This window comes from Fusicatenibacter saccharivorans (assembly GCF_015557635.1).
Taxonomy (GTDB): domain Bacteria; phylum Bacillota; class Clostridia; order Lachnospirales; family Lachnospiraceae; genus Fusicatenibacter; species Fusicatenibacter saccharivorans.
Genome location: NZ_JADNOP010000007.1, coordinates 1 through 115,343, shown reverse-complemented (window position 1 = coordinate 115,343; position 115,343 = coordinate 1). Strand labels below are relative to the sequence as shown.

Below are 115,343 nucleotides of genomic sequence, written 5' to 3'. Positions count from 1 at the left end.
AGGTTACGAATACGGGTAACTGGTCGGCGAAGGAGTATATTCCGATGGGGTATATTGGGAACAGTGCGGCGGATTCGAGTCTATTTTTTGAGATTGATCACAGTGGTTCCTGGCATTATGAGATTGGGGATCAGAACTGCCATTTCTATTTAGCTGTCAGCGGACCGACGGAGATTCAGTCGCACTGGTCGAAGAATCTGAAACCGGGCGACAGTTTTACAACGGTTCCGGTGGCTGTTGGCGTTGGGCATGATGATTTTGAGGAGGCGGTTGGTACTTTGACGAAGTACCGCAGAAGGATCCGCCGTCCGAATAAGGATAATGAGAATCTGCCGGTTATTTTTAATGATTATATGAACTGCCTGTTCGGGGATCCGACGACGGAAAAAGAGTTTCCGCTGGTGGATGCTGCCGAGAAGGCCGGATGTGAATATTTTGTTATTGATGCGGGCTGGTATGCGGACGGCAACTGGTGGGACAGTGTCGGTGAGTGGCAGGAGAGTAAAAAACGTTTTCCGAACGGTGTGCGTGAGGTGACGGATTATATTCGGTCGAAGGGCATGATTCCTGGGGTATGGCTGGAGCTTGAGGTTATGGGTATTAACTGTAAGAAGGCTTCGATTCTGCCGGATGAGTGTTTCTTCCTGCGTCATGGAAAGCGTGTGTATGACAGAAGCCGGTATCAGCTCGATTTCCGTCATCCGCTGGTCATTGAACATGTGACGGAAGTCATTGACCGTGTGGTAAGGGATTACGGCGTTGGTTATATTAAGATGGATTACAATATTGAACCTGGTATTGGTACGGAAGTCGATGCGGACAGTTTTGGAGATGGCCTTCTTGAGCATGAGAGAGCGTATCTGGCATGGCTGGACGGCATTTATAAAAAGTACCCGGATCTTGTGATTGAGAACTGCTCGAGCGGCGGTCTCCGCATGGACTATGCGATGCTGGCGAGAAACAGTATTCAGTCGACGAGTGATCAGGAGGATTACCGGAATTATGCGACGATCTCGGCGAATGCAGCCATCGGCGTGACGCCGGAGCAGGCGGCGATCTGGTCGTATCCGCTGCGGGACGGCACCGAAGAGGAAGTTATTTTCAATATGGTGAATGCGCTGCTGCTTCGTATCCATCAGAGCGGCCACCTTGCAGAGATTTCGCCGGAGCGGTTTGATCTTGTAAAAGAGGGAATTGACTGCTACAAGGAGATCCGCAGCGGCATCAAGGACGGCGTTCCGTTCTGGCCGATGGGATGGGCGGATAATGAGGACAAGCACCTCGCAGCCGGCATCCGCGTGCCGGGGGATGTGATTTATCTTGGTGTATGGAGACGCGGCGGAGAGGCTGATTTTGAAGTTCCGCTGAACCGAGCATTCCCAGGGAAAGAACTGGAGGTTTCCTGCATTTACCCGAAAGCATGCGGTGATGTGTTCCATTACGATGACTACAGCAAGACGCTGCAGATTCACTTCCCGGAGACGTATATGGCGCGTCTGTTTCAGATTAAAGTGAAATAAAATTACATAAATCCCCGCCCGCGGAATAAATTGTATCGGAGTGTATCTGATAGGATTTTTCCGGGGAGGGGATTTTTTTGCGTATTCTTTCGGCACTTTCGGATCTGATGGTTCCCGTGCTGATTTTTTATGTGGTCGGACTGGGGCTTTTGATGAAACAGGATGTGTTCGGCGATTTTCTGAACGGGGCGAAGGACGGCATGCGGACGGTGATCGGAATTGTGCCGACCTTAATCGGGCTGATGGCGGCGGTCGGTGTGCTGCGGTCATCGGGGTTTCTGGAGGATTTTGGAAAACTGCTCGGAACGGTGCTGGAACCGGCGGGGATTCCTTCTGCCCTGGTGCCGCTCGGGGTTGTGCGCTTCTTTTCCAACAGTGCGGCGGTGAGTTTGCTGCTGGATCTCTACAAAGAGGCGGGGTGTGATTCCTTCGCCGGACGGGCGGCTTCGATTATGATGTCGTGCACGGAGACGGTTTTTTATACGATGGCGGTCTATTTCGGAGCGGTCCACATCAAAAAAACGCGGTACACACTGGCGGGTGCATTGCTCTCTTCCCTGGTCGGAATGGCGGTCAGTATTGCGCTTGCAGGTCTGCTCTAACCATCTTTTCTGATCATATCAGTGAAATGTGTTGACATTTTAAAACGATTGGAATAAGATGGAAACAACTTAAAACATACAAACTCAATAGGAAATAGGGAAATAGAGAAAAAGCGAGCAAAAGTAAGGAGGAAATCAACGATGGCAAAGGTATATGACAGCATTCTGGATCTTGTAGGAAAAACTCCGCTGGTAGAACTGAAACGAATTGAAGAAAAAGAAGGACTGCAGGCGAAACTGATCGCAAAAGTAGAATCCTTCAATCCGGCAGGAAGCGTCAAAGACCGTATCGCAAAAGCGATGATCGAGGATGCTGAGGCAAAAGGTCTCTTAAAAGAAGGTTCCGTTATCATTGAGCCGACTTCCGGAAACACTGGAATCGGACTGGCAGCGGCAGCTACCGTAAAAGGCTATCGTATGATCCTTACGATGCCGGAAACCATGAGCGTAGAGCGCCGCAACATTGTAAAAGCATACGGCGCAGAGGTTGTTCTGACGGACGGAACAAAGGGTATGAAGGGTGCGATCGAGAAAGCCGATGAGCTTGCCAAAGAGATTCCGAACAGCTTTATCGCAGGCCAGTTTGTGAACCCGGCAAACCCGGCAACCCACAAAAAGACAACAGGACCGGAGATCTGGGAAGACACCGACGGAGAGGTTGATATCTTTGTTGCAGGTGTCGGCACCGGCGGAACCATCACCGGAACGGGTGAATATTTAAAAGAGAAAAAACCGGAAGTAAAAATCGTAGCAGTAGAACCGGCATCCTCCCCGGTACTGTCCGACGGCGTTTCCGGACCGCACAAAATCCAGGGAATTGGCGCAGGCTTTGTGCCGGATACACTGAACACCAGCATTTACGATGAAATCATCAAAGTAGAAAATGAGGACGCTTTCGAGACCGGAAGATATCTGGCAGCCGAGGAAGCGATTCTCGCAGGAATTTCCTCCGGAGCAGCTCTGTATGCGGCGATCCAGCTCGCAAAACGAGAGGAAAATAAAGGCAAAACCATCGTTGTGCTCCTGCCGGATAACGGAGATAGATACTATTCCACAGCCCTGTTTGCCAAATAAAAGGGAACAGCTTCAGATTTTAAAATAATAGATATCAGCGAACACTGCCATCCGCGGCATTTTCTCTCCACCGCGAATGGCAGTTTCGCATATTAATTTATACCAGAAAGGGAACTTTACTTATGACATTACAACAGCTTCGCTACGTAATTCGGGCCGCAGATTCCAGATCCATGAATGAGGCGGCAAAGGCACTCTATATTTCACAGCCGAGTCTCTCCGGAGCAATCAAGGAGCTGGAAAAAGAGATTGGAATTGAGCTGTTCAAGCGCAGCAGCCACGGAACAGTACTGACCCCGGAGGGCGAGGAGTTTCTGGGTTACGCACGTCAGGTCACAGACCAGTATCAGCTTCTCGAGAACCGCTATATTTATCGCACCAAGGGAAAGAAAAAATTCAGCGTGTCGATGCAGCATTACAGTTTTGCCGTAAAGGCGTTCGTGGAGCTGGTGAAGCAGTTTGGTATGGATGAGTACGAGTTTGCGGTTTATGAGACGAGAACGTACGATGTGCTGATGGATGTAAAAAACTTCAAGAGTGAGCTTGGGATTTTGTATCGGAATGACTTTAATGCGAAGGTGCTGAACAAGCTGCTGAAGGATAATAACCTCGAGTTTCACGACCTGTTTTCCTGCGGAACGTACGTCTATCTATGGAAAGATCATCCGCTTGCGGATCAGGCGGAGATCACCATGGAGGAGCTGAAGGAATATCCATGCTTGTCATTTGATCAGGGAAGCAACAATTCGTTCTTCCTGGCAGAGGAAGTGCTTTCGACGTATGAATATAAGAGAATCATTAAGGCAAATGACCGCGCGACCATGCTGAATCTGATGGTCGGACTGAATGGCTATACGCTCTGCTCCGGCATTATCTGTGAGGAATTAAACGGCAGTGATTACCGCGCGGTGCCGCTTCATGCAGAGGAAAACATGATGATCGGTTATGTTTCCAGGAAGGGTATGTCGATCAGCGCACTGGGACAGCAGTATTTGGAAGAAATTCGGAAATATAAGGAGCTTGTGCTGTAAGAAAAGGGAGAAACAAGAAGACTTTAACCGAATCAAGTAAGTCCCCTGTTTCCATTGCGAAAAGCAATAAGCAGTGGGTGGGGACTTGCTTGTATTAGGAGTGGTATAAGCCACTCCTGATAAGCTGCGAAGCAGCTATTCGGTTATGAGCAAGTAGCGAATCGGATTGTGAATATCCGCTTTAACTCTCCGGAGTGTGTTTGAAAAAGGCTTTTCGCAAGCTGCGAGTCCCAGCCTGTGGGAGATGAATTGCGTTTGTTATCTTGTTTTATGCAGCGTGATTGGATATAGGAATTTTAGAAGAAAAAAGAGTGGCGATAAAGAATAGTTATAGGAAAAACCTATAACTGGCCATCAATTTTCTATATTGGACAAAGCAGAAGACTGTCGCTATAATAATCCTTGTAAACAGATAGGAAATATCACAAAAACGAGAGGAAGCGAAGAGAATGAGAGCAGTTTTCGCAGAGAATCGAATCGTGATCTATGATGTCATGTGTTGCAGCGTAAGCAGATAAAACCGAAAGAAAACGGAGCCGCATTGCAGCATGGACAGAACAGGATGACAACCGGTTCCGATAGATAATAGAAAATCGAACATGAAAAGAAATAGAAAAACGAAAAACAGAACAGGAGAATACAATCATGAGCAAAAAAACAAGAGCAGAAAGAAATCTTAAATTTGAAACCTTACAGCTTCACGTAGGACAGGAAAATCCGGATCCGGCAACCGGAGCAAGAGCAGTTCCGATCTATCAGACCTCTTCTTTCGTATTCAATAACTCCGATCACGCGGCAGCAAGATTCGGACTTCAGGATGCAGGAAACATCTACGGTCGTCTGACTAATCCGACAGAGGACGTCTTCGAGCAGAGAATGGCAGCACTGGAGGGCGGCGTTGCGGCACTTGCAGTAGCTTCCGGAGCAGCAGCTATCAACTACACCATCATCAACCTGGCACAGAAAGGTGACCATATCGTATCTGCAAAGAACATTTACGGTGGTTCCTACAACCTTCTGGCACACACCCTTCCACAGTACGGCATCAGCACCACATTTGTTGATGTATTCGATCTGGATGAGGTTCGCGCAGCCGTTCAGGAGAACACAAAAGCAATCTACATCGAGACGCTTGGAAACCCGAACTCCGATGTGGTAGATATCGAAGCACTCGCAAAAATCGCACATGAGAATAAAATCCCGCTGGTTGTAGACAACACCTTCGCAACTCCGTATCTGGTTCGCCCGATCGAGTACGGCGCAGATATCGTTGTACATTCCGCAACCAAATTTATCGGCGGTCACGGAACTACCCTTGGCGGTGTGATCGTAGACAGCGGTAAATTCGACTGGGAGGGATCCGGCAAATTCGCATCCCTGACCGAGCCAAACCCGAGCTACCACGGCATCAGCTTTACAAAAGCAGTTGGACCTGCTGCATTCGTTACAAAAGTACGTGCGATCCTTCTTCGTGATACAGGAGCAACTCTTTCTCCGGTCAATTCCTTCCTGCTTCTGCAGGGACTTGAGACACTGTCTCTCCGTGTAGAGCGTCATGTAGAGAACGCGCTGAAGGTTGTAAAATATCTGGAGAGCCAGCCACAGGTAGAAAAAGTACATCATCCGTCTGTATCCGATGATCCGGAGCAGCAGGCACTGTACGCAAAATACTTCCCGAACGGCGGCGGTTCCATCTTCACCTTCGAAATCAAAGGTGATGCACAGAAAGCAAAAGATTTCATCGACAATCTGGAGCTGTTCTCCCTGCTGGCTAACGTTGCCGACGTAAAATCTCTGGTTATCCATCCGGCAACCACTACACACAGCCAGTGCACCGAGGAAGAACTGCTGGATCAGGGAATCAAACCAAACACCATCCGTCTTTCCATCGGTACCGAGAACATCGACGATATCATCGAGGATCTGGATGAGGCATTTGAGGCAGTTCAGTAAAAAGGATACAAAGCAAAAGAGAATATAAAAAAGCATACAAAAAAAAGAAGCGTGTTTGAAAAAACAAACATGCTTCTTTTTTGGGCTTAGATAAACCGCATGGGAAATTATGATGCCAGAGCGTATTATGAATCGAATGCCAGTGCCAGTACATGACGCTGTTTGCACCGGAGGCAAGATGGCTGTAAGCCTGCTGGCGGAGCTGGCCCTTGTATGGCATCCATCCTGGAAATTCCTGTGCCTCGGTTTCCATAACAAGATAGTTGTCGTTTTTCAGAGAACGAATCATATCACCGCCAAAAGCGATTTCCGCACCGGTCAGATCGTCCTGGATCGGATGGTAAATATCGGTTCCGGCGATCGTCAGACATTTTACCAGCTATTTTTGTTTTTGCCTGCTATTAACCATAGGTCTGTCTCATGCTGCGTCAGCGTTACGCCGCTGGCATGTTTGAAAGCACCAGAAGCGTGTTTTTATACGGGATTTTGAATAAAAAAGACAAATGATTTCAGCGTCTGTGCAGAGATATTTCCCGGCTTTTTTGATGCTTTCATTTTGAGCGGATACGCGGCACCGATCACAAGAGGCGGTGCGTCGCGCAGAGGAACGGCGGTGACGTTTGGGTGGTGGAACAATGCAAAGTTACTCCCGGCAAACAGGCTTAAGGCTTCGCCGACTTCCACGGAGCTTATCATGGATTCCAGGCGGGCAGTGCGCAGGATGTGCGGCTTTTGGTCTGCCTTTTCAAATAGTTGCATACAGAGCTGATAAATCGAGGTATAGGGATGCATAAGAATCAGAGGTTCTCTGGCAATGTCAGCGATTGTCAGGGAAGATTTTTCTGCAAGCGGATGATCGATGGGGAGCATCACACAGAGACGATCCTTTGCGAGAGGTACAAAGTGATATTTCTGCGGTGAAATCATGGAATCCCGTGCAATGACAAGATCAAAACGACCGGACTGCAGACCGTCCATCAGCTCGTTTTCTTCACACTCTTCCAGCATCAGTTCAACCTCCGGATGCGTATGTGCGAAAGCGCGGATGCGGGAGGTGAGATGATACTGCGTCAGAAACGGAAGAGAGCCGACGCGGAGCGGCTGGCGTTCCGACTCTTTAAAGTGGCGCATTTTCTGCAGCATCTGATGATACTGGCGGGAGAGCTCTGAGGCTTCCTGGCAGAACAGCTTGCCTGCCGGAGTCAGAACCGCCTGGCGGCGGGTGCGGTCGAAGAGGGTGAGATTCAGTTCGGATTCCAGCTTCTGGATCTGCTTCGAGAGCGTGGACTGTGCGATATGAAGATTTTCTGCAGCTTCTAAAAAAGTGTCGCATCGGACGGTCATCAGAAAAAAGTCGATCTGTTCCATGGTCATAAGAGAGAACCTCCTTTTGAAAATCATTCCATTTCATTCATTCCATTCTGGAAACAATTGTACCACAGATCGAATTGATTCCACAAAGGTTTCTTTTTAAAATAAAAAAGGATAAAACATGCAGCAGGGAAAGTGGATGGAGAGGATCCGATGGATTTGCTGGCTGAATGGAGTACAAAAAAGAACATTCTATGAGATAGTTTTGATTTGGGGAATAAGGAGAATGATTATGGCTGAAAAAGTAAGAGATCTGCGCAGTGCGCTGGAACGATTGAAAAATATGCCGGGACAGCTTGCCGAGACGGATGTTGCAGTTGATCCGATGGCGGAGCTTGCCGGAGTTTACCGCTATGTCGGCGCGGGCGGAACGGTAAAACGTCCGACGAAAGAAGGACCGGCAATGATTTTCCGCAATATCAAAGGCCACCCGGACGCAAGTGTTGCGATCGGTGTCCTGGCGAGCCGGAAGCGTGTGGCTGCACTTCTGGACTGTGAGCCGGAGAATCTTGGGAAAATGCTGTATCACAGCGTGGAAAAGCCGGTTGCACCGGTGGAATTTCAGGGTGCGCCGCCGTGTCAGGAGGTTGTGCATCTGGCGACGGATCCCGATTTTGATCTGAACCGCCTCGTCCCGGCACCGACCAACACGCCGGATGACGCAGGCCCGTACATCACGCTTGGCATGTGTTACGCTTCTCACCCGGATACCGGGCTGCACGATGTGACGATTCACCGTCTCTGTATTCAGGGAAAAGACGAACTTTCGATTTTCTTCACGCCGGGTGCACGCCATATCGGCGCGATGGCAGACCGTGCGGAGGAGCTTGGCCAGAAACTGCCGATTTCCATCAGCATCGGCGTCGATCCTGCGATTGAGATCGGTTCCTGCTTTGAGCCGCCGACAACACCGCTTGGTTACGATGAGCTTTCGGTTGCAGGTGCGCTGCGGAAAGAGCCGGTGGAACTGTGCCATTGCGTTTCGGTAAATGAGATGGCAATTGCGAATGCAGAGTATGTGATCGAGGGCGAGGTTATCCCGGGCGTGCGTGTGCAGGAAGATCAGAACAGCCACACCGGTTACGCCATGCCGGAATTTCCGGGTTATACCGGTCCGGCGAGCGATCAGTGCCGCCTGATTAAAGTAAAAGCGGTAACACACCGGCGAAATCCGATCATGCAGACCTGCATCGGACCAAGCGAGGAACATGTTTCCATGGCGGGCATTCCGACGGAAGCGAGTATCTATGGCATGGTAGAAAAAGCAATGCCGGGACGACTCCGGAATGTGTACTGTGGTTCTGCGGGCGGCGGAAAATATATGGCTGTTCTTCAATTTAAAAAGCTTGGTCCAAGTGATGAGGGAAGACAGCGTCAGGCGGCGCTGCTGGCTTTTTCTGCATTCAGTGAACTGAAACATGTATTTCTCGTGGATGAGGACGTGGACTGCTTCGATATGAACGATGTCCTTTGGGCAATGAACACACGATTCCAGGGCGATGCGGATATCATCACGATCCCAGGTGTCCGGTGTCATCCGCTCGATCCGTCAAACGATCCGACGTGTTCGCCATCGATCCGCGATCACGGAATTGCATGCAAGACAATTTTTGACTGTACCGTGCCGTATGATCAGAAGAAAAGATTTGTGCGGGCGAGGTTTCTGGAAGTTGATCCGAAACACTGGCTGGACGAGGAATAAAAGCATGTTTTGCAAAAAAATGTTATATTGTGTTCTAAAAAGTATATTTTGTCAAAAAAGGAGAGTAGCCTGGTATGCTGAAATTTGAGAAAAACGATTATACAATAGAAGAAGTAACACTGTGTGGCGAGACGATCCGGTTTCGGGCGTTCCGCGACCTGATTTATGTGGAAAAACCGGTTAATGAAGAGTTTCAGAAGATGAATCTTTTTGTGCCGGAATGCTATTATGAGGGAGCATCCCTGCATGGCTATGATTTAGGGAGCGCGCCGGTTTTCATGCCGAATACGGTCGGCGGCTACATGCCGGGTCCGGCGGATGAGCCTGGAACGAATCCATTTTTACAGGGCAGACCCAACACGATTTTTCGTGCACTGCAGCACGGCTATGTTGTGGCATCCCCGGCAATCCGCGGCAGAGTGCAGAAGGGGGCAGATGGCCGGTACAACGGAAAAGCACCATCCTGCGTGGTTGATTATAAAGCAGCCGTGCGATATCTCCACTTTTTCGCGGATGAGCTGCCTGGCGATGCGAGCAAAATTATCACCAATGGAACGAGTGCCGGAGGTGCGCTGTCATCCCTGATGGGAAGCACGGGAAATCACCCGGACTATGAGCCGTATCTGCAGGCACTTGGCGCGGCGGATGCCGGAGATAACGTGTTTGCGGCTTCCTGCTACTGCCCAATCACAAACCTTGAACACGCAGACATGGCGTATGAATGGGAATTTTGCGGAGTAAATGATTTTCACCGTGCCAACATGAAAATGGATGAGGGCGGCCGCCCGGTTTTCACACCGGTGGATGGCGAGATGACGAAAGAACAGATCCTTGTTTCGGCAGAGGAAAAAGCAATGTTTCCGGCATATGTAAACAGCCTTGGATTGAAGGATGAAAACGGAGATCCACTGACACTTGATGCAGACGGAGAAGGATCCCTGAAGGAATATGTAAAACGCGTTGTGATGGAATCTGCGCAGAGAGCATCTGACCAGGGTGTGGATTTATCAGATAAACCATGGCTGATCGTCGAGAACGGCAAAGTGCAGGGCATGGATTTTACCGCTTATGTCAAAGACATCACCCGGATGAAAACGGCACCTGCTTTTGATGCGCTGGATCTGGAAAGCCCGGAGAATGATCTGTTTGGAAACGAGACGACAAACTGCCGTCACTTCACGGAATACAGCACAGCACACACGAAAGCACAGGGCGCGTGTGCGGAAGCAGAAGTTGTGAAAATGATGAATCCAATGGAATACATTATGGACGAAAAAGCAGAAAAAGCACAGCATTTCCGCATCCGCCACGGCGAGTGCGACCGCGACACCTCTCTGGTGATCTCGGCAATGCTGACGGCAAAACTGCGCGAGGCGGGCTGTGAGGTTGATTACCATTCCCCATGGAATACGCCGCATGCAGGCGACTACGACCTCGACGAGTTATTCGCATGGATCGATGGAATCTGTGGATAAAAGGAAGGAACGAGACGGATGGCTGTGGAAAAACGGATTGTAGTTGGCGCTTCCGGGGCGAGTGGAATGCCGCTGCTGATGAAGTGCCTTGAAATTCTGCGGGATAGTGAGGAATACCGTTCCCTTCTGGTGATGAGCCGCAGTGCAAAGCTGACGCTGGAACAGGAGACAGACTGGAGTGTTTCGCAGGTGGAAGCGCTGGCAGATGAAGTGCTCGAGCAGGACAACATCGGTGCAGGCCCGGCGAGCGGGTCGTACCGGACAGAAGGCATGGTGATTGTGCCGTGCAGCATGAAAACAGCGGCAGGAATTGTAAGCGGATACACCGACAATCTGCTGCTGCGTGCGGCGGATGTGACGATCAAGGAGAAACGCCCGCTTGTACTGGCAGCGCGGGAGACACCGATGAGTGAAATTCATCTGCGGAATCTGTACGAACTGTCGAGATTGTCAAATGTATGGATTGTTCCGCCGATGATGACCTTTTATCAGAAACCGGAGTCCATCGACGATATGGTGACACATCTTGCGGCCAAACTGCTTTTGCCGTTCGGCGTGGAAGTAAAGGAGTACCGGAGATGGAAAGGATGCTGACAAAAAAGACAACAGCTACAGGATGCACGATGGAAGTGACGGTAATGAAGATCGGTGAAGATTTTCAGATCTGTCTCGCCGGAGGAGAAAAGCCGCATATCGGCTGTGTGGTGCAGGCCGTACCACGGGAATCGCTGACCGGAGACGGGAGCTGGAGTGCGACTTCCTCGGTATGGAACCGCACCGGACATAAAGATGAGGTACTGTGCCGGATGCTGGCGGAAAAAATCTGTTGTGCCTGCCGTACCGTGACCGTCTGCACCGGTGGCGTGCATATCGATGGAATTACCGGAGAGCAGATCCGGGAGATTGTGGATGCGGTAGAGAAGATGGGAGAAGAGATTGCGCAGGATTTGAGATGATAAGTAAGCATGGAAAGCGGATAAAAAGTTATTGCATTTTTCGGACATGCTTTGGGTTTGTGTTATATTTCCTATTGAATATGTAGAGAATATGGAATAAAATAAAAGAAGGTATTTTTATCATGACATATATTCGGAGGAAATAAAATGAAAGTTTCGACAAGAGGACGGTATGCGCTTCGCCTGATGCTGGATCTTGCACTCAACAATACCGGCGAACCGGTGCGTTTGAAAGATGTGGCAAAGCGGCAGGAGATTTCGGAAAAATATCTGGAACAGATCATCTCGATTTTGAATAAAGCTGGTTTCGTAAAAAGTGTGCGCGGCCCGGCGGGCGGTTATTCCCTGAAACGAAAGCCGGAAGAATATACCGTGGGCATGATCCTGCGTCTGACCGAGGGCAGCCTTGCGCCGGTGGACTGTGTAGAAGACGGCGCCGACTGCGGCAGGGAAGATCAGTGCGTTACGGTGATGCTCTGGAAAAAACTGAACGATGCCATCAACAGTGTGGTGGACAATATTACGCTGGCAGATCTGGTGGAATGGCAGATGCAGAAGTCGAATGAGTATGTAATCTGACGGCAGACAGAATAAGCGATAACGTCCAATGAGGGAACAGAAGAGGGAAAATGGTGAAAACATCATTTTCCTTTTTTTTACCGGTAAAAATCTGGGAGCACGGCATTTACAAGCAAAAAAAAATTTGTTAAGATAAAAAATAAGGCGCATTTGGAGAAGAAAAAAATCAGGATGCGCAAAAGTGAAGAAAATAAAAGATAAGGAGTTTCCCCTTATGAAAAAACAACAGGAAAGCCTTAAAAATATGGTATATCAGGCCATTTTGAACGGCATTTTTACCGATGAATATAAACCCAATCAAATTATCAACGAGCAGGAGCTGGTACAGAAATTCGGCTGCAGCAAGACACCGATCCGTGAAGCCCTTGTGACGCTCTGCAATGAGGGAATCCTCCGCAGCTTCCCGCGCTTCGGCTACCAGGTTGTCAGCGTGTCCCGCGAAGAGGCACAGAATATTCTGGATTTCCGCCTTGTTCTCGAGGGCGGATATCTTCGTCAGTCGATCGGACATATCACCGAAGAAAATCTGGCGGAGCTTGCCGAGATTGATGAGAGATGCAAACAGAGCACCGACAGCGTATGGGATCACTGGGAGGCAAATACAGCATTCCATCTGAAGCTGATTTCCTTCTCCGGCAACGCTTACGCATATCAGGAGCTTGAACGCACCATGAACGTCTTAAAACGCGCTTACGCCCAGTTTTACTGGCAGACCTGGTCCAACGTAAACCCGGCACTGGACATTGCGCATCATAACGATATTATGCAGAGTATCCGGGAGAAAGATCTGGAGAAGACGCAGAACTATCTGAAAGAGGATCTGGCGGATTTTTGTGGGTAAGAAATGAGACAGAGTGTATGGAAACGAAGAATTCCAATACACTCTGTTTTTTTGTGCGCTGGAGACCTTTTCCAGGCACGCTCCAGGGCTCGTGATTATCCATGAAAATGCTTCTCCCGATACTGCTGCGGTGTCACTCCACTGCTTTTCTTGAACTGCCGGTAAAAGTAGGAAACGTTTGCGATTCCGATCTGGTCACAGATTTGCTGGGGGGAGAAGCTGGTGGTGGCAAGCAGACGTTTTGCGGTTGTCATACGTTCGTCCATGATGTAGCTACTGAGCGACGCTCCTGTTTTCGTACTGAAAATGTGGGACAGGTAGTCCGGGTTCATGTGGATTTTCTCGGCGATGGAGGTGCGGCCCAGTTCAGGATCGGAAAGATGCGAACGGATATAGTCCTTGATGACGCTGATCGGGTCCGAGGCATCGGTGGAGAGGTGCTCTTCCATATTCAGCCGCTCTTTCTCATACCATGCATTTTTTTTCACCTCCTGCACAGCCGCCGCCAGCTTTTCCATAAGCTGATCCGGGTCGATTGGTTTTAACAGGTAGGAGAAAATATGTAAATTCAGCGCTTCCTGCGCATAATCAAATCGCTGATGGCCGGTCAGAACGAGTACGATGGGATGAAAATTGTTCTCATGCAGCCATTCCACTAACTGCAGACCGGTTTCGCGCGGCATTTCGATGTCAGTCAAAAGAATATCAATATCCTGGGAACCCTCAAAAATTCGTTTTGCCTGGCTGGCACTGTAGGCAGGAAACGCCTGCTCAATCCCGAGCGCCGACCAGTCTGTCGTTTCGATAATGTTTTTCACAATATAATATTCATCATCCACTACTAAAATGTTCATTGTAAAAGCCCTGTTCCTTTCTTCCGTTTCGCATGGATTTGAATCGTTACAAAAAGCAAGCCGAAAGCCTTTTTCAAACAAGCTTTAGCTCTCGTTTCTTTTGCCGGGGACCTGAGGTGTGTCGGAAGCATGTGAAAAAAGAGGTTCCGATGTTTCAATTTTGTTTTCCGGCGGATTGCCATCCTCCCGGTATGGAATGTATGGAATCGTAACCTCTGATCTTGCACCCCATCCGGGTTCGTTGGAAAAATGCGCATGGGCTTTTTCTCCATAAACAAGATAAAGCCGTTTGAGCAGATTGTAGGTTCCGATTTTTTTTCCATCAAAGTCATGAACCTGCTGGGAAACTGGCCGGTTCAGGTATTCCAGATCCTCTTCAAAATAACCACTGCCGGAGTCGAGATGAGTGAGAACCACATATTTTTCACCATTGCGCTCCACAAGGCTGCCGGTGATACGGACACGGAGCTCTTCGCCCATGATCATGTTGTGCTTGATGGTATTTTCTGTAAACATCAGCAGAATGATCGGAAAAACAGAAGCATTCCTGCATTTCTCATCCACATGGATTTCCCAGTTCAGACAGCCTGGAAACCGCAGTTCTGTCATCTCCAGAAAATTTTCTACGTATTTCAGTTCTTCTTTCAAAGGAACGGCTGTCTTATCCTGCAGGGTGTACCGCAAATGATTCGAAAGTGTGCGGACGAATTCATTTGTGAGCCGCCTTCCTTCTTCCGTGAATGGCATTGATGCGATTGCGGAGAGACAGTTGATCAGAGAGTGCGGCGCTACCTGGGATTTCAGATACTGAATCTCCAGTGCCTTCAGATTTAATTTATCCTCATAAACATTGATTTTTAACTTCTCAATTCGATTCATCAGCTTATTCAGTGTTTCACCGATTTCCAGAACCTCCTCACACCGCTCATTGGAAAGATCCGGGTGCGGCACCTGTTGTTCCTCTTTGACCTGTGATGCCATTTTCCGGATCAGATCAAGAGGCTTTGAAATCAGGTGTTCATAGGAAACGGTCCATAAAAGAGAAACCACGAAAATCAGCAGAGCACCCCCGAGCAGAAGCTTGAGCATATTGTAAATAGGAGTGTTGACTTCTTCGGAGGGGATGAGTGCATTTAAGGAGCAGGTAGAAGAAGGAAGCTTTTCAGCGACCTGTAAATATTGTATACCGTCCTTTCCGCGGATCCGATGAGGTTTCTGGGTAGAAAAGTCGGTAGACAGTTTAAAATCGGACCAGCTTTCGTTGTCGTATGGAATACCATTTTCATCAGCAAACAGAAAAATGGTATTTGAATCATCAAATGGAGTATTCAGTTCATCCAGACGGATCCAGGCACCAAGATAGCCATGGAGATCATTGATAATTCGGATCAGATAGGTATGGCGTTCCAGCTCTATATAATACCAACTCTTGAAGTTGAGAGCGGAGGCGTCCTCTCCCGACTGACGTAAAAGCTTTTTCATGTAGGAACTACAGTCATTGGAGCCCCCATTTTTATAGCGGCAGACAAAATGGTCGTTTGCTTTTCCATAAACAAACATACCGTCAATGTCTGTCATGTAACTTAAAGTATTATCCAAAAGCCTGGAGGCTTTAATCTGGGAAATCACTGCGTTTGGGTTGTTTTTGGAAGTGATCGTATCGACAACATCAGTATTGTTATTAGCGAATTCCCAGAGACAGTTTTCAGCAGTTTCCATACTCTTATTTAACTGCTGGACATAAAGATCCATTGTCTGATGAATTCCCTGGTAGGTTTCATGCTGAAGCTGTTTGGAAATATAAAAAATTAAAAACAGCAATAAAATACTGAACATTATTAAAATACGCATCCAATACCAAAATGCTTTTTTCTTTAGGGAATATATTTTGTGTTTGTGCATAGTGTGGTCAAAAAAATTGAAGTTTAGTGAAAAAGTACGATGTTTTGATGAATTCAAGAAGGATGCCTCCGTAATTATATATAATTTGCACATAGATTCTAAGAAAAGTGCAATAAAACCTAAGCAATGTGAATTGCTAAAAAGTTTATTAAAATTATATAATAACAACAGTTGATAGTCAAAGCAATTTTGTTCGAACATACTTGCAACGACAAAAAAACGAGAAAACAAAGAGGAAACGAGGAGGAAAAACATGGCATCTTTAAAAAAATCCCATGCATCATCCGGGAGCAGCCACAGCAAAGCAGCAAAATTCAAACGATACCTTCCGCTGTATCTGATGTTCCTTCCAGGCGCGATCTATCTGCTCATTAACAATTATATTCCGATGGCAGGCATTATCGTAGCATTTAAGAAGTACAATGCCCGTTTGGGAATCTGGAAGAGCCCGTTCTGCGGACTGGCGAACTTTGAATTTCTGTTTGCATCATCGGATGCATGGACTATTACAAGAAATACGTTACTTTACAATCAGGCGTTTATTGTTCTGAACACGGTAGTCGGAATTATTTTTGCAATCTTTATCTGCGATACGTTTAATAAAAAATTAAAGAAAATTTATCAGAGTGCAATCTTGTTTCCATATCTGATGTCGGCTGTTATTCTTGGCTACATTGTATATGCATTTTTAAGTCAGAGTACAGGTATTGTAAACAATTCGATTTTAAGTGCACTTGGAAAAGATGCTGTGAACTGGTATGCAGAACCGAAATACTGGCCGTTCATTCTGATTTTTGTAAATACCTGGAAGGGTGTAGGATATGGATGTCTGATCTACATATCTACCATCAATGGCATTGATCCGTCTCTGTATGAGGCAGCTTCTCTGGATGGCGCAACCAAATGGCAGCAGATCAAAAACATTACGCTTCCATTCCTGAAACCAACCGTAATCACCCTGACATTGATGAGTGTCGGCCGTATCTTCTATTCCGATTTCGGTCTGTTCTATCAGGTACCACGTGATTCAGGACTTCTGTACTCGGCAACCAATGTTATTGATACCTACGTATACCGCGGCCTGATGAAATCCGGAAATGTCGGAATGTCTGCAGCAGCCGGCTTCTATCAGTCCATCATCGGATTTATCATTGTCCTTACCGCAAACGGAATCGTACGTAAAGTCAGCAAAGAAAACGCAATGTTCTAAGGAGATCACGTATGAAAGAAAAACCATTTTCCAAATATCAGATTTTAGCAAACGCTGTCATGATTATCTGGACGCTTGCCATTATCTTACCGTTTATTCTGTTATTTATGTCTTCTATTACAGATGAAAACACACTGGTAGCGAATGGATACTCCTTCTTTCCGAAGAAGTTCTCCCTCGCGTCCTATTCCTACATCATCAAATCCGGAGGTCAGATTTTGAAGGCCTATGGAGTAAGTATTGGTGTCACGGTAGTCGGAACTCTGTTGAATGTCCTTCTGTCTGCTCTGATGGCCTATCCTTTGTCAGTAAAAAATCTTCCGGGCAGAAATGTGATGATGTTCTTCGTGTTCTTTACCATGCTGTTCAACGGCGGTATCGTTCCATCTTACATTATGTGGACAGGTACCTTCCATATCAAAGATACGATTTTTGCACAGCTGCTTCCAAACTTCCTGCTTTCTGCATGGAATGTTATGATGATTCGAACTTATTTTACCACAAGCATTCCGGATGGATTATACGAGGCGGCAGAGATTGACGGTGCAAGCCAGTTTACCATCTTCTGGAAAATCGTACTTCCGCTTGGAAAACCGATCTTGGTAACAATGGGCACCTTTGCAGGCCTTGCTTACTGGAATGACTGGACCAATGGTCTGTACTATATCGTTAAGAATACAGGTCTGTACAACGTACAGAACCTTCTGAACCAGATGGTACAGAATATTCAGTTCCTGACACAGAGCTCCAACTCGAATGTGACAGCAGCTGCATCGACCATTCCGGCAACGGGAATCCAGATGGCAATCGCATTTGTAGCAATTCTGCCAATTATGCTGATTTTCCCATCTTTCCAGAAATATTATGCAAAAGGTATCGCTCTTGGTGCAGTCAAAGGCTGATACAGATGGAATGAATCATTAGCAGCGAAAAGGGCTGCTTCGTGATAAACTTATTTTAAGGAGGAATTTTTATATGAAAAGAAAAATGCTTGCTGCTTTTCTGGCAGCGACAATGGTGGGCGGCCTGCTTGTCGGCTGCGGAAACAGTGGAGACACTTCCGGCTCATCCAAGAGCTCTTCTGGAACAACATCAACAGCATCGGCATCTGGCGAGGCAGATGCTTCCGTAACAAAAACAGAGCTTGGTGAGTATACGGAAGAAAATCCTTATCATCTCGTATTTGCCTTCGTCGAGTTCTACGAGCAGGATGACGCAGCACGTACTGCAGTACAGGATGCATTGAATGAATATATGATTCCGAAATACCATATTGAAGTGGAATTTCTTCCACTGCAGTATGCAGAATATCAGCAGACGATTCAGCTGATGATTTCCGGTGGTGATGAGCTGGATGTTATGCCAATTTATTACAGCAATGCTTCCAGTTGGATTGCAATGAATGGTATTGTCGATATGAACCAGTATATGGATACTCCGGAAGGACAGGCTATTAAAGATGTGCTTGGTGAAGCAAATGCAACGGTAGGTTCCATGAATGGTATTCTGTTCGGTTTTCCGGCACAGAAGGAATCGGTTGAACTTGGTGGTCTGACCATGAGAGCAGATATCTGTGATGAACTTGGTATCGCAGAGGAATACGGACTGGAGCTGAATCAGGATGAATACACTGGAAAAGTGTATGACTGGTCTGTTGCAACTGAAATTTTCAAGAAAGTAAAAGAAGCACATCCGGAAATGACACCTCTGTATCTGCAGGGAAGTGCAAGCCCGATGAGACGTCTTGCATTTTTCGACGAGTTAGCGGATCAATTCGGTGTTCTGGACTGGGAGGCTGATCATGACTCCACAACCGTAGTGAACGAGTTTGAAACCGATACTTACAAAGAAGCAGTAACCCAGCTGGCGGAATGGTTTGATGCAGGATACATTTATCCGGATGCGTTGACGGATACACAGGGATCTGCAGTTATGATGAAAGCCGGAAATACGTTCTCTTATATGTCAGCAATTAAACCGGGCTATCTTGTTGAGGCAAAGGCATCTACAGGAACAGACTGCTATGCAATGTATTTTGGACAGGATGTAGAAGGTGGATATTCAACTACAAACGTAAGTTTTTATGATACTGGTATCGCAACCAACAGTGCGGATCCGGAAATGGCCTTTAAGTTTATCTCCGCGCTGTATACAGATCCGGAGGTTATGAATCTGTGGCAGAATGGTATTCAGGATGTAAACTATAAAGTTTTGGATGATGGTACTGCTTATTATGTAGATGGTGAAGATGCTTCTAACTTTAAATATCATCAGAATACAGGATGGTTTATGGGCAATCAGTTTAACACATACGTATGGAATGATGGTTCCAAGGATGCAAATTACTGGGATAAACTGCAGCACCATAACGACTGGGCACAGTATTCACCGGCATACGGATTTATGTGGGATTCTTCTGAATACTCTACACAGATCACAGCTCTGCAGAATGCACTGAATACGTATCGTCCAGCACTTGAGACAGGCTCTGTCGGAGTTGCTGGTGTAGAAGAAACACTCCAGAAACTGAATGATGCGCTGTATGCAGCCGGACTGCAGACTGTTATGGATGCAAAACAGGAGCAGCTGGATAAATGGCTGGATGAAAACGGAGGAGCTACAGAAACTCCGCAGTCTAACCTTGATACGATTGCAGCAGCAAAAGAAGCAAACTAACGAAAGATCAACATTAGGTATAATTAGATCTAAGGCAAATCCGCCCGGAAACCGTAAAGCTGTGCGGTCTTCGGGCGGATTGCTTTGTATGTTTTTGGCTTTTACAGCAGAAAGGATTTACTATGAAAAAAATGAATTACACATTTTCCGTGCCGGACAACAAACGCGTGCGTATGATTGTCAGCACAGACTGCAAAAATGAGGCGGACGACCAGTTCGCACTGGCACATCACCTGATGACACCGATGTTTATTCTGAAAGGCATCGTTCCGTGTCACTTCAACATGTTCTCCCGCGATTACGGCGATGGCCACACAGCACAGGCGAGCATGGACGAGGTCAATAAAGTGCTGGATCTGATGGATCGGCAGGGCGTATGCCCGGTCTGCAAAGGATCGGAATTTCCGATGAAAGACGAGCAGACTCCGGCCGTGTCGGATGGCGCAAAGCTGATCGCCGAAGAAGCCATGAAAGATGATCCGCATCCGCTGTTCATCGCCTGCCAGGGAGCACTGACCGACGTTGCCTCCGCACTTCTGATGAAACCGGAAATCGCAGACCGCATGACCGCCATCTGGATCGGCGGAGCACCGTATCCGGAAGGGGGAGAAGAGTTCAACCTCCGCCAGGATATCGCAGCTGCAAACGTTGTGATGAAATCCGGCATGAAGGTATGGCAGGTTCCGTCTACCGTATACAAGAAAGTAACAGTTTCTCTTGCCGAGCTGCAGCTTAATGTTCAGCCATGTGGAGAAATTGGAAATTATCTGTATCAGCAGATGGTAGACTTTAACAACACCTTCTATCAGTTCCAGGAATGGCCGCACGGCGAAATCTGGGGTCTCGGCGATTCTCCGACAGTTGGGTTGCTGCTGGCAGAGGTACAGCGTACCGACCTCTATGAAATGGTAGAAGCGCCGGAAATCAGCTATGAGGACATGAGCTATCACTTCACCGGAAAGAACCGCAAAATTCGCGTTTACCATGATCCGAATGCGGAGCTGACGTTGAGAGACTTTTTTGCGAAACTGAAATTGAATTATGGGATGTGACAGGGACTGCTAATCAAAATCAGAGCCTGTTTGAAAAAAGCTTTCCACAAGATGTGTGTCACAATTTATCGGAAATTTTGTTCGACAGAGGGCGTCGCAGCGGGTTTTTGTATGGACAGAAAGAGCAATATAAAAACAGCCATCTGTGCAAGTTTGTCCAGATGGCTGTCTATCGTAATACTTTCGTTATTTACACACTTCGTCAATATCCACACGGTCGATCATAATATTCAGGATTTCCGTATCGGTATCTTTCATGCCGACTCTTCCGATGTATCCCATACTCTTGATCGTATCCTCGACATCTTCCCGCACGATACCTTCGCCCGGCTGGAAACTTCTGTGATGCTGGCCCATGTAGTGGGCGAGAATAGCAGCGTCAACAGCGGATGCAATTTTCGCCGCACAGGAGGATTTTGCGCCGTCGCAGACAATACCGCCGACGTTTCCAATGGTGTTGACGATCGTCAGACTGACATCTTCATAAGTTCCGCCAGAAAGATAGGTAATGGCGGCACCGGCTCCACAGCCTGCGCTGACGGCGCCGCAGTAAGCGGAAAGACTTCCAATATATTTTTTCTGATGAACCGCAATCAGGTTGCTGACAACGAGTGCGCGGTACAGTTTTTCCTGGGAAACGTTCCATTCTTTTGCAAACTCAATGACAGGAAGGGAAACGGTCATGCCCTGGTTTCCGCTGCCGGAATTGATGACGACCGGAAGAGAGCAGCCGCTCATACGCGCATCGGAGCCTGCCGCTGCACGGGCGCGGGCGCGGATTTTTACGTCATTGCCGTATTCATTCAGCAGCGTGCGGCCAACCTGTGCACCGTATGGATGACGGAGACCTTCATCGGAAATGGCAGAGTTCATGGTGATCTGACGGTCAAGAATTTCTTTGATGTCTTCGATCTTCACAGTATCGGCAAATTCAAGAATATCCTTGACGTTCAGCACACTTTTATCAACGTATTCAGGGGAATCCTCATGAGCCGCAATCTGATAAAGTATCTCACCATCTTTTACGATGCGTGAAATCAGGGTATGACGGTTTACAATCGTTACCTCCGCGCTGTGCTCTCCGGCAATGACTTTTGCAACAATGTAGAGATTCTCTACGCCTTCTTTTAAAGTACAGGTACAGAATCCCTGCTGTACCAGTTCTTTTGTCTTTTCAATATCTGCCTCGGTCACATCTTCAAGTACTTCAAGTTCACGTTCGGCACAGCCTCCGACGACGCCAAGCGTTGCCGCAACATCAATGCCCTTCAGACCGTTGGAATTTGGAACTTTAACACCCTTTACGTTTTTGATGATGTTTCCACTGCAGCAAAGCTCGATCGATTCCGGCATCTGTCCGAGTACTTCGCGTGCTTTTGCTGCCGCATATGCAATGGCAATCGGCTCTGTACAGCCAAGCGCCGGAACAAGCTCGTTTTTTAAAATCTTTACATAACTGTCATATAATTTCTGATCCATGAAAATTCTCCTGTATAGTTTTTTATGCGTTATCAACTGGTAAATCTTGCATTTCTTTCTGATTATACTATTGATATATCACTGATAATATCAGATGTCAAGTAGAGAATTGCAATTTGTGAATTAACATCATGCATTGACGCAGAAAAGAAAAGATGATACGATAAAAACAGTAAAATACTGAAATCGGAGGTAATCATTGGAGAATAGCAAAACTGTAACATTTTCACTTGGTGGAATGATTTTCGAATATGATGAGAAAAAGAATAAAATTAATATAGAAAAACATGGAATTTCATTTAAAAGTGCTGCCCGTGTATTTTTTGATTATGATCGAATAGAATATTATGATGAGGAAAATAGTAATGTTGAAGATCGATATGATATCATAGGTGATTTATCTGCAGGGACAGCGCAAATAGAGCGTAATACAGAGATTATGATCGGAAATATAAAAAGTGATGATGTTTTGTTTGTAGTGTATACGGAAAGAATACGGAAAAATGAAAATGGGGCAGAAATAGATGTGACAAGATTAATCTCCGCAAGATATGCAACCAATTTTGAAAGGGGGCTTTATTATGGTAAATACTAAAGAAATGACAGAAAGCCTGATAAAAGAACTCGCTTTTTCAGAAGAAGAATTAAGGGAACTAAAAGCAGCAAAAGAAAAACCTATTGTATTTGATGAAGATTGTCCGGAAACGACTCCAGAACGGGCGCTAAAATTTCGACGGGTAAATCCGCCGAGGGGAGCAGGCAAAAAAAGAGCATAAAAATTTGTGATCTCCGTAAAACCAGAAAATCCTAGTTTTACGGAGATCTTTTCAGAATAAATTGTATTTTCCTTTAAAGTGTCCTATACTGAAAAGTAGCAAAAATACACACCACCCTTTCATTTGGAGGATTTTTATGCAGAAGATTACGTTTCGAAAATTAGCTGGAGAAAAATATATTTACCCGGAACTGCAGGGACACTTTATCGAGTTTCTTGGCTCCTGTATTTATGATGGAATCTGGGTTGGAGAGGATTCGGAAATTCCGAATTATCATGGAATCCGAAAAGACCTTGTGGATGCATTTCAGAAGCTGCACCCGCCGGTGATCCGCTGGCCGGGCGGATGTTTTGCGGATGTATATCACTGGCGGAACGGCATAGGTCCGCGGGAGCAGCGGCCGGTTACATACAATGAAAACTTCGGTACTTTCGAGACGGATCCCAATCAGTTCGGTACGCACGAGATGATGGAATTCTGCGAGATGATCGGCGCGAAGCCATGGTTTAATATCAATATGATGACCGGATCTCCATCCGAGATGCGAGAGTGGATGGAATACTGCAACCGCAAAGAGCCGACGGCACTTTCACAGGAACGAAAAACAAACGGCCACGAAGAACCGTTTGGGATTGAATACTGGGGTATCGGAAATGAAGTATGGGACGGCGGTGGAAAAATGACGCCGCAGATGTATGCGAACGAATACCGGAAATTCAGTTCCTCCTGTCCGTCGTTTGGAGGCGGCGATCAGACATTTTCCATGAAATGCATCGCCAGCGGCCCGGATGGAAATAAGCCGAAAGAACGTGCTGCGTGGACAAAAGATTTCTTTAAGGAAATGGGAAAATACCGGATGCCGTCTCTCTATGGCTACGATCTCCATTTTTACAACTGGAATCTGAAGCAGCTTCAGACCGAGAAGAAATTTGATGAGAAACAGTGGTATGATGTCATCAACGGATGCAAAGAACTGGAAAGTGTCATCCACGAACAGCGCCGCCTGATCGACGCCGGGCTTGAAGCGCTTCCAAAACCGGAAGGCCCGTTCCAGGCAGCGCCAAGAAAATGTGAACTGATTGTCGGTGAGTGGGGCAACTGGCACAGCAGTGCATTTAATGCGCGCCCGGCGCTGTATCAGCAGTGTACGATGCGCGATGCCGTTACAACTGCACTGACGCTCGACATCTTCCACCGCAATACCGGGGATGTGCGCATGGCATGTGTGGCACAGTCTGTCAATGTCCTGAATTCCCTGTTCCTGACGGATGGTGAGCATTGTATTCTGACACCAAACTACGATGTGTTCGATATGTATCAGGTGCATCAGGGTGCGTATACGCTTGGCTTTGAGGAAAAGAACAAAGATCCTGAGGTCTGCATCTTTGCTTCGATCAAAAATGATGATATCTACGTCAACCTCGTAAATACAAGCTACAGCGAATCAAAGAAAATCGAATTGAAATTCAAACAGTGTCCGGAATTTGTTGAGGCCAAAACACTGTACTCCCAAGATCCGCAGAACTACAATGATGCGAAACATCCGAACCGCGTCCGCTGCAAAGAAGGAAAAGCACCTGCACGGGAAAAAGACTCCTTCCAGATTGCACTGCCGGCGGCTTCGGTCAGCGTTTATCATTTCAGAAAAACAGAAACAGAAAAGTAATACATACAAAACGGGCCGCCCCGGGGAAAAGGATTGTTCCCACAGGGCGGCTCATTTCTATTACAAAAACAATTCAATCACAAACACCACGGCACAGCATGCCACCGAAACCTGAAACAGGTTTGCACCGAACCATGCGGCTGCGATGCCGACGACAAGCGCGAGTGCGCCGGAAACAGGGCTCTGTGTTGCATGAACGATCGCCGGGAAGGTCATGACGGACAGCGTCACGTATGGAACGTAGTACAGAAACGACTGAATAAACTGATTTTTAATCGGCTTCCGAATCAGCGTCAGCGGCAGAATCCGGATTGTGTAGGAAACCAGAGCCATGACGGCGATATAGATATAATTATTGTACATCAGCATTTTCCTCCTCTGTCTTTACCGGGAACAGGATAGCTCCGGCGCAGGAAATCAGAACGGTGAGCAGAATCGTTCTGGTTCCGTCGGAGAGAGTGGAGATGCCCGGGAGATAGCTGCAGATAAAGCTTAAGAAAAAGCTGACGGCAACAAGACCCGCTACCACACGGCTCTTTCGCGCCGGGGGAATGATGATTGCAAGGAACATGCCGTACAGCGCCACGCTTAAGGCACTGACAGCGCGCAGCGGCAGCAGATTTCCGGCAATAATGCCAAGAGCCGTGCCGATCGACCACGCGGGAGCAGCGACGAGAATGGCACCGTATGTATAATACGGATTCAGCCAGCCCGGGCGCGCGATTGTGATGCCAAACAGTTCATCCGTTACATCGTAACCAATGAGAAAACGGTGGAAAAACGGCGTGTCCGGCGAAAAGCGCTGGGCAAGCGCACAGCTCATCAGAAGATACCGCGCATTGGCGATGAGCGTAATGATAGCGACCTGCAGATAGCCTGCGTTGGCGGCAATCAGTGTAAAGGCAGCGTATTCTCCGGCGGAAGCATTGTTGAAAAGACTGGCGAGAAAGCCCTGAAAAGGACTAAGACCTGCCTTACGCGCTGCAATGCCGAGCGAAAACGAGACCGCAAAATAGCCAAGCCCGATCGGAATGCCATCGCGGATTCCGTTGACTAGAACCTGGCGGGAAAATGAATAAGATCTTTGTGAACTCATAAAAAGCTACTTCCTTTTCCTTCGCAGAAGCTAGAGCATGTCTGAAAAATCATTTCCGCAATCTGAGATTCGCAGCTTACGAAAAGTTCTTTTCAGACATGCTCTGGCATCTGGCAAAAATGTTGGGGTCAAGAGATCAAAAATCCTCTTGCAAGCGAGCTTGCACCGGCTTTTTGATCTTTTGCCCTGATATCTGATGAAAATTATAGCAAGTTTCGACAGGTTCGTAAACTCTTATTTTGTTCTTGTTCGTTTCACGCAGCCACTGCTTACACCTGCGTTTCTAAGTCTGTTGAACTGAATTGTATAAAATTATGTACAAAAACAGAAGATAACGCTTGAAAATAGAAGAAAAATCCATTAATATCTATGTATACAAAAAACATTGCCGAAGGTGGTGCCTACGATGAAACTGCGTGCGCTTGCAAAAATAAATCTTGGTCTTGATGTGACCGGAAAAAGAGAGGATGGTTACCATGAAGTCCGCATGGTAATGCAGACGATCCAGATGTACGATCAGCTGGAAATAAAGGAGAGAAAAGAACCTGGCATAAGGCTGACAACCAATCTGCCGTTCCTTCCGTGTAATGACGGAAATCTCGTATACAAAGCGGCCAAGCTTCTGATGGATGAATTTGATATCCGTCAGGGCGTTGATATGAACCTGACAAAATTTATCCCGGTAGCGGCCGGCATGGCGGGCGGAAGCTCGGATGCGGCAGCAGCACTGGTAGGAATTAACCGCATGTTTCAGCTTGGTCTGACCAAACGCCAGCTGATGGAGCGGGGTGTGCAGATCGGAGCGGATGTTCCGTACTGTGTGATGCGCGGTACGGCGCTGGCAGAAGGAATCGGCGAAAAGCTGACATCCCTTCCCGGCGTACCGATGTGCTATGTGCTGATCGGAAAACCGGGCATCAATGTTTCGACGAAATTTGTCTATGGAAACCTGCATCTTGACGAGGTGACGGAGCATCCGGATATCGACGGCATGGTAGAGGCGATCCGAAATCATGACCTGTACGGCATCACGGACCGCATGGGAAATGTGCTGGAATCCGTGACGTGTCCGGCGTATCCGGTGATCGATGAGATCAAGGCACAGATGATGAAAAACGGTGCGGTCAATGCGATGATGAGCGGCAGCGGCCCGACCGTATTCGGCATTTTCGACGATCCGGATAAGGCAGAATTTGCCCGTGATCAGTTAAAAATAAGCGGACTGTCGAAACAGACATTCCTGACTACAGTATCAAAACCGGGAGGTACAAAGTATGGCAAAAAATGAGTTAGACCTGCAGATGGAGGATTATCAGTACCTTCCGCTCCGCGATGTCGTGTTCCGCACGCTGCGCCAGGCGATTCTGCGCGGGGAGTTAAAGCCGGGTGAACGGCTGATGGAGATCCGGCTGGCAAATCAGCTCGGCGTTTCGCGTACCCCGATCCGCGAGGCGATCCGTATGCTGGAACTGGACGGCCTTGTGATCATGGTGCCGCGGAAGGGTGCGCAGGTAGCACAGATCACGGAAAAAGACCTGAACGACGTACTGGAGGTGCGGCTCGGACTCGAGGAGCTGGCGGTAAAACTGGCGTGTCAGCGGATTACAGAGAGCGAACTGCAGAAGCTTTATCAGGCATCGCGCAGCTTTGAACAAATGCTGGAGACAACAGAGACGGATGATCTGCAGAAGCTTGCACAGGCAGATGTGGCATTCCATGATGTGATTTATCAGGCGACGAACAACGAACGTCTGATTCAGCTGCTGAACAATCTGCGGGAGCAAATGTACCGTTACCGGATTGAATATTTAAAGGATGTAAAATCCCGACGTTCCCTGGTCGAGGAGCACGATGCCCTCTATGAACGTATGAAAAATCGGGATCTTGCAGGCGCACAGAAGATGATCCGCGAGCATATCGAGCGACAGCAGGAGAGTATTATGCAGACCGTACATCACCAGAGCATGACGGGTGTAGAAGAAAAATAAAAGCGTATAAAATTTCGAAAAAGGAACATTCTGTTACAGAGTAAAAAAATCGTGACAGAATGTTTTTTTATGGAATTTTGCAGAGTATGTTTCTCCAGATGGTTTTTCGGAAGCTTTCAAAAGGAGGAGAAGGAGGGACGCAGGCATGGAAAAAGAGAAGACGCAGATTTCACTCACACTGGCGGAAAATGAAAGCGTGATCCGTACATGGTGTGAAAATTGCGATGATATTCAGATCCGCCCGATGAAACTCGGCAAAACGGGCGGAACCGGTGCGCTGCTGATCTACGTAGAAGTGGCGGTGAGCTGCGTTATGTTGAAGGATTCCGTGATCGGGAAGCTGTTGAACCGTCTGATGGAGGTTCCCGAGGCAGATATCCCGGGGGTTCTCTCGGAAAATCAGCTCGGAATTTCGGATGCACTGGAATTTGATACCATGGAAGCTGCGTTCGCTTCCATGCTTGCGGGAAATGCAATTCTTTTTGTGGATCATTATGACCGTGCAGTCAAGATCGGATCGAAGGGTTATCCCAATTTAGGAGTGCAAAAAGCGGAGTCCGAAAAAGTGCTGCGCGGCTCAAACGAGGGCTTTTCCGATTCCGTCAAAACCAACACGGCACTCGTCCGCAAGCGTCTGCGGACCACCGATCTGAAAGTGGAGGAGATACATTTTGGTGCGCGTTCTGATACGGTTCTGGCTCTGGTGTATGAGAAAGAGCTGATTTATCCGAAATTTCTGGAAGAGGTAAAACAGCAGATTGCCGGCTGGGAAGTGGACGGCGTTTTTGACAGCGGCATGGTCGAGCAGCTCTGCGAACCGCAGTGGAAATCGCCGTTCCCGCGCTTTGAGACGACCGAACGGCCGGACCGCGCGGCGATGGAGATTCTGGACGGAAGAATCCTGCTTTTATGTGATAATTCCCCGGTCGGGATTCTCTTCCCGGCATCATTTGACAGCTTTTTAAAGGTCAGTGAGGACCGGTATCATCATTTTCTGATCGTCTCATTTGAGCGGCTGCTGCGGTATGCGGCGGTCTTTCTCACCCTGTGGATTTCGGGCGGATACCTGGCTGTCACGGGCTTTCACACGCAGGTGCTTCCGACCAAACTCCTGCTGGCGTTCGCCGAAGCGCGGAAAGGCGTTCCGTTCCCCGGCATTCTGGAAATTCTTCTGATGGAATTTGCTTTTGAACTGATCCGCGAGGCCGGTGTGCGCATGCCGGGGCCGCTTGGCGGGACGATCGGAATTGTGGGCGGGCTGATCATCGGAGATGCAGCGGTTTCCGCCAATCTGGTGAGCCCGATGACCGTCGTTGTGGTTGCGGTTTCGGCGCTCTGTTCGCTGGCGATTCCGAACGAAGAGTTCGGTGCGCCGTTCCGGCTGCTGAAATTCGGCTTCATTTTGCTCGGCGGATGGCTCGGCATTTTCGGCATGGTGCTCGGCACGTTTCTTCTCGCAGGTCATCTCGCCGGGCTTATGAGTTTTGGTATTCCCTATCTGATGCCGTTTGTCGGGAAAGGACTTGCGGGCTACCATGCGCCGAAGGATTCCGTATGGCGGCCGCCGCTGCATCAGATGCGGGAGCGGCCGGTCTTTACAAAGCGCGATCAGAGAGTGCGGCTGCGGAAAAACAGAAAAGCTGCGGAGCCGGAAGAAAAACAGGAAAGGGGAGAGTGACGCATGTTTTCGGAAAATGACAGAATTTCACAGCGCCAGATGGAACGCCAGATCGTGCTCGTTCTGCTCTGCCCGGCGTTCTGGCAGCTCGCGGCGTACGGCGCATCGGACGGCCTGCCCGGTATGGCAGGGATTTTCGTTGGATATGGGCTGCTGGCGGTGTGGTGCATTTATCTCGTGCGCCTTGGCGGGCTTTACTGCCGCCTGGAAAGCGTGATGGGAAAGGCTGGGAAACTCCTTCTGGCAGTGATGTATCTGTGTTATCTGCTTTTCCTCGGCGGAACACTGCTTCGCAGAATGGCGGAGCTTGCCGCCGCGTATCTGACAGCGGGTGTACCGCAGGAGCTCTGCGGACTGTTTCTGCTCGCGGCAGCCGGGTTTGGTGTCGGCAGTGAAGTACAGAAAAGAGGACGGCTGGCGGAAGCACTCTATCCGTGGATTGTGGGCGGGATTTTGATTCTGCTTCTGCTGACGGTTCCGCAGATGCATTTTTCCTCGTTTGAGGATGCCTGGGAGACAGCAAAGTCTGTTGAAATTGTGGATAACGGAATACTTTTTGGGTGGAATGTGTGGAGAACACTGGAAAATGGAACACCGATTGCGCTGCTGCCGTTTTTACTGGGGCATGTGCAGAAAGAGCACAGGAGTGTCATTCTTCCGGTGACGCAGAGTATCTGGAAAACGGGGCTTCTTGTAATTGCAGGAAGCATGGCGCTGCTCGGCGTTTTCGGCCGGCGCGGCACGGCTGCGGCGCAGGACCCGCTCTTACTGTTAATGGCAGGAACGAGCCTGCCGGGTGGATTTCTGGAGCGGTTTGATATTCTGTGGATGGCATTTCTTTTGATGGGACTGCTGTTCACACTGGGAAGTCTGCTGTTTTACGTATCGCTGATCGGAGAGAAGACGGGACTGTGGAAACCGCAGAATCTCTATGTACGGATCGGTACAGTGCTTTTTATATGGCTGCTGTCATGCGCGGAAAGCGGCTGGTCGGTCCGATACGGTTACTTTCCGTTTTTCCTTGCCATCACGGTGCTGCTCGGCTTCTGCCAGAAGCATATGAAAAAACTGCGGCTTGTGTGTCTGGCGCTGGGCAGTATGATTTTCCTGTCATCCTGCGGGGCAGTAGAGCCGGAAAAGCGGTTGTATCCACTGGCGGTTGCCTTTGATTATATGTCGGAAGAGGCGACTGCGCCGGAAAACAGTGAAACTGGGGAAGAAACCGGGACGGCGGTCAGTGAGAGCGGCGGAGAAAAGGAGACGGCTGGCGGTAAATGGCGCGTCTGGTATGCGCCTGCGAATCTTGCGGTGGTGACCGGCCAGGGAAAGGATGAGCAGGAGGAGGGAACCGACGAGGACCCCGCATCGCTGTTCTTTGAAGCGGAGACGTTTGAGGAGATTGCGCAGCAATATGACAGCACAGAGGAATATGATCTCGACACCGGACACGTCCAGGCGATTGTATTTTCCGATGCACTGCTCAGTGACCGGGGACGGATGGAAGAACTGTTGAAGTACCTGGAACAGGACCGTGCGCTTGGGCACAGTGCCTATCTGTTTCACGCAGAAAAACCAGAAGATATCATGGAGCAGAACGGAAAACAGGTGGAGTCCGTCGGTGAGTACCTGTGCGGAATTTATGACAACCGGGTGAAAAGAAAAGAGGCGGTGACACTGGCGGACTTGTGCTATGCGTGGGAAAACGAAAGGAGCATTCTGTGGATTCCGAAAGCGCCGTAAAAGGTTTAAAGTGTATGGAATATCGGAGCGGGCAGTGAGTGTCTGTGTATAAAAGTTTTGAAATCCGGCAAAACTGGAAAAAAACAGGAGGCAGCATATGAATGAGAAAAAAGTACAGAGCCGGAAACGGAATCAAAATCAGACACAGAAGAAATCCAGGGACAGGCAGGCGCAGCCCCGAAATACATTTGGGAACCAGCATAGAAGTCAATTCCAGGCGGCATTTCAAATTTTCTGCCGCCGCTGGCTCCCCGTCTGCATTGCGGCGCTGATCCTTTCCGGAACCGCCAATCTTCTCCGCGAGTCCCGTCTGCAGCAGGAAGTCGCTGCAAAGATCGTGCGCTTTCACGTAAGAGCCAACAGCGACTGCGCCTCCGACCAGCAGATCAAGCTTCAGGTACGCGATGCCGTTGCCGAAGAACTGCAGACGATCCTGCACGGAGCCGAAACAAAAGCAGAAACCGAAGAAATCCTGCGTGAAAACGAGCCCTCCATCCGTGCCGCCGCCCTTCAGACGCTGCGCGCAGGAGGCAGTACTGACGATATCACCGTAACGTACGGAAAAGCCAGTTTTGAGGAAAAAGAAACGGGCAATTATATTCTCCCCGCCGGAACGTACGACGCTCTTCAGATCAACATCGGCAGAGCCAAAGGGCATAACTGGTGGTGCATGCTGTATCCGTCCATCTGCTTTTCGGATGCCCTGCGCCCCGTAAACGAGGACGGCGAAAGTGCAGAAAAAGTCGAAAAAAGCCGGATTCCGCTGCAGAATCTGTTGAGTGACGCCGCCTACCGCGAAATCCTGAAAAGTGACCGGATTTCGTTCCGGTTTTTCTGGCGTTAAGCGGATTTTTCGAAAGACTTTCAAGAGAAATGATTGCAATATTCCTCCATTCGGGTTAAAATAATGTATCAGCGACCTATTTTAACCAGGGTCGTGAAATGAAAAAAGAAATGTAAAAATTCAGATATATAATATAGAAATGAACCCCATTCGGCATGACAAAAAAGTAATGCCGGATGAAAAATGGAGGAAAGTATGAAAGCAGACAGACAGGCGCCGATTGGCGTCTTTGATTCCGGTGTCGGCGGACTGACCGTAGTGCGTGAGATTATGCGAAACCTGCCCGACGAACGAATCGTATATTTTGGAGATACTGCGCGTGTGCCGTACGGTTCCAAATCGAAGAACACCGTCATCCGTTATTCCCGCCAGATCGTACACTTTCTGGAAACCCAGCAGGTCAAGGCAATCGTCATCGCCTGCAACACCGCAAGTGCGCTGGCACTCGATACGATCGAAAAAGAGATTGATCTCCCGATCATCGGCGTGGTAAAACCGGGCGCACAGATGGCCGTCGAGACGACGCAGAACAAGCGCGTCGGCGTCATCGCAACCGAGAGCACTATTCAGAGCGGCCTCTACCAGCAGCTTATTACCGAGGCAGATCCGGCGATCACCGTTTACGGAAAACCGTGTCCGCTGTTCGTGCCGCTCGTGGAAGAGGGCTGGACAAAAGATCCGATCACCGAGGAAGTGGCGCGCCGCTATCTGGCAGAGATTCTGGATAAAGACATCGACACGCTGATTATGGGATGCACCCACTATCCGCTGCTGCGTTCTCTGCTGCGGAAAGTAGTCGGAGAAAAAGTAACACTCGTCAACCCGGCATACGAAACCTCACAGGCACTGTGCAGACTGCTGCGGGAGCTGGAGCTGGAGAATCCGGGAAACGATGAGCTGGGCCGTCAGAAATACCAGTTCTTCGCAAGCGACGGCGTGGAGCGGTTCAATGCCTTCGCACATTCCGTTCTGCCGGAGCAGATCAGCGATACGAAACAGGTACAGATTGAAAACTATTAAAAACGACATACAGAAAAGAGAGAGGAACATCAGAAAAGGATGGAAAAAGACGTACTCATCAGCATCCGCGGACTGCAGTATCTGATGGATGAGGAATCCGGCGAACAAGAACCGGTGGAGGTTATGACGACGGGTTCGTACTACAAGAAAAACGGCCATCACTTTCTGATCTACGACGAGGCAACCGAAGGCTTTGACATGATGACGCACAACATGATCAAATTTACGGAAAACGCCCTCGAGGTGCGCAAGCGCGGCCTCATTGATGTCCATATGATTTTTGAGGAAGATAAAAAGAACATTTCGTTTTATCATACGCCATATGGCATGATCAACATGGGAGTTGCGGCGACGAAGGTCAGAATGAAAGAGACGCCGGATCAGATTTTACTGAAGGCAGAATACGCGCTCGACATCAACGACAGCTACGTGGGGGACTGCGTAATCGATATCGAGGTAAGACCGCGGGAAGGCGGAAAACTGAATTTATAAAAAAATACCCGGGAAGAATGAAAATCATTCAACTCGGGTATTTTCGCGAGCAACGAGCCAAAGTCCGGGCTTGCACGAGACCTTGGCGACTGCCGCGAAAGCAAAAAGAAACACGCAAAGCGTGTTTCTTTTTGTTTCAGATGAAATTTTATTTCTCCTCGCCGCGTGCCTTGCGGAGCATTTTCTGCCAGAAGCCGTTTTTCTTTGCCGGCTGCTCTAACGAACCGCGGATGCCGCGAACTCCGGTGATGTAGATACCGCTTACGGTAGCCTTGACTTCTTTTTTCACCGGGATCTGATCGAAGATAGCAGCGTCGCAGATCAGGGTCATGATTCTCGGACCGACTTTTGCTTTGACGATCGGCAGTTTTGCGCGACGCATCATTTTCGGTGTCTGGTCGATGACCATCTGTGGGAGTCCGGAATCTTTCATGCGAAGCTTTTTCTTATCTATGATCAACATGGAGACAGTCTGTTTCATGGCCTCCATTTGTTCCTGCTGTGCGGCCTGTTTTGTCTGTGCTTTTTTACCGAAGTAATACAGCAGACCAAGGATGACAGCGATGACAGCTAATACGATTAATACGATAATCCAGGGTTTCATCCCTCTATTCCTCCTCTGCAAAAAAATAATGTGGGCATCGGAACATACAATGCCAGTCTATGAACATTCTAACATTGATTTCGGCAAAACGCAAACACATTTTAGCGCAATCCAGGCGATTTTACGGTTGAAAATCATAAGAATTTCTAAAATCGGAGCCCCAGCCTTTTTTTTACCAGACAAGTATGGTAAAATGAGATTTACAACGCGCCGGGAACGGCGTAGTATGGAGGAAAATTCAAGAATGAAAAGAAAAGCAGCAGTCATGCTTCTGCTCATGACACTGGGAGCAGCCAGTGTGAGCGGATGTGGAAAAAACAATACAACAAGCAGCAGTTCCGTATCAAGCGCAAGCAGCACAAGCGCTTCCTCAGCATCCGATGCGTCGAGCGCAGGCAGCACATCGTCCGACAGCACAGCTTCTGAGGAATACGCTTCCCCGAGTGATGTAGACGGGATTCCGGTTGTCGATGAGGAAGTTGATCCGGCAGAGTGTGTAACGCTTGGAGATTACAAAAAGCTGACACTGGAAAAGAAAGTAGAGCAGGTAACGGATGATGACGTACAGACGGCAATTATGGCAGAGACAGCTGTCACCATGGACGATCCGGACGCCACCGTACAAAAAGGCGACACCGCCGATATTGCCTATGTTGGAAAAGTTGACGGCAAGGAGTTTGACGGCGGAAGCAGTGATTCCTACAATCTGGTGATCGGATCCGGTACCTTCATCGATGGATTTGAGGATGGTGTCATTGGAATGAAAACAGGGGAGACAAAGGATCTGAACCTGAAATTCCCTGACAGCTATCAGAGTACCGATCTGGCAGGAAAAGATGTTGTGTTTACCGTTACGGTAAATGCGTTTACCCGCCCGGCAGAAAACATTGACGGATGGGAACTCGACGATGCATGGGTAGCAGAGAATACAGATTACAGTACTGTGGAGGAATACCGTGCCGGAAAACGCGCAGAGCTGGAGGCTGCAAATGAGACGACAGCGGAAAATAATCTGCAGAATGACGCGATGCAGCAGGTGGCAGACGGCTGTACGTTTCACAAAATTCCGAAATCCTATATCACCCTTGGCGAAGAAGATTACGATAAACGGTATACCGCTTATCTTCAGAATTACGGCATTTCCTTGGACGACTATCTGGAGCAGTATGCGGACAGAGCGACCTACAATCAGGAGAAAGCAACGTATGCAGGAACGATGGCAAAAAGTGCCCTCCTTCTGGATGCCGTAAAAGAGGCAGAAGGCTGGACAACAGATGACCAGGATTACCAGCAGATCTTAAACGATGAGGCAGCCAATGCCAATATGTCGCAGGAAGATTTCCTGAAGGCAGCCAATGACTATTACGGGGAAGATACGGTAGTGCGCAACATCATGATGGAGCGCATGATCAATATGGTTCTCGACAATGCAACAGTCAATACCGTGACTGTGGATGCAGACGGAAATACAGTAGAATAAAAAGAAAAATCACCCCGGAAAACAGGATGAAAACTTCTGTTTTCCGGGGTGATTTAACCGAATCAAGTAAGTCCCCTGCTTCCATTGCGAAAAGCAATAAGCAGTGGGTGGGAACTTGCTTGTATCAGGAGGAGTGCAAGCTCCTTCTGATAAACTGCGGAGCAGTTATTTGGTTATGAGCAAGTAGCGAAGCGGATTGCGAATATCCGCTTCGCATGTGGGAAACGAATTGTGTTCGTTACGCCATGATTTTGCGGAACAGATCCTTCAGATCTTCTACGCTTGCATCCTTCGGATTGCCCGGTGCGCAGGCATCTGCGTGTGCGGAATCTGCAAGGAACTGCAGATCTTCTTCTTTGACTGCCTCGAGAACAGATGGGATTCCAACGTCTGCGGACAGCTTCTTAACAGCATCAATCGCTGCTTTTCTGTACTCTTCCTGAGACATTTCGTCTACACCTGCAACGCCCATGGCACGTGCGATTTCACGGTATTTCTCACCGGTGCACTCCTGGTTGTATTCCATAACGATCGGAAGCATCATGGCACATGCAACACCGTGTGGGGTATCATAAACAGCACCAAGGGTGTGTGCCATGGAGTGAGCGATTCCAAGACCTACGTTGGAGAAGCCCATACCTGCGATGTACTGGCCAAGAGCCATTCCTTCGCGTCCCTCTTTGGTGTTTGCGACAGCACCGCGCAGAGATTTGGAGATGAGTTCGATGGCTTTGAGATGGAACATGTCAGTCATTTCCCATGCAGCTTTTGTGGTGTAGCCTTCGATTGCGTGAGTCAGAGCGTCCATACCGGTGGAAGCGGTCAGGCCTTTCGGCATGGAGGACATCATATCCGGGTCAACAACTGCGATGATCGGCATATCATGCGGGTCAACGCATACGAATTTACGTTTTCTTTCTACGTCGGTGATAACGTAGTTGATGGTAACCTCTGCAGCAGTACCGGCTGTAGTCGGAACGGCGATGATCGGTACACACGGATTTTTGGTCGGTGCGGTGCCCTCAAGGCTTCTGACATCCTCAAACTCCGGGTTTGCGATGATGATACCGATGGCTTTGGAGGTATCCATAGAAGAGCCGCCGCCGATGGCGATCAGATAGTCAGCGCCGGATGCCTTGAAAGCTTCTACGCCGTGTTTTACGTTTTCGATGGTCGGGTTTGGCTTGATATCGCTGTAAAGCTCATAGTCGAGTCCGTTTGCGGTCAGAATATCGGTTACTTTGGAAGTAACGTTGAATTTAATCAGATCCGGGTCAGAGCATACGAAAGCTTTCTTGAAGCCGTGTGCCTTTGCTTCATTTGCGATCTCGGCAATAGCGCCTGCTCCGTGATAAGAGGTTGCATTTAAATTAATACGATTTGCCATGATTGAAAAACTCCCTTCTAAAATGAATAAATGGTTTTACTGAACTTGTTATTATATTAACAAATCCGGAAGGGAAAAAGAAAGTGACAGAAGAAGCGAAGTGTAACACTTTAAAAAAAATCGCCATTGTGACAAAAACAACAGAACAAAATTTGTGAAAAATAACCAGAGAGTGTCTGAAAAACCATTTCCGCAATCTGCAAGCCCCACTTTGACACGCGCTCTAAGAGAGCAGCTGCAGATTCCGGAACAGTTTTTTTAAGTCTTCCGGCATTGCCCGGACGAGAAGAGCGGCAAACTCGGAAGGTGTCAGATCCATGCCGGTAAGCACCCATTTTACGGTCATGGTGATGGAACCCTGACAGTACATTTCGAGAAGAAAATGCATTTCCGGTGAAACCGGACTGCCGCTTTTTTCGTGAATCAGATTTTCGTAGAACGCGAGAATCAGATCGAAATCGTGCTCACGCAGAGAATTCTGCTTGTCGTAGCGGAAGGCAGCGGCGAAAAAAGCTTTTTCTTTCTGAATATAGGTAAATTTCTTTTCCAGACTGTCAAAAACGGTCGTTCCGCGACCCATATGTTCGAAGGATTTTGTCAGTAATTTATCAAAATACCAGTTGATCAGATCGTATTTGTCGAGAAAATTGCGGTAGAAGGTCTGGCGGGTAACACCGCAGATTTCACAGATCTGGCGCACGGTGATCTCTTCGACAGGGGTTGATTTCATGCACTCCTTCATGGATTCGGCAAGACGGTATTTTGTTTTTTCTCCTTTGGGAGCAGATACGGTGGAATGGATCATCCGGGCAGTTTCCTTTCGTTTCGAAAATTATAACTATGCAGAGTTATGCATACATTATAACGCGAATCAGAAGAAATAAAAAGCCCTGAACATGTTTCCAGGATGAAAGCGAGAAACATGCCAAGGGCGTTATTGTTATTTTCTTTTGTTTACGGCCTGTCCGACACAGTAGCATACAGCGGCAACAACCATGCCGTTGATAGAAGCGATGCCCCAGTGTAAGAGGTTCGCAACAATGGCACCGAGAATGACACCGGCAACTGCAAACCAGTCTACGGTTTTAAGCTTCGGCTGATCGGTTTCAAAGTCCTTTTTGTTCATGAAGTAGGCGAGCACCAGAATCATGCCGACCGGCGGCAGGGTACAATTCAGAATGTTGAGCCAGCCGCAGAAGTTGTAGTACAGCCATACGGAGGCAACCGTTCCGATGATACCGGAAAGGAGAACCATCGGTTTTTTCCTCTGATGGAAGATGTTGGCAAGACCAAGACCTGCGGTATACAGAGCGTTGTCGTTTGTAGTCCAGATATTAAGACCGAGAACGAGAACAGCCAGGTAGAACAGGTTCAGGCGGACCATAACCTCGAAGATATCGTTTCCGCCGACAAAGATCGAGGAAACAGCACCGAAGAAAAACATCAGGGAATTTCCGATAAAGAAAGCCACAACCGTGGTGATGGCACCCGCTTTTCCGTCCTTTGCAAAACGTGCGAAGTTCGGGGTTGCGGTTCCGCCGGAAACGAAGGAGCCGACACCAAACCATCCGATCTGCGTAAAGCTGGTCATGGCTGACGGCAGATAGGAACCTTTTTCGCCAAAAGCTCTCTGGGACAAAAGATCAAGTGACAGACCGGTTTTTGCACCGACGTAGCCGAGCAGACCGGTATAAATACCAAGAATGATTCCACCAAGGATCAGTGATCCCAAAAAGCCCCAGAAATCGAGGCCGTCAGCGAGCTGCTGGCCTACCCACATGCTTGCCGAGAAGAAGGTGAAGCCAAGCTATAAACTTTTAACAGTGTAAGGGGTAGCAACCTGATTGTCAAGGGAAAAGGCGAATTTACATGATTTTCTTACAGAAGAAGGGAATGCGCCGCGAGAAAAGGAATTTTACCGGGTTTTGCCTTCTCCGGAAAAATATTCCTTTGTAAGTTCCACAACCTTGCCCGAAAGCAGGAAGAGCGCAATCAGGTTCGGGATCGCCATGAGGCCGTTGAAGGTCTCGGCAATGCTCCACATCAGGCCGAGATTTGCGGTGGCGCCAAGGATGGCAACCAGCGCATAGGCGGCCATAAAATATTTTGTGATTCTTTCGGAGAACAAAAACTCGATGCAGCGTGCACCGTAAAGTCCCCATCCGAGAATCGTGGAAAAGGCGAAGCAGCACATCGCGAACGCGGTGAGCAGCGAAACCCAGTTTCCGTATGTAAGGGTAAAACCGCTGATGGTCAGCTCTGCGCCGGCAGCCTGTCCGTAGGTGATGGAAGTACCGCTGCAGAGAATAACAAGTGCAGTTAAGGTACAAATCACGATCGTATCAGTAAATACCTCAAAGATACCGAACATACCCTGTTTGACCGGCTTTTTTGTGTCGGCACAGGCATGCGCGATCGAACCGGTACCAAGACCTGCCTCGTTTGAGAAAATACCGCGGGACACACCTTTTTTCACACTCATGAGCATGCTTCCGACGATACCGCCTGTAACAGCAGAGGGACGGAAGGCGCCCTCAAGGATCGATACGAAAACAGATGGAATCCGGTTGAGATTCAGTAAAATTACACCGATGGCAAGGACAATATAAAACAGAGCCATAAACGGAACGAGCTTTTCTGTTACCTGTGCGATCCGTTTGACACCGCCGAGCAGGATCAGCGCTACGAGTACCGCAATGATGATACCCTGAATCAGGTTGGAGGTCGGGATCGCGTCCTTTGAGATCACATGGTAATTCATCAGTGCGGAGTTGACTGCGGTTGTGATGGTGTTGACCTGCGTTGCATTTCCGGTTCCGAACACAGTCAGTACACCGAAAGCAGCGAAAAGATAGGCCAGAAAATGCCATTTTTTGCTGAGACCGTTTTTGATGTAATACATCGGTCCGCCGACGAGTTCCCCGTTGGCGTTTTTCTCGTGGTAGAAAACAGCCAGTGTTACCTCGGCAAATTTCGTACACATGCCGAGCAGGGCGGAAACCCACATCCAGAACACGGCACCGGGTCCGCCGATAGCGATAGCGCCGGCAACACCGGCAATATTACCGGTACCGACCGTGGCGGCAAGTGCTGTACAGACCGCCTGGAACGGTGTAATTGCGCCATCGGAAGCATCTCGTTTGCGGAACATTCTTCCGAGCGTTGTGCGGATCGCATACGGGAATTTTCGAATCTGGAGGAAACGGGTGCGCAGACTCAGGTAAAGGCCGACACCGAAAATGCAGATCATAGCCGGAACACCCCAGATAAAATTGTTCACGGCATTGTTGATGGTTTCAATCAGTTGGAGCATAGATACCTCTTTCTTTTTCATAAGCAGAAGCACTTTCTTGGAAGATCAGTGCTTTCATAAAGTAACACAATGCAAAAAGTATATCATCTCAGACGAGATTTGCAAGTTTTTTTCGAGAAAAAACGCGGACCCCCAATTTTTTGCGATTCCGGAAAGATATATTTTCTCTAGCCTTATGGGTTTACCATGAGCCAGGCGGTTTTTTACGTTTTCTTCCAGTTTTTGTGAAGGAATGCAGCGAAGTATGATAGAATAGAGAAAAAACAGAAAAGAGGATTATTGCCATGTTTCAGGTAATTGATATGCACTGCGACACCATCCCGGCGCTGCAGTGGAAGGAAAAACAGGAGCATCTTGCGGATGCGGATCTTCAGATCAATCTGGATAAGCTGGAAAAGGGCGGCAGCCTCTGCCAGTGCTTTTCTTTGTTTACGTTCCTGAAGGGACTGAAAGACGAAACACCGTTTGAGCATGTGAGAAAGCTGGCTGATCTCTGGAAATCAGAGGTGGAACGGTATCCGGACCGCATTTGTCAGATCAAAACGTATGCGGATCTGATGCAGGTACAGAAGGAAGGAAAAATAGGTGCGGTGATGACCGTCGAAGAGGGTGGTGTCTACGAGGGAAGCATAGAGAAGCTGCATACGCTGTACGATCTCGGTGTGCGGATTTCCACGCTGACCTGGAACTTTCCGAATGAGCTTGGATTCCCGAACCCGGCGCAGGAAGAGGGAAAGCCATATCTTCCGGATCTTGAAAACGGGCTGACACCGACCGGTATTGCCTTTGTCGAGGAGATGGAGCGGCTCGGCATAGTGATCGATTTATCACACTTAAATGATGCCGGAATCCGCGACGTTTTTGCGCATACGAGAGGTCCGGTCATTGCGTCCCATTCCAATGCGCGCGGCGCGTGCTTCCATCTGAGAAACCTTTCGGATGAAATGATTCGTCAGCTCGCAGAGCGTGGCGGCGTCACCGGTATCAATTTCTGTCCGTCGTTTCTGCGCGAGGAGGAACCGGCGGCGAAAAAGGCATCGACGATGGATATGGTACGCCATATGAAATATCTGCGCAACGTCGGCGGTATCGACATCATCGGCCTTGGAACCGATTTTGACGGCTTCAGCGGCGAGACGGATGTGCCGGACACTGCGCATATGCAGCATCTCGCAGATGTGATGAGTCACGAAGGCTTTACAGATGAGGAGATCGAGAAGGTCTTTTCCAAGAATGTACTTCGGGTGTTTAGAGAATGCTGGAAATAAAACTACAGCTCCGGTGATGCCGCCAGAAGCTCCTTTGTATAATCATTCTGCGGATGCGCAAACAGTTCTTCCGTCTCCGCGTTCTCCACAATCCGGCCTTCTTTCATCACGAGAACCCGGTCACACATCTGATAGATCACGTTGAGGTCATGCGAGATAAAGAGAATCGAGAGCTGAAGCTCCTCCTGAAGCTGAACCATCAGCTCCATGATCTGTTTCTGAATCGTCACATCGAGAGCGGAAACCGGTTCGTCGGCAAGAATCAGGCGTGAGCCCTGGATCAGTGCGGCTGCGATGCTGACTCTCTGCCGCTGGCCGCCGGAAAGTTCATGCGGGCGGCGTTTCAGGTGCTCTGCGGAGAGACCGACTCTTTCGGCCATCGCAAGAACCCGTTTTTTTCGTTCTTCTTTCGGAACTTTCTGCATCCGAAGCGGTTCTTCTAAAATCCAGGAGATTTTCTTCGCCGGATTCAGGGAGGAAAACGGGTCCTGGAAAATCATCTGCGGATGGTCGACCTGCGAAATTATTTCGCCTTCATCTGGGCGGATAAATCCTAAGATCACTTTGGAGAGTGTCGATTTTCCGCATCCGCTCTCTCCGACGAGACCGAGAATTTCATTTTCATGAAGCTCGAAAGAGATATCATGAAGCACCGTTTTTCTCTGCTTTCCCTCCTGATAGGAGGCAGAAATATGGCTGACTTTCAGAATGTTGTTCGGACTGATTTCTTCCATGGGTTATTCCTCCTTTTCCGCCGGCGGAGCAGCTTTTTTGTCAGAGCCTGTCGGCCATTGAGCTGTTGAAGCGATTTTGATTCGCTTTCGCAGCGATGTTCGTCGGTTCGGAATTGCATCGAGCAGGCGGCGGGTGTAGTCTTCCTTCGGGTGGAAAAAGACATCGTCTACACTGCCGGATTCCACAATCGTCCCATGATTCATGACGATGACCCGGTCACAGAGCGAACGGATGACGCCGAGGTCGTGTGAGATAAAAAGAATCGCCGTGTGATGGCGTTCATTGATTTTTTTCAGCAGCTTTAAGATCTGCGACTGAATCGTCACATCAAGAGCTGTTGTCGGCTCGTCTGCAATCAGAAGCTTCGGTTCTGTAATAAGCGCCGCAGCGATCATCACCCTCTGGCGCTGACCGCCGGAGAGCTGGTGAGGGTATTTTTTGCAAAGCTTTTCCGGGTCGGGAAGCTCGACCTCATGCATTATGGCAAGAACCTTTTCATGACGTTCTGCCGGTGTGCAGCTCTCATGAATCAGCAGTCCCTCTGCAATTTGTTCTTCGATGGTCAGAACCGGATTTAAAGAGGTCATCGGCTCCTGAAAAATCATACTGATTTCTTTTCCGCGGATGCGCTGCAGATCCTGGCTGGAGGCGTGCGCAACGGAAGAACCTTCGTAGAGAATTTCTCCGCCGGATACGGCGGAATTTTCCTTTAAAAGCTGCAGAATGGAGAGTGCTGTCTGCGTTTTGCCGGAACCGGATTCCCCGACAATGCCAAGCGTCTCACCTTCTTCTAAGGAAAAGGAGATGCCTTTTACCACTTCGGTCGGTGGCGTGGTATCGTAAAATGCAATTTTTAAGTCACGTACATCGAGAAGTGCCATATCAGTTACCGCCTTTCTTCTGTAATCCGTCGCCGAGGAGCGATACGCCAAGCGCCAGTAAAATGACGGCAAGACCGGGGAAAACAGAGCCCCAGGGAGCAGTCATCAGATACGTCTGGGATTCTGAGAGCATCCGTCCAAGCGAGGCATCGGGCGGCTGGACACCGATGCCGAGAAAGCTCATGCCGGCCTCGGAGAGAACGGCGTTGTTGAAACCGATTGCTGCCATCGAAAGAAGGGACGGGACCGTATTTGGCAGGATATGTACAAATATGATCCGAAGATGGGAAACACCCATCAGACGGGCACTTTTGACATAGTCCATATCTTTGCGTGCGAGAAATTCGCTTCTGGTGATACGTGCAAAGCTCGGAATGAATACGATACCGAGTGCAAGGATCACGTTGTATTTGCCGGGACCCAGCAGCGCGATAAATACCAGCGCCAGCAGGATTCCCGGAAAGGAAACAATGACATCGTTTATGCGCATCAGGATTTCGTCAATCCATCCGCCAAAATACCCGGTGAACGCACCGACAAGAACACCAATGGTTCCGCCGAGCAGCAGAGTAGCGAAAGCGACGAAGAAGGTTGTACCGGTTCCTTTTAAGACGCGGCTGAAAATATCGCGTCCAAAGTGATCGCAGCCGAACGGGTGCGACAGAGATGGAGCAGCAAACTTGGCTGCGCCGTTCATTGCATCCGGGTCGTACGGTGTGTAGAAAAAGCCGATCAGAAGAAACAGAAGCATAAAAGCGGTGAGAACAGCTCCGATGATCAGCGTGAGATTGCGTTTCTTTTTCATAATGAAAACCCTTTCCTTTGTCGTGGGCGGCTCCCCACGACCTTTCGGTCGCGGGAGCTGATGATCGAAAGCTCCCGTCAGTCTTTTACGCGGATACGCGGATCAATTCTGCCATACAGTAGATCTACCACGAAATTGATGATAATAATGAGGGCGGCGATCAGTACAAGGATGCCCTGAACCACGGGGTAATCGCGGTTGGAGATCGAAGTGATCAGAAGATTGCCCATGCCCGGAATCGAAAAAACCTGTTCCAGAATAATGCTGTTTGCCACAATATCTGCGATTGTCATGCCCCAGAAGGTCAGTACCGGAATCAGGGCGTTTTTCAGCACATGGTGATACATAACACGGCGTGTACTGTTTCCGCGGGAATAGGCGGTGCGCACATAGTCGGCATCGAGCTGCGAGAGCACAGAGCTGCGCAGCATTTTGACAGCCATGGAACAGCGCGGAAGTGCAATGGCGGCAGACGGTGCAACAAGATAACCGATAAAACCGGAAAAATTTTCAGAAATCGGCACATAGGCGCCCGGCTGAAACCATTTGAGAATCAGACCGAAAAGATACGTGATCAGAATACCGATGAAAAATCCCGGCACAGACATGATCACCTGATTGATCGTCATGATCAGCCGGTCCAGATGGCCTCCGGCGTGCTGTGCTGTGAAAATGCCGATGGGAATCGAGACAACAAGGATCATCAGGAATGCGATAACGGTGATAGCGATGGTAATCGGAACTTTATCGCGGATCAGTTCTCCGACCGGCATCAAGTACGAATACGAGGTGCCGAGATCTCCATGAAAAAAGCCGGTTACCCACGAAGCATACCGTTCCAGAACCGGCCGATCCAGGCCCATTTCCTTTTGCAGAGCCTCAATCCGCTCCGGCGTCGCCTCCGTTCCAAGCTGCGATTTTGCCGCATCTCCGGGTATGACGGAAAAGGCAAAGAACGATAAAAAGGATACAAGAAGCAGCGTAAGAAAGAGAGAGCCGAATTTCTTTGCAAGGTATTTCATGAATGGAAATTCCTCCTTGTGTAATGTAGGATACACCGGGAATTTTTCCCGGCTTATAAAAGCAGGCACAGAAAAGCTTCGGGCGTATCGGCTGAAGGTTTTCGTGCACGTCATTTTTATTGTAGACAATGCAGGTGTAAATAGCAAGATAAAATTGGAATATCTCGAATTACAGAATAACAGGAAAAGGCCTCTTGCATAACCGGTGCGGATGATGCAAAAAGCCTTTGATAAATTGCCTTCGATAAATCCCCTGTTTAGTTTTCCATTTCCCGTCCGAGGTACGTTGCCGCTACCTGGAGGAGCTTCTTTTCCGTGTCGCCCGGCAGGGACTCCCTGTCTTTGCCGCAGAGAATGACCGAACCGATGGCATCACCGGAGGAGAGAATCGGAAAGATGAGCTCCGGCAGAGGAGTAGTATTGTCTGTGTTTTCCAAAATTGAAAAATAGGCCTTTTCACCGGGACGCGCAAGTACTGTTTTCCGGTTCAGAATCGCCTCCTCCAGCCGGCTGCTGATGGACTTGCCAAGATAATTTTTCTGTTCCGGCCCGTTTGCCGCCACAATCTGTTCCTGATCCGAAACACAAACGAGACACCCGGTCACCGTTGAAATCGATTTTGTAAACCCTGCTGCGCATTCCGCCAGCTCTTCGATCGGTGAGTATTTCTTCAGGATAATCTCACCCTCCCGTCCGGTATAAATTTCCATGGCCTGTCCCTCCCGGATCCGCATCGTGCGCCGGATTTCCTTGGGAACTACCACACGCCCCAGATCATCAATCCTTCGAACAATTCCCGTCGCTTTCATATGAAAAATTCCTCCTGTTTCCGCAATGTACTTTCCATAATTTGTGCTGTATGGGTAGTATGTGGAAAAACAGGTGGAATTATGCATGGAAAGAAGAAACGTATTTCCGCTGTTTACAGCAATTTCGGAAAAAATACAGTGGAACAGCAGTGGTTAGTCTGGTTGCTCCTTTTACAGAAGACTGCGGTCTTTTCCGAGATAGAACAAAGCGATCGTATCCGGTCCGACATGGCTTCCTGTGCAGTAATCGTAAGAAGTATTGATAAATTCACGCACCTTCACTCTTTTCTGGATTTCTTCCATCATATAAAGAGATTCCTCATAGGCATCTGCATGTGCGATTCCGACGATCTGCTTTTCCGGTTCTTCGATCGTTTCACAGAAAAGACGAATCAGTTCATTTAAAACGGCCTTGCGCCCGCGGACATTCTTGTAGGAAACAATATAGCCATCTTCACTTCCACGCAGAATCGGTTTGATTTTCAGCATATTTCCGACCACAGCGACACTTCCCTTGATTCTTCCGGTACGGGAAAGATATTTCAGATCGCCGACGGTGAAAACACCGTTCATTTTGCTAACGTAGGTTTCCAGAAGATCTGCCGCTTCGTCTACGTTCATGCCTCGATCGCGCATCTCGCTGGCATAGATGGCGAGGATGCCCTGTGCAAGAGAGGCATTCAGGGAATCGACGAGGCGGATTTTACGTTTTCCGCCGTATTCCTCAAGAAGCTCCTCGGCAGCAAGTCTTGCGGAGTTATAAGTTCCGCTGATGTTTTTGCTTAAGGAAAGATAGATGACATCCTGATCTGCCTCAAGAGCGGTGCGGAACGCATCCGCAAAATTTGCGGTGCTGATCAGTCCGGTCTTGATTTCACAGCCGGTGCGCATGGCATTGTAATATTCTTTTCCTTTTGCAAGCTCCTCTTCCGGTGACAGATCCGGGTCGAAGCAGACCAGCTCTTTTCCATTCACAAGATTGACGAAAGAAACGACATGGATATCGTATTTTTTCGCAGTAACAGCAGGCAGATTTGCTGCTGAATCAACAAAAACCTGAAACATAAATAAATTCTCCTTTGTAGTGTAAATGTCCCCCAAAATGATGTAACTTTTGATAAGCATTGTAACATATTGTATCACCAAAGAAGAGGGATTTCAATGGAGGATAGACAACATACTACAAAGGAGTGTGCCGACAAGTTGATTCCTGAAATCATCTGTTTTCGGAAGAAATTTGACCAGGTATCAATGCATAGTAATAATGACCAAAAACGGCAGACGTATTTTTAGTAAAAACCGCTTTTGAAATAAAATCGTTTTATCTATAAATGAGCAAGTTCGTGATTTTGCATAAAAGAAAGACACCTTGATTCTTGATGTTGTATAATGAAAGTGACGAAACAAACATTTGCAACATTTACGAAAGAAGGTGCCTCTTGCAAATACTATACATCATTCTTTATTCATATACAACCAGCTTAAGCAATTAAGGATAGAGTAAACTTACTGTCAGTTGGAGAGTTGCAGAAGATTCCCTGCTATGAACTTGACCAGATTGTTTTCTCATAGTCTACTTCTCCCACAGTGTTTTGGTAGCATTTCGTATTTGCTGAAGGTACATGAAAGTGTTCTCCTGTTAAATAATATTCTGTAAGTTATTTTCTATAGATATCCGCTGATAGTAGGTATCTATGATATCCTGCAAAGTAATCGTATTCATTTTTTCTTCGGTAGCCTTTTGAATTTCATTATAAAATCCCTGCAAAGATAACTGAATGTTAATGCCAACGCCACAATCTGGATTGGTATGAGTATCTAAATGAAGCAATGGTTTATCACCTTCAACTGCTTTATAAATATCCAGCAATGTAATCTGATCGGCTGGTTTTGAAAGAGAAGGACGGGCATGTCCGGCTACACTTGTCATAAGTTCCGCTTTTTTTAGTTTTAACATAAGCTGGCGTACAAAGCCGGGATTTGTATGGACACTTTCTGCAATTGAGGCACTGGAGAGGGATTTTTCCTGGTTGATAGCAATCAGAACCATCACATGAACAGCATCACTTAATTTCGTTGAATATTTCATGATAAGAAACTCCTTGTAGTATGATATAATGATCTTGTTTTCACGTTTTTGGGATGAAAATATTTCTGGTTTGTTTAAAACATCCTAAGTTCTCAACAGTTCTTTTTAATGTGTTGATAAACTGTACATTTTTTAATGCTTTGATGATTGTAAATAATATAATTACAACTATAATGGAGATTAAAGGAAAAGTCAACACAGATACTATAAATGTTCACAAAGGAGAACTTATGGAATACAAAAATCAAACAGAAAATCGTGCATTTCAGGAAATGTTGCAGGCAGCAGTAAAACGGCTGCAAAATCGTTCCGGAGAGGAGATTGCTGCAAAAAGCGGGGCTGTTTTTCATAGCAGCCGGAATGTACTTGAGATAATGAGTTTTTATGAAACGATTGAAATTCAACTTCCTGAATTCTATATTAACTCAGACATAGATGAATGGCATTATCTGACGTTGTTGCATTATCTGGATATGGCCGATGGCACAGAAGGCTCACAGAAGCTCATTACTTTTGGTAACCTGAAAGATGGATTGATACGGGGAACTAAGTTTGACCGGACTGCAGAGCAGAAACTGGAAAAGCTTTTGCAGGATAAAGATCCTGAGAAAATTCAGAAAGCATGTAAAAACCTGGGTGCAGAATTCACAGAAACAAAGGCGGATCTGTGTGCTGTTTTTCCAGTTCTGCCAAGATATCCGGTAACTTTAAAGATATGGTTTGCAGATGAAGAATTTCCTGCATCTGGCAAAATATTTCTTCAGGATCATGCCGATCATTATCTGAGTGTAGAAGATGCGGTAACAGTTGGAGAAATTTTGCTGCAAAAATTATCGGAAGCCTTTTCTTCTCTCTGATCATGAATCAGAAAACTTTCCAACCCGGCTTTGATAAATTTGTCGATTACTGTCTGAATCTGTTTCCAGTCATTACAGTGATTGCGGAGCATCAGTCTGTTGATGGAAAGGCAGCCATTCATTTGAAAATAAAAAACCGATTCTGCCTGTTCAAAGGTCAGGAGGCTGTGTGACATAAGCCAGGTCACATAGCCTTCTTTTGTATTTTCTGCTATTTTTTCCAGAAGAATAGGGGCAATTGCATCATCCAGAAACAGTGCCCTGTATTGTGATTCCATCTGTATTTTCTGACAGAACGGATAGGAACAGCTTTTTTGATTTAGACAGAATAAATGATCTACAGTTGTTAACATATCCTGAGTCATATCATTAAAAATATCTGATAATACATCATGGATATCGTAGTAATGAAGATAAAAAGTGCCACGGTTGATTTCAGCATTTTTGCAGATCTCTGTAACTGTAATTTTCGTAAAACTTTTCTGATTTAACAACTCTAAGAACGTATCTTTTATGGTTTGCCTGGTATAGCGGGTACGGCGATCTTGTTTTCTCGTTTTTTCTGACATTATATACTCCTGTATTAGTTAGTATCATATGATTCCTCAACAATTTTTCTTATATGTTGAGTAACCATACAAATCTCACAGACTGATTATTGTAATTTATATAGTAACAACTATAATGAGGTTAAAAGAAAAAGTCAACAGATTGTTCAGAATTTTAGGAGGAAAAACATGGGACATGTAATTGCAGTATCAGGAAAAGGCGGCGTAGGAAAAACAACTCTTTGTGGATTGTTGATCCAGTATTTATGTGAAAGCGGAAAACGTCCGGTCCTGGCGGTGGATGCAGATGCAAATGCAAATTTAAACGAAGTGCTCGGTGTTGAGCCGGAGATCACACTTGGGGAGCTGAGAGAAGAAATTGAGCGGGCAGGCGTAGACCCACGATATCAGATTCCCTCCGGTATGACAAAACAGGCATATCTGGAAATGCGTCTTTCTGATGCGATTGCAGAAGAAGACGATTATGATTTGATGGTAATGGGACGAACCCAGGGACAGGGCTGCTATTGTTTTGTAAATGGCCTTGTACAGACCCAGGTTCAGAAACTGCAAAGCCATTATCCATATATTGTGGTTGATAACGAAGCGGGTATGGAACACATCAGCAGAGGAATTCTGCCAATGATGGAAGTTGCGATTCTTGTGAGTGACTGTTCCAGAAGAGGTGTTCAGGCAGCCGGACGTATTGCAAAGCTGATGAATGAATTAAACTTTAAACCACAGAAAACTGGATTAATCGTGAATCGTGTTCCGGATGGAAAACTGGATGCCGGAACTCTGGAAGAAATCCGAAATCAGGGATTGGAACTGTTAGGCGTTGTACCACATGATGACCAGGTATATCAGTATGACTGTGATGGAAAGCCGATCATACAGCTTCCGAAAGATTCTCCTGTAAGAAGTGCACTGGGAGAAATTGTAAAGAAGTTGGGATTGTGAGTTGGAGGATTGAAAGTTTGAAGATTGAGTAAACAGAAATATTATCTGATTTGGCATAACTAATTGTAAAGAAAGGAAAATCTTCATGAGAAATCATTGGGCAGAAATAGAAAAATATTTAGAAGACCAGAAGATAGCGCAGGAACTGATTGGAGAACTGAGAGATTTTCACATGCGTTATGAGGTAGAGGATCAGGTAAAGGAACGGGTAGAAAAACCGGATATCCTGTTTTATGGGAAAAAGATTCTGGAAATGTCAATAGCAGCGCTTCTTCAGGGAGATAACCTGTTACTTTCCGGTGCGAAAGCTACAGGGAAAAATGTACTATGTGAGACACTGGCATGGATATTCGGAAGACCGGAATACGACATTTCTTTTCATGTAAATACAGACAGTGCCGATCTGATTGGAACGGATACCTTTATAAATAATGAGGTTCGCCTTCGGAAAGGCCCCATCTACCAATGCGCGGAATTTGGAGGATTTGGAATCCTGGACGAAATCAATATGGCAAAAAATGATGCGGTTTCTGTACTGCATGCCACACTGGATCATCGGCGCAGAATTGACATTCCAGGATATAACAGGATTTTACTTCATCCGGCAACACGATTTATCGGCACGATGAATTATGGCTACGCAGGTACCAGAGAGCTAAATGAAGCATTGGTTTCAAGGTTTATGGTAATTGATATGCCTGAAATGGATGAGGATAGTGTCCTTTTTGTATTAAGACAACATTTTCCAGATGGGGAAAAAAGTGCACTGAAAGCTTTTGCAGGACTGTTTCTGGATTTGCAGATCAAAGCTTACCATGGAGAAATCTCAACAAAATCTCTTGACCTGAGAGGATTGGTTTCTGCTGTAAAAGCAACAAGAAGCGGACTTTCTCCAATTGATGCAATCCAGATGGGAATCATAAATAAAAGTTTTGATGTATTTGAAAAAGAGATCGTAGAAGATGTGGTTTCTACCAGAATCCCATCTTCCTGGACCGGAAAAGACATATGGGGGTAAACTTGTATGGAGGATGTCAGATGGCCGGCGAAACAACTGGAAGAACATCGTCTGGAGATCAGCAATCGTATCAGAAATCTTTTTTGGACAGTCAGTGGTGATTATGATATGGAATTTGAACCGGATACAGAAAAATATGTTTATTCAAAACAAACGGTTCTATATGAGGCAGTGAAGCAGGGTGCCTTTGCACGATATTTTGATCAGAAGAAACTTGGCATGTATTTGATGAAAAAATTACATTTTTCTGCTGGAGAAGATATACTTTTGCCTCTTGCTGGATTATGCATGGATGCTGCTGTGGAGCGTTTTATCATTCGAGAACGTTTGGGAACAAAGGAAATCAGAGAACAGGCGTTCAGAGAATTGGAAAAGGCCGAGGAAGAACAGGTATCAGACAAAGCTGGAACAGACCTGATTCACAGGATTAGGCTTCTGTATATAAGGCATGTTCTGGAGAACACAGACGATAAGGGAATGGATCCACAGGCAGAGATTGCATTGTACAAGATTCTTTCTCTGAAGGATGCAGAAAATACGGAAGATGTCATAAACGTGATAGATGAGATTTATAATCATGTTCTGGATCCCTCTTTTGAAAAAAAGAATGGAAATCTGGAGAAGATTCTGAATTTACCGGATATGGCATTGACCAATGACGCGTGGCAGGAATGCATGACAGATGAACAGATGGAAGACATCATTCAAAAATATCTTTCTAATCTCAAAAAAAAGATGATGAGTCTGGATATCAGAAACAAAAAGAAAAAAAGATTTTATTTCTCTCCGGAAAATGAAGAAGTTCCGGAAAGCTCGGAGAATATAAATCCACAGGCAGTGCGACGGATACGGGAATATGTGGAACTGAATTACGGGAAATCGTATCTGAGTGAATCGGAGCAGGCCAGAATCAACCGGAAATTTTGTACAGGAATCCACAAAAACTGTATCCTGTATCTTACAGATGGAATATTACAGAGCCCTGTGATTAAAAATAATCAATACCGTTTTTCTCAGCTGCAGTTTGAAAAAAATAAAGCCTATTATGGAAATAATCACTGGATCATCAAAAGAAATATTTCTGTGTTGGCAGAGTCACTGAAACGGGCATTTATAATCCGAAAGGATGATTCTGTCAGCAGATCTGATGCAGGGCAGCTTGTTCCTGAGAGATTATGGAAAATTGGAAGAACAGACGATGACAAGTTATTTAATAGAAAAAAGAGATCTGACGATTCTGAGTTTGTAATAGACGTCCTGATTGATTCCAGTGGTTCCCAGGCTGACAGACAGGCTCAGGTAGCGGCGCAGGGATATATTATCAGTGAAGCATTAAGCCAGGCAGGAATTCCTCATCGGGTGACAGGATACTGTGCTTTCTGGGGATATACAGTACTTCAGAGATTTCGGGATTATGAAGATCCAAGGGAAACAAATGAAAGAATCTTTCAATTTCGTGCATATGCCAATAACAGAGATGGGCTTGCACTGAAAACAGTCGGTTCCTCTCTCATGGAGCGACCGGAAAAAAATAAGATTTTAATCGTATTAAGTGATGGAAAACCCTGTGATATGAGCATACAACGACCAGGAACCCGCCAGCCCAAGATCTATGACGGAGAAAAAGCTGTGAAAGATACTGCATATGAGGTACGTCGGGCCAGAAATCAGGGAATTTTCGTAATTGGTATTTTTGCAGGGAATGAAGAAGAGCTCTCCGTGGAAAAGAGAATCTATGGAAAAGACTTTGCCTATATTCGTAATATCAGCAATTTTTCCCGTATAGTAGGAACTTTTTTACGAAGACAAATTGATATGGAATGAAAATGGAGGAATCACTATGGGTAAAATTGAATTTTCCAATTGCCAGGATGTAAGAAATCAGAAAAGGATACAGGAATTAGATTGTCCACGCTGTCATGAACCGGGAGGCATTGAAGCCTTTGTGAAAGACGGGATACTTGCAGAGGACGGAGTATGTGATAACTGCGGATATATTCTTCCAGAAGGAACAGAACTGGAGGAAGTGGAGTAAGACAGTTTGAAGTATGGTCATATGTAATGCTTATTATTTAGAAAAAAGAAAAGGAGTAAAGATAGAGATGAAAATAGCAGTTTGCGGAAAAGGTGGATGTGGAAAAAGTACAGTAACCAGTCTTTTGACTAAGGCTTTAGCCAGACGAGGAAAAGAAATTTTGGTAATTGATTCCGATGAATCTAATTATGGTCTACACCGACAGCTGGGTATGAAGCTTCCCAGAGATTTTACAGACTATTTCGGTGGTAAGCAAAATGTTTTAAATGATATGATGTTATCAAAATTTACTCATCAGTTTTTTGAGGAAACCTGGACTATAGATGATATACCGGAAGATTATTATAGTCTGAAGGACGGTGTAAAACTGATGACCAGTGGAAAAATTCATCAGGCAAATGAAGGGTGTTCTTGTGCTATGGGAACTGTTATGACTCAATTTATCCAAAATCTCAGGCTTACAGAAGACCAATTTGCGCTAATGGATATGGAGGCTGGTATTGAACACTTTGGACGTGGAATTGATAACGGTGTAGATTTGATATTGATAATCATAGATCCATCCTATGAATCCCTACAGCTTTCCAAAAAAATCGGGGAATTATCGGAAAGTATTCAAAAACCATTTTATTACGTTCTCAATAAAGTAACTAAAGAGAATCAGGAAATGATGTATGAAGCTGTATGGAATTCAAGTCGAGTCGCTGTATCTCTTAGTGCGGATCCTGGTATTATGGGAGAGGGACTGATGGGGAAAGAACTATCAGAAAAACCAGATGCTATTGAAAATTTAACAGAATTTCTACTTTCTATTTAACAGAATAAGGAGATTTAGGTGGGTATAGGATGATACAGATTGCAATTGTGGAAGATGAAGAAATTTACGTAAAACAATTAACAGAGTATATACGGAAATATCAAACGGAAAGGGGAAGATCAATAAAGGTTACGGTATTTGGTGATGGAGAAGATATAGATGATCAGATTAAAAAATCAAGTACAAACAAATAAGTATATTCCATCTTGGGCGTAATTTAAGTTTCGCTAAGTTTCACTCATATAGGTGTCTGTGCACAGCTCGGGAATAAATTCCCTCGCTGTCGGGCTGTCGCCCTATACATTTCCATGAAAAAGCCCTCTTTACCAAGCAAGCTTGAACGAGGGCTTTTCACGTAAATGTGCATGGCTCGTAGCGTTCACAAAATCTTCACAAAATAATTAGCACTCGCCTCTTGACAGTGCTAATAATAAGTGTTATATTACAGCTAGAACAAAGGAAGAGGGATACAAAGAGAGGAAAAGAAGAAAACCTCCGGTATCCGGAAGCCTTTCCGTTCCAAAGAAACAGGTAAACAAAAAGATCCGGTGAAAAGAAAAACCGGAGAAAAAGCATGGATCAGGTTCCATGAGAAGAATAAGAAGGAGCGATGACTTATGTTAATGCCTAGTATTTTTGGAGAAAATTTATTTGATGACTTTTTCAACGATTTTCCGTTCTATGATTATGACAAAGAGATGAAGAATACAGAAAAGAAACTGTATGGCCGCAAAGCCAGCCATGTGATGAAAACAGATATTCGCGAGCTGAATAATGGCTACGAGGTAGTGGTTGACCTTCCGGGCTTCACAAAAGATGAAGTTCAGGCCACACTGGAAAATGGTTATCTGACCATCAGTGCAGAGAAAGGTCTTGACAAAGACGAGAAAGAAAAAGAGAACGGCCGCTACATCCGCAAAGAGCGTTACGCAGGTGCATGCAGCAGAAGCTTCTATGTAGGTGAAGATATTACCGAAGAGGATATCAAGGCTGAATTTAAACACGGTCTGCTGAAACTCTTCGTACCGAAGAAGGAAGCAAAACCGGCTGTGGAGCAGAAAAAGACAATCTCCATTGAAGGATAAAAGAAAAAAAGCAAAAGCGTTTGCCGCCCGGGAATGTTAAAATTCCCGGGCGGCAAAATTTTTATCTTTTCCGGTACATCCCGAGGGAAAGAATCCGGAATACGCGGGGCGGATATACGTGATTTTCGAATTCGGAAAATAAATTGTATACAATAATGTACTTGCTATTTGGGAACAGGTCGGATACAATAGGCGTGACAATTACAAAATGAGAGAACTCGTATCAAAAGGAGAAATCATGAAGAAAAGAAGAAGCGTACTTGCGCTGCTTTTAGTTGCAGCTCTTACTGTTGTACTTGGCGGATGCCAGGATGGCAAGGATGGGAAAGCAGATTCTTCCGATACCACAAGTTCTCAGGTATCAACGGAATCAACCCCGACAGGGGAACCTGTTATGGGAGGTTCCATCACGGTAGGAATTCCTCAGGACATTGAGGATAGTCTTGACCCACACAAATCTGTTGCGGCAGGAACGAAAGAAATCCTATTCAATATTTATGAGGGCCTTGTAAAGCCCGATGAAGAAGGAAATCTGAACGATGCGGTGGCAGAGAGCCATTCGATTTCGGAGGATGGAAAGGTTTATACCTTCAAGCTCCGGAATGGTGTCAAATTCCACGATGGAACGACCGTCACTGCAGAGGATGTAAAATATTCAATCGAACGCTGTGCGGGTATCAACGGAGACGGAACGCCTCTGGTAGAGGCATTTTCCAATGTGGACAAGGTTGAAATTCCAGACGAGAGCACGATTGACATCTATTTAAAAGAGGCAGACACCGAGTTTCTTGCCTATCTGACGGTGGCGATTGTACCTGAGCATGTGGAAGATCTGGAAGCAGATCCGGTCGGAACAGGCCCGTTCCACTATGTATCACGGTCCCCGCAGGAAAACATTGTCCTTGAAAAATTCAGCGATTACTGGGATACGGAAAATCAGGCGTATCTGGACAAGGTAACATTTCGAATTGTCAAGGACAGCAATGCAGTCGTAACAAACCTGAAATCCGGTACACTGGACATGTATGCACGTCTCAGTTCCACACAGACAGCGCAGCTTGCCGAAGATTCCGATTTTACGATTTATGACGGCGGTATGAACCTGGTACAGGCGCTGTATCTGAACAATGCCGTGGAACCGCTCAACAATGTGAAGGTGCGCCAGGCGCTCTGCTATGCGGCAAACCGTCAGGAAGTGCTGGATATGATTGCGGACGGAAAAGGAACGATCATCGGAAGCAGCATGTTTCCGGCATTTGGAAAATATTATGTGCCGGAACTGTCAGAGCGATATAATCAGGATATTGAGAAGGCAAAAGAACTGTTAAAAGAAGCCGGATACCCAGATGGATTTGAGCTTACGATTACAGTGCCGAACAATTATCAGCAGCATATCGATACAGCCCAGGTTCTGGTAGAGCAGCTTAAAGCGATCGGTGTTACTGCCAAAATTCAGCAGGTCGAGTGGGACAGCTGGCTGTCGGATGTATATGCAGACCGGAAGTTCCAGTCCACGGTTGTCGGCGTTGACGCGGCATATCTGACCGGACGCGCGTTGCTGGAACGCTTTACCTCAACATCATCCAAGAACTTTATCAACTACAGCAACGAAGAGTATGATAAACTGTATCAGCAGGTTAAGACCAGCACGGATGAAGAGGAGCAGGTTGAGCTTTACAAAAAAATGGAAACACTGCTCTGTGACGATGCGGCAAACCTGTATATCGAGGATATGGCATGCGAGGTTGCTCTTCGGAGCGATTTTGCGGGCTATCGGTTCTATCCGCTGTATGTGCAGGATATGGCGAAAATTTATAAAGTAAAATAGTAGCTATTCCGTTACGGCTCGCTGGGTACCGGTGGGCGGTAACGCTATTTCAGGCAGGAAAAAGAAAAACTCTCATTCGATTGTCAAATCTGCCTGAAAAGAGATAAAATCTGAAAAAACAGAGAAAAAGCGGCGCAGAATTGCTGAAAAGAAGCAGTCTGCGTTGCTTTTTCTCTCTGTCGATAGAATCTCCGAAAATATGTTAGGCTTGACTTTTTTTTCAACACTGCCTACTATAGAAAGGACAGGGAAAACAAAAAGGCTCCGCGGCGATGCGTGAGGCCTTTTTCTTAATATAGGGTGGAAAGAAGGGGAACCCATGACAGATTTTCTGGTAAGATGTTTTGTAAAAGAGTATGAGAACACCGACAATGCGGATGTGCGCACGAGCTATGGTATTTTATCCAGTATGGTGGGAATCTGCTGCAATGTATTGCTGTTCGCTGCAAAGCTGCTGATCGGCGTTGGGATGCATTCGCTGGCAATCATGGCGGATGCGTTCAATAACCTTTCCGACGCGGCATCTTCGGTCATCAGCTTTGTTGGTGTCAAGATGGCAAACAAACCGGCAGATAAAGAGCACCCGTTCGGGCACGGTCGGATCGAGTATATTGCAGCGCTGATCGTTTCGTTTCTGGTTATTGAAGTCGGCTTTACGTTTTTAAAGAGCTCCCTGGAGAAAATTCGCAATCCGGAAGAGATCACATTTCAGATGGTTCCGTTTTTGATTCTGGTGCTCTCGGTTGGTGTAAAGCTGTGGATGGCGCTTTTCAACCGAAAACTGGGAAACCGCATTCAGTCGAAGGTGATGCTGGCAACGTCGGCGGATTCCATGGGTGACGTGATCACGACGAGCGCAACGATCGCTTCTACATTGATCTGCCATTTCCTTTCGGTTAATATCGACGCAATCGCAGGACTTGTTGTGGCGGTACTCGTTATGTGGTCCGGTATTTCCATTGCAAAAGATACATTGGAACCGCTGATCGGGCAGGGCGCGGATCCGGATCTGTATGCACGGATCATGAAAGAGGTTGCTTCCTATGAAGGAATTGTAGGAACCCATGATCTGATTGTCCACAACTACGGGCCTGGCAGAAGTATGGCATCGATCCATGCGGAGGTGCCGCGAGATGTCGATATCGAGGTATCGCATGATATTATCGACCGCATTGAACATGAGGTCGGTGAAAAATTGGGAATTCTACTGGTCATCCACATGGATCCGGTGGAGATCCACGATGCGACGGTTCTTGCGACAAAGGAGAAGGTAAGAAACGTAATTTCCATTCTCGATCCGGAGCTTTCCTTCCACGATTTCCGTATGATCAACGGGGCGGAGAAAAAGAAGCTGATTTTTGATCTTGAAATCCCGTATTCTTATAAGAAGAAAGACTGTGATCGCGTGATCGGGCAGATCGGGGCGCTGATGAAGGAAATGGATGAGAAGTATGAATGTGTCGTCAACATCGACAAAAAATACGTGGCGGGAGAGTGACAACGGCCGGGTTGAGCCGTCAAATCCCTTCCAAAATGTTCCAAAAGTCAGTTTTTTGAAAAAAATAAAAAAATTTCAAAAAAGGTGTTGACTTTTCTCTTGCGATAGTGTATTATACATCTTGTCGCAAGGCAATGGGCTATCGCCAAACGGTAAGGCAACGGACTCTGACTCCGTCAGTTCCTGGTTCGAATCCAGGTAGCCCAGCTCATTGAAAGGTCTCAGGTCTCGTACCTGAGGCCTTTTTCGATTTGTGCAGGCAATGAGCCAAAGTCTGTGTTTGCTCGAAACTTTGGCGAATATCCGATTGACAAAACATTTTCGGTCAAAGATTAAAAATACAGCAGGAGGAACCAAACGATGAAGTATTCCTTTACAAGCAGAATCCGCTACAGTGAAATCGGTGAGGACGGTTGTCTTACCCTGCCGGGACTGATCAATTACTTCCAGGACTGCAGCACCTTTCAGTCAGAGGCGATCGGTGAAGGCGTTGCAGAACTTAAAAAACGAGGCTGTGCCTGGGTACTGTCCGCGTGGCAGATTCATATTCGCCGCTATCCGTCTCTTGGCGAAGCAGTGAAAATCACCACATGGGCCAACGGCTTCCGGGGATTTCTGGGAATGCGTAACTTCACCCTGGAGACAGAAGAAGGTGAAATGCTTGCGTGTGCCAATTCCATCTGGTCATACGTCAGCATGAAAACAGGCCATCCGGTCCGCGCGCCGAAAGAGACGATGGACGCATACGGAGTGGAGGATCCGCTTGACGAAGAGTTTGGGGAGCGCAAGGTGAAAATGCCGGAGGCAGATTTTATCGGCGAACCGTTTCCGGTGCGTCCGCATAACCTCGATACGAATCATCATGTCAACAATGCGCAGTTTATCTCCCTGGCCATTGAGTGTCTGCCGAAGGATTTTTCCGTTCACCGGATGCGTGCCGAATACAAGCAGCAGGCGCATCTTGGTGACATCCTGTGCCCGCGGCGTGCAGAGATGGAAAATGGCTGTTTTGTCTCTTTAAACGACGAAAAAGGCCAGTCATACGTAGTTGTGGAATTTCAATGATTGTGGTACAATCGGAAAGAACAAAAACAAAAATATAATACAACTCGGAACCGTTACAACACAATGAGGAAAGGGGATTTTGCATGAGAGCGCAGAACCTTACACTGTTAACCGATTTATATGAACTTACCATGATGCAGGGCTACTACGAGAACCCGTCCGATCAGATCGTGGTATTTGATGCATTTTACAGAAAGAATCCATGCGGCGGCGCATACGCCGTATGTGCAGGACTTGAGCAGGTAATCGAGTATGTCCGCGATCTTCACTTTTCACCGGATGACATCGACTATCTCCGTTCCCTCCATATTTTCAACGATGATTTCCTGGAGTATTTAAGAGGCTTCCATTTCACCGGAGATATCTATGCGATCCCGGAAGGAACCGTCGTATTCCCAAGAGAACCGCTCTTAAAAGTTGTCGCTCCGATCATGGAGGCACAGCTTGTAGAGACCGCGATTCTGAACATGATCAACCATCAGAGCCTGATCGCGACGAAAGCATCCCGCGTTGTTTACGCGGCAAAGGGCGACGGCATCATGGAGTTTGGACTCCGCCGTGCACAGGGACCGGATGCCGGTATCTACGGCGCGCGTGCTGCCATGATCGGCGGCTGCATCGGAACCTCCAATGTCCTGACCGGACAGATGTTTGACGTTCCAGTCAAGGGAACCCACGCACACAGCTGGATTATGAGCTTCCCGGATGAGTACACCGCATTCAAAACGTATGCGAAAATGTATCCGGAAGCCTGCATTCTTCTCGTAGACACCTATGATGTTCTCGAATCCGGTGTTCCGAATGCGATCCGCGTCTTCAAAGAGATGAGAGCAGAGGGCTTACCGATGAAGGGCTACGGCATCCGCATCGACAGCGGTGACCTGGCTTACCTGTCGAAAAAAGCATATCAGATGCTCGAGGCAGAAGGTTTCGGTGATGCCATCATTTCCGCATCCAGCGACCTCGATGAGTACCTGATCGACAGCCTGAAAACCCAGGGTGCGAAGATCAATTCCTGGGGCGTCGGCACCAACCTGATCACATCCGGTGACTGGCCGGCATTCGGCGGCGTTTACAAGCTGGCAGCAGCAAAAGATAAAGATGATGCAGAATTCACACCGAAGATCAAGCTGTCCGAGAACTCCGAGAAAGTAACAAACCCGGGCAATAAGACGATTTATCGTATTTATGATAAAGAAACCGGAAAGATCCGTGCCGACCTGATCTGCCTTGCAGACGAGACCTTCGACGAGAGCAAAGATATGATCATCTTCGACCCGATCGAGACCTGGAAAAAGACGAAGATCAAAGGCGGAACCTACACCTTACGCGAGCTCCTCGTTCCGATTTTCCAGAAGGGCGCATGCGTCTACACTTCTCCATCCGTCATGGAGATCCGCGACATCTGCACCAGAGAGAAAGATACCCTCTGGGAGGAGTCCAAACGTCTGGTCAATCCGCATGAGGTTTACGTGGATCTGTCCGACAAGCTGTACCACATCAAGAGCGACCTGCTCGAGGAGATGAGCATGAAGGCTCTCGGCGAGCAGTAAGAAAGGAAGTCAAATGTTAAATATAGGAAGAAAGCAAAAGCTGGTAGTAGTAAAGAAAGTAGAATTCGGTATTTATCTTGGGGAGACCCGGGAAGCAGGCGAGAAGGAACGTGTTCTTCTGCCGATCAAACAGGTGCCGGAAGGAACAAAAGAGGGAGATGAGCTGGAAGTATTTCTGTACCGCGATTCCAGCGACCGTCTGATTGCGACAACCAGAGAGCCGAAGCTGGTGCTTGGAGAGCTGGCTGTCTTAAACGTAGCTGCTACCGGAAAGATCGGAGCATTTCTGGACTGGGGTCTGGAAAAAGATCTGTTTCTTCCGTTTAAACAGCAGACCCGCCGCCTCCATCCAGGTGACGAGGTTCTGGTTTCCCTCTACATCGACAAGAGCGACCGTCTCTGCGCAACGATGAAGGTTTACCATTTCCTGAAAACCAATTCTCCGTACGTCGTAGGCGATATCGTAAAGGGAAGAATCTACGAGATCAGCGGAAACTTCGGCGTTTTCGTTGCTGTTGATGACCGCTACTCCGGCCTGATTCCAAAGAGAGAAGCACAGGCAGACTATCATGTCGGCCAGGAACTTGAGTGCCGCGTTACAGAAGTCAAAGAGGACGGAAAACTCTCCCTGTCCGCACGCGGAAAAGCGTACGAGCAGATCGCAATCGATGCAGAGAGCGTTCTTTCTGTGATCGAGGAATTTGCAGGTGTCCTTCCGTTTGATGACAAAGCATCACCGGAAGTGATTCAGAGAGAATTCGGCCTCAGCAAAGCAGCATTTAAGCGCGCGGTCGGCCATCTGATGAAAGAAAAACAGGTTGTCATCCGCGACGGTAAAATCTGGACGGCAGAAAAAGCAAAATAAGAAAAGATCGGGCACTGGACAGGAAGCACATCCTCTCCGGTGTCCGTTTTTTTGTGTCAGACAGCAGATAAAATTTTGAAATTTTTTCTGCGCCCGGTTTGCGGTTGCGCGAAGAGAGGATTGCGCTTATAATATGATCTATATGACAAAAAATGACACAGGATCTGATGGAGAGCGATGAAGAAAAAGAAAAGTAAGAAAAAAACATCCTTTATTTCCAAAACCGCAATGACGGTTTTGACGATCATTCTGATTATTCTGTTTTTCTGCATTATGTCGATGGTCGAGAAAATACAGGGAACGGCCCGCGTTGTCAACTATGCCGGTCTGGTACGCGGAAAAACGCAGCGGATTATCAAGCTGGAGGATGCGGGAGAACCGCAGGATACGATGATTGCAGACATCAACGCTTATATCGACGGTCTGCAGAACGGAAGCAGCGAGCTGGATCTGGTGCGCCTGGATGACCGGGATTTTCAGGATAAGATGACTGAGCTGGCATCATATTTTGAAGAGCTGAAGGCAGAGATTCTGCTGGTGCGTGAAAAAGGATATGAGAATACCGCGATTATCGAAAAGAGTGAGACCTTTTTCAAAATTTGTGACGAGGCGACGGGCCTTGCGGAAGCGTATTCGCAGAGAATGGCGTCTTCGCTGAAGAAGCTGGAGCAGGTGGTAGTAGGAGATATCATCGGCCTGGTGTTTGTCATCGGCATGGAGCTGATCAAGGCCGTCCGCTATGCGGCGATGAACCGTATTCTGCAGAAGAAAGTCTATCTCGATGAGGCGACGGGCCTGCCAAATAAAAATAAATGCGAAGAGATTCTGGAGGAAAGCGACGGAGGAGAAGAAATTTCCGGCGTGTATGCGGTCTGCGTGTTTGACCTCAACAATCTGCGCACGATCAACAACAGTCTGGGTCACGACAAGGGAGACGAATATATCCGTTCCTTTGCCGTTCAGCTTCGAAAAGCAGTCCCGGAGGAGTATTTCGTCGGAAGAAACGGCGGAGATGAGTTTCTTGCCATTCTGCGCGGACTGAACCGCGAAGAAGTGGAAGCGTGCATGAATCACATCCGCACGCAGACGGCAGAATATTCCCGCCAGCACCCGGAGATGCCGATCAGCTACGCCGGAGGCTATGCACTGTCCACGGAATTTGAAGACTGTGATATCCGGGAACTGTTCCGCCATGCGGACCAGAACATGTATATCGACAAAAACCGCGCGAAGATGGAAGAATCCGCCGCAGAGCGGAAGATCAGCCTGGAAGCGCTGGACGTCGTAAAGAAAAAGGGATACCATTTTTCCAACTGTATTTACTGTAATGCAAGACAGGACCAGTACCGGATTCTGCGCGCCGTTTCGGGCTTTTTCCTTGCCGAGGACGGCAGCTATACCGGTGCGGCCGAGCATATTGTGCAGGGCATCACGGATGAGGAAAAGAGAAAGGAAATGCGTAGAATGCTGGATCTTACCCATCTGAAGGAGTGCTATCAGAAGGGAGAAGAGAGCGTAGAAATTCTGTGCGAGTATCGGGAGGGCAGCGAAGGGGAAGCGCTCTGCCGGGGAAAAGTCACCATTCTGTTCTACGACGCGGCCGAGGACGGCGGACTGCACCATTTTCTGATGGGCTTTGAGCGGTTCCGCTTCAATGAGGAAGCTGCTCGGAATGAAAAAGAACAGCTCGACCAATACTATGAACAGATGAAACAGTCGATCATTGAAAACAGCCACTACGCCGAGGCTCTTCTCGAGACGGCTGAGGCCGTGTTCGCCGTTGATCTGACGAATGATTCGCTGGAGCAGATTTTTTACCACAGCGGGCAGAAGAAATTTGACCTCAATATAGATCTGCCGTGTTCCTACGAGAAATACTGCGGGGAATGCAGTGCGTTTGTCGCGGAGGAGACATTGGAATCATACCGCATTGTGGATTCCTCGAAGAAACTGCTGCAGCGCTTTGAAAACGGAGATAAGCAGGTAGTCGTGGAGTATCAGGAGACAGATGAGTCCGGCAGAAGAATATGGTTGCAGAAGACGGTTCTTATGTCACAGGATACCGTCTACGACCGAAAGACAAAGCGGGAGAGCGTTGTGGTACACGGCATGATCCTTTTCCGTGATACGTCAGAGTTCCACAGCCGGGAAGAGAGGGAGAAGATACAGCTTCAGGATGCCTTTAGAGCTGCAGACAGTGCAAGTCGTGCAAAAACAGAATTTATGAACCGCATGAGCCACGATGTGCGCACGCCGATCAATGGCATTATGGGCATGCTGGATATCATCCGCAAAAACCGGCAGGATGAGGCAAAAGTGGACGACTGCCTCGATAAAATCAATCTTTCCGCAAGCCATCTGCTGGCACTCGTCAACGATGTGCTCGATATGAATAAGCTGGAGTCCGGAAAAGAGATGATCGAGAGCGCTTCTTTTGACCTGAAGCATCTGATGGATGATGTGGCATCCCTTGTCAATGCGCAGATTACGGAGATGGGCATTACCCACTGTACGCACCGCGGTGAGCTGACGCACACGAGACTGATCGGCAGTCCGCTGCGCCTGCGGCAGATTATGCTGAATCTCTTCAGCAATGCAATCAAGTACAACAAGCCGGGCGGAATGATCGATACGTATGCGGGCGAAGTCTCCTGCGACGGAACCCGGGTCGTCTACGAGTTCCGCATCACGGACAGCGGCATCGGAATGAGCAGCGAATTTATCGAAAAAGAGCTGTTCCATCCGTTCACACAGGAGAAGTCCGGTGCGAGAACGCAGTACAAGGGAACGGGCCTTGGCATGTCGATCGTCAAAGAACTGATCGAAAAAATGCAGGGCACGATCGAGGTAACGAGCCAGCAGGGCGTCGGAACGACGTATGTATTCCGGCTTCCGTTTTACATTGACTGCGAGGGACAGCGGATTCAGGAAGTAAAGACACGGATCGCAGGAAAAGAGCTTGTCCGCTTCCACGTTCTGCTTGTCGAGGATAATGAGATCAACATGGAAATCGCCGAGTTTTACCTGACCGATCACGGTGCGACGGTGGAAGAGGCATGGAACGGCCGCGAGGCGGTCGAAAAGTATGCGGCGAATCCGCAGAAATTTGATGTGATTTTAATGGATCTGATGATGCCTGTGATGGGCGGCCTTGAGGCAGCGCGGCAGATCCGCACCATGGAGCTTCCGGAAGCAAAACAAGTCCCGATTATCCCGATGACGGCGCAGTCCTCCGAAGAGAGCAAAGAGGGATGCCGCGCCGCGGGCATGAACAGCCATCTGACCAAGCCGATCGAGCCGGACGGTCTGGTGCAGACGATCTTGGAGACAACGGAACATGCCTTTGAAAAATAGAGGAGAAAACGATGAGTTTTACGCATTTACATGTACATACCGAATACAGCCTTCTGGACGGATCGAACAAGATCAAAGAGTACGTTGCCAGAGTCAAGGAGCTTGGCATGAACAGCGCCGCGATCACCGATCACGGCGTCATGTTCGGCTGTATCGATTTTTATAAAGAAGCCCGCGCGCAGGGCATCAAGCCGATCCTCGGCTGTGAGGTTTACGTGGCGCCGGGTTCCCGTTTCGACCGCGAAACCAGCCGCGGAGAGGACCGATACTACCATCTGGTTCTGCTGGCGGAAAATAATACGGGCTATTCCAATCTGATGAAGATTGTTTCGGCGGGCTTTATTGATGGATTTTACTATAAGCCGCGTGTCGACATGGAGATTCTGGAAAAGTATCACGAGGGCATTATCGCGCTTTCCGCCTGCCTTGCAGGTGAGGTGGCGCGTGCGATGGTGCGGAACCAGTACGAGATGGGAAAAGAGGCCGCACTGCGGTATGAGAAGATTTTCGGAAAAGGCAATTTCTTCCTGGAACTGCAGGATCACGGCATCTCGGAGCAGCGGATGGTCAATCAGCAGCTGATGCGCCTCTCGGCAGAAACCGGCATCGAGCTGGTGGCGACGAATGATATTCACTACACGTACGCAGAAGATGCGGATTCCCACGATATTCTTCTGTGCCTGCAGACCGGAAAGAAGATCACGGATGAGGACCGCATGCGCTACGAGGGCGGCCAGTATTTCGTGAAATCCGAGGCGGAGATGGCATCGCTCTTCCCGTATGCACCGCAGGCAATCGAAAATACACAGAAAATTGCAGACCGGTGTAATGTGGAGATCGAATTTGGTGTCACAAAACTTCCGAAATTCGATGTGCCGGAAGGATACACTTCCTGGGAATACTTAAATAAGCTCTGCTACGACGGCCTCGAGGAACGGTATTACCCGGCGACGGATGAACTGAAAGCGCGGCTGAAATACGAGCTTGATACGATCAAAACGATGGGTTACGTCGATTACTTCCTGATCGTGTGGGATTTCATCAAATTTGCGCGCGACCACGACATCATGGTCGGACCGGGACGAGGATCGGCGGCCGGAAGTATTGTTTCCTACACCCTTGGCATCACACAGCTGGATCCGATGCGGTACCAGCTCCTGTTCGAGCGTTTCCTGAACCCGGAACGAGTTACCATGCCTGATATCGACGTGGATTTCTGTTTCGAACGCCGCCCGGAGGTCATCGACTATGTAACGAGAAAATACGGCAAGGACCGCGTTGTACAGATCGTCACATTCGGTACACTGGCGGCGCGCGGTGTCATCCGCGATGTCGGCCGTGTGCTGGATATGCCGTATGCACAGGTCGATTCGATTGCGAAGATGATTCCGAATGAACTGAATATCACGATCGACAAGGCACTGCAGATGAACCACGAGCTGCGGGAGCTGTATCAGGGCAATGAAGAGGTTGCACATCTGATCGACATGTCACGGAGACTTGAAGGTCTGCCGCGCCACACGTCGATGCACGCCGCCGGTGTTGTCATCGGCTCGCGTCCGCTGGTGGAATTTGTGCCGCTCTCGCGAGGAAGCGACGGAACGATCGTCACGCAGTTCACGATGACGACGCTCGAGGAACTGGGACTTCTGAAAATGGACTTCTTAGGACTTCGGACCCTGACCGTCATTCAGAATGCGACAAAGCTCGCAGAGCGTTACAGCAATAAGAAAATTGATCTGCTTCACATCGATTACAACGATCCGAAAGTGCTCGGTATGATCGGCGCATCGAAAACGGTCGGTGTGTTCCAGCTCGAGAGTGCGGGAATGAAAAACTTCATGAAGGAGTTAAAACCGCAGAGCCTCGAGGATATCATCGCCGGAATTTCCCTGTACCGTCCGGGCCCGATGGATTTTATTCCGCAGTACATCAAAGGAAAAAACAACCCGGAATCCGTTACGTACGATACACCGCTCTTAAAACCGATTCTGGAGCCGACGTACGGCTGTATCGTCTACCAGGAACAGGTTATGCAGATCGTACAGGCACTGGCGGGCTATTCGCTTGGACGGGCCGATCTGGTGCGCCGTGCGATGTCGAAGAAAAAGGCATCTGTCATGGAAAAAGAGCGCCAGAATTTCGTTTATGGAAACGAGGCCGAGGGCGTGCCGGGCTGTATCAAAAACGGCATTGATGAGAAGACAGCGAACAAGATCTACGACGAGATGATCGACTTCGCGAAATACGCCTTCAACAAATCCCATGCGGCGGCGTACGCGTTCGTATCGTACCAGACGGCATGGCTGAAATACTATTACCCGGTTGAGTTCATGGCGGCTCTGATGACCTCCTGCATCGATAACCCGGGAAAAGTCGCAGAGTATATCTTGAGTTCCCGGCAGATGGGCATTTCCATTCTGCCGCCGGACATCAACCGAAGCGAAGGAAAATTCACGGTAGACGGCCAGGCGATCCGCTATGGCATGGCGGCGGTCAAAGGCATCGGAAAGCCGGTCATGGAGGCGATCGTGGAGGAGCGGAGTGCAAACGGACCGTTCCGCTCGTTAAAGGATTTCGCGGAGCGCCTGAGCGGAAAAGAAGTCAACAAGCGGACCGTCGAGAACTTTATCAAGGCGGGCGCATTCGACTGCTTCGGCGTGACGAGAAAGCAGCTCATGTTCGTCTACGCCAATGTGCTCGATGATGTGGCGCGCGAGAAAAAAGATTCGTTAAGCGGCCAGATGAGTCTGTTTGACTTTGTAGATGAGACGACCAAACGGTCGTATGAAACGGTGTACCCGGATGTCGGAGAATACGAAAAGAGTGATCTTTTGGCGCTCGAAAAAGAGGTGCTCGGCATCTACGTCAGCGGTCATCCGCTCGAGGAGCAGGAGGAGTGCTGGCGGAAGAACATTTCCGCGGTAACGACAGACTTCCAGCCGGATGAGGAGACGGGTTTCCCATCCGTCACCGACGGCGCGAAAGAGATTGTCGGCGGCATTATCACGGATAAAAAAATCAAATATACAAAGAATAACAAGACAATGGCATTTCTCACACTCGAGGACCTCGTCGGCAGTATGGAAATCGTCGTATTCCCGCGCGATTACGAGAAAAACGCACCGATGATGCAGACCGATGCGCGTGTCTTCATCCAGGGCCGTGTTTCCGCGGAGGATGATAAGCCGAGCAAGCTGATCTGCGAGAAAATTTTCCCGTTTGCTGGCATCCCGAAAGAGCTCTGGATCCAGTTCCCGGACAAGGAAACGTACGAGAGAGAAGTGGCGGATCTGTACCAGATGCTGCATGAATCCGACGGCAAGGACAGCGTGATTCTCTACATCAAATCGATCAAAGCGATGAAAAAACTGCCGCCGAGCCGCAATGTGCAGGCAGATGCCCGTCTGGTGGCGTCACTTCAGGCAAAATTCGGTACCGGAAACGTGAAAGTTGTAGAAAAGAGTATTGAAAAAAGGGCCTGAATGCTTTAAAATAAAACTGTGTGTGATTAATAAATAAAACTACTCGTTTATTAATGTGTGTGATGAGATGGAGGAATTCATATGGCAACGACTAACAAGGTAAAGACAATCGGAGTGCTTACCAGCGGTGGTGATGCACCAGGTATGAACGCAGCGATCCGTGCAGCCGTAAGAAGAGGTCTGCAGAAGGGCGTTCAGATGAAAGGTATCCTGAAAGGCTACGACGGACTGATGAACGAAGAAATCATCGACATGACAGCCCGCGATGTATCCGACACCATCGAGCGCGGAGGTACCATCCTTTATACCGCCCGCTGCGCAGAGATGCGTACACTGGAAGGCCAGAAACGTGCTGCAGATGTCTGCAGAAAACACGGCATCGACGGACTGGTAGTTATCGGCGGAGACGGATCTTTTGCAGGAGCGCAGAAACTGGCAGCTCTTGGAATTAACACCGTAGGTGTACCGGGAACCATCGACCTGGATATCGCCTGCACAGAATATACCATCGGTTTTGATACCGCGGTAAACACTGCAATGGAAGCCATTGATAAAGTAAGAGATACTTCCACTTCCCATGAGAGATGCTCGATCATCGAGGTTATGGGACGTAATGCCGGATATATCGCTCTTTGGTGCGGTATCGCAAACGGCGCAGAGGATATTCTTCTTCCGGAGAAATACGATTACGATGAGCAGAAGATCATCAACAACATCATCGAGAACCGTAGAAAAGGCAAAAAACATCATATCATCGTAAATGCTGAGGGCATCGGCCATTCCACCAGCATGGCGCGCAGAATCGAAGCTGCAACCGGCATCGAGACCCGTGCAACGATCCTTGGACATATGCAGCGTGGAGGAAGCCCGACATGTAAAGACCGTGTATATGCGTCCATCATGGGTGCTTACGCAGTTGACCTTCTTCTGGAAGGCAAAACAGACCGCGTTGTTGCATACAAGAACGGTGAGTATGTAGATTACGATATCGATGAGGCACTGTCCATGACAAAGACTCTGCCGGAATATCAGTGGGAGATCGCAAGAGCTCTTTCTTATAACTATACGAAATAAAAAAATATCACGAAACAGACTGTTTTTAGCAAGCAGTCTGTTTCATTGGTATAATAGCGGGAATAAAAATGTTTCCGCGGACGGAATAGAGAGACAAAATAAAAAAACAGGAGGAACTTAACAATGGTTACCTGGAACAATCTTGATAAACTGGCTTCTTTTGAGGAGTTGAAAAAAGTGGAGCGTGTCAATCTTGCCGAGGTGATGTCCGGCGAAAACGGAGCAGAGCGCGTAAAATCTTACAGCGTTCCGATGGCAGAAGGACTTGCGTATAACTACGCAGCAAAACAGGTGAATGAGGATGTCCTTGCCGCACTCGTAAAACTGGCAGAAGAGGCACAGCTTTCTGAAAAATTTGAGGAGCTTTACAACGGTGCTGTCATCAACACCGGAGAGAACCGTCTCGTGCTTCATCAGCTGACCCGCGGCCAGCTCGGAAACACCGTTACGGCAGACGGCGTAGACAAACGTGCTTTCTACGTAGAGCAGCAGAACCGCATCGCAGAGTTTGCGAACAAAGTACATGCAGGTGAGATCACCAACGCAGCAGGTGAAAAATTCACCACCGTTGTGCAGATCGGTATCGGCGGAAGCGACCTTGGCCCGCGTGCGATGTATCTGGCTCTGGAAAACTGGGCAAAGAAAAACGGCTGCTTCAAAATGGAAGCAAAATTCATCAGCAACGTTGACCCGGATGACGCAGCAGCTGTTCTGAATTCGATCGACGTAGCACATTCCATCTTCGTTCTGGTATCCAAATCCGGAACCACACTGGAGACTCTGACCAATGAGTCCTTCGTAAAAGACGCTCTGAAAAATGCAGGCCTGGATGCATCCAAGCATATGATCGCCGTTACCAGTGAGACTTCTCCGCTGGCAAAGAGCGACGACTATCTGGCAGCATTCTTCATGGATGACTACATCGGAGGCCGTTATTCTTCCACATCCGCAGTCGGCGGCGCTGTTCTGTCCCTGGCTTTCGGACCGGAAGTATTCGCAGCATTCCTCGAGGGCGCTGCAGCAGAAGATAAACTTTCTGCAAACAAAGACGTATTACAGAACCCGGAGATGCTCGATGCGCTGATCGGTGTTTACGAGAGAAACGTTCTTGGCTATCCAAGCACTGCAGTTCTTCCGTACTCCCAGGCACTGAACCGTTTCCCGGCTCACTTACAGCAGGTAGATATGGAGTCCAACGGTAAATCGGTCAACCGCTTCGGCGAGCCGGTCAATTACCCGACCGGTCCGGTTCTCTTCGGCGAGCCAGGTACCAACGGACAGCATTCCTTCTATCAGCTGCTGCATCAGGGAACTGATATCGTTCCGCTGCAGTTTGTAGGATTCCGCAATAACCAGATGGAGACCGATGTCGACATCCAGGGCAGCACCAGCCAGCAGAAACTCTGCGCAAACGTAGCAGCTCAGATCGTTGCATTTGCCTGCGGTAAAGCAGATGAGAATAAAAACAAAAACTTCGAAGGCGGCCGTCCGTCCAGCATCATCATCGGAGATCAGGTAAATCCGAAGACGCTGGGAGCACTGCTTGCACACTTCGAGAATAAGATCATGTTCCAGGGATTCCTGTGGAACGTAAACAGCTTCGACCAGGAGGGCGTCCAGCTTGGTAAAGTCCTTGCAAAACGCGTTCTGGCTCACGAGACAGACGGAGCACTGAAGGTATTCAGCGATCTGCTCAACATCTAAGAAGTTTAAATCAGAAAATTTAAGATATGAAAAGGCGGCATACCGGATTTTCTTTCTGAAAGTTTCAGGGGGAAAACGGTATGCCGCCTTTTTTATTACTATATTATGGGGTTATCCCAGCTTCGCCGGAAGCGACGAGGACACTGTGGACTGATGCTCCTGCCGGAACTGCCGCGGGGTGATCTGATACCGTTTTTTGAACGTACGGATCAGGTGGCTGCAGTCTGCAAAGCCGGTCTCGGTGGCAATAAAGTTCAGGTCATAATCGGTAAAGAGGAGCAGGTTCTCGACCTTGTTCAAACGGATAAATTCGATATACTGCTTGCAGCTCTGTCCGTAGTGTTTTAAAAACAGCTTGGCAAAGTACGAATAGCTCATATTGTATTTATGCGCCAGCTCTTCGATGTTGATATTTTCCTGTGAATGACGGTCGATGTAGACGAGAATGTCCTGCATACTTTTCTCTTCACTCTCGGAGATGGTTTCGAGATCAAAACAGATTCCCTGGCAGTGCCAGGTACGCAGAAGGCGCAGGAACAGTGTCGAAAACAGCGAATAAATATACGCGTCGTATCCGTACTGTTTCGCATGGGATTCTTTTTCAATGGTTGTGAAAAAATCGTTCAGGTCGAGCCCCGGAAGATCCGCCTGCGTAAAGAGCAGGGAAGGATGCGTCATGGAGGCAACCTTATGGAACGCAAAGCTCAGGTTCGGAAGATAGCTTCCGGTAAGATGAATCCGGTTCAGATTGAATTTTACGCAGAAAAAGCGAAACGGTTTGTCATGATCCGCGGCAAGCGCATGGACTGCCTGCGGCGGAAAAAGGATGAAAGAGCCGGCCTCCATCGGATAGACAACATCGTTGCAGCTCACAAGGAGCGAGCCTTCCTGCAGATAAAGTACTTCAGTAAAATAGTGCCAGTGTGATACCACCGGCATGGAAAAGTTTTCCGAGCTGCAGGAAAATGCCTCGATTGGTGAGCGCAGGATATCACTGTATTCAAATAGATTTTTCAAAAGTAAATTCCTCCTGTTCCGGTTAAAAAGTTCTGCAAAAAATTACGAGGATTATTCAAAAGAATCATGCATGAAGATAGAAACGTTCTATTTTTATACAGTCGCATTATATCATAATGAAATGAAAATTGATACAATGGCGAAAGCATTTGAAAGAGAAAAATGCGGAAACCTTTTGATTTTCAGAAGATAAGGGGGGATATGAAAAAATGAAAAGCAGCACAAAACCATTCCCGAAAACCAAAATCCAATGGCTGTGGGAAAACATGGAAGGAAAGCGTGCGCTGTATCTGATCGGCATGATCGGAACGGTATTATATAACGTTCTGCAGCTTACGATTCCATATTTTTCGGGAAAAATTGTTGACCTGTTTCTGACAGGTGAAAATGCGGTGCAGAATCTGCAGACACACCGGGATCTGTTTTACCGCCTGTTGATTGCGATGATTGGCTTCACGTTTCTGCGTGTCGTTATTGTCTACGGCAGCTGTATGATTTACGAGCACGTATCACAGAGCGTCCTGTACCGGGTGCGGAATTACCTGTATGACAAAATCCAGCGGCAGGATATGACGTTTTACAGCACGTACCGTACCGGCGATCTGATGACGCGTCTGACCGGAGACCTCGATGCCGTCCGCCATATGGTCGCATGGGTCATCCGAATGGTGATTGAGTCGTTTTCCCTGTTCGCGGCAGCGGCCATTTTCTTCCTGTACACGAACTGGAAGCTGGCGCTCTGCATACTTGTGATTTCGCCGTTTGTATTCTGGATCATCTACCTGTTCCGCAACCGTGTTGCCCCGATGCATGCGGCACTGCGTGAAAAGCTGGCACAGATGAATACGTGTGCGCAGGAGAATATCTCCGGAAACCGCGTCGTCAAGGCGTTTGCAAGAGAAGAGTACGAGATCGAGAAATTCGACCGCGCTAATACCGATTACGCGGAGACAAACAAAGCAACCGCGATGGTATGGCTGAAATTCTTCCCGTTTGTCGAGAGTATCGCTAACCTGATGCCGGTTGTCCTGCTGGCAGTCGGCGGTGTCTTTATGATTAAGGGCCAGCTGACCATGGGTGATTATGTGGCATTCTCCGGCCTCATCTGGGCAATCGCAAACCCGATGCGCCAGATGGGAAATATCATGAACGAGTTCCAGCGGTTCTCGGCGGCTTCAAAAAAAGTCATGGAGCTGTATTACTCCGAGGCAAAGATCAAGGACGAGGAAAATGCAGTGGCACACCCGGAACGCTTCGAGGGAAAAATCGAGTTCGACAACGTCTCGTTCCAGTATGAGGACGGTGATCTGCCGGTTCTGCATAACATTTCGTTTACGGTTAACCCGAATGAGACCGTGGCGGTCATGGGAGAGACGGGATGCGGAAAGACATCCCTCATCAACCTGATTCCGCGTTTCTACGAGCCGACAGAAGGCCAGATCCGCATCGACGGTATTCCGGTGGAAGATCTGAAGCTGTATGACCTCCGGAAACACATCGGACTTGCGACGCAGGATGTCCTGCTGTATTCTGATACGATCGAGGGCAACATTGCTTACGGCGATGACTCGATCAAGATGAATGAAGTCATTAAATTTGCAAAATATTCTGCCGCGGCAGACTTTATTTCGAAGATGCCGGAGGGCTATGACACTCTGGTCGGTGAGCGCGGCGTCGGTCTTTCAGGCGGCCAGAAGCAGAGAATTTCCCTGGCGAGAGCGTTGGCCATCCGTCCGTCGATCCTGATTCTTGACGACACGACATCGGCCGTCGATATGGAGACGGAAAAACAGATCCAGCATTCCTTACGAGAACTGGATTTCCCGTGCACGAAAGTTATCATCGCGCAGCGAATCTCCACCACAAAGACGGCGGACAAAATTATCGTGCTGCAGAACGGTTACATCAAGGAGATGGGAACGCACGAGGAGCTGATGGAAAAGAAGGGCTATTACTACGAACTGGTGAAACTGCAGACCGGTGTGGATGAACTGTAGGAGGGGGAAGCAATGGCAAAAAATACATACAAGCAGGATGAAGTGCTCGAAGAACCTTTTGACATCAGACACTTACTCCGGGCATCATCTTATATTAAAAAATACGCGGGCCGGATGGTTGTGGCGATTCTCTTAAGCGGCATCGGCGGCGCGTTCGGCTACGTTGCGCCGATGATTATCCAGCGGGCACTGGACCTTGCGATTCCGGACAAAAACGAGAAACTTCTGTTTTCTCTGGTCGGAATGCTCGTCGGCATCTACGTCGTCAGCGTCATTTTCACGACGATCCGAAGCCGTATCATGGTGGATGTCAGCCAGAATATCATCTACGATATCCGAAAAGACCTGTTTGAGCATCTGCAGGAGCTGCCGTTCCAGTATTACGACGACCGCCCGCACGGCAAAATTCTGATCCGTGTGGTCAACTACGTCAACTCGGTATCGGATATGCTTTCGAATGGACTGATCAACATTGTGCTGGAGTGTTTCAATCTGCTGTTCATCGTCATTTTCATGTTCCTGGTCGATGTGCAGATGGCGCTCGTCGTTCTCTGCGGCGTGCCGGTGCTGTGCGTGTTCATGGTCTGGATCAAGAATAAACAGAGACGGGCATGGCAGGCAGTTTCAAATAAGAACTCGAACCTGAATGCGTATCTGCAGGAAAATATCGTCGGAGCCCGCATTACACAGATCTTTGCAAGAGAGGATGAAAATGCGGAGATTTTCAAAGATCTTTCACAGGACTGCCGCAGAACGTGGAACACGGCGGTGCGTTATTCCAACTTGGTATGGCCGGGCATCGATTCGATTTCCGTCTGCGTGCGCGCGGCGATCTTCTTAGCAGGCCTTGTGCTGTTCGGACAGGGCAGCAAATCACTCGGTACCATCGTGGCGATTTCCAGCTACGCATCGTACTTCTGGCAGCCGATCATGAACCTTGGAAATATCTTCAACAACTTTATCAACAACATCGCTTACCTGGAGCGTATCTTCGAGACAATGGACGAGCCGGTAACGGTAAAAGATGCGGAGAACGCCGTAAAAATGCCGGAGATCCGCGGTGAGGTGACGTTTGACCATGTCAACTTCTCGTACGATGAATCGAAGCAGATTTTAAAAGACGTTTCGTTTACGGTAAAACCGGGTGAGAGTGTGGCGCTTGTCGGACCGACGGGAGCCGGAAAGAGTACGATTGTCAATCTGATCTCCCGGTTCTACAATGTCAACGGCGGCCGCGTCCTGATCGACGGCCAGGACATCTCACAGGTGACAATTCATTCGCTGCGTGAACAGATGGGTATTATGATGCAGGACAGCTTTATTTTCTCGGGAGACATTGAGGACAACATCCGTTACGGAAAACTCGATGCGACACGGGAGGAGATTGTCAATGCGAGCAAAACCGTGTGTGCGGACGAATTCATCAGCAAAATGCTGGACGGCTACCAGACAGAGGTGCGCGAGCGCGGTTCCATGCTGAGCCAGGGCCAGAAACAGCTGATCTCGTTTGCCAGAACACTGCTTTCCGATCCGGCAATCTTGATTCTCGATGAGGCGACCTCAAGCATCGACGTACAGACCGAGAAAGCACTGCAGACAGGCCTCAATGCGATGCTGAAGGGTAGAACATCGTTCATCATCGCCCACCGTCTGTCCACGATCCGCAACTGCGATAAGATCATGTATATCGACAACGGCGGTATCATGGAAAGCGGAACGCACGACGAACTGATGGCAAAGAAGGGATATTACTACAAACTGTATACGGCACAGCTCGACGAAGTACAGAAAGCGGGCTGACCCATACTTCAGGATGATAAAAAAGGCTTCTGCCGGCGGATGAAAATCCGGGGCAGAAGCCTTTTGAAATTGCGTGATATTTTATTTTCCGGAGAAGTATTTCTCTTTGATGATCTCAACCGGCATATCCTCGCCAGTCCACAGTTTGAAGGAAGCAGCTCCCTGGTATAACAGCATGTACATACCGTTTCCGGTCTTGCATCCAGCCTCTTTTGCCTCACGCAGCAGGCGGGTTTCCTGCGGATTGTAGATCACATCGAAAACGAAGAGGTCTTTGTGGAACATCGTTGTGTCGGTGATGATGGTGTTCTCGGTTTTTGGAGCCATTCCGACGGAAGTTCCGTTGACAAGAATGGCGCTGTCTGCGATGGATGCGCGAAGGACTTCCGGATCGGAGAAGTCGTGCAGGGTAACCTTGCAGGAAGTACGCTCATTGAGTTTTGCAACGATTTCCTCGGCTCTTCCGAAGAAATTGTCTCTGACGTTGAATACATTGATCTCAGCCACGCCGTCGAGGGCTGCCTGTACCAGGATTGCAGTAGCAGCGCCGCCGGCACCGAGCAGAGTCATCTTTTTGCCGATGATGTCTACGCCGTTTTCTGCAACTGCTCTCATGAAGCCGACACCGTCGGTGGTGTAAGCGGTGAGAACGCCGTTGTCGTTGACGATGGTATTACATGCGCCGGAGATCTCCGAAGCAGGAGAAACCTTGTCTGCCAATCTGCACATGATATTTTTGCCAGGCATGGTGATATTCCAGCCTCTTGCACCCATGGTGCGGAGTCCTTCGACTGCCTGCGGCATTTTGTCTTCCGGTACATCAAAGGCAAGGTAGCTATAATCAAGGCCGAGCTGGTCGCATGCTTCGTTGTGCATTTCCGGAGAAACACTGTGTGCAACCGGGCTTCCGAGTAAACATAATAATCCGGTGTGTCCTGTGATGTGTTTTGACATAATTTGAAATCCTCTCTCTCCTCGTATTTCCACATGATGATAAATCGTGCTGTAGCACTTTAAACTGCTACTATATGAAGTGAATTATACTCCAGATGCCGAAAGAAAGCAAGAAAAAAAGAGGAAATGACGCAAAGTTCATTTCCTCTTTTCGTGTTGGTTTTTGATTAAGGTTTAAGATGGAAAAGATTCGCCCGGAAATCAGATTCCAAGTTTCTCTTTCATGTAGTCAACCGGAGTATCTTTTCCGGTGTACAGCTTGATTGCGATGAGTGCCTGGAACAGCATCATGCCCATGCCGTTGAATACTTTCTCACATCCTGCTTCTTTTGCCTGTTTCATCATAACGGTTTCGCGCGGAGCGTAAACGGTATCCGTTACGATGAGATCTTTTTTAAAGAAGGAAGGATCAGGAATGTTGGAAAGGTCTTCGAGTGGATGCATTCCTACGCCGGTAGCATCGCAGAACAGGTCAGCTGCGTGCATTTTTTCTTTCAGGAGGTCTTTGTCTGCCAGATCGTTCATGGTAGCCTTGCAGTTGGTGTTCTTATTGATCAGATCAACAATTTCCTCTCCACGGCTGTAGAATTTGTCTTTGATGTTGAAGATTTCAATTTCTGCAACTCCATCCAGAGCACCGCGCACTGCAATTGCAGTAGCAGCACCGCCGGTTCCGATCAGGACCATCTTCATTCCCTTGAAATCGATGCCCTCTTCGGTCAGTGCCTGCCAGTATCCCATACCATCGGTATTGTAGCCTTTCAGTTTTCCGGTTACCTGACCGTTTTCGTCGCGGAGGTTGACTACGGTATTGATAGCGCCGCATAACTTAGCTGCTTCATCTACTTCGTCCAGATATTTGTGGACAACAGTTTTGTTTGGCATGGAAATATTGGAACCGAGCATTTTCAGCGCGCGGATACTCTGCACAGCATCTTTTAAAGAATCGTTATCAACTTCGAAAGCAAGCTGAATGACATCATCTCCGTTTTTGTCGTATGCAAGGTTGTGGGTTGTCGGAGACTGGGTGTGACGGATCGGGTAAGCCATTAATCCAACTAATTCGGTATGTCCTGTAATATTTGGCATGATATTTTCCTCTTTTCTTTTTTTATGCTGCGCTGTTGTCATTGATGTTGGAGTCAAAAGGTTTTTTGACCTTTTGACCCTGGTATCTTGTCATTTGAAAAAGAAACAGCGTAGCAGATGATATACAGTTTTTGTCGGGCTGCTTAAAGTAGTGGAATCGTTATCGTCCCCTTATGCAGTGAAACACTTGTTATTTCGCTGGGTAAGAAAGCGATGCTGGGGATTACTCAAGCGGCTCCAGATGCAGGTATCCCTGGGACTCCAGTACATTCAGGATCGCACGGCCTTCCATGGTACCTTCCATGATGCGGCGTGCGCGTACGGAATCGCCGATGGTATAAATATAAGTATGGGTATCGGCGAATGCTTCCTGAAGCTCCGGAAGAATCGGGTTGTTGGAGCGCATTCCAAGGCAGTTGAATCCGTAATCGAACTCAAGATCCTGGATGGTTCCGTCCGAAAGTTTTACGGTGAATGCATTTTCTTTTACTTCCTGAAGAGCGGTGTTGACATACTCTTTTACGCCGTATTTGTCGTGTGTCTCACGCATGGAGCATTTGGTGATCGGGTCTGCAAGCATACCGATTTGCGGCAGCATATCGATGATGGTACACTCGGCGCCTCTCGGTGCAAAGTATTCAATAACGTCAAGTCCTACGGAACCGCCGCCGACTACAACGACTTTCTTGCCCTGACAGGCTTCTTCCGGATATTTTCCGGCGTTTACATTGTTGATCATACCAAAGATGGTATTTACGTTTCCGGCATCGATGTTCTCTTTCAGGCCTTTGATCGGCGGAACAAGCGGAACGGAACCGGTGGAGTTTACAATGATGTCCGGTTTGAACTGTTTGATCTTATCCACCGTAGCTTCGGTGTTGAGGAAAATATACAGGTTTTTCAGTCTGGCGGCTCTTGCCTCAAGGTATTTCGGGAAATCTTTCATACGGGTCTTGCTTGGAAGATCGGAGATGAAAGTGGAAAGACCGCCGATGTGATCGTTTTTCTCAAGTACGAAAACGTTGCATCCGACTTCTGCTGCGGTGCAGGCTGCTTCCATACCGGCAGTACCGGCGCCGACAACAACAACGTTGCAGTTTTTGTTTACTTTCAGTGCTTTGTAAATATCGCCTTCCGGAACAGCCGGGTTTACGGTACAGCGGATCGGGCGGTTGACGCCGATACGGTTTCCAGCACATCCAACGTTACAGGAGATACATTTCCGAAGAAGATCTTCCTCGCCGTTTTCAACTTTTTTCACCCAGTTCGGCTCAGCGATCAGGCCGCGTCCCATGCCGACGATATCCACATCGCCGCTTTCGAGAACTTTTTCAACGACCTTCGGGTCACGGTAGTTACCAGCGTTGATGACCGGTTTTTTGAATTTGTCTTTTACGGCTCTTGCCATGTAGGAACGCCATCCATCCGGCAGGAAGTTGGAATCGATCTGATACTGCAGGGATGGGTTGAGACCGCAGGATACGTCGTACATATCTACGAACTCATCCAGGTACTCCAGGTATTCCAGGGTATCTTCCAGTGTGTTTCCGCCCGGAACACGCTCCTCGGCAGAGATACGAACGATGATCGGGAACCACGGTCCGACGTTTTTACGTACTTCTTCGAGGACCATGCGCGGGAAGCGCAGGCGGTTTTCTACAGAACCACCGAATTCATCGGTTCTTTTATTGTAATACGGGGAGATAAACTGGCTCATCAGGTAGGAGTGGCCGCAGTGGATTTCAATGGCATCAAAGCCGATGGCCTGCACACGTTTTGCAGCTTCGCCGTATTTTTTCACGGTTGTCATGATTTCTTCTTTTGTCATCGGGCGAGGGGTTTCTCCGCCGGCTTTTGTCGGGATGTTGGAAGAAGAAACGGTTTCCATACCGGTTCTTGCGGAAGATGCGGAAGCTCCGGCGTGGTTGATCTGGATCGCTACGGTAGCACCGTTTTTATGAAGGTTTTCGACTAACTGATAGTAGCGCGGCATAAAGCTGTCGTGGTCGATACGGATCTGGCTGGTTCCGTTGGAACCGACCGGGTACTCGATGTTGGCGTTCTCCAGAATAATAAGACCAACGCCGCCTTTTGCGCGGAGAGAGTAGTAGTTCATATGACGGTTACTCATTTCACCGCTTGTCTCACCGTAGTTGGTTCCCATCGGGGTCATTGCAATACGGTTTTTAATCGTTGTTCGTTTGATGGTAATTGGCTCGAAAATTTTTGGGTAAGCACTCTTCATGAAAATTTCTCCTTATTCATTACATGAGCGGTAATCCTCTGTTTGTGACAAATCCATCATAACTCTTTCGACTAAAAATTAACAATATCTTTCAGATAAACTTTTGATACGTTTTCGCTATCGTTTCTGGACTCTTCGATAATGTCAGCGTGCTGTTTCATGTATTCGGTAAACCGTTCGACAGCCGGAAGCCGGTAGCGGTTCTTCATCCAGAACATAAAAGTCTGATGATAAATCTCGAGACCTTTCAGTGTGTGGATGCGGATACCGTCTGCCTGTTCCAGAATATCGGTTCGCGGCATGAGCGCGATGCCGAAGTTTTCGCGTACCAGTGCCACAATCGAATATTCATCCGGGCATTCCATGATAATATTCGGATGAAGCTGATATTTGCGGTAGAGATGACCGGTGTAGGCCCCCATCCAGGATGCGCGGTCGTAGCCGATCACCGGATAACGGGTAAGCTTTACAAGCGGAACCTCCGGTTCATCGGCAATCGGATGCTGTTCCGGGGACACGATGACAAGCGGCTGCTGGATCAACGGAAAAAACTCCATGTCGTCGCGCTTTAAAAAGCCGCCAAACCCAAGATCGAGTTCGCCGGATTTCACCTTCTGTGCAATGGCCGGGGTATGGTTCTGCCAGAAGCTAAATGCAACATTTTTGTTTTCTTCTTGGTCCAGAAAGGTACGGACGTTGTGCGGAATATAATGTCCGGCAAGTGGAAAAATATAACCGATGTTGATTTTGCCGCCACCGGAGGCGAGCTCTTTCATCTTGCCTGCCGCAATGTCACAGTCGCCTGCGATCCGGTCTGCATGCTCCAGAAAAAGGCGGCCGGCATTGGTAAGGACAACACCGCGCCCTTTCTTTTCAAACAGTGTGATCCCAAGCTCACTTTCAAGGGCAGCCATGGAACGGCTCAGGGATGGCTGGGAAATATAAAGTTCCTCCGCTGCCTGGTGATAATTTTCCAGCCGGGCAACCTTTCGGAAATAGAGAATCTGATTCAGTGTCATGTGGTTTTTCCTCCTGAAAAAATGATTCCGTAAGAAAGTCTTTGCTTCCTCTTATTATGATAACTCAAGTATACCACATCAATGCATTCAATGCATTGGTTTTTTCCTTTAAAAGCATTAGACCGTACACGTTTTCACTGTTAAAATAAAGGCAAATGTTATTTTTTTAACATTCACGAAACTGGTAATCTGTTGTTTGTGACAAAACAAAAGGATGAACCGAACAGAGGAAAAAGACAATTTGACCTCAACATAATCTATTTAAAAAGGAGAGAAACCATGAACAAGAAATACCTGCCAAGTGCATTAATTCTGTACTTGAACTACTTTATCCACGGTGTTGGATGCTCCATCCTGGGCCAGGCAGTCATCAAAGAGGCTCTGGCAGCAGCTTGGGGAGTGGAAGCAATGGCAATTACCGCAATTTCCGCAGCACTCGGTCTTGGCCGTCTGATCGCACTGCCATTTGCAGGTCCTCTGTCCGACAAACTCGGACGCCGCATTTCCACTGCAATCGGAAGTGCTTCCTATGCAATTTACCTGATCGGCCTTGCTCTTGCATTTAATGCAGGAACACACGGCGGTTACACCATCGCTTACGTATGCGCCATCATCGGCGGTATCGCAAACTCCTTCCTGGATACCGGTATTTACCCGGCAGTATCCGAGATTATTTACAAAGCTCCTGGCGTTGCTACCATGGGAATCAAATTCTTCATCGCAATCGCTCAGATGCTGCTTCCATTTGTTCTTGGTGTAGCTGTTACTTCTACAGCAGCAGGCCTTACCTCCTACAATCCGTTATTCTACGGATGCGGAATTGCTTATATCGTACTTTTTGTACTGGTATTCCTGTTCCCGCTGCCAGACGCTGACCAGAAAGCATCCGGCAAAAAAGAGGGCCTGATCGACAGTCTGAAACATACACATTTCTCCTTCGAATCCATCGCCATGATCCTGATCGGATTCACCTGCACCGGTACCTTCCAGCTGTGGCTGAACTGTGCACAGAACTTTGCAAAAGAGAATGTAGGCTGGGCTGATCCGTCCATCATGCAGACCTATTATTCTGCAGGAACCATGCTGGCACTGATCGTAACAGCGTTCCTGACCAGAAAAATCAAAGATGTTCGTTTCATCGTTGTTTACCCGGCCATTTGCCTTGTAACTATGATTGCTGTCCTGATGGGACAGAGCAAACCGCTGATGATTGCCGGTGCTTTCATTATCGGATGGGCAGGCGCAGGCGGACTGCTTCAGATCGCAACTTCCGTTTGCAATATGCTGTTCCCGAAAATCAAAGGAACCGTAACCGCATTGGTTATGATTGCATCTTCTCTTTGCAACTACACCATCCTGACCGCAGCATCTAAAATGCAGCCGTCCGGCGTTATGACCATGAACATCGTTCTGACCGCAGTTGGCGTTGCACTTGGACTGTTTGTAAACATTCGCTATAAAAAAATGGTTGAACTTGCACAGCAGGACAACTAAAATGAGATTAAGGATTGCGGAGTACGAAGAGCCAAGTAATCCGGGCGTGAAAAAGAAAAGCCTGCAAAAGAAAAGTCAGGGTTAATATTGAAGAAAGAAGGAAAAACACATGAATACAGTAAAAGTTCGTGATATTGAAATCGGTGCCGGTGCACCGAAGATCATCGTTCCGATCGTAGGAGTTACTAAAAACGATATCATCGAAGAAGCAAAAACCTTCCATTCGATTCCGGTTGACGTTGTAGAGTGGCGTGTAGACTGGTTTGAAGGCGTATTCGACTTCGCACAGGTAGAAGATGCATTAAAAGACCTTCGTGCAGCACTCGGCAATATTCCGATTCTGATGACGTTTCGTACCTCCAAAGAGGGCGGCGAGAAAGCTATCGAGCCGGAAGCATACGCTGAGCTGAACATCAAGGCAGCACAGACCGGATACGTTGATCTGATCGACGTTGAGATCTTCACCGGAGATGAGATCGTAAAGAAAATCATCGACGGCGCACACGCTGCAGGCGTAAAGGTTGTTGCTTCCAACCATGATTTCTTCAAAACTCCTGCAAAAGCAGACATCATCTACAGACTGCGCAAAATGCAGGATATGAACGCAGATATTCCGAAGATCGCTGTTATGCCGCAGAATAAGAAAGACGTTCTGACCCTGCTTGCGGCAACAGAGGAAATGACCACCAATTATGCGGACAGACCGATCATCACCATGTCGATGGCAGGCACCGGCGTGATCAGCCGTCTTTGCGGTGAGGTGTTTGGCTCTTCCATGACCTTCGGCGCGGCAAAGAAAGCATCCGCACCGGGTCAGATGGGTGTGAATGATCTGAGCACCGTTCTGGATCTGCTTCACAAAGCCATGTAACCGTTTTTTCTTTAGGGGACACCGGTATTTTTAGCTTTGCTGTTGATGCCGATGTCCCTTTTGTATTATTGTTCTGTTATAAATTTAACGGAGGTATGCCTTTTATGAAGAGAGTATTTCACTGGCTGGATGAAAACTTGGAAGAATTTCTTCTTGTGATCGGTCTGATCGCCATGACGCTGATCATGGGAATTCAGGTTTTCTGCCGCTACGTTCTTGGCATGTCGCTGTCGTGGTCGGAAGAGCTGACCAGATATATTTTTATCTGGTGCGGTTTTTTAAGCGTCAGCTACTGCAGCAAAAAATGCCTTTCCATCAAGATCGAGCAGTTTGTTGCGATTTTTCCGCGGAGAGGAAAAGCCATCTTCAAAATTGTGAATCATACATTTGAACTGATTTTTTTCATCTATATGATTCCGTTTGCTTTTTCTTATATGATGTCGTCAGTTAAAAGCGGCCAGCTTTCCCCAGCCTGCAAAATCCCGATGTATTTTATCCAGGCAGCACCGCTTGTCTCCTTTGTGCTGGTTGCATTCCGCGTTCTGCAACGGTGGATGATCGAGTTCCGTGTGGCACGCGGTGAGAACGTTTTCGACCCAGCCCATCCGGAGCGAAATACGCCGGAATCCTTCATCGAGGCAAATGCCGGAGCAGATAACACCACAGAAAATGCTCTGAACGCGGGTATCGACAACCGCATCCATACGATTAAAAATTCGAATGAGGAGGAACGCTAATGCCGGTCGTAGTATTATTTCTGATTTTTGTTGCATTGCTGGTCATCGCTGTTCCGGTATCGATTACCCTTGGAATCACATCTGTGCTTCCGTCGGTGTTTGACCCGTCTTTTACGGTAGGAGCCAAATATCTGATCCGTGCCATGTTCGGAGGACTCGATTCCTTCCCCCTGCTGGCAGTTCCGATGTTCGTTCTCTCCGGTATCATCATGGCAAAGGGAGGAATCTCCAAGAAGCTGTTTGACGTCTTTGCCTATTTCCTTGGAAAATTTACTGCGGGTATGCCGTGTGCGGTTATCGTCACCTGCCTCTTCTATGGTGCGATCTCCGGTTCCGCTCCGGCGACCGTTGCCGCGGTCGGAAGTATGACGATCCCGATTCTGACCACGCTTGGTTATGATCTGACATTCTCCACTGCGATTGTGGCAGTTGCCGGCGGTCTTGGCGTTATCATTCCGCCAAGTATTCCGTTCATCATGTACGGTATGGCTTCCGGCGCTTCGGTCAGCGATCTGTTTCTTGCCGGAATTGTACCGGGTCTGATGATCGGTCTGCTGCTGATGATTTATGCCGTTTATCACTGCAAACGGTATGGGGAGGACAAAGAGAAGATTCATGCAGAAGTCAAAACGTTGCATGACAAAGGTTTGCTTCGCGTTTTAAGAGAGAGCTTTTTTGCATTACTCAGCCCGGTGATTATCCTCGGCTGTATCTACAGCGGCGTTGCTTCCCCGACCGAGGCGGCTGTTATCTCCGTATTCTATGCACTGATTATCAGCCTTTTTGTGTACAGGAGTATCCACATCCGCGACATCTGGTCCATTCTGGTTGAGGCGATTCGTACCTTCACCCCGATCCTGTTCATCCTGGCGGCATCGACGGCATTTTCCCGTGTGCTGACGCTGATGCAGGTACCGCAGACGGTCAGCGAATTCATTCTGAACAACTTCCACAGCCCGGTTGCGATCCTTCTGATCATCAATGTATTCCTGCTGATTGTCGGAATGGTGATGGATACCACACCGGCAATCCTGATTCTGACCCCGATCCTGCTGCCGATCGTACAGGCAATCGGTATGGATCCGATTCAGTTTGGTGTGATCATGGTTGTCAACCTGGCGATCGGCTTCGTAACACCGCCGATCGGCGTCAACCTGTTCGTGGCAAGCTCCCTGACCGAGGTTCCGGTCATGCAGATCGCAAAGAAGGCTATGCCGATGATCGGTTTCTTTCTTGTGGCACTGCTGCTGATTACGTTTATTCCGGCGATTTCGATTGGAATTTTATAAGGAGGAGCGAAGGACAATGAAAAAGATGACAAAAAATAAAAAGCTTTTCCGAACAGCGACGGTACTTGCTGTTGTCGTTGCGCTTGGCGCATCGCTTGCCGGCTGCGGCTCTTCCGAGGGAGAGACGACACAGCGCTATTCCTGGCCGCTGGCAACGGCGAGCCCGGAGGACACGGTAACACAGATTTTTGCCGAGAAGTTCGCGGAAGAGATTTCGGAGCTGAGCGACGGTAAAATGAAAATTCAGGTTTACGCAAACTCAACGCTCGGCGGCGACCGCGATCTGCTGGAAACGTGTGCCGACGGCGATATTCCGTTTGTCGTACAGAATACGGCACCGCAGGTTTCCTTTATGGGGGATCTTGCCGTGTTTGATCTGCCGTGTGTGTTTGATTCTCTCGATGAATGCCGTGAGAAGATTGATAATCCGGAGTTTTACGATCTGATCAGCAATGTTTACACAGAGGGCGGCTATCACCTGCTCGGCATGGCGGATCAGGGATTTCGTGTCATGAGTACGAATAAGCCGGTTTACAGCTTTTCGGATTTCAAAGGCCAGAAGATCCGTACCATGGAGAACAGCTACCATCTGGCATTCTGGAAAGCCATCGGTGCCAACCCGACGCCGATGAGCTTCAGTGAGGTTTATATCGGCCTGCAGCAGCATACGATTGATGCGCAGGAGAACCCGTATGAGGTTATCGTTTCGAATAACCTGTATGAGCAGCAGGATTACGTAGTGGAAACGAACCATCTGCCGCATCTGATTTCCCTGATTGTCAACGACGATTTCTTCAAGGATCTGTCGGAGGACGAGCAGGAGATTATGACTGAGGCTGCAAAGATTGCGACCGAGTACGCAAGAGAGCAGTCCGATGCCCGTATTGTCGACAAGATCGCGAAAATCGAGGAGAGCGGAACGAAGATTCTGACACTCGATGACCAGACAAGAGCTGACATCCGCGAGGCATCCCAGAGCGTGTATGAGTCGATCAAAGAGAATATTGATCCGGCGATTTACAATGCGTATATGGATGGAATTGAGTAAGAAAAGAAAATGAAATTCCCGGCTGCGGGGCACTGAAAAACAGTGTTTCGCGGCCGGATTTTTTTACACAAAATTTGCCTTGCACGGTCGAAACTGTAAGACTATAATGGGTTCAGATGGTTTTTCTAAATTTATGGGAGGCAAAAAAATGATTTTTAAACACATGGACCGGATTGTATTTGCAGGGGATTCCGTAACGGATATGGAGAGTGCACAGCCGGTGGGGGAAGGTTTATTTGAAAATGTCGGAAAGAGCTACGTCAGAATTGTTGAGAACATGCTGTCTGCATTTTACCCGGAGGTATACATTCGTGTGACAAACTCCGGTATCAGTGGAAACACAAGCCGCGATCTGCTGCAGCGGTTTGACCGCGACGTTGTTTCCCTGAACCCGGACTGGGTTTCTATTTGCATCGGTATCAACGATGTCTGGAGACAGTTCGACAGCCCGGCTATGCCGGATGTCCAGGTATCTCCGGAGGAGTACCGTTCTAACGTCGAACAGATGATTCTCTCCGTAAAAGATAACGTAAAAGGTGTTTTTCTCATGACCCCATATTATATGGAGCCAAATGCAGAGGACTGGATGAGAAAACGTATGGATACGTATGGGGCAATCTGCCGTGAGCTGGCCGAAAAATATGGCTGCTGTTTTATCGATCTGCAGGCTGTTTTTAATGATTACTTCCAATACCGTCATTCTTCCTACATTGCATGGGATCGGATTCACCCGAACCAGATCGGTGCAACCGTGATTGCGCGGGCGTTTTTGGAGAAATGCGGATTTGACTACAATCACAGACCGGGAGAGGAATAAAAACTAATATAAATACCATAACAAAAGCAGAAATTTGCGTTTTCGCGAGACGTGCAGATTTCTGCTTTTGTAACCCACTAAGCGATATCATAATTACCAGAGCTTGTCGGAATGGAAAGTTGTCGGAAGGATAGAAACTCGCACCACTGGTGCGAGAAATTAGTTGGAACAATAATATTATCATTATGGAAAAATGCAAGGATAACTTGCAGCGGGAATTTTATATTCGAATGACAAAAAGATATGGCTGGACGAAAAGAGTTTTAGCTAATTCTGTCTGAAAACGGCGGATAGAGTCGAAAAAAGAGAAAAAGAATCGGTAAAATTTTGCTTAAATTACCAAAAATAATTGCTGTTTTGGGACAGTTATGGTATATTATGACTATACATACATTTATGTGGCGCTACATGGGGACATAAGAGTGAGACATAAAAGAAAGGTAACTATTCAGAACCCCATCTCGATTCCGCTTGCGCTGCATCTCGATGTTGCTTCTCGCCATATGAAATTCCAGAAAACCGCGCATTCATGCAAGCATGATTCACGATTTTCTTCTCTTTCGCATGGCGCTGAATAGTTACAAATAAAGAATAGAACAGGAGAAAAAAAGATATGTATCTGGAAGAGTATAAGAGATGGCTGGCAGCTGATCTGGAAGACGCAGATCTGAACCCGGAGCTGGCACGGATTGAAGGAAACGATGAGGAGATCAAGGACCGTTTTGCTGTATCTCTGAAATTCGGAACCGCAGGACTTCGTGGTGTACTTGGCGCAGGAACAAACCGTATGAATATCTATGTAGTGCGTCAGGCAACACAGGGCCTTGCAAACTGGGTAAAAACACAGGGCGGAAACCAGACCGTAGCCATCAGCTATGACAGCCGTATCAAGAGCGATGTTTTCGCAAAAACAGCAGCAGGCGTTCTGGCTGCAAACGGAATCAAAGTCAGAATTTACGATGCACTGATGCCGGTACCGGCACTTTCCTTTGCAACCCGTTACTATAACTGCAATGCAGGTATCATGGTAACTGCATCCCACAACCCGGCAAAATACAACGGCTACAAAGCCTACGGCCCGGACGGATGCCAGATGACCGATGATGCTGCAGCAATCGTATACGCAGAGATTCAGAAAACCGATATCCTGACCGGCGTAAAATATATGCCGTTTGCACAGGGAGTAGAAGAGGGACTGATCCGTTTCGTCGGCGATGACTGCAAGAATGCACTGTACGAAGCCATCGAATCCCGTCAGGTTCGTTCAGGCCTCTGCAAGACCGCTGGACTGAAACTCGTTTACAGCCCGCTGAACGGATCTGGTCTTGTACCGGTTACCCGTGTATTAAAAGACATCGGCATCACTGATATCACCATCGTTCCGGAGCAGGAGTATCCGAACGGATACTTCACCACCTGCAGCTATCCGAACCCGGAAATCTTTGCTGCACTGGAAAAAGGCCTGGATCTTGCAAAAGAGACCGGCGCAGACCTGATGCTGGCAACCGACCCGGATGCAGACCGCGTTGGTATCGCCATGAAATGCCCGGATGGAAGTTATGAGCTGGTAACCGGAAATGAAGTCGGCGTTCTGCTTCTCGACTACATCTGCGCAGGCCGCATCGAGAAAGGCACCATGCCGGAGAAACCGGTTGCTGTCAAATCCATCGTATCCACACCGCTGGCAGATGCTGTTGCAGAGCACTACGGCGTGGAACTCCGCAGCGTTCTGACCGGATTCAAATGGATCGGCGATCAGATTGCAAACCTTGAGGCAGACGGCGAAGTAGACCGCTTCATCTTCGGATTCGAGGAGAGCTACGGATACCTGGCTGGCCCGTATGTAAGAGATAAAGACGCAGTCATCGGCTCCATGCTGATCTGCGAGATGGCAGCTTACTACAGAAGCATCGGAAGCTCTCTGAAACAGAGACTGGAAGAGATCTATGCTGAGTACGGCCGTTACCTGAACAAAGTAGACAGCTTCGAATTCCCGGGTCTGAGCGGAATGGACAAGATGGCCGGCATCATGGATGGCCTCAGAAAACAGCCGCTGACCGAGATCGCAGGTTCCACTGTTGTCAAAGTAACCGATTACGAGAAACCAGAAGAGACCGGACTCCCATCCGCAAACGTTCTGATCTACAAACTGGCAAACGGTGAAACCGTTATCGTCCGCCCGTCCGGAACAGAGCCGAAGATCAAAGTATACTACACAACACTTGGTAAGGATCTGGCAGAGGCAGAAGCAGAGAAAGAAAAACTCGCAGAGGCTTTAAAACCGATTCTGGCATAAAGAAAACAAAAAAGAATAGAAGGGCGTGGCTTCGGCTGCGCCCTTTTTCGAACCTGAATTTTTTTTCGAAAAGTGTAAGATTTTCTGCAGAACAGCGTGATGATAGATGAAAGGGGGAAGTTCCATATGGAAGATGAAAGAATTGTCCTGCTGTATTGGGACAGAGATGAAGCTGCGATCAGCGAATCCTCGATGAAATATGGTGCATACTGTACATCTATTGCACAGAATATTCTGCAGAATCCGGCGGATGCAGAAGAATGCGTCAATGACACCTGGCTTCATGCGTGGAATGCCATGCCGCCGCACCGGCCGTCTCTGTTATCGACATTTCTTGGAAAGATAACAAGAAATCTTTCGTTTGATCTGTATAGAAAAATGCATCGCGGAAAACGCGGAGGAAGTCAGGTTGATGCGGTGTTGGACGAGTTGGAAGAATGCGTTTCGGGGAAAGATAATATTGAGCGGCAGTGGGAGATGAAAGAACTGATCGCGGAGATCAATCAGTTTCTGCAGAAGCTGCCGGAGGAGAAACGATGCATGTTTGTCCTGCGGTACTGGTATGTGGACAGTATCAGCGAAATCGCGGGGCGTCTGGGCAGAAGCGAAAACTATGTTTCAGTTACGCTGAACCGGATCCGTGGGAAACTGCATACACACTTGACGGAAAGGGGGTTCGAAGTATGAAGAAAGAAGAACTGTTTGAAACACTGAGTGACCTGGATCCTGCTATGGTGAAAAAGGCGCGGGACTATCAGCGTTCCCAAGGGGCTGCATGGAAAAAATGGACGGCCGCGGCAGCCTGCGCGGTGATCATCGGCGGAGCTGTGCTGGGGGTTACGACATGGAGAAATGGACAGGAGAGTTCGGCAGTCCGTTACCCGTCGGGGCTAAAGACGGTTATGGCAGCTTATCCGGCATCTGTGGCGCAGACGATGGATGCACAGGAATTTATGGAAAGTGATGCGCACTGGGACTGGTGGAATTCCTACAGGGAACTGACGACAAAATCAGCGGAACTGCAGTCGGGAATGGATGCGTATTATCAGAAACTGATGGAACAGATGCTGGTTTCCGATAATGAAAATACCGTCTGCTCGCCGATCAATCTGTATATCGCGTTTGCGATGCTGGCGGAAACTTCGGATGGAAATACGCGGCAGCAGATTCTGGATATGCTTGGTGCGCAGGATATGGACACCTTACGGAAAAATATTTCTTCGCTCTGGAAAAGCAATTATGCAGACACGCCCGCGCTGAAAAGTGTGTTGGCAAATTCGCTGTGGCTGGATGGTGAGGAAACATACAATGACACAACGCTGCAGCGGCTGGCGGAACAGTATTATGCATCGACCTTCCGTGGGACTCCCGGATCGGAAGAGATGAATCAGGCCCTGCGGACGTGGACGGATGATAATACCGGCGGACTTTTGAAGGAATATACAAAAGACATGGCGATTGCCCCGGAAACGGTATTTGAACTGGTATCAACCATCTATTATAAGGCGATGTGGAGGGAAAATTTCTGGGAAGTAGATACAGAGAAGGAAACCTTCCACGGAGCTGCGGGAGATACCACTGTGGACATGATGAAAAAAACGGAATGGATGGATGTCTACCAGGGCGAACATTTCCGTGCAGTCAGCCTTAGCCTTCAGGACAGCGGCTCCATGTATTTCCTGCTTCCGGATGAAAATACCGATGTCAATGAACTGGTATCGGATCCGGATCTGATGAAGGTTATACGGCGGGATGAAAGCAGTGATAACTGGTATTCCCCTATGGTGAACCTGTCTGTTCCTAAATTTAAAGTATCGGAAAAAACAGACCTGATCGAAACGGTGCGCGCACTAGGTGTAACGGATGCGCTGGATACGGATCTGGCAGATTTCAGTCCATTAACAGGGGACAAAGAGAATTTATACCTGAGCAAAGCAGATCATGCCGCCACGCTTGAAATCGACGAAAACGGAGTAACCGGAGCAGCGTATACAGAACTCGGCATTTCAGAAACCGCAGCAGAAATACCGGACGACGAAATCGACTTCGTACTGGATCGTCCATTCCTGTTTCTTGTCACGGGGCAGGACGGATCGATTCTGTTTTCGGGAGTTGTGAGAAATATAGATGGGAGATAAAATTATATTTTGAAAAAGGAGCGGAGTCCGGTGTGGGTTCTGCTCCTTTTTGAATGGAGAATTATGAAATATACTTATTCGGCACAGCCAAAAACTCTTCTACATATTGTTCCAGTGCCGCAAGCAGTTCTTCAAGCGGAAAGACCTTCAGATCCTGCGCGGCTTCCGGCGGGACGGAGAGGAAGTGATGGAGGAGGTCAAGTACCTGTTGGACGTTCTCATACTGAATTTCTGCGATTCCGGGGTTCGTGACGTTAGGATTGAGATCGAGCGGGATGCAATAGCAGTCGACAAGATATGTATTCATTCGTGTATAGTCCCCGTAATAATACTCCTCCGTGAGATATCTGGAAAAAGGAATGGATGTCCGCGATTTTTTGATATAAACCGTTGCAATCTCATCTCTCATATCTGTAATTTCCCCATCCGCATTATAAAATTCCACAATCTGCGGAATGAAATCCTTAAAAAATTTCCGGTCAATATAAAGATGAAAACAATATCCAAGTGCGCTCGAATCTGGCAGAAGTGAACGGTATTTCGCTGTAAACCGTGTAAGATCCGGGAATACCATCATTTTTTCGCGGTAAAGCGGATCGCGGAAATGGGAGGATTCTTTCTGCTGCGTCGCATCCGGCAGAAGATTTCCGATTAGAAAATCATTTACCGATGAAATCGGATATGGAAAATCCGGGTGGGACGGGAGGTGCTTTAACAGCATTTGGGCTGCGGTGAGATGTAAAATAAAACCTGGCATGGGAATGAAGGTGTCCTTTCGTATTTGCTTCTAATCTAAACAAAATGGCAGCGTTTGTCAAATTCTATTTGAGTGGCGTAAATTCTAAAAAAAACATAAACACCGGCAGATTTCTTGACATAGAAATTTGCCGGTGTTATTATTTAACACGCGTAAATAAATAACACTGTTAAGTATTTGCGGCAAAAGGAGGGGGAAAACATGAAAGATGCATTTGAAAAACTGTTTCGTGCGGTGCACCAGTTTAAAAAACTGAACGTATCAGACTTGATTCCGGGACTCAGCAGTTCCGAATTTTCCGTTATGGGTGCGATTTTGCAAATGGGAGAAAACGGAAAAATTACAAGCTCAGAGCTGGCGGCGAAGACCAAAACACTTCCGCCGGCTGTGTCGCGCACACTGCGCGGACTGGAGGAAAAAGGATATGTAGAGCGGAGCGTTGACAAAAAAGACCGCAGGAATACATATATCAGTCTGACAGAGAAGGGCTGGAAAAAAGGGGAAGAGGTACGGGACAGAATGCAGGACTTTGGCTGCTCTGTGATGTCACAGTTAAAGGAAGAGGATATAGATCAGCTGGTTGCTTATCTGGATCGTATCTATGAGATCGCAGAAAAAGAAATTGACACCCGAAAACGACAGAATTAGTGTGCCGGCAAGCTGGTACACAAAAAAAGACAGAAAGGGGAAAAAATGAGTAAGATTTTCAAGAACATGATCCCGTACTGGAAATCGATTCTCGTGATTCTTGTGCTTCTGTTTGTCCAGGCGTGGTGCGACCTGTCGCTCCCGTCGTACACATCCGATATTATTGATGTGGGCATTCAGAACAGTGGTGTTGAGCACGTTACACCGAAACGAATCACAGAGGAAGAATTTCAGACGGCCGAGTTCATCATGACGGATGATGAGGCAGACTTGTGGGAAAGCCTTTATACGAAAAAGGACGGCTATTACGAACGGAACAAAGCTTCTGAAAAAGAACTTGATGAAGCAGACGATACACTGACCGTTGCACTGCTGATGAATTACCAGATGGGTGCGATGGAGGAGGATACCTTTAAACAACTCATGACACAGCAGACCGGTCAGGGTGCGTCGGTGTTTGAAAACATGACGATTGAGCAGATCGGCGAGATGATGCATGTGGAGCTGAAGAGCTTCCAACAGGAAAAAGAGGATGACGATGGAAACAAAGTCAAAGTCACCTGTGTGGATGTCCGTCCAATCTTTGCAGCGATGCTCGAGAGCGGACAGATGGATAAAGACACCGTGCTCTCGATGCGCGACAGCATGGAAAAAACGCTTGATACGATGGGAAGCTCCCTGGTAAAATCGATGGGCATTGCGTATGCAGTTTCCGCAGACAAAGCGGCGGGCCTCGATCTAGACCAGATTCAGAAAACGTATCTTCTGACCGCAGGCCTCAAGATGGTCGGCATGGCACTCCTGATGGGTGTGGTAACTGTTCTCGTCGGACTGTTTGCCTCCCGCGTCGGCGCCGGAATCGGCCGCGATCTGCGCGAAAAAGTATTCAAACGGGTTGTCGGATTCTCCAATGTGGAGATGGATCAGTTCTCCACCGCATCGCTGATTACCCGAAGCACGAACGATATCCAGCAGATCCAGATGGTCTCCGTCATGGTACTGCGAATGGTTGCCTACGCACCGATCCTTGGCATCGGCGGTGTGCTGAAAGTCATGAAAACGGGAGCCGGTATGGAATGGATCATTGTTCTTGCGATCATCGTCATTCTCGGCTACGTGATGCTGCTTGTCTCCCTTGCGATGCCGAAATTCAAGCTGATGCAGAAACTGGTCGACAACATCAACCTCGTATCGCGTGAAATCCTGACCGGACTCTCTGTCATCCGTGCGTTCGGAAGAGAGGACAAAGAGGAAGAGCGCTTCGACGGTGCGAATAAGGAACTGACCAAAACAACCCTGTTCACCAACCGCGTCATGACCTTTATGATGCCTGGTATGATGATGATTATGAACGTGCTGACCGTCGGAATCGTATGGGTCGGTGCACATAAAATCGATGCCGGCACGATGCAGGTCGGTGCAATGACTGCATTTATTACCTACGCCATGATGATCGTCATGTCTTTCCTGATGCTGACAATGATGTCAATCATGCTGCCGCGTGCCGCTGTTGCCGCCGGCCGTATCGATGAAGTCATTCAGACAGAATCCTCCATTCAGGATGTCAAAAATCCGGAGCAGCTGGAGGTTCACAACGGAGTTGTCCGCTTCGATCACGTCAACTTCCGTTATCCGGGCGCCGAGGAGGATGTGCTGCATGACATCGACTTCGTTGCCGAGCCTGGCAAGACGACAGCGATCATCGGAAGCACCGGCTGCGGTAAATCGACGCTGGTCAACCTGATCCCACGTCTCTATGATGTGACGGGCGGAAAGATTACGCTCGATGGAAAAGATATTCGAAACATTACGATGAAGGATCTGCGCGATGAGATCGGTTTCGTGCCGCAGAAAGGTGTGCTGTTCTCGGGAACGATCGCATCCAACCTGCGCTTCGGAAAAGACGATGCGACGGATGCGGAGATCGAAAAGGCAGCCGCAATTGCGCAGGCAACCGAGTTTATCGAGGCAAAAGATGACAAATACGAAACCGCGATTGCACAGGGCGGAACGAACGTATCCGGCGGACAGAAACAGCGTCTGGCGATTGCGCGTGCGATTGCAAAAGACCCGAAAATCTTTATTTTCGACGACAGTTTTTCTGCACTTGACCTGAAAACGGATGCGGCGCTTCGAAAAGCACTGGCGGAGAATGTCAAAGACAGCACCGTGATCATCGTGGCACAGCGGATCAGCACGATTCTCCATGCGGAGCAGATTCTGGTGCTCGATGACGGAAAAGTAGTCGGAAAAGGTACGCATGAGGAATTGCTGAGAAGCTGCGAGGTTTACCAGGAGATTGCGAAATCTCAGCTGTCAGAGAAAGAGCTTGGACTGAAGGAAAGTGAGGTGGCTGACCATGAGTAATGAAATGAACCAGCAGCCGCGCAAAAGAGGACCGATGGGACGGATGGGCCGCGGCATGCAGCCGGGCGAGAAGCCGAAAGATCTGAAAAAATCGATCAAACAGCTCGCCCAGTACATCGGAAAATATAAAATTGCGATTTTTATCGTTATGATCTGTGCCGCATGCTCGACGGTGTTCAACGTTGCCGGACCAAAGATTCTCGGAAAAGCTACGACCGCACTGTCCGAGGGACTGATGGAAAAGATCCGGGGCACAGGAAGCATTGATTTTGCAAGAATCGGAACGATTCTGCTGTTTGTACTTGGCCTGTATCTGATGAGCGCCCTGTTCAGCTTCATCCAGGGCTGGATTATGACCGGCGTTACCCAGAAGGTATGCTATCGTCTCCGGAAGGAAATCTCGGAGAAAATCAACCGCATGCCGATGAAATATTTTGAGAGCCGCACCTATGGCGAAGTGCTCTCACGTATTACCAACGATGTCGACACACTGGGTCAGGGACTGAACCAGAGCATTACCACAATCATCACATCCGTGGCAACGCTGGTCGGCGTTCTGATCATGATGCTGAGTATCTCTCCGCTGATGACGCTGATCGCACTTGTGATCCTGCCAATTTCTATGGGGCTGATCGGACTGGTGACGAAGAAATCCCAGAAATTCTTCCGTGCCCAGCAGGAATATTTAGGCCACATCAATGGTCAGGTTGAGGAGGTTTACGGCGGCCATCTCGTCATCAAGGCATTCAACCGCGAGAGGGATACGATCGAAGAGTTTGAAAAAACCAACAATATTCTTTACGATTCCGCATGGAAATCCCAGTTTTTATCCGGTATGATGCAGCCGATTATGATGTTTGTCGGAAATTTAGGCTACGCCTGCGTGGCATTGACCGGCGGACTTCTGGCGATCAAAAACGTGATCACGATCGGTGATATCCAGGCATTTATCCAGTATGTGAAAAACTTTACCCAGCCAATCCAGCAGATTGCGCAGGTGATCAACATGGTACAGTCGATGTCGGCGGCATCCGAGCGTGTCTTTGAATTCCTGAACGAAGAGGAAGAGGATCAGACCACGGAAAATCCGGCGGACATTGAGACGGTAACAGGAGCAGTAACCTTTGACCATGTACAGTTCGGATACAATCCGGATCAGATCATCATCCATGATTTCTGTGCGAAGGTAAAACCGGGTCAGAAAATTGCCATTGTCGGCCCGACTGGAGCAGGAAAAACGACAATGGTTAAGCTGCTGATGCGTTATTATGATGTAAACAGCGGAGCCATTCTTCTGGATGACCACAATATCAGGGATTTCAACCGCAGAGAGCTTCGCGATGCCTTTGGTATGGTGCTGCAGGATACGTGGCTGTTCAAGGGCAGTATCATGGAAAATATCCGCTACGGCCGGCTCGATGCCACGGATGAGGAGGTTATTGCAGCGGCGAAGGCTGCGCGGGCACACCATTTCATTCAGACCCTGCCGGGCGGCTACCAGATGGAGCTGAATGAGGATGCAAGCAATGTATCCCAGGGACAGAAACAGCTTCTGACGATCGCAAGAGCAATTCTTGCAGACAATAAGATCCTGATTCTCGATGAGGCGACCTCATCCGTTGATACCAGAACAGAGATCGAGATCCAGAAAGCAATGGATAACCTGATGAAGGGTAGAACAAGCTTTGTCATTGCCCATCGGCTGTCCACGATTCGTGATGCGGATCTGATTCTTGTCATGAAGGACGGAGATATCATCGAGCAGGGCAACCATGAAGAACTGCTTGCGAAGAATGGGTTCTATGCAAACCTTTACAATTCGCAGTTTGAGGATATAGTTGCGTAACAGCCTTTGCGGGCGATATAAATTTATTGTAACAACACCTGAGTTGGCAAAACGGTTCAGGTGTTGTTTTTTTTCGAGGGAAAATCTCGTTACATTTTCCCGTCAGGCAAAAAAGCTCTCAGAGCAGAATGATCTGATGTTTGTCCCAGATCATTCATGTTATCCCAGGTTACTTGAGAGAAAAGAAAAAATTTGGTATGCTATTGAGAAGTAGAATCTTCGATAAGAAGCACGGGGGAAAATAATGAATTTAATTTTATGTGATGATGATAAAGTGTTTTTAAATAAACTGGAAATCAGAATTCGAGGTTTATGTCAGAAACATAAGATTGCAGTGAAAATGGAGTGCTACGTATCTGCGAAGGAGATGCTGGAAGGAATCAAAAATCTTGATGAGATTTCTGTTTTTTTTATTGATATTGATATGCCGGAAGTGAATGGATTTGAGGTTGCATCGTATCTGAAAAAGTGGAACAGGGAATGTTGTATTGTGTTTGTATCAAATAAGGATGATCTGGTGTTTCAGTCATTGGTGTATCATCCATTCTTTTTTATCCGCAAGGCACATCTGGACGAGGAATTGGAGCCGCAGTTGCTGGAACTGCAGAAAAAGGCAGGAAAGAAAGTTCCGCAAATAGAACTGCAGACAGGGCGTCAGAGTGTAAAACTTGCATTGCGTGATATCTGGTTTGTGGAGAGCGAGAAGAACTATCTGCTTTTTTATCGGGAAAAAGATACGAGGGACGAGGCGATTCGTGTAAGAATGAAAATGTCAGAAGCGGAGAAAAAACTGGAAGCGCATAAATTTGTAAGGACACATAAAGGATATTTGGTTAACATGAACTATGTATATCGGTTGCGCGAAAAAGAACTTCTGCTATTGAACGGGAAAAGCATTCCTGTCAGCAGAAATTATCTGAATCAGGTTCGAATGAAAATTATGGGAGTGGTGATGGAATGAGTGCAACATTTTGGAAGGTTTTTGAACTTACGATTTCTGTTTTGGAAAATATGCTTCTGCTGGGGTTTTGTATGGATTTCATGCAGCAGCGGCCGAAAGGAAAACGGGGGAAATTTTTATGGTTGTTCGCGGTGCTGGTCGGAATGATTTTTCCGGCGCTGGAAAAGTATCCGGCGATTTATGATCGATGGGAATTATGGCTTACATTGCTCTGGCTGTTTGGATATCTGGCAGTGAGTACGCGGGGCAGTATTCTTCGAAAAATCATTGCTGCAGTAGTTGCGAGGGAATTAACGACGTTTGTGAATACAGCAGTTCTTTTTGGATGCAGTTTACTTCTACAAGAGAGTGTAGCATCTTTTATTCAACAACAGGATATCGCGAGAATTGCTACTGTTCTTTTGACGAAAATCTTATATTTTTTTGTGGGCAAAATTTTAAACGGCCTTCTTTTTGAAAGAAAAAATCTGGTGAATTGGCAGTGGATTGTTATAGGATGCAGTCTTGTATTTTCAACCGTTGCGGGAAAGACATTGATTACCTTGTCCAGAGATTTTCCGGGAATCCAGATGCAGGAACAGAAATTAATGCTGCTGTGCGTGTCCTGTATCTGGCTGATGTGCTTGATTATGTACTTTGTAGTACAGCAAATGAGCAAAGATAATCAAACAAAGCTAGAATATGAACTGATGAAAGAAAAAGAGAAATATTCAAAGGAAAGTATGGAAATTATTACGAGAAGTAATGAAGAATTACGAGAATTTAAACATGATTTGAAAAATTATCTTTTACCTCTGCAAGAGGCAATGGAGACCATGCCGCAGTCGGAAATGGTAAAGGTATGGGAAAAAATTAATCAGAAAATTGAAGATGTGCAGACACTGATTCAGACCGGAAACAGTTATGTGGATTCTATGATTAATACAAAAATTACTCTTGCGAGAAGTGAAAAAGTAGATGTGAAATGTACGATTCTGAGCAAAATGGAAGGAATTGATGATTTGGAGTTTTGCACTGTGTTTGGAAATCTCATGGATAATGCGATTGAAGCAGAGCGGAAAGTTACAGGGAAGAAAGAAATTATAATTTTTGTAGAGGAAAAAATGGGATATCTTCGGTTGGAGATTCAAAATAAAATAGAGAAATCTGTTTTAAATGAAAATTCAAGTTTGAATACGACGAAGAAAGATACAAGCAGCCATGGGATTGGGCACAAAAGTGTAAAACGGACGATGCAAAAGGTAGGTGGCGCGTTAAAGTATTATGAGACAGGAGATTTGTTTTGCGCAGAGGCAGTGTTTCCGATAAAATAAGATAAAACGTAATAAAAAAGACTTTGTTTGTATGAAGGAAGCAAAAAGAATGCGGATTTCAAAGAACAAAGTCTTATATTTTTTGCTATCTGTACCGATTATCCCAGATAGAGCATGATATCCCAGATCCGTTGACGATGGAGAAAATTTTCGTTATGCTTCGAGTAACAGAAGAGAAAGAACGAAATTTTGAAAAGAGGGGATATATGGGAAAGAAAGTATTGGGAATTATGGTAATATTACTGTTCTTTACAGGTTGTCAGAATATGGGAAATGAGTCAGAAAATTTGCAGCAGGTAGAAAAACAGGAAAATGGAGAAGAACGGAATAGTTCTATCAGCAATGATGAAACGGAAACAAATGTGACACATGAAAAGGATCAGGAATTAAGCAATGGTGAGCACATCCGTTTTCAGCTTGGCAGCCAGGCAAAAATTGATGCGGTTATTGACATGCCGGACAAAAAATGGAACGAGTTTGAAAAATGTGTGATAGAAGTGGATGGATTTCAAGGAGAAAGTGTGTTCAATAAAATACTTGGGAAAATTCCGGAAAGTGGATTGGAAACAAGAAAAGGAGACATGGGAGAGCCGGATGTTTGTTATTCGTATGAGGGAACACTTGGTGAACAATTAAAAAATCAAAATGGAACGGTGTCTGTCAGTAATATATTAGGAGTGGAAACGGAAGAAGGGAAAAAAGTTTATTATAATTTACCTGTTGAATATATTACATCAGCCTATGGTGAAGGGATTTTGGTCAGAGACAATGAGCAGGAAATTTCATTGGAAGACGAAGAAAAGCTGATAGAGGAAGGAAAAGAGTTTGTTAGATGGATTGGAGACTGGGAAAAAGTTGAATTGACCAGTAAATACAGTTTTTCGTATAAACAGATGGAAAAACAGCAGGAATTAATGGAACAGGCAATCGAGAATGGAGAATTGCTAAAGCCTCAGAAGATTCAGAAATATGAGTGGTCAAAAGCAGATGATTGCTTCCTGGTGTTTTTTCAGGGATATCTGAATGGGGTTCCTGTATTATGCAATGAAATTAACCGGCAGGATGATCTTTATATTCCGTCATCTAAAATACAGGCTGTTATAACGGAGGGCGGAATTCAATATCTTCAAGCAGTTAATCACTATGCTATTCGGGAAAAGGAACCGGTATCTCTTGCGGAAAAAGATATTATTTTGGAAACGCTGAGAAATAAGTATGATTTGGCAATTGCCGAGCCGATTACGCTGGATCAGATGAAACTGATTTATTACCCAATGACAACGGGAAGAAATGAAACGGGGCATTGGATGTGTGATATGATTCCTGCGTGGCAGTTTCGATTTATAGAAGATGAGATCGAACAGTATGTTTACATCAATGCACTGGATGGACGGGAAATTGCGGGGTGAGTTTGTCTGAGCTTTATGATTTACTCAAAGAATAAATTACTTTTGTGAAAGATGTGGCTCCGGGCTAAGCGGGGTCACATCTTTTATAGAGGCGAAGAGAAGTTTCAAGGGATGGAATATATCAACCGATAAAACCATCTCGAAAATCAAAACAGAAAGAAGGTGATCTTTCATGAATTTTTTTCGAATGATAAAAATGGATTTTAAAAGAATGTTTTTATCAGGAAAATTTTATTTTGCCATCGCAGGTGCGATACTGGTTACTGTGTTGAACATCAGTCAGGAAGCAATGCAGAGCCGGTGGAATGTATCGGTATATTACCTGGTTGTCAGCAGCCATGGTGTGGGTGCATTTTTTGAAGTGTTTTCTGTGCTGGCTGTGCTGCCGTTTGCGCTGAGCTATTGGGAAGACAGCAGAAATGGCTATCTTAGATGCATTGAGACACGCATAGGGAGAACAGCATATTGCTGGTCGCATCTGGTGGTTGCCTTTTTCGGCTCTGTGATCAGCATTTTTCTGGGAATGGCAGTTGTTTATGGCGTTTTGGCATTAAAAATACCGTGGATAAAAAAAGAAGAGCTTGAAACATTAACAGGCGGTTTAAGCTATGGAAATGGACTCGTTCTGCCGTTTTACCTTGCCGCAAGATTTGGAGTTGAGGCTGTCAAATATGCATTTATGGCAGTTTTTGCGCTTATGATATCGGGGAAAATAAAAAATCTGTTCGTGCTGGTCAGCACACCGGCTCTTTTTTATTATGCAAGCCAGCTTGTAGCAGAAGCGCTGCAGCTGCCGGGCCAGATGAGGTGGTACCAGCTCCATGGGGGAAGTATCCGGAATTTTAAGGATTTTTTTGTGATAGCTGGTTATTTCCTTATTCTGACAGGAATGGAAGGTGTAATTTTCGTGCGAGTGGTAAAGAGGAGGGCGCAGAATGGATAGAATACGGATGAGCCTTCGGGTATGTCAGATACGTTTGCGGAAAACATTCACAACACCACGATTTTATGTTGCGCTGTTGTGGATTGCGATCCTTTTTCATGTAATGACGGCGGGTATTCGAGGCTTCTGCGAGCAGACCGGAGTTGATGTGACTTTTTGGATGCTGCCGTTTATGACCAGATATAATGGAGACCAGATTATCATCGTTCTTGGGGCTCTGCTGCTTTTCTGTGATGCTCCGTTTCTGGAACCGAACAGCGGGTGGCAGATTCTGCGGGTCGGGCGGAAAAGCTGGTTTTGGGGAAACATGCTATACATTGTGGTTGTTTCCTTTTTTTACACCATATGCTTAAGTATGATTCCGGTACTGCTTGTGTTTCCGAATGTAGGGTGGGAAACCGGATGGGGGAAGGTGATCAGTACGCTGGCTCAGACGAATGCGGCATATACCTTTGACCAGGAACCGTTGGATTATCTGATCATTTCGCGATTTTCGCCGCAGGAGGCAATGGGGCTCACAATGCTTGCAATCTGGTGCCTGTCGGTTATGACAGGCGTTGTGAGTTATGCCGGAAATTTTCTGGTACACAGGGGATTTGGAATCGTCATCAACTGCGGCATCGCACTCACCGCGCTTCTGCTCAGCAAATTTTCCAACATCACAATCGGCTATTACTGCGCGCCGCCGCTTTGGATGAACATTGCGAGCTACAAGTGGCAGGGGTATGGAAACGGGCCGTCGATGGCATATGTTTACAGTGTCTTTGCGATTGTCATCGGCGCATGCACGATCCTCTCGTATCTCGGGATTCGGAAAAAGGATCTGAACTTTGTGGAGGAAATCTGAAAGAATGGAAGAAAAGATAAGAATAGAAAACGTGACAAAAAAGTTTGGCAGCTACGCGGCGCTGGACGGGATCAGCCTGAGCTTTGAAAAAGGAAAAATTCACGGAATGATCGGAAGAAACGGAAGTGGGAAGACGGTACTGTTTAAGTGCATCTGCGGATTTCTCCGGGTGGATGATGGCGCGGTTTTTGTGGATGGAAAGCAGATCGGGAAAGAGATCGAAGCGCCGGAGAGTATTGGCGCCATCATCGAGACGCCGGGCTTTCTTCCGGGATACAGCGCCAGACAGAATCTGCAGTTTCTCGCCGGTATCCGCAGGAAGATCGGAAAAAAGGAGATCGATGAGGCTATCCGAAAAGTCGGACTGGATCCGGAAGCGAAAAAGCATGTCGGCAAGTATTCGCTCGGCATGCGCCAGCGTCTCGGCATTGCACAGGCGATTATGGAAGAACCTTCTCTCCTGATCCTGGACGAACCGATGAACGGTCTCGACAACCAGGGCGTGCAGGAGATGCGGCAGCTGTTTTTGAAGTTAAAAGAGGAAGGAAAAACGATTCTTCTGGCCAGCCACAACCGGGAAGACATCGCGGCACTGTGCGATACGACGGTGGAGATTGACAGAGGAAAGATTACGAAAACGAGGACGTGAACAATGGCAGACAGACACACAACAGAAAAATTGCTGGAAGGCGAACGCCTTTCCGGAAAGGTGACACTCTTTGCAAAAGTAACGATTTTACCGGGCGATGAGCTCCCGTACCATGAGCATCACGGCGAGACGGAAGTGTATCACATTCTGTCCGGGGAGGGAATATATCAGGATAATAACAAAACATATCCGGTGCAGGCGGGCATGACGACGTTCTGCGAGGACGGCAGCGGCCATGCGGTTTCCTGCGCAGGGGAAGAACCGCTCGTGTTTCTGGCGATGATTCAGAAAAAAGTAGAATAAGCAGGTACGGATATGAGCAGAAAGAAAAAACCCAGAATGGAATACCGCTATTACGAAGTGCCGGAAAAATGCCCGGTGCTGGTGCTGCAGGGAGAAAAATGGTTGCAGAATTATGGGTATCAGATTGATTATCTGCATTTTCATAACCTGATGGAGATCGGTTTCTGCTATTACGGTGAGGGAACGATTGTTTTGGAAGATGAGGAACTGCCGTATCATGGCGGTATGTTTACGGTGGTGCCGAAAAACTTTCCGCATACAACAAACTCAAAAGAAAACAGTGTATGTTCCTGGGCATGGGTGTTTGTGGATGTGGAAGGATTTATTACAGAGCTGTATAAGGGCAATATGCGCATGGCACAAAAGCTGATTGCGCGTATTAACCAGAAGGCCCATTTTGTGAAAAATGAGGAAAGGCCGGAGGTCGCGGAGATGATCAAACTGATCATTAAATGCATGGGTGAAAAACGGGAATTTTATCTCGAGGAAGTGAAAGGACTGACCAGAGCGCTTCTGATGCAGATTGCCAGATGGAATGAAAGGGACGAGGAGCAGGAAAAGAATTCTATTGTAGATGATGCCAGTATCGCTCTGATTCTGCCTGCGCTGGATTATATTGGAGAAAATTATAAAGAGATTCTTCGAATTGAGGAGCTGGCAGAGGTATGTCATATCAGCGAAACACATCTGCGCCGTATTTTTCAGGAATCCATGCGGATGACGCCGGTTGAGTACATTAACTGGGTCCGGATCCGGGCGGCATGTAAGGAACTGCGGAAAACAAATATTTCTGTAAATGAGATTGCAATGCGAAGCGGATTCACAACAATTTCTACATTTAACCGTAATTTCCGCCGGATTCTTGGTGTATCTCCACAGCAGTGGCGAAGTGCACCGGAACATTATGAACGAAAATTGTTGAATTTTGATATAAAAACACAGGAAGGATGGTGATGTCCGTCAAAATGCATATAAATGGTTGAAAATGCATAGTATAGAGTTAAAAATGCGCACAAACGACGGGAAAATATGTTATACTTTGTACATGTTGAGGGAATAAAAACATAAAAAATGTACAAAACAACCAAAAAATTTCTGCGCTGTAAAAAGTGCGGAGGTTCCGGTTGTAAAATAACATCTTAAGGAGGATGTGCAATATGAAAAGAAAAATTGTATCAATCGTAATGGCATCAGCAATGGTATTTGGACTGGCTGCATGTGGTTCCAGCGGAGGAACTACAACAAGTTCCAGCAACGGCGGAAACGATGCATCAGCAGCAAGTGAAACCACTGCAAAATCAGAGAGCAGCGACGTAGTAGAGGGCAGCTCTGATGATGACAACACCTTAACCGTATGGACCTGGGACCCGAACTTCAACGTTTACGCGATCAAGAAAGCAGCTGAAATTTATGCACAGGATCACGAAGGATTCAAAGTAGAAGTCAGCGAAGTACAGTCCGACGACATTGAAACCCGTCTGACCACAGCAGTTTCCGCAGGAGACTTAAGCACTCTGCCGGATATCTTCCTGATGCAGGATAACTCCTTCCAGAAATATGCAACCAACTATCCGGACATCTTCACCGATCTGACCGATTCCGGAATTGATTTCAGCGAATTCTCATCCGCAAAAGTTGCTTACTCTACTCTGGATGGGAAGAACTACGGAATTCCGTTCGACAATGGTGCCGTTATCGAGTGCCTGCGTACTGATATGCTGGAGCAGGCAGGCTTCACCGTAGATGATTTCACAGATATCACCTGGAATGACTTTATGGAGAAAGCAAAAGTTGTCAAAGAGAAAACAGGCCAGCCGATCCTGACATCTCAGGCCGGATCTCCGGACCTTGTTATGGAAATGCTGCAGTCCTGCGGTGAGTCCCTTTTCAACGAAGATGGATCTGTCAACATCGTAGACAACAAAGCACTGAAACCAATCCTTGAGATTTACAGCCAGATGGTAAAAGATGGCACTCTTGTAGAGGTTACTGACTGGGATCAGTACATCGCATCCATCAACAACGGAACTACAGCAGGCGTTATCAACGGATGCTGGATCATGGCTTCCATCACAGCAAATGAAGATCAGTCCGGCAAATGGGCAATCACCAATATGCCGAAACTGGACGGCGTTGACGGAGCAACCAACTACTCCAACAACGGTGGTTCTTCCTGGGCAATTTCTTCCAACTGCAAAAAACAGGATCTTGCCATTGACTTTATGAAATCTACCTTCGCAGGCAGCACAGCTCTTTACGATGATATCATCGCAAAAGGCGCTCTGGCAACCTGGGCACCGGCAGGAGATTCCGAAGCATATGCACAGCCAGTTGCATTCTTCAGCGATGACCCGGTTTACGCAAAGATCGTTGATTTCGCAACCAAGACTCCATCCAACATCACTGGAGCATTCTACTACGATGCACGTGATGCTGTCGGAACCGCACTTTCCAATATCATCCAGACAGGAGCAGATATGGACAGCGAACTTCAGACCGCACAGGAAACTGTAGAGTTCAACATGGGTGGCTGATATCCTGCAATACATAAAAAAGTAGGACGATAAGAAACGGGTCTGCTTCCTGGACAGACAGAAGCAGGCCCGTTCTGTATCTATGCGGTGTGTGTTTGAAAAATGATTTCTGCAGGAGAACATGAAATGTTGTCTGCAAAAAGATTTTTTCAAACACACGCCAGGTAAAAAAAGAAAGGAAGATTCCATGAGCAGTCAGAAGAAAAAAGGAATGAACTTGGAAAGAAAACAGAATCTTACCGGCTGGGCTTTCCTGATGCCGGCAACGATCCTGATCGCATGGATGAGCTTTTATCCGATGATTCAGGCATTCATCCTGTCTTTACAGACAGGTATGGGCATCAACCTAAAATTCAACGGATTTGCAAACTATGCCCGTATTTTAAAAGACCCGACCTTTAAACAGACCTTAAGCAACACCTTCTTTTATCTGATTATTCAGGTGCCGATCATGCTGATCCTCGGCCTGATGTTTGCTTCCATGCTGAACAACAAAGATCTGCGTTTTAAGGGACTGTTCCGTACCTGCATTTTCCTGCCGTGCGCAACATCTCTCGTATCTTACGCGATGATCTTCCGTTCCCTGTTTGCAAATGACGGTTTTATCAACACCGTTCTCCGCGGCCTCGGCATGAACCCGATCATGTGGTTCTCCAATGCGTGGACAGCCCGTGCGGTTATCATCATCGCCCTGATCTGGAGATGGACCGGATACAACATGGTCTTCTATCTCTCCGGTATGCAGAACATTGAATATTCGATCTACGAAGCAGCCAAAATCGACGGCGCAAGCCCGCTGCAGACTTTCTTCAAGATCACCGTTCCACTGTTAAAACCGATGATTCTGCTGACCACAATTACTTCTACCAACGGTACTCTGCAGCTGTTCGATGAGTCCCTGAACCTGACAAACGGAGGTCCTGGAAAATCAACCATGACCATGTCTCATTATATTTACAATATGTCCTTTGTACAGAGCCCGAACTTTGGCTATGCGGCAGCAATGTCCATCCTGATCCTGATCATGGTAGCCATTCTGGCACTGCTTCAGATGAAAGTAGGTGACGAGCGATAATGGGAAAAGCAAAGAAATTTTTCATGTATCTGATTTTAACGGTAGCGTCGATCCTTTCTGTTTTTCCGCTGTACTATATGTTCTGCGCGTCTACAAACAGAAGTATTGATGTCATTGCCGGAAAACTGATTCCGGGTACGTATCTGATTGACAACTTTAAAGCGCTGATTGCGCAGCAGAACCTGCGCCTTGCACTGTGCAACTCCTTCCGGAATGCGACGGTGCTGACCATTCTCTGTCTTCTGGTCTGCTCGATCGCCGGTTATGGATTTGAGATCTATCATGATAAAGCAAAAGATGCGGTATTTACCGTACTTCTGACTGCGATGATGATTCCGTTCGCAGCCATCATGATCCCAATGTTCCGTATGTTTTCCCAGCTAAAGATGGTCAACACGATGGCAGCTTTCATGCTTCCTTCGATTTCAACACCGTTCATGATCATGATGTTCCGCCAGGCTTCCCGTTCCTTCCCGCACGATATCATCGAAGCGGCAAGACTCGATGGCTTAAGCGAGACAGGAATTTTCTTTCGTATGTATATGCCGACCATGAAATCGACGTATGCGGCAGCAACAATCATCACCTTTATGAACGCATGGAACAACTACCTGTGGCCGAAGGTTATCTTACAGAACAATGAATCCATCACCATGCCGATGCTGGTAGCGAACCTGCTCGGCGGCTACACTGTAGATTATGGTGTGCTGATGCTCGGCGTATTTATCTGTACGATCCCGACAGCAATTATTTTCTTCTGCTTCCAGAAGAGCTTCACAGAAGGTATCACAGGTGCCGTAAAATAAGAAAAAGAATCGAACAGAAAAGGTGGATATTTGGATGAATATCCACCTTTTTTTCAAAAGATCAAAAAGAACAAAATTCCAGAAGGAGGAAAATAAAAATGGGTGTATTTCAGTATGAAAAAGTGAAGGACCCGACGTACTATGGAGAAAACCGGGTGGCGGCGCATTCCGATCACAGATATTATGGATCGGTGGAAGAAATGGAGCAGCATGTGGAAAACTTCCGTCACAGTCTGAACGGACTGTGGAAATTCCATTACGCAAAGAACTACGAGAGCACGATTCCGGGATTCGAGACACCGGAGTATGACTGCACAAAATGGGACGATATCCGCGTGCCGGCACATATCCAGATGGAGGGATATGACGCACCGCAGTATGCCAATGTGCAGTACCCATGGGAAGGAAGAGAAGAGATCCAGCCGGGCGAGATTCCGGAGCGGTTCAATCCGACGGCTTCCTATGTGAAATATTTTGAAGTGCCGGAGCAGATGAAAGGAAAACGGCTTTTTGTTTCCTTCCAGGGAGCAGAGAGCGGTATTGCCGTATGGCTGAACGGAACGTTCCTTGGCTACAGCGAGGATACGTTTACTCCGTCCGAGTTTGAACTGACCCCGTATCTGAAAGAGGGCGAAAATAAACTGGCTGCGCAGGTTTTCAAATGGACGAGCGGAAGCTGGTGCGAGGATCAGGATTTCTTCCGTTTCTCCGGTATTTACCGTGATGTGTATCTGTACACGATTCCGGAGGTTCACGTTTCGGATCTGAAAGTACAGACGCTGCTGGATGATACGTTTACGAAGGCAGATCTGGTCATTGATACGAAAATGATCGGAACAGGAAAGGTAAAAATTACCCTGTTAAAAGACGGAACGGCACTGCAGAGCACCGAAGGTGTGCTGGATGGGGAAACACAGTTTGTTCTGAAAGTCGATCACCCGGAACTGTGGTCCGCAGAGACACCGGTACTGTATGATCTTCTGCTGGAAGTCACCGCAGAGGATGGAACGGTGCAGGAACTGATTCCGCAGAGAGTCGGATTCCGCCGCTTTGAGATGAAAGACCACATCATGATGCTGAATGGAAAGCGGGTTGTCTTTAAAGGCGTCAACCGCCACGAGTTCAGCTCCGTATCCGGCCGTGTCGTTTCGAGAGAAGAGCTGATCAAAGACCTGACGACGATGAAACAGAACAACATCAATGCAATCCGTACCTGCCATTACCCGGATGCGGTCGGCATTTATGATCTGTGCGATGAATACGGTCTTTACATGATCGCGGAGTGCAACATGGAGTCCCATGGAACGAGAGATACGGATGCGGTACGAAGCGGAGATTTCTCCGGTGTTGTACCATGCGACCGCCCGGAGTGGATGGACTGTATGCTCGACCGTGTCAATTCGATGTATCAGAGAGACAAAAACCATCCGGCGATTCTGATCTGGTCCTGCGGAAATGAATCGTTTGGCGGAAAAGTTATTTTTGAAATGTCCCAGTTATACCGGAAAATGGACCCGACCCGTCTCGTTCATTATGAAGGAGTTAATGACGACCGCAGATACAACGACACCAGCGATATGGAAAGCCGGATGTACACCACCGTCAATGAAATCCGTGAATTCTTGTCGAAAGACAGAAGAAAACCGTATGTCTGCTGTGAGTATGCACATGCGATGGGAAATTCCTGCGGCGCCATGAAGAAATATATGGATCTTGCCGAGGAAGAACCGCTGTTCCAGGGCGGCTTTATCTGGGATTATATCGACCAGTCAATCTACAAAAAAGACCGCTACGGAAAAGAGTTCCAGGCGTACGGCGGAGACTTTGATGATCATCCATGCGATTACAATTTCAGCGGAAATGGTATTGTATACGGCGGCGAGCGCGATGCTTCCCCGAAGATGCAGGAAGTAAAATTCTGCTATCAGAACATTGCTGTGGATGTACAGAAAGACAAAGCAGTTGTAAAAAATAAGAACCTGTTTGTGAATACCGATGCGTTTGACTGCGTGGTAATTCTCGAAAAAGAAGGAAAGAAACTGAAAGAAGTGCCGATGGAAATTTCCGTGGAGCCGCTTTCCGAAAAAACAGTGGAGCTTCCGATTGCCGTACAGACCCTTCCGGGCGAGTATGCGGTGACCGTTTCCTTCCGCCTGAAAGAAGATACCATATGGGGCAAGCGCGGCCATGAAGTTGCATTCGGACAGGGTGTTTATGAAGTGGAAGCACCGGCGAAAGCAGAAAAACCGGCGAAATTTGAAGTGATCCGTTCCAACCATGATTTTGGTGTGCGCGGCGAAAATTTCGATGTGATGTTCTCCGATCTGAACGGCGGACTCGTATCGTACCGTTACGGCGGCGTTGAGATGATCAAAATGATTCCGAAACCGAACTTCTGGCGTGCGCCGATCGACAATGACTGCGGAAGCCTGATGCCGATGCGTTACAGCCAGTGGAAGATTGCTTCAATGTATCTGTCCCACAAATATCCGAACGGCAGCCATTATCCGGGACTGTATGCGCCGGAAATCGAAGTACACGAGGACTGCGCAGAAGTCAGCTACCGCTATGTAATGCCGACCACACCGGCGAGCGAGTGCCGTCTGACCTACCGTGTCTTCGGCGATGGAAGCATTCAGACGACGCTGACGTATGATCCGGTGAAAGAGCTCGGCGATATGCCGGAATTCGGCGTGATGTTCAAACTGGATGCCGATTATGACAACGTTACCTGGTACGGCATGGGACCGGAGGAGACGTATGTGGACCGCTGTGCCGGAGCAAAGCTCGGTGTTTATAAGAATAAAGTCGAAGATAATATGGCGAAATATCTCGTTCCGCAGGAGTGCGGCAACAAGGTTGGTGTACGCTGGGCAACCGTGACGAACCGCAAGGGCCGCGGTATGATGTTCAGCGGCGACAAGATGGAATTTTCCGCACTGCCGTACACACCGCACGAGCTGGAAAATGCGATGCATCCGTATGAACTGCCGCAGGTACATTACACCGTTGTGCGCGTGGCAAAACAGCAGATGGGTGTTGGCGGAGACGACAGCTGGGGTGCACAGACCCATCCGGAGTACCTGATTCCGATTGATAAAAAACTGGAGTTTACCTTTACGTTTAAGGGAATCTGATGCGTTCAGCCCATTCTGTCCGTGGACAGGATGGGCTGTCTGCGAAAGAAAAGGAGACAAAAGCAGATGGGGAAAGAAGTAAATTTTGGAAAGCTCCTGCACGGGGGCGATTATAACCCGGAACAGTGGCTGGATTACCCGGAGATTCTGGAACAGGATCTGGCGTATTTCAAGAAAGCCAGAATCAACGAGGTTTCGCTTGGCATGTTTTCCTGGGCATTTTTAGAGCCGGAGGAAGGAGTTTTCCGTCTGGAATGGTTAAAAGAGGTGATTGACCGCCTGTACGAAAACGAAATTGTGGTTATGCTTTCCACGCCGACGGCGGCAAGACCGCGCTGGATGGCGGAAAAATACCCGGAGGTGCTCCGTGTCAATGCAGCGAGAGAACGGAATCTGTACGGGGAGCGCCATAATCACTGCTATACCTCACCGGTTTACCGGGAAAAAACGAGAATCATCAATACGAAGCTGGCGGAAATGTTCAAAGATCACCCTGGCGTGATTGCATGGCATATTTCGAATGAATACGGCGGAGAGTGCCACTGCCCGCTGTGCCAGGAGGCATTCCGCGGCTGGGTGAAGAAAAAATACGGCACACTGGAACGGCTGAACCGTGTCTGGAATACCGGGTTCTGGAGTCATACTTACCAGAGTTTTGACCAGGTGGAGAGCCCGTCTCCGAAAGGAGATTTTTCGCTGCATGGACTGAATCTGGACTGGAAACGGTTTGTGACGGATCAGACCGCGGATTTTGTAAAATGGGAAATCAAAGCGCTGCGGGACGCTGGGGCAGAACAGCCGTCTACCATCAATATGATGTATAACTTTACCGGACTGAACTACTACAAGTTTGCCGATGTGATTGACTTTGTATCCTGGGACAATTATCCGACCTGGCATAAAGAGGCGGAGACGGTAACAGCGATGGATACAGGTATGCAGCATGACATTATGCGGAGCATTCAGAAAAAGCCGTTTTATCTGATGGAGAGCTGTCCTTCCGCAACGAACTGGCAGTCCGTCAGCAAGCTGAAAAAACCGGGCATGCTGCAGGCCGCGTCACTGCAGGCAGTTGCGCATGGGTCGGATAGTGTGCTGTATTTCCAGATGAGGCAGAGCCGCGGTGCATCCGAAAAATTCCATGGGGCCGTGATCGACCATTATGGCGGATCGGATACTAGGGTATTCCGTGAAGTGACGAAAGTCGGCGTAGCTTTGGAGAAACTGCAGGAAGTGAACGGTTCGCAGAACCCGGCGGAAGCAGCCGTGATTTATGATGTCGAAAACCGCTGGGCGGTGGAAGATGCGGCGGGTCCGCGGAATGCAGGTGTTTTTTATAAAGAAACCGTGGAAAAGCCATATCAGGCATTCCGGAAACTGGGCATCAATGTGGATGTGATTGATGAGACGTGCAGCCTCGACGGATACCGTGTTGTGGCAGCGCCGATGGTTTATCTGCTGCGGGAAGGATGGACAGAGAAGGTTCGGAACTTTGTGAAAAACGGCGGAATTTTTCTGCTGACTTACTGGTCCGGCATTGTGGATGAGACGGATCTCTGTTACTTAGGCGGAACACCGCATGACCTGATGGATGTGATGGGATTCCGGAGTATGGAGATTGACGGCTTATACGATGGCGAATGGAACGAAGGAATTCCGGAGCCGGAAAATCCGCTGCATCTGGAACGGGCATACCGCTGCAGTCATCTCTGCGAGCTGGTACAGCCATCGACGGCGGAAGTGGTGATGACATACGGAAAGGATTTCTATGACGGCATGCCGGCGATGACCCGGAATGTGTATGGAAAGGGAAAAGCGTATGCCGTTTGTGCGGACTTTGAACAGGGACTGTACGATGAAGTCTGCCGGAAACTGGCAGAAGAGGCCGGTGTGGAGCGGATCGTGGAAGAAGTTCCGGAAGGTGTGGAAGTCACGATGCGCGAGCAGAAGGACGGAACCAGGTACGTGTTTGTCCAGAACTTTAGCCGGGAGACCGTTGAAGTCAAACTGCCGATCGAGCGCTATCCGGTATGGCAGGGAACGTATGACGGAACGATCGGAAGCTGGAAGACGATTGTGCTGAAAGGAAGATAGAAGAGAAGAAAAGTCTGTTGAGAAAAACCGAAATGGGCTGTTTCTCAACAGACTTTTTTCGTTCATGCATTTGCAGCAGCGTCTTCTTCCTGCGCCAGCTTTTTCTTATACACTTCGCCCCAGTCCCACATCGCATCCATGATCGGGTGGAGGCTGAAGCCGAGTTCCGTCAGGGAATATTCGACACGCGGCGGTACCTCGGCGTAAACTTTACGGTTGACCAGACCGCTCTGTTCCATCTGGCGGAGCTGGGAAGTTAAAACTTTTTGAGAGACGTGACCGATGGACTTTTTCAGCTCGCCGAACCGCATGGTGCCGTGGAGCAGCAGATCGCGCAAGATCAGAACTTTCCATTTATCACTGATCAGAGTCAGCGTAGTTTCCACCGGGCAGGGCGGAAGATCAGCAAGAGAAACGGGTGTTTTTTCTGCGGATGACATAAGAGAAGACCTCCTTTTTGAAGAAAATAATGATTTGAAAGATGGCGGAAACGTCTGATTTTACACAATAGTATCTTTTGGGTAACTACACCACAATATTGTGCTTACTTTACGAAAGAACTCTATGGACTTATTATAAAGCCATCGAAAGAAAAAAACAATTCAAAAAAACAAAATGGAGGAAAGTAAAATGAGCAAAGCAGTAGAATTTTTAAATGAGAATCCGGTACAGTATCTGGCAACGGTAGGTCGTGACGGAAAGGCAAAATGCCGCCCGTTCATGTTTGCAGGAGAGGTTGACGGAAAACTGTGGTTCTGCACCAACAACACAAAAGATGTTTACAAAGATATGCAGGAGAATCCGGAAATCGAAATCTCTGTTTCCAGCCCGTCCTACGCATGGATCCGTCTGCACGGAACCGCAGTGTTTGAAAATAACATGGCTGTAAAAGAAGTGTGCATGCAGAACCCGATCGTAAAAGGCCAGTACCAGACCGCTGACAACCCGATTTTCGAGGTGTTCTATCTGGACAATGCACACGGTGTAATCGCAGACTTTTCCGGAAACCCACCGTACGAGTTTTAATCTGTCGCTATGAATTTGAAAACTGCGCGTCGCATTCTCGTTACTTTAGCCTGCAAATAAAAAGTCAATACTAAAATTGAAGAAAGTTAAAAAACTTTACA

The 115,343-nt window shown here is 47.7% G+C and carries 101 protein-coding genes, 1 tRNA gene and 1 pseudogene (1 of these 103 running past the window's edge); 74 read left to right on the top strand and 29 right to left on the bottom strand.

What is annotated here, in order from left to right; genetic code table 11:
- From I2G42_RS07775 to I2G42_RS07760, 4 genes are all read left to right on the top strand, one after another.
- Window positions 1-1,520, top strand: the 3' portion of a protein-coding gene (locus I2G42_RS07775; protein WP_195530919.1) for a glycoside hydrolase family 36 protein. 691 nt of this gene lie to the left of the window's left edge; only the last 1,520 of its 2,211 coding nucleotides appear in the window; its start codon lies beyond the left edge, outside the window; the stop codon is at window positions 1,518-1,520.
- 77 nt (window positions 1,521-1,597) lie between these two features.
- Window positions 1,598-2,122, top strand: coding sequence for a spore maturation protein (locus I2G42_RS07770; RefSeq protein WP_195530918.1), 525 nt, complete (start codon window positions 1,598-1,600; stop codon window positions 2,120-2,122).
- Window positions 2,123-2,263: 141 nt separating this feature from the next.
- Window positions 2,264-3,196, top strand: coding sequence for a cysteine synthase A (gene cysK / locus I2G42_RS07765; protein ID WP_117804466.1), 933 nt, complete (start codon window positions 2,264-2,266; stop codon window positions 3,194-3,196).
- 122 nt (window positions 3,197-3,318) lie between these two features.
- Window positions 3,319-4,227, top strand: a complete 909-nt coding sequence (locus I2G42_RS07760) for a LysR family transcriptional regulator (protein WP_055226191.1) — start codon at window positions 3,319-3,321, stop codon at window positions 4,225-4,227.
- Window positions 4,228-4,370: 143 nt separating this feature from the next.
- Here the strand turns inward: I2G42_RS07760 and I2G42_RS16980 are convergent, their stop codons facing one another.
- Window positions 4,371-4,499: a DUF6783 domain-containing protein gene (locus I2G42_RS16980; protein ID WP_416388227.1), complete on the bottom strand. Its 129-nt coding sequence runs from the start codon at window positions 4,497-4,499 to the stop codon at window positions 4,371-4,373.
- Window positions 4,500-4,872: 373 nt separating this feature from the next.
- On the opposite strand from I2G42_RS16980, the gene I2G42_RS07755 reads away from it, so the two are divergent.
- Window positions 4,873-6,180 (top strand): O-acetylhomoserine aminocarboxypropyltransferase/cysteine synthase family protein, encoded by a 1,308-nt coding sequence (locus I2G42_RS07755; protein WP_055226193.1) that lies wholly within the window; start codon window positions 4,873-4,875, stop codon window positions 6,178-6,180.
- A 118-nt stretch (window positions 6,181-6,298) separates the two neighbouring features.
- On the opposite strand, the pseudogene I2G42_RS16815 reads toward I2G42_RS07755, so the two are convergent.
- Both I2G42_RS16815 and I2G42_RS07745 read right to left on the bottom strand, forming a co-directional pair.
- Window positions 6,299-6,553, bottom strand: a pseudogene (locus I2G42_RS16815) (beta-galactosidase); the annotation flags it as partial.
- 101 nt (window positions 6,554-6,654) lie between these two features.
- Complete coding sequence (locus I2G42_RS07745; protein WP_055226198.1) at window positions 6,655-7,554, bottom strand: LysR family transcriptional regulator; 900 nt, start codon at window positions 7,552-7,554, stop codon at window positions 6,655-6,657.
- Window positions 7,555-7,783: 229 nt separating this feature from the next.
- Here I2G42_RS07745 and I2G42_RS07740 point away from each other — a divergent pair, with 229 nt between their 5' ends.
- From I2G42_RS07740 to I2G42_RS07715, 6 genes are all read left to right on the top strand, one after another.
- The gene (locus I2G42_RS07740) at window positions 7,784-9,253 is read left to right on the top strand and encodes a UbiD family decarboxylase (RefSeq protein ID WP_055226200.1); all 1,470 of its coding nucleotides are present in this window, start codon (window positions 7,784-7,786) and stop codon (window positions 9,251-9,253) included.
- Between the two features lie 74 nt (window positions 9,254-9,327).
- The gene (locus I2G42_RS07735; protein WP_055226202.1) at window positions 9,328-10,728 is read left to right on the top strand and encodes a subtype B tannase; all 1,401 of its coding nucleotides are present in this window, start codon (window positions 9,328-9,330) and stop codon (window positions 10,726-10,728) included.
- 18 nt (window positions 10,729-10,746) lie between these two features.
- On the top strand, window positions 10,747-11,322 hold the full coding sequence (locus tag I2G42_RS07730; RefSeq protein ID WP_055226203.1) for a UbiX family flavin prenyltransferase: 576 nt from the start codon (window positions 10,747-10,749) through the stop codon (window positions 11,320-11,322).
- Complete coding sequence (lpdD, locus tag I2G42_RS07725; RefSeq protein ID WP_082424856.1) at window positions 11,316-11,684, top strand: prenylated flavin chaperone LpdD; 369 nt, start codon at window positions 11,316-11,318, stop codon at window positions 11,682-11,684. Before I2G42_RS07730 ends, lpdD begins: the two co-directional genes overlap by 7 nt.
- 147 nt (window positions 11,685-11,831) lie before the next feature.
- A complete protein-coding gene (locus tag I2G42_RS07720) occupies window positions 11,832-12,263 on the top strand; it encodes an RrF2 family transcriptional regulator (RefSeq protein WP_055226207.1) in 432 nt (143 codons plus the stop codon).
- Window positions 12,264-12,477: 214 nt separating this feature from the next.
- Complete coding sequence (locus I2G42_RS07715) at window positions 12,478-13,104, top strand: GntR family transcriptional regulator (protein ID WP_055226212.1); 627 nt, start codon at window positions 12,478-12,480, stop codon at window positions 13,102-13,104.
- A gap of 95 nt (window positions 13,105-13,199) precedes the next feature.
- Here the strand turns inward: I2G42_RS07715 and I2G42_RS07710 are convergent, their stop codons facing one another.
- Together I2G42_RS07710 and I2G42_RS07705 are read right to left on the bottom strand one after the other, a co-directional pair.
- Window positions 13,200-13,958 (bottom strand): response regulator transcription factor, encoded by a 759-nt coding sequence (locus tag I2G42_RS07710; RefSeq protein WP_055226214.1) that lies wholly within the window; start codon window positions 13,956-13,958, stop codon window positions 13,200-13,202.
- A gap of 84 nt (window positions 13,959-14,042) precedes the next feature.
- On the bottom strand, window positions 14,043-15,710 hold the full coding sequence (locus I2G42_RS07705) for a sensor histidine kinase (protein ID WP_158555009.1): 1,668 nt from the start codon (window positions 15,708-15,710) through the stop codon (window positions 14,043-14,045).
- Between the two features lie 403 nt (window positions 15,711-16,113).
- On the opposite strand from I2G42_RS07705, the gene I2G42_RS07700 reads away from it, so the two are divergent.
- From I2G42_RS07700 to I2G42_RS07685, 4 genes are all read left to right on the top strand, one after another.
- Entirely contained in the window at window positions 16,114-17,070 is a 957-nt protein-coding gene (locus I2G42_RS07700) for an ABC transporter permease (protein WP_195530917.1), read from the top strand.
- An 11-nt stretch (window positions 17,071-17,081) separates the two neighbouring features.
- Complete coding sequence (locus I2G42_RS07695; RefSeq protein ID WP_055226220.1) at window positions 17,082-17,972, top strand: carbohydrate ABC transporter permease; 891 nt, start codon at window positions 17,082-17,084, stop codon at window positions 17,970-17,972.
- Between the two features lie 73 nt (window positions 17,973-18,045).
- The gene (locus I2G42_RS07690) at window positions 18,046-19,746 is read left to right on the top strand and encodes an ABC transporter substrate-binding protein (protein ID WP_055226221.1); all 1,701 of its coding nucleotides are present in this window, start codon (window positions 18,046-18,048) and stop codon (window positions 19,744-19,746) included.
- A gap of 122 nt (window positions 19,747-19,868) precedes the next feature.
- Window positions 19,869-20,798: a nucleoside hydrolase gene (locus I2G42_RS07685; protein ID WP_070103170.1), complete on the top strand. Its 930-nt coding sequence runs from the start codon at window positions 19,869-19,871 to the stop codon at window positions 20,796-20,798.
- Window positions 20,799-20,807: 9 nt separating this feature from the next.
- On the opposite strand, the gene I2G42_RS16975 is transcribed toward I2G42_RS07685, so the two are convergent.
- Complete coding sequence (locus tag I2G42_RS16975) at window positions 20,808-20,927, bottom strand: DUF6783 domain-containing protein (protein WP_368250375.1); 120 nt, start codon at window positions 20,925-20,927, stop codon at window positions 20,808-20,810.
- Between the two features lie 57 nt (window positions 20,928-20,984).
- Window positions 20,985-22,277, bottom strand: coding sequence for an L-cysteine desulfidase family protein (locus I2G42_RS07680; protein WP_055226223.1), 1,293 nt, complete (start codon window positions 22,275-22,277; stop codon window positions 20,985-20,987).
- A 199-nt stretch (window positions 22,278-22,476) separates the two neighbouring features.
- On the opposite strand from I2G42_RS07680, the gene I2G42_RS07675 reads away from it, so the two are divergent.
- The 3 genes from I2G42_RS07675 (at window position 22,477) to I2G42_RS07665 (ending at window position 24,719) form a co-directional block, all read left to right on the top strand.
- Window positions 22,477-22,872 (top strand): BrnT family toxin, encoded by a 396-nt coding sequence (locus tag I2G42_RS07675; RefSeq protein WP_330377069.1) that lies wholly within the window; start codon window positions 22,477-22,479, stop codon window positions 22,870-22,872.
- Window positions 22,859-23,053, top strand: coding sequence for a hypothetical protein (locus I2G42_RS07670; RefSeq protein WP_055226225.1), 195 nt, complete (start codon window positions 22,859-22,861; stop codon window positions 23,051-23,053). The genes I2G42_RS07675 and I2G42_RS07670 overlap by 14 nt, the downstream gene beginning before the upstream one ends.
- Before the next feature lie 136 nt (window positions 23,054-23,189).
- On the top strand, window positions 23,190-24,719 hold the full coding sequence (locus I2G42_RS07665) for an alpha-N-arabinofuranosidase (RefSeq protein WP_055226228.1): 1,530 nt from the start codon (window positions 23,190-23,192) through the stop codon (window positions 24,717-24,719).
- A gap of 60 nt (window positions 24,720-24,779) precedes the next feature.
- Here I2G42_RS07665 and I2G42_RS07660 read toward each other — a convergent pair whose 3' ends face one another.
- Together I2G42_RS07660 and I2G42_RS07655 are read right to left on the bottom strand one after the other, a co-directional pair.
- On the bottom strand, window positions 24,780-25,082 hold the full coding sequence (locus tag I2G42_RS07660) for an AzlD domain-containing protein (protein WP_022462150.1): 303 nt from the start codon (window positions 25,080-25,082) through the stop codon (window positions 24,780-24,782).
- Window positions 25,072-25,815 carry an AzlC family ABC transporter permease gene (locus I2G42_RS07655; RefSeq protein WP_022462149.1) on the bottom strand — a complete coding sequence of 248 codons (744 nt, stop codon included), beginning with the start codon at window positions 25,813-25,815 and terminating at the stop codon, window positions 25,072-25,074. Before I2G42_RS07655 ends, I2G42_RS07660 begins: the two co-directional genes overlap by 11 nt.
- 406 nt (window positions 25,816-26,221) lie before the next feature.
- Between I2G42_RS07655 and ispE the strand changes: the two genes are divergently transcribed.
- From ispE to I2G42_RS07620, 7 genes are all read left to right on the top strand, one after another.
- The gene (gene ispE, locus I2G42_RS07650) at window positions 26,222-27,103 is read left to right on the top strand and encodes a 4-(cytidine 5'-diphospho)-2-C-methyl-D-erythritol kinase (protein WP_055221791.1); all 882 of its coding nucleotides are present in this window, start codon (window positions 26,222-26,224) and stop codon (window positions 27,101-27,103) included.
- On the top strand, window positions 27,090-27,803 hold the full coding sequence (locus tag I2G42_RS07645; protein WP_055221789.1) for a GntR family transcriptional regulator: 714 nt from the start codon (window positions 27,090-27,092) through the stop codon (window positions 27,801-27,803). The genes ispE and I2G42_RS07645 overlap by 14 nt, the downstream gene beginning before the upstream one ends.
- 145 nt (window positions 27,804-27,948) lie before the next feature.
- Window positions 27,949-29,481 (top strand): spore germination protein, encoded by a 1,533-nt coding sequence (locus tag I2G42_RS07640; protein WP_195530916.1) that lies wholly within the window; start codon window positions 27,949-27,951, stop codon window positions 29,479-29,481.
- A gap of 3 nt (window positions 29,482-29,484) precedes the next feature.
- Window positions 29,485-31,221: a GerAB/ArcD/ProY family transporter gene (locus tag I2G42_RS07635; protein ID WP_195530915.1), complete on the top strand. Its 1,737-nt coding sequence runs from the start codon at window positions 29,485-29,487 to the stop codon at window positions 31,219-31,221.
- 97 nt (window positions 31,222-31,318) lie between these two features.
- Window positions 31,319-32,065: a stage II sporulation protein R gene (spoIIR, locus tag I2G42_RS07630; RefSeq protein WP_117510034.1), complete on the top strand. Its 747-nt coding sequence runs from the start codon at window positions 31,319-31,321 to the stop codon at window positions 32,063-32,065.
- Window positions 32,066-32,260: 195 nt separating this feature from the next.
- A complete protein-coding gene (gene murI / locus I2G42_RS07625; RefSeq protein WP_173815455.1) occupies window positions 32,261-33,085 on the top strand; it encodes a glutamate racemase in 825 nt (274 codons plus the stop codon).
- Window positions 33,086-33,124: 39 nt separating this feature from the next.
- Complete coding sequence (locus I2G42_RS07620) at window positions 33,125-33,577, top strand: YwiB family protein (RefSeq protein ID WP_022462143.1); 453 nt, start codon at window positions 33,125-33,127, stop codon at window positions 33,575-33,577.
- 148 nt (window positions 33,578-33,725) lie between these two features.
- On the opposite strand, the gene I2G42_RS07615 is transcribed toward I2G42_RS07620, so the two are convergent.
- Complete coding sequence (locus I2G42_RS07615; RefSeq protein ID WP_117510035.1) at window positions 33,726-34,181, bottom strand: hypothetical protein; 456 nt, start codon at window positions 34,179-34,181, stop codon at window positions 33,726-33,728.
- 244 nt (window positions 34,182-34,425) lie between these two features.
- Here I2G42_RS07615 and tig point away from each other — a divergent pair, with 244 nt between their 5' ends.
- The gene (tig, locus tag I2G42_RS07610; protein WP_173815456.1) at window positions 34,426-35,661 is read left to right on the top strand and encodes a trigger factor; all 1,236 of its coding nucleotides are present in this window, start codon (window positions 34,426-34,428) and stop codon (window positions 35,659-35,661) included.
- A gap of 238 nt (window positions 35,662-35,899) precedes the next feature.
- On the opposite strand, the gene fucO is transcribed toward tig, so the two are convergent.
- The 4 genes from fucO to I2G42_RS07590 all read right to left on the bottom strand — a co-directional run bounded on the left by fucO (window position 35,900) and on the right by I2G42_RS07590 (window position 40,361).
- A complete protein-coding gene (fucO, locus tag I2G42_RS07605; RefSeq protein WP_022462806.1) occupies window positions 35,900-37,048 on the bottom strand; it encodes a lactaldehyde reductase in 1,149 nt (382 codons plus the stop codon).
- A gap of 223 nt (window positions 37,049-37,271) precedes the next feature.
- On the bottom strand, window positions 37,272-37,853 hold the full coding sequence (locus tag I2G42_RS07600) for a TetR/AcrR family transcriptional regulator C-terminal domain-containing protein (RefSeq protein WP_117813088.1): 582 nt from the start codon (window positions 37,851-37,853) through the stop codon (window positions 37,272-37,274).
- Between the two features lie 135 nt (window positions 37,854-37,988).
- A complete protein-coding gene (locus I2G42_RS07595; RefSeq protein ID WP_173816503.1) occupies window positions 37,989-38,828 on the bottom strand; it encodes a cytosine permease in 840 nt (279 codons plus the stop codon).
- A 135-nt stretch (window positions 38,829-38,963) separates the two neighbouring features.
- Window positions 38,964-40,361, bottom strand: a complete 1,398-nt coding sequence (locus I2G42_RS07590; protein WP_117762264.1) for an alanine/glycine:cation symporter family protein — start codon at window positions 40,359-40,361, stop codon at window positions 38,964-38,966.
- A 284-nt stretch (window positions 40,362-40,645) separates the two neighbouring features.
- On the opposite strand from I2G42_RS07590, the gene I2G42_RS07585 reads away from it, so the two are divergent.
- Window positions 40,646-41,629 (top strand): dipeptidase, encoded by a 984-nt coding sequence (locus I2G42_RS07585; RefSeq protein ID WP_195530914.1) that lies wholly within the window; start codon window positions 40,646-40,648, stop codon window positions 41,627-41,629.
- A gap of 2 nt (window positions 41,630-41,631) precedes the next feature.
- Here the strand turns inward: I2G42_RS07585 and I2G42_RS07580 are convergent, their stop codons facing one another.
- The 7 genes from I2G42_RS07580 to I2G42_RS07550 all read right to left on the bottom strand — a co-directional run bounded on the left by I2G42_RS07580 (window position 41,632) and on the right by I2G42_RS07550 (window position 47,970).
- Entirely contained in the window at window positions 41,632-42,363 is a 732-nt protein-coding gene (locus I2G42_RS07580) for an ABC transporter ATP-binding protein (protein ID WP_117510043.1), read from the bottom strand.
- Between the two features lie 3 nt (window positions 42,364-42,366).
- Window positions 42,367-43,245 (bottom strand): ATP-binding cassette domain-containing protein, encoded by an 879-nt coding sequence (locus tag I2G42_RS07575; protein ID WP_195530913.1) that lies wholly within the window; start codon window positions 43,243-43,245, stop codon window positions 42,367-42,369.
- 1 nt (window position 43,246) lies between these two features.
- Entirely contained in the window at window positions 43,247-44,050 is an 804-nt protein-coding gene (locus tag I2G42_RS07570; RefSeq protein WP_022462692.1) for an ABC transporter permease, read from the bottom strand.
- Window positions 44,051-44,127: 77 nt separating this feature from the next.
- Complete coding sequence (locus I2G42_RS07565; RefSeq protein WP_195530912.1) at window positions 44,128-45,072, bottom strand: ABC transporter permease; 945 nt, start codon at window positions 45,070-45,072, stop codon at window positions 44,128-44,130.
- 257 nt (window positions 45,073-45,329) lie between these two features.
- Complete coding sequence (locus I2G42_RS07560) at window positions 45,330-45,881, bottom strand: stage V sporulation T C-terminal domain-containing protein (protein ID WP_055221761.1); 552 nt, start codon at window positions 45,879-45,881, stop codon at window positions 45,330-45,332.
- Between the two features lie 171 nt (window positions 45,882-46,052).
- Window positions 46,053-46,946 (bottom strand): DegV family protein, encoded by an 894-nt coding sequence (locus tag I2G42_RS07555; protein WP_118742322.1) that lies wholly within the window; start codon window positions 46,944-46,946, stop codon window positions 46,053-46,055.
- 574 nt (window positions 46,947-47,520) lie between these two features.
- On the bottom strand, window positions 47,521-47,970 hold the full coding sequence (locus I2G42_RS07550) for an Rrf2 family transcriptional regulator (protein WP_173859744.1): 450 nt from the start codon (window positions 47,968-47,970) through the stop codon (window positions 47,521-47,523).
- 230 nt (window positions 47,971-48,200) lie between these two features.
- Here I2G42_RS07550 and I2G42_RS07545 point away from each other — a divergent pair, with 230 nt between their 5' ends.
- A complete protein-coding gene (locus tag I2G42_RS07545; protein ID WP_055221749.1) occupies window positions 48,201-48,827 on the top strand; it encodes a DUF3786 domain-containing protein in 627 nt (208 codons plus the stop codon).
- On the opposite strand, the gene I2G42_RS07540 is transcribed toward I2G42_RS07545, so the two are convergent.
- Window positions 48,749-49,396 (bottom strand): TetR/AcrR family transcriptional regulator, encoded by a 648-nt coding sequence (locus I2G42_RS07540; RefSeq protein WP_019162593.1) that lies wholly within the window; start codon window positions 49,394-49,396, stop codon window positions 48,749-48,751. The two genes, I2G42_RS07545 and I2G42_RS07540, sit on opposite strands and share 79 nt — an antisense overlap.
- Before the next feature lie 168 nt (window positions 49,397-49,564).
- Between I2G42_RS07540 and I2G42_RS07535 the strand changes: the two genes are divergently transcribed.
- From I2G42_RS07535 to I2G42_RS07455, 17 genes are all read left to right on the top strand, one after another.
- Entirely contained in the window at window positions 49,565-50,335 is a 771-nt protein-coding gene (locus tag I2G42_RS07535) for an ATP-binding protein (protein WP_195530911.1), read from the top strand.
- Between the two features lie 85 nt (window positions 50,336-50,420).
- On the top strand, window positions 50,421-51,353 hold the full coding sequence (locus I2G42_RS07530) for an AAA family ATPase (protein WP_055226251.1): 933 nt from the start codon (window positions 50,421-50,423) through the stop codon (window positions 51,351-51,353).
- A 984-nt stretch (window positions 51,354-52,337) separates the two neighbouring features.
- Entirely contained in the window at window positions 52,338-53,177 is an 840-nt protein-coding gene (locus tag I2G42_RS16395) for a cobaltochelatase CobT-related protein (protein WP_330611285.1), read from the top strand.
- Between the two features lie 16 nt (window positions 53,178-53,193).
- Window positions 53,194-53,388, top strand: a complete 195-nt coding sequence (locus I2G42_RS07520; RefSeq protein ID WP_055226254.1) for a hypothetical protein — start codon at window positions 53,194-53,196, stop codon at window positions 53,386-53,388.
- Between the two features lie 67 nt (window positions 53,389-53,455).
- Window positions 53,456-54,205 carry an ATP-binding protein gene (locus tag I2G42_RS07515; RefSeq protein ID WP_195530909.1) on the top strand — a complete coding sequence of 250 codons (750 nt, stop codon included), beginning with the start codon at window positions 53,456-53,458 and terminating at the stop codon, window positions 54,203-54,205.
- 29 nt (window positions 54,206-54,234) lie between these two features.
- On the top strand, window positions 54,235-54,399 hold the full coding sequence (locus tag I2G42_RS07510) for a hypothetical protein (RefSeq protein WP_238061730.1): 165 nt from the start codon (window positions 54,235-54,237) through the stop codon (window positions 54,397-54,399).
- Between the two features lie 423 nt (window positions 54,400-54,822).
- On the top strand, window positions 54,823-55,290 hold the full coding sequence (locus I2G42_RS07505; protein ID WP_055226256.1) for an Hsp20/alpha crystallin family protein: 468 nt from the start codon (window positions 54,823-54,825) through the stop codon (window positions 55,288-55,290).
- Window positions 55,291-55,528: 238 nt separating this feature from the next.
- Window positions 55,529-57,118 (top strand): ABC transporter substrate-binding protein, encoded by a 1,590-nt coding sequence (locus I2G42_RS07500; protein WP_055218982.1) that lies wholly within the window; start codon window positions 55,529-55,531, stop codon window positions 57,116-57,118.
- Between the two features lie 319 nt (window positions 57,119-57,437).
- Window positions 57,438-58,616, top strand: a complete 1,179-nt coding sequence (locus I2G42_RS07495) for a cation diffusion facilitator family transporter (protein WP_195530908.1) — start codon at window positions 57,438-57,440, stop codon at window positions 58,614-58,616.
- 135 nt (window positions 58,617-58,751) lie between these two features.
- Window positions 58,752-58,823, top strand: a tRNA-Gln gene (locus I2G42_RS07490).
- A gap of 153 nt (window positions 58,824-58,976) precedes the next feature.
- Entirely contained in the window at window positions 58,977-59,681 is a 705-nt protein-coding gene (locus I2G42_RS07485; RefSeq protein WP_055226261.1) for an acyl-[acyl-carrier-protein] thioesterase, read from the top strand.
- 83 nt (window positions 59,682-59,764) lie between these two features.
- On the top strand, window positions 59,765-61,234 hold the full coding sequence (locus tag I2G42_RS07480) for a nicotinate phosphoribosyltransferase (protein ID WP_055218976.1): 1,470 nt from the start codon (window positions 59,765-59,767) through the stop codon (window positions 61,232-61,234).
- 13 nt (window positions 61,235-61,247) lie between these two features.
- Window positions 61,248-62,099 (top strand): CvfB family protein, encoded by an 852-nt coding sequence (locus I2G42_RS07475; RefSeq protein WP_022462037.1) that lies wholly within the window; start codon window positions 61,248-61,250, stop codon window positions 62,097-62,099.
- A 177-nt stretch (window positions 62,100-62,276) separates the two neighbouring features.
- Window positions 62,277-65,453 carry an ATP-binding protein gene (locus I2G42_RS07470; RefSeq protein ID WP_055226263.1) on the top strand — a complete coding sequence of 1,059 codons (3,177 nt, stop codon included), beginning with the start codon at window positions 62,277-62,279 and terminating at the stop codon, window positions 65,451-65,453.
- Between the two features lie 11 nt (window positions 65,454-65,464).
- Window positions 65,465-68,938: a DNA polymerase III subunit alpha gene (locus I2G42_RS07465; protein ID WP_117801856.1), complete on the top strand. Its 3,474-nt coding sequence runs from the start codon at window positions 65,465-65,467 to the stop codon at window positions 68,936-68,938.
- An 81-nt stretch (window positions 68,939-69,019) separates the two neighbouring features.
- Window positions 69,020-70,012, top strand: coding sequence for a 6-phosphofructokinase (pfkA, locus tag I2G42_RS07460; protein WP_055226266.1), 993 nt, complete (start codon window positions 69,020-69,022; stop codon window positions 70,010-70,012).
- A gap of 123 nt (window positions 70,013-70,135) precedes the next feature.
- A complete protein-coding gene (locus I2G42_RS07455; RefSeq protein ID WP_022462042.1) occupies window positions 70,136-71,716 on the top strand; it encodes a glucose-6-phosphate isomerase in 1,581 nt (526 codons plus the stop codon).
- 111 nt (window positions 71,717-71,827) lie between these two features.
- Here I2G42_RS07455 and I2G42_RS07450 read toward each other — a convergent pair whose 3' ends face one another.
- Complete coding sequence (locus I2G42_RS07450; RefSeq protein WP_055226267.1) at window positions 71,828-72,733, bottom strand: helix-turn-helix domain-containing protein; 906 nt, start codon at window positions 72,731-72,733, stop codon at window positions 71,828-71,830.
- 209 nt (window positions 72,734-72,942) lie between these two features.
- Between I2G42_RS07450 and I2G42_RS07445 the strand changes: the two genes are divergently transcribed.
- Window positions 72,943-74,730: an ABC transporter ATP-binding protein gene (locus I2G42_RS07445; RefSeq protein ID WP_055226268.1), complete on the top strand. Its 1,788-nt coding sequence runs from the start codon at window positions 72,943-72,945 to the stop codon at window positions 74,728-74,730.
- A 12-nt stretch (window positions 74,731-74,742) separates the two neighbouring features.
- Window positions 74,743-76,530, top strand: a complete 1,788-nt coding sequence (locus tag I2G42_RS07440) for an ABC transporter ATP-binding protein (RefSeq protein WP_055226269.1) — start codon at window positions 74,743-74,745, stop codon at window positions 76,528-76,530.
- A gap of 81 nt (window positions 76,531-76,611) precedes the next feature.
- Here I2G42_RS07440 and aroE read toward each other — a convergent pair whose 3' ends face one another.
- From aroE to I2G42_RS07420, 4 genes are all read right to left on the bottom strand, one after another.
- Entirely contained in the window at window positions 76,612-77,484 is an 873-nt protein-coding gene (aroE, locus tag I2G42_RS07435) for a shikimate dehydrogenase (RefSeq protein ID WP_055226270.1), read from the bottom strand.
- Between the two features lie 201 nt (window positions 77,485-77,685).
- Window positions 77,686-78,576, bottom strand: a complete 891-nt coding sequence (locus I2G42_RS07430; RefSeq protein ID WP_334291836.1) for a quinate/shikimate dehydrogenase — start codon at window positions 78,574-78,576, stop codon at window positions 77,686-77,688.
- Window positions 78,577-78,796: 220 nt separating this feature from the next.
- Window positions 78,797-80,818: an oxidoreductase gene (locus tag I2G42_RS07425; RefSeq protein ID WP_055226272.1), complete on the bottom strand. Its 2,022-nt coding sequence runs from the start codon at window positions 80,816-80,818 to the stop codon at window positions 78,797-78,799.
- 71 nt (window positions 80,819-80,889) lie between these two features.
- On the bottom strand, window positions 80,890-81,837 hold the full coding sequence (locus I2G42_RS07420) for a LysR family transcriptional regulator (RefSeq protein WP_055218958.1): 948 nt from the start codon (window positions 81,835-81,837) through the stop codon (window positions 80,890-80,892).
- Window positions 81,838-82,116: 279 nt separating this feature from the next.
- Here I2G42_RS07420 and I2G42_RS07415 point away from each other — a divergent pair, with 279 nt between their 5' ends.
- From I2G42_RS07415 to I2G42_RS07370, 10 genes are all read left to right on the top strand, one after another.
- Window positions 82,117-83,331: an MFS transporter gene (locus I2G42_RS07415; protein ID WP_055226273.1), complete on the top strand. Its 1,215-nt coding sequence runs from the start codon at window positions 82,117-82,119 to the stop codon at window positions 83,329-83,331.
- A gap of 109 nt (window positions 83,332-83,440) precedes the next feature.
- Window positions 83,441-84,202: a type I 3-dehydroquinate dehydratase gene (gene aroD / locus I2G42_RS07410; protein WP_055226275.1), complete on the top strand. Its 762-nt coding sequence runs from the start codon at window positions 83,441-83,443 to the stop codon at window positions 84,200-84,202.
- A gap of 104 nt (window positions 84,203-84,306) precedes the next feature.
- Window positions 84,307-84,939 (top strand): TRAP transporter small permease, encoded by a 633-nt coding sequence (locus tag I2G42_RS07405; RefSeq protein ID WP_055226277.1) that lies wholly within the window; start codon window positions 84,307-84,309, stop codon window positions 84,937-84,939.
- Window positions 84,939-86,228: a TRAP transporter large permease gene (locus I2G42_RS07400; RefSeq protein ID WP_055226279.1), complete on the top strand. Its 1,290-nt coding sequence runs from the start codon at window positions 84,939-84,941 to the stop codon at window positions 86,226-86,228. The genes I2G42_RS07405 and I2G42_RS07400 overlap by 1 nt, the downstream gene beginning before the upstream one ends.
- A gap of 16 nt (window positions 86,229-86,244) precedes the next feature.
- A complete protein-coding gene (locus tag I2G42_RS07395; RefSeq protein WP_055226281.1) occupies window positions 86,245-87,276 on the top strand; it encodes a TRAP transporter substrate-binding protein in 1,032 nt (343 codons plus the stop codon).
- A 148-nt stretch (window positions 87,277-87,424) separates the two neighbouring features.
- Window positions 87,425-88,093 carry an SGNH/GDSL hydrolase family protein gene (locus I2G42_RS07390; protein ID WP_055218948.1) on the top strand — a complete coding sequence of 223 codons (669 nt, stop codon included), beginning with the start codon at window positions 87,425-87,427 and terminating at the stop codon, window positions 88,091-88,093.
- A 149-nt stretch (window positions 88,094-88,242) separates the two neighbouring features.
- Window positions 88,243-88,374, top strand: a complete 132-nt coding sequence (locus I2G42_RS16810; RefSeq protein ID WP_278311623.1) for a DUF1016 N-terminal domain-containing protein — start codon at window positions 88,243-88,245, stop codon at window positions 88,372-88,374.
- 332 nt (window positions 88,375-88,706) lie between these two features.
- On the top strand, window positions 88,707-90,389 hold the full coding sequence (locus I2G42_RS07380; protein ID WP_055226282.1) for a phospho-sugar mutase: 1,683 nt from the start codon (window positions 88,707-88,709) through the stop codon (window positions 90,387-90,389).
- A gap of 126 nt (window positions 90,390-90,515) precedes the next feature.
- Entirely contained in the window at window positions 90,516-91,076 is a 561-nt protein-coding gene (locus tag I2G42_RS07375) for an RNA polymerase sigma factor (RefSeq protein WP_055226283.1), read from the top strand.
- On the top strand, window positions 91,073-92,527 hold the full coding sequence (locus I2G42_RS07370) for a serpin family protein (RefSeq protein ID WP_055226284.1): 1,455 nt from the start codon (window positions 91,073-91,075) through the stop codon (window positions 92,525-92,527). Before I2G42_RS07375 ends, I2G42_RS07370 begins: the two co-directional genes overlap by 4 nt.
- Window positions 92,528-92,588: 61 nt before the next feature.
- Here I2G42_RS07370 and I2G42_RS07365 read toward each other — a convergent pair whose 3' ends face one another.
- Window positions 92,589-93,284: a hypothetical protein gene (locus I2G42_RS07365; RefSeq protein ID WP_055226285.1), complete on the bottom strand. Its 696-nt coding sequence runs from the start codon at window positions 93,282-93,284 to the stop codon at window positions 92,589-92,591.
- Window positions 93,285-93,485: 201 nt separating this feature from the next.
- Between I2G42_RS07365 and I2G42_RS07360 the strand changes: the two genes are divergently transcribed.
- The 16 genes from I2G42_RS07360 to I2G42_RS07285 all read left to right on the top strand — a co-directional run bounded on the left by I2G42_RS07360 (window position 93,486) and on the right by I2G42_RS07285 (window position 114,216).
- Window positions 93,486-93,932: a MarR family winged helix-turn-helix transcriptional regulator gene (locus I2G42_RS07360; RefSeq protein ID WP_022461451.1), complete on the top strand. Its 447-nt coding sequence runs from the start codon at window positions 93,486-93,488 to the stop codon at window positions 93,930-93,932.
- A gap of 45 nt (window positions 93,933-93,977) precedes the next feature.
- A complete protein-coding gene (locus I2G42_RS07355) occupies window positions 93,978-96,299 on the top strand; it encodes an ABC transporter ATP-binding protein (protein ID WP_195530907.1) in 2,322 nt (773 codons plus the stop codon).
- Complete coding sequence (locus I2G42_RS07350; RefSeq protein WP_055226288.1) at window positions 96,292-98,145, top strand: ABC transporter ATP-binding protein; 1,854 nt, start codon at window positions 96,292-96,294, stop codon at window positions 98,143-98,145. The genes I2G42_RS07355 and I2G42_RS07350 overlap by 8 nt, the downstream gene beginning before the upstream one ends.
- Before the next feature lie 244 nt (window positions 98,146-98,389).
- Complete coding sequence (locus I2G42_RS07345; RefSeq protein ID WP_022461302.1) at window positions 98,390-99,106, top strand: LytR/AlgR family response regulator transcription factor; 717 nt, start codon at window positions 98,390-98,392, stop codon at window positions 99,104-99,106.
- A gap of 131 nt (window positions 99,107-99,237) precedes the next feature.
- The gene (locus I2G42_RS07340) at window positions 99,238-100,419 is read left to right on the top strand and encodes a GHKL domain-containing protein (protein WP_330611288.1); all 1,182 of its coding nucleotides are present in this window, start codon (window positions 99,238-99,240) and stop codon (window positions 100,417-100,419) included.
- A gap of 155 nt (window positions 100,420-100,574) precedes the next feature.
- The gene (locus I2G42_RS07335; RefSeq protein WP_195530905.1) at window positions 100,575-101,828 is read left to right on the top strand and encodes a hypothetical protein; all 1,254 of its coding nucleotides are present in this window, start codon (window positions 100,575-100,577) and stop codon (window positions 101,826-101,828) included.
- 172 nt (window positions 101,829-102,000) lie between these two features.
- Window positions 102,001-102,771, top strand: a complete 771-nt coding sequence (locus tag I2G42_RS07330; RefSeq protein WP_195530904.1) for a hypothetical protein — start codon at window positions 102,001-102,003, stop codon at window positions 102,769-102,771.
- On the top strand, window positions 102,764-103,618 hold the full coding sequence (locus tag I2G42_RS07325; protein ID WP_195530903.1) for a hypothetical protein: 855 nt from the start codon (window positions 102,764-102,766) through the stop codon (window positions 103,616-103,618). The genes I2G42_RS07330 and I2G42_RS07325 overlap by 8 nt, the downstream gene beginning before the upstream one ends.
- Window positions 103,619-103,622: 4 nt before the next feature.
- The gene (locus I2G42_RS07320; protein WP_118719874.1) at window positions 103,623-104,267 is read left to right on the top strand and encodes an ABC transporter ATP-binding protein; all 645 of its coding nucleotides are present in this window, start codon (window positions 103,623-103,625) and stop codon (window positions 104,265-104,267) included.
- A 3-nt stretch (window positions 104,268-104,270) separates the two neighbouring features.
- Window positions 104,271-104,570, top strand: coding sequence for a cupin domain-containing protein (locus I2G42_RS07315; protein WP_195530902.1), 300 nt, complete (start codon window positions 104,271-104,273; stop codon window positions 104,568-104,570).
- Window positions 104,571-104,582: 12 nt separating this feature from the next.
- A complete protein-coding gene (locus I2G42_RS07310; RefSeq protein WP_022461295.1) occupies window positions 104,583-105,524 on the top strand; it encodes an AraC family transcriptional regulator in 942 nt (313 codons plus the stop codon).
- 203 nt (window positions 105,525-105,727) lie between these two features.
- Window positions 105,728-107,104, top strand: a complete 1,377-nt coding sequence (locus I2G42_RS07305) for an ABC transporter substrate-binding protein (protein ID WP_022461294.1) — start codon at window positions 105,728-105,730, stop codon at window positions 107,102-107,104.
- A 187-nt stretch (window positions 107,105-107,291) separates the two neighbouring features.
- Complete coding sequence (locus I2G42_RS07300) at window positions 107,292-108,179, top strand: carbohydrate ABC transporter permease (RefSeq protein ID WP_022461293.1); 888 nt, start codon at window positions 107,292-107,294, stop codon at window positions 108,177-108,179.
- Window positions 108,179-108,985, top strand: coding sequence for a carbohydrate ABC transporter permease (locus I2G42_RS07295; RefSeq protein WP_022461292.1), 807 nt, complete (start codon window positions 108,179-108,181; stop codon window positions 108,983-108,985). The genes I2G42_RS07300 and I2G42_RS07295 overlap by 1 nt, the downstream gene beginning before the upstream one ends.
- 98 nt (window positions 108,986-109,083) lie before the next feature.
- On the top strand, window positions 109,084-112,122 hold the full coding sequence (gene lacZ, locus I2G42_RS07290; protein WP_055226297.1) for a beta-galactosidase, LacZ type: 3,039 nt from the start codon (window positions 109,084-109,086) through the stop codon (window positions 112,120-112,122).
- A 66-nt stretch (window positions 112,123-112,188) separates the two neighbouring features.
- Complete coding sequence (locus tag I2G42_RS07285; protein WP_195530901.1) at window positions 112,189-114,216, top strand: beta-galactosidase; 2,028 nt, start codon at window positions 112,189-112,191, stop codon at window positions 114,214-114,216.
- A gap of 62 nt (window positions 114,217-114,278) precedes the next feature.
- On the opposite strand, the gene I2G42_RS07280 is transcribed toward I2G42_RS07285, so the two are convergent.
- Window positions 114,279-114,656, bottom strand: coding sequence for a winged helix-turn-helix transcriptional regulator (locus tag I2G42_RS07280; protein WP_117804431.1), 378 nt, complete (start codon window positions 114,654-114,656; stop codon window positions 114,279-114,281).
- A 190-nt stretch (window positions 114,657-114,846) separates the two neighbouring features.
- Between I2G42_RS07280 and I2G42_RS07275 the strand changes: the two genes are divergently transcribed.
- Window positions 114,847-115,242 (top strand): pyridoxamine 5'-phosphate oxidase family protein, encoded by a 396-nt coding sequence (locus I2G42_RS07275; protein ID WP_118742139.1) that lies wholly within the window; start codon window positions 114,847-114,849, stop codon window positions 115,240-115,242.
- Window positions 115,243-115,343 lie beyond the last annotated feature (101 nt).

What these genes read in the sequence shown, in the direction of transcription:
- cysK (WP_117804466.1), top strand. Translation starts at nt 2,264, where the DNA reads ATGGCAAAGGTATATGACAGCATTCTGGATCTTGTAGGAAAAACTCCG.
- I2G42_RS07760 (WP_055226191.1), top strand. Translation starts at nt 3,319, where the DNA reads ATGACATTACAACAGCTTCGCTACGTAATTCGGGCCGCAGATTCCAGA.
- I2G42_RS07755 (WP_055226193.1), top strand. Translation starts at nt 4,873, where the DNA reads ATGAGCAAAAAAACAAGAGCAGAAAGAAATCTTAAATTTGAAACCTTA.
- I2G42_RS07745 (WP_055226198.1), bottom strand. Translation starts at nt 7,554, where the DNA reads ATGACCATGGAACAGATCGACTTTTTTCTGATGACCGTCCGATGCGAC.
- I2G42_RS07740 (WP_055226200.1), top strand. Translation starts at nt 7,784, where the DNA reads ATGGCTGAAAAAGTAAGAGATCTGCGCAGTGCGCTGGAACGATTGAAA.
- I2G42_RS07735 (WP_055226202.1), top strand. Translation starts at nt 9,328, where the DNA reads ATGCTGAAATTTGAGAAAAACGATTATACAATAGAAGAAGTAACACTG.
- I2G42_RS07730 (WP_055226203.1), top strand. Translation starts at nt 10,747, where the DNA reads ATGGCTGTGGAAAAACGGATTGTAGTTGGCGCTTCCGGGGCGAGTGGA.
- lpdD (WP_082424856.1), top strand. Translation starts at nt 11,316, where the DNA reads ATGCTGACAAAAAAGACAACAGCTACAGGATGCACGATGGAAGTGACG.
- I2G42_RS07720 (WP_055226207.1), top strand. Translation starts at nt 11,832, where the DNA reads ATGAAAGTTTCGACAAGAGGACGGTATGCGCTTCGCCTGATGCTGGAT.
- I2G42_RS07715 (WP_055226212.1), top strand. Translation starts at nt 12,478, where the DNA reads ATGAAAAAACAACAGGAAAGCCTTAAAAATATGGTATATCAGGCCATT.
- I2G42_RS07710 (WP_055226214.1), bottom strand. Translation starts at nt 13,958, where the DNA reads ATGAACATTTTAGTAGTGGATGATGAATATTATATTGTGAAAAACATT.
- I2G42_RS07705 (WP_158555009.1), bottom strand. Translation starts at nt 15,710, where the DNA reads ATGGATCTTTATGTCCAGCAGTTAAATAAGAGTATGGAAACTGCTGAA.
- I2G42_RS07700 (WP_195530917.1), top strand. Translation starts at nt 16,114, where the DNA reads ATGGCATCTTTAAAAAAATCCCATGCATCATCCGGGAGCAGCCACAGC.
- I2G42_RS07695 (WP_055226220.1), top strand. Translation starts at nt 17,082, where the DNA reads ATGAAAGAAAAACCATTTTCCAAATATCAGATTTTAGCAAACGCTGTC.
- I2G42_RS07690 (WP_055226221.1), top strand. Translation starts at nt 18,046, where the DNA reads ATGAAAAGAAAAATGCTTGCTGCTTTTCTGGCAGCGACAATGGTGGGC.
- I2G42_RS07685 (WP_070103170.1), top strand. Translation starts at nt 19,869, where the DNA reads ATGAAAAAAATGAATTACACATTTTCCGTGCCGGACAACAAACGCGTG.
- I2G42_RS07680 (WP_055226223.1), bottom strand. Translation starts at nt 22,277, where the DNA reads ATGGATCAGAAATTATATGACAGTTATGTAAAGATTTTAAAAAACGAG.
- I2G42_RS07670 (WP_055226225.1), top strand. Translation starts at nt 22,859, where the DNA reads ATGGTAAATACTAAAGAAATGACAGAAAGCCTGATAAAAGAACTCGCT.
- I2G42_RS07665 (WP_055226228.1), top strand. Translation starts at nt 23,190, where the DNA reads ATGCAGAAGATTACGTTTCGAAAATTAGCTGGAGAAAAATATATTTAC.
- I2G42_RS07660 (WP_022462150.1), bottom strand. Translation starts at nt 25,082, where the DNA reads ATGTACAATAATTATATCTATATCGCCGTCATGGCTCTGGTTTCCTAC.
- I2G42_RS07655 (WP_022462149.1), bottom strand. Translation starts at nt 25,815, where the DNA reads ATGAGTTCACAAAGATCTTATTCATTTTCCCGCCAGGTTCTAGTCAAC.
- ispE (WP_055221791.1), top strand. Translation starts at nt 26,222, where the DNA reads ATGAAACTGCGTGCGCTTGCAAAAATAAATCTTGGTCTTGATGTGACC.
- I2G42_RS07645 (WP_055221789.1), top strand. Translation starts at nt 27,090, where the DNA reads ATGGCAAAAAATGAGTTAGACCTGCAGATGGAGGATTATCAGTACCTT.
- I2G42_RS07640 (WP_195530916.1), top strand. Translation starts at nt 27,949, where the DNA reads ATGGAAAAAGAGAAGACGCAGATTTCACTCACACTGGCGGAAAATGAA.
- I2G42_RS07635 (WP_195530915.1), top strand. Translation starts at nt 29,485, where the DNA reads ATGTTTTCGGAAAATGACAGAATTTCACAGCGCCAGATGGAACGCCAG.
- spoIIR (WP_117510034.1), top strand. Translation starts at nt 31,319, where the DNA reads ATGAATGAGAAAAAAGTACAGAGCCGGAAACGGAATCAAAATCAGACA.
- murI (WP_173815455.1), top strand. Translation starts at nt 32,261, where the DNA reads ATGAAAGCAGACAGACAGGCGCCGATTGGCGTCTTTGATTCCGGTGTC.
- I2G42_RS07620 (WP_022462143.1), top strand. Translation starts at nt 33,125, where the DNA reads ATGGAAAAAGACGTACTCATCAGCATCCGCGGACTGCAGTATCTGATG.
- I2G42_RS07615 (WP_117510035.1), bottom strand. Translation starts at nt 34,181, where the DNA reads ATGAAACCCTGGATTATCGTATTAATCGTATTAGCTGTCATCGCTGTC.
- tig (WP_173815456.1), top strand. Translation starts at nt 34,426, where the DNA reads ATGAAAAGAAAAGCAGCAGTCATGCTTCTGCTCATGACACTGGGAGCA.
- fucO (WP_022462806.1), bottom strand. Translation starts at nt 37,048, where the DNA reads ATGGCAAATCGTATTAATTTAAATGCAACCTCTTATCACGGAGCAGGC.
- I2G42_RS07600 (WP_117813088.1), bottom strand. Translation starts at nt 37,853, where the DNA reads ATGATCCATTCCACCGTATCTGCTCCCAAAGGAGAAAAAACAAAATAC.
- I2G42_RS07595 (WP_173816503.1), bottom strand. Translation starts at nt 38,828, where the DNA reads ATGTGGGTAGGCCAGCAGCTCGCTGACGGCCTCGATTTCTGGGGCTTT.
- I2G42_RS07590 (WP_117762264.1), bottom strand. Translation starts at nt 40,361, where the DNA reads ATGCTCCAACTGATTGAAACCATCAACAATGCCGTGAACAATTTTATC.
- I2G42_RS07585 (WP_195530914.1), top strand. Translation starts at nt 40,646, where the DNA reads ATGTTTCAGGTAATTGATATGCACTGCGACACCATCCCGGCGCTGCAG.
- I2G42_RS07580 (WP_117510043.1), bottom strand. Translation starts at nt 42,363, where the DNA reads ATGGAAGAAATCAGTCCGAACAACATTCTGAAAGTCAGCCATATTTCT.
- I2G42_RS07575 (WP_195530913.1), bottom strand. Translation starts at nt 43,245, where the DNA reads ATGGCACTTCTCGATGTACGTGACTTAAAAATTGCATTTTACGATACC.
- I2G42_RS07570 (WP_022462692.1), bottom strand. Translation starts at nt 44,050, where the DNA reads ATGAAAAAGAAACGCAATCTCACGCTGATCATCGGAGCTGTTCTCACC.
- I2G42_RS07565 (WP_195530912.1), bottom strand. Translation starts at nt 45,072, where the DNA reads ATGAAATACCTTGCAAAGAAATTCGGCTCTCTCTTTCTTACGCTGCTT.
- I2G42_RS07560 (WP_055221761.1), bottom strand. Translation starts at nt 45,881, where the DNA reads ATGAAAGCGACGGGAATTGTTCGAAGGATTGATGATCTGGGGCGTGTG.
- I2G42_RS07555 (WP_118742322.1), bottom strand. Translation starts at nt 46,946, where the DNA reads ATGTTTCAGGTTTTTGTTGATTCAGCAGCAAATCTGCCTGCTGTTACT.
- I2G42_RS07550 (WP_173859744.1), bottom strand. Translation starts at nt 47,970, where the DNA reads ATGAAATATTCAACGAAATTAAGTGATGCTGTTCATGTGATGGTTCTG.
- I2G42_RS07545 (WP_055221749.1), top strand. Translation starts at nt 48,201, where the DNA reads ATGGAATACAAAAATCAAACAGAAAATCGTGCATTTCAGGAAATGTTG.
- I2G42_RS07540 (WP_019162593.1), bottom strand. Translation starts at nt 49,396, where the DNA reads ATGTCAGAAAAAACGAGAAAACAAGATCGCCGTACCCGCTATACCAGG.
- I2G42_RS07535 (WP_195530911.1), top strand. Translation starts at nt 49,565, where the DNA reads ATGGGACATGTAATTGCAGTATCAGGAAAAGGCGGCGTAGGAAAAACA.
- I2G42_RS07530 (WP_055226251.1), top strand. Translation starts at nt 50,421, where the DNA reads ATGAGAAATCATTGGGCAGAAATAGAAAAATATTTAGAAGACCAGAAG.
- I2G42_RS07520 (WP_055226254.1), top strand. Translation starts at nt 53,194, where the DNA reads ATGGGTAAAATTGAATTTTCCAATTGCCAGGATGTAAGAAATCAGAAA.
- I2G42_RS07515 (WP_195530909.1), top strand. Translation starts at nt 53,456, where the DNA reads ATGAAAATAGCAGTTTGCGGAAAAGGTGGATGTGGAAAAAGTACAGTA.
- I2G42_RS07510 (WP_238061730.1), top strand. Translation starts at nt 54,235, where the DNA reads ATGATACAGATTGCAATTGTGGAAGATGAAGAAATTTACGTAAAACAA.
- I2G42_RS07505 (WP_055226256.1), top strand. Translation starts at nt 54,823, where the DNA reads ATGTTAATGCCTAGTATTTTTGGAGAAAATTTATTTGATGACTTTTTC.
- I2G42_RS07500 (WP_055218982.1), top strand. Translation starts at nt 55,529, where the DNA reads ATGAAGAAAAGAAGAAGCGTACTTGCGCTGCTTTTAGTTGCAGCTCTT.
- I2G42_RS07495 (WP_195530908.1), top strand. Translation starts at nt 57,438, where the DNA reads ATGACAGATTTTCTGGTAAGATGTTTTGTAAAAGAGTATGAGAACACC.
- I2G42_RS07485 (WP_055226261.1), top strand. Translation starts at nt 58,977, where the DNA reads ATGAAGTATTCCTTTACAAGCAGAATCCGCTACAGTGAAATCGGTGAG.
- I2G42_RS07480 (WP_055218976.1), top strand. Translation starts at nt 59,765, where the DNA reads ATGAGAGCGCAGAACCTTACACTGTTAACCGATTTATATGAACTTACC.
- I2G42_RS07475 (WP_022462037.1), top strand. Translation starts at nt 61,248, where the DNA reads ATGTTAAATATAGGAAGAAAGCAAAAGCTGGTAGTAGTAAAGAAAGTA.
- I2G42_RS07470 (WP_055226263.1), top strand. Translation starts at nt 62,277, where the DNA reads ATGAAGAAAAAGAAAAGTAAGAAAAAAACATCCTTTATTTCCAAAACC.
- I2G42_RS07465 (WP_117801856.1), top strand. Translation starts at nt 65,465, where the DNA reads ATGAGTTTTACGCATTTACATGTACATACCGAATACAGCCTTCTGGAC.
- pfkA (WP_055226266.1), top strand. Translation starts at nt 69,020, where the DNA reads ATGGCAACGACTAACAAGGTAAAGACAATCGGAGTGCTTACCAGCGGT.
- I2G42_RS07455 (WP_022462042.1), top strand. Translation starts at nt 70,136, where the DNA reads ATGGTTACCTGGAACAATCTTGATAAACTGGCTTCTTTTGAGGAGTTG.
- I2G42_RS07445 (WP_055226268.1), top strand. Translation starts at nt 72,943, where the DNA reads ATGAAAAGCAGCACAAAACCATTCCCGAAAACCAAAATCCAATGGCTG.
- I2G42_RS07440 (WP_055226269.1), top strand. Translation starts at nt 74,743, where the DNA reads ATGGCAAAAAATACATACAAGCAGGATGAAGTGCTCGAAGAACCTTTT.
- aroE (WP_055226270.1), bottom strand. Translation starts at nt 77,484, where the DNA reads ATGTCAAAACACATCACAGGACACACCGGATTATTATGTTTACTCGGA.
- I2G42_RS07425 (WP_055226272.1), bottom strand. Translation starts at nt 80,818, where the DNA reads ATGAAGAGTGCTTACCCAAAAATTTTCGAGCCAATTACCATCAAACGA.
- I2G42_RS07420 (WP_055218958.1), bottom strand. Translation starts at nt 81,837, where the DNA reads ATGACACTGAATCAGATTCTCTATTTCCGAAAGGTTGCCCGGCTGGAA.
- I2G42_RS07415 (WP_055226273.1), top strand. Translation starts at nt 82,117, where the DNA reads ATGAACAAGAAATACCTGCCAAGTGCATTAATTCTGTACTTGAACTAC.
- aroD (WP_055226275.1), top strand. Translation starts at nt 83,441, where the DNA reads ATGAATACAGTAAAAGTTCGTGATATTGAAATCGGTGCCGGTGCACCG.
- I2G42_RS07405 (WP_055226277.1), top strand. Translation starts at nt 84,307, where the DNA reads ATGAAGAGAGTATTTCACTGGCTGGATGAAAACTTGGAAGAATTTCTT.
- I2G42_RS07400 (WP_055226279.1), top strand. Translation starts at nt 84,939, where the DNA reads ATGCCGGTCGTAGTATTATTTCTGATTTTTGTTGCATTGCTGGTCATC.
- I2G42_RS07395 (WP_055226281.1), top strand. Translation starts at nt 86,245, where the DNA reads ATGAAAAAGATGACAAAAAATAAAAAGCTTTTCCGAACAGCGACGGTA.
- I2G42_RS07390 (WP_055218948.1), top strand. Translation starts at nt 87,425, where the DNA reads ATGATTTTTAAACACATGGACCGGATTGTATTTGCAGGGGATTCCGTA.
- I2G42_RS07380 (WP_055226282.1), top strand. Translation starts at nt 88,707, where the DNA reads ATGTATCTGGAAGAGTATAAGAGATGGCTGGCAGCTGATCTGGAAGAC.
- I2G42_RS07375 (WP_055226283.1), top strand. Translation starts at nt 90,516, where the DNA reads ATGGAAGATGAAAGAATTGTCCTGCTGTATTGGGACAGAGATGAAGCT.
- I2G42_RS07370 (WP_055226284.1), top strand. Translation starts at nt 91,073, where the DNA reads ATGAAGAAAGAAGAACTGTTTGAAACACTGAGTGACCTGGATCCTGCT.
- I2G42_RS07365 (WP_055226285.1), bottom strand. Translation starts at nt 93,284, where the DNA reads ATGCCAGGTTTTATTTTACATCTCACCGCAGCCCAAATGCTGTTAAAG.
- I2G42_RS07360 (WP_022461451.1), top strand. Translation starts at nt 93,486, where the DNA reads ATGAAAGATGCATTTGAAAAACTGTTTCGTGCGGTGCACCAGTTTAAA.
- I2G42_RS07355 (WP_195530907.1), top strand. Translation starts at nt 93,978, where the DNA reads ATGAGTAAGATTTTCAAGAACATGATCCCGTACTGGAAATCGATTCTC.
- I2G42_RS07350 (WP_055226288.1), top strand. Translation starts at nt 96,292, where the DNA reads ATGAGTAATGAAATGAACCAGCAGCCGCGCAAAAGAGGACCGATGGGA.
- I2G42_RS07345 (WP_022461302.1), top strand. Translation starts at nt 98,390, where the DNA reads ATGAATTTAATTTTATGTGATGATGATAAAGTGTTTTTAAATAAACTG.
- I2G42_RS07335 (WP_195530905.1), top strand. Translation starts at nt 100,575, where the DNA reads ATGCTTCGAGTAACAGAAGAGAAAGAACGAAATTTTGAAAAGAGGGGA.
- I2G42_RS07330 (WP_195530904.1), top strand. Translation starts at nt 102,001, where the DNA reads ATGAATTTTTTTCGAATGATAAAAATGGATTTTAAAAGAATGTTTTTA.
- I2G42_RS07325 (WP_195530903.1), top strand. Translation starts at nt 102,764, where the DNA reads ATGGATAGAATACGGATGAGCCTTCGGGTATGTCAGATACGTTTGCGG.
- I2G42_RS07320 (WP_118719874.1), top strand. Translation starts at nt 103,623, where the DNA reads ATGGAAGAAAAGATAAGAATAGAAAACGTGACAAAAAAGTTTGGCAGC.
- I2G42_RS07315 (WP_195530902.1), top strand. Translation starts at nt 104,271, where the DNA reads ATGGCAGACAGACACACAACAGAAAAATTGCTGGAAGGCGAACGCCTT.
- I2G42_RS07310 (WP_022461295.1), top strand. Translation starts at nt 104,583, where the DNA reads ATGAGCAGAAAGAAAAAACCCAGAATGGAATACCGCTATTACGAAGTG.
- I2G42_RS07305 (WP_022461294.1), top strand. Translation starts at nt 105,728, where the DNA reads ATGAAAAGAAAAATTGTATCAATCGTAATGGCATCAGCAATGGTATTT.
- I2G42_RS07300 (WP_022461293.1), top strand. Translation starts at nt 107,292, where the DNA reads ATGAGCAGTCAGAAGAAAAAAGGAATGAACTTGGAAAGAAAACAGAAT.
- I2G42_RS07295 (WP_022461292.1), top strand. Translation starts at nt 108,179, where the DNA reads ATGGGAAAAGCAAAGAAATTTTTCATGTATCTGATTTTAACGGTAGCG.
- lacZ (WP_055226297.1), top strand. Translation starts at nt 109,084, where the DNA reads ATGGGTGTATTTCAGTATGAAAAAGTGAAGGACCCGACGTACTATGGA.
- I2G42_RS07285 (WP_195530901.1), top strand. Translation starts at nt 112,189, where the DNA reads ATGGGGAAAGAAGTAAATTTTGGAAAGCTCCTGCACGGGGGCGATTAT.
- I2G42_RS07280 (WP_117804431.1), bottom strand. Translation starts at nt 114,656, where the DNA reads ATGTCATCCGCAGAAAAAACACCCGTTTCTCTTGCTGATCTTCCGCCC.
- I2G42_RS07275 (WP_118742139.1), top strand. Translation starts at nt 114,847, where the DNA reads ATGAGCAAAGCAGTAGAATTTTTAAATGAGAATCCGGTACAGTATCTG.